Below are 114,508 nucleotides of genomic sequence, written 5' to 3'. Positions count from 1 at the left end.
AAATCGACGCACTTTTGGAGCGCTACCCGCACGAGCTTTCCGGCGGCCAGCAGCAGCGCGTCGCGCTGGCGCGGGCGCTGGCCTCGGACCCCGAGGTGTTGCTGCTCGACGAGCCGATGTCGGCGCTCGACGCCCGCATCCGGGTGAAACTGCGGGGGGAATTGCGCGCGCTGGTCGACCGGCTCGGCATCACCACGCTCTATGTCACCCATGACCAGGAGGAGGCGCTGGCGCTTTCCGACCGGGTGGCGGTGATGCGGCACGGGCGAATCGAGCAGATCGGCAGCCCGGCGGATGTCTATCACCGCCCGGCGACCCGCTTCGTCGCTGGGTTCATCGGCCTCTCCAACCTGATCGAGGGGCGGGCGGTGGCGGGAGGCATCGAGGCCGAGGGTGTGGTCTGGCCGCTGGCGCTGCCCGCCGGCATGGCGCCGGGCGCGGCGCTCACAGTGGTCTACCGGCCCGAACATGTCGGGCTCGCCACCGATGGCGGCGGCATTCCGGCGACGGTGGAAAGCGTCACTTTTCTCGGCGCGCATGTGCGGCTGACCCTTCGCCTCGCCTCCGGCCGCGCCGTCATCGCCGACCGTCCCTCCTTCGAAGCCGGCGGGCAATGGCGGCGCGGCACGGTGGCCTGGCTGCGGCCCGACCCGCTGCGCGCCGCTCTCGTCGGTCCTGAGCCTGCGTCATGACATTGTCGCTGCGCTCTCTGCCGGGCCTGCTCATCAGCGCCCTGGTGGCGCTGGTTCTGGCGCTGTTCATCGCCTACCCGATCGGCGCGGTGCTGGTGGAGAGCTTCGTTATTTCCGGCCCGATGCCGCCGGCCACGCTGAAGGCGGTGACATCGGCCGCCCTCGACGCCGTGCCGGCCGGGGAGCGCGAGGCGCTGGTGCAGCGCTGGACGGCCAGCGCCACCGAGGCCGAGCAGGTGGAAGCCACCGCCGCCGCCTTCACGCTTGCCGGTGCCGCGGTGACCTGGGACCGCAAGGCCGCCTATTCCGAGCAGAGCGCGGCGATGGCGGCCGCGCTCAACGCCATGCCCAAGGCGGAGCGCGCGTCGGTGGAGGACAATGTCGTCCTCGCCCATATCATGCTGCACAAGCGCACCGCGCTGGCCTTCAAGGTGAAGGAGGCGCTTGGCCCCGAGGGCTTCGACGCCCTGCGCAACGGCGCCAATGATCGCTGGGGCCTCGACCATTATCTCAAAGTGTTCGAGGAGCCTTATCTGCGCGCGGCGGCGCTGAACAGCCTCATGCTGGCGGCGCTCTCGGTGGCGTTCACCGTCACTCTGGCCTTCGCGCTCGCCTATGGCATCAATGCCGGCGCCATCCCGTGGCCCTCGCTCACCCGCGTGGTGCTGCTGATGCCGCTGGTGGCACCACCGGTGCTGATCGCCACCGCCACCATCATGCTGTTCGGCCGGCGCGGGCTGGTGACGCACACCTTGCTCGACGATTGGCTTGGCCTGATCGACGCCGACCAGACCAATCTCTACGGCCTGTTCGGTGTGGTACTGGCGCAGACTCTGTCTTTCGTACCCGCCGCGCTGATCGTGTTCGACAACAGCCTGCGCAGGCAGGATGGCCGCATCGATGAGGCCGCTGCCGGGCTCGGCGCCGGGCCGCTGCGCAGCTTCCTGCAAGTGACGTTGCCCATGGCTTGGCCGGGCATCAAGCGTGCCGTGGTGCTGGTGTTCATCCTGAGCCTGACCGATTTCGGCAACCCGATGGTGCTCGGCCGCGATACGCCGGTGCTGGCCGGCGTGGTCTATGACGAGATCACCGCCTATCGCAACACGCCGCTGGCAGCGGCGCTGTGCATGTGGCTGCTGATCCCCTCTCTGCTGCTCTATCTCGCGCTGGAAGCGTTCGGCCGGCGCAAATCCTATGCCGGCACCGCCGGTGCGCGCGCCGAACTTCCGGTGCCGGCGATGGTCCGCGCCGGGCTTACCCTCACGGCCGGCGTGGTGGCGGGGCTGATCTTCGCGGTCTACGGCACCATGGCGCTGGGTGCCGTCACCCGCGTCTGGGGCACCGACTGGAGCCTCACGCTCGGCTATTTCACCGGCGCCGGGGTCGATGTCGGGCTGGCGGGTTCCGGCTATGGCTCCTCCGAACGCGGGCTCGGACTGGTGTGGGACAGTGTGCGCCTCGCCGGCATTGCCGGGCCGATTGGGGGGCTGTTCGCGGTTATCATCGCCTATGTGGTGGAGCGCCTGCGCCCGCCCGGCGCCCACCTCATCATGTTCCTGGCGCTTGTGCCGGCGATCCTGCCCGGCATCGTCTTCGGCATCGGCTATATCGTCGCCTTCAATGTGCCGTTCGGCATCCCTGCGCTCTCCCTGACGGGGACCTCGGCGATCCTGGTGATCAACATCCTGTTCTCCAACCTGTTCGTCGGCGTGCTTGCCGCCCGCGCGGCGCTACAGCGGCTCGACCGATCGGTGGACGAGGCCGCGGAGAGCCTGGGCGCCGGGCTGATCGCCCGCTTCTTCCGGGTAACGCTGCCCATGCTGCGGCCGGCGCTGCTGCTGGGCATGCTCTATGTGTTCATCGACGGGCTGACCACGCTGTCCTCGGTGATCTTCCTCGTTTCCGGCAATCACAAGCTGGCCTCGGTGGCGATCTTCAATCACGCCACGTCGGGCGATTATGGCTACGCCGCCGCCAAGAGCCTGGCTTTGCTCGGCTTTGCGCTTGCCGCCATGGGGCTGGTGTGGCTCGTTGAGAACCGCAAGCCTGGCCTGCGCCGCGCCGCGCCGCGTGCCCGGCCGATCGACCCCGCTTTGGTGACGCCATGACCGATCCCGACGCCCTCGTCGCCCGCGACGCGGCTTCCTTCTTCCATCAGCACGGCTCCAGCCCCTGCATCGGCGCCTTGCGCGTCGCGCAGGGGCTATGGCTGGAAGACATGGCCGGCCGCCGCTTCATCGATCTGCACGGCAACACCGTGCACCATCTCGGCCACGGCCATCCGGAGATCGTGGCGGCGCTGAAGCGGCAGCTCGATGAGCTGGCCTTCACCCCCCGCCGCTTCACCAATGAGCCGGCCGTGGCATTGGCGGAGGCGCTGCTGGCGCGCTGGCCGGGGGCGCCGGCGCGGGTGCTGTTCGCCACCGGCGGCTCCGACGCCATCGAGATCGCGCTCAAGCTCGCCCGGGTGGCCACTGGCCGGCATGAGACGGTCTCCTTGGAAGGCTCCTATCACGGCCATGGCTTCGGCGCCTTCGGCCTTTCTTCGGCAGCGCCGGACCCGCGCCTCGGCACCTTCCTGCCGGGGCGCCGTCACGTCACCCCCTATTGGGCGGGCGAGGACGGGCCGGCGCGGATGCTGGAGGAGGTGGCCGGGCTACTCGCCACCCGGCGGATCGCGGCGGTGATCGCTGAGCCCATGCGCTCGAACTGCCATGTGCCCCCGGTCGATCTGTGGCCGCGCATCCGGGCCTTGTGCGACGCCTATGGCACCAAGCTGATCTTTGACGAAATACCCTCCGGGCTGGGCAAGACCGGGCGGTTCTTCGCCTTCGAGCATTTCGGCGCGCTGCCGGATGCGGTGGTTCTGGGCAAGGCGCTGGGCGGCGGCCTGGTGCCGATCGCCGCGGTGATCGCCGATGCACGGCTCAACACCGCGCCGGAGCTGGAACTCGGCCACTACACCCATGAGAAGAACCCGCTCACCACCCGGGCGGCGCTGACGGCGCTGGACATCATCGCCCGCGACGATCTGGTGGCCCGCGCCGACGAGGCGGGCCGGAAACTGAAGGACGGCGTGGCCACTATCGCGGCCCGCGTGCCGTGCGTGATCGGGGCGCGTGGGCTGGGGCTGCTGCTGGCGGTCGCGTTCGACGCAGCCCGTTGCGAGCGCCAGCCCGGCGCGGATTTCGCCGCGCATCTGGTGGCGAGCGCCTTCGCGCACGGGCTTTCCACCACCGCCAAGGGCGACAGCGCGATCGGCCTGTCCCTGCCGCTCACCGTGACCGATGAGGAAATCGTCGAGGTGCTGGCGCGGATCGAGGCGATGGGGCAGGGGCTCTAGCCGGCCGCCCCATCGGCCCATCAGTGCAGGCTGGCGACGGCCGGCTCGTCCTTGTGGTGCATGCCGAAGCGATCGACCATGGTGGCGCTGGCCTCGTTCAGACCCAGCACCTCGACCGAGGCCCCGGCCTTGCGGAACTTCATCACCGCCTTGTCCAGCGCACCGACAGAGGTGATGTCCCAAAAATGCGCGTGGGTAAGGTCGATGATGACCTCGCGCGCCGCCTGGTCGAAATCGAAGCCGGCGAGGAACACCTCGGAGGAGGCGAAGAAGATCTGGCCGTTGACGACATAGGTCACGCGTCCGGCTGCCTCGTCGATATGTTCGCCCACCGCCACCAGCTGCGACACCTTGCCGGCGAAGAACACGCCCGACAGCAGCACGCCGACCAGCACGCCGATGGCGAGGTCGTGCGTCGCCACCACGGTGAACACGGTGGCCAGCATCACCAGCGAGGACGAGCGCGGATTGCTGCGCAGATCGAGAATCGAGCGCCAGGAGAAGGTGCCGATCGACACCATGATCATGACAGCCACCAGCGCTGCCATCGGGATGATGCGAACCAGATCATCGAGGACGAGGATCAGGAACAGCAGGAAGGCACCGGCGACGAAGGTGGAAAGCCGCCCGCGCCCGCCCGAGGTGACGTTGATGACCGACTGGCCGATCATGGCGCAGCCGCCCATGCCGCCGATCAGTGCCGAGGCGATATTGCTGGTGCCCTGGCCGATGCACTCCTGGCTCTTGTTGCTCATCGTGTCGGTCATGTCGTCGACGATCTGCGCGGTGAGCAGCGATTCCAGCAGGCCGACTGCGGCGAGCGTGAGCGAATAGGGCAGGATGATCTGCAGCGTCTCCAGCGTGAGCGGCACGCTGGGCAGGGCGAACACCGGCAAGCCGGACGGCAGTTCGCCGAGATCGCCGACGGTGCGCAGGTCCATCCCGCTCCACCAGGCGAACAGAGTGAGCGCCGCGATCGCCACCAGAGGCGAGGGCACAGCCTTGGTCAGGCGCGGAAACAGATAGATGATGCCGAGGCCCACCGCGATCATCGGATAGGTCTCGACCGGCACGCCGATCAGTTCGGGCAACTGCGCCATGAAGATGAGGATGGCCAGCGCATTGACGAAGCCGGTGATGACCGAGCGCGAGACGAAGCGCATCACCCGGCCGATCTTCAGCACACCGGCGAGGAGCTGGATCAGTCCCATCAGGATGGTGGCGGCGAACAGATATTCCAGCCCGTGGTCGCGCACGAGGCTGACCATCACCACGGCGGTGGCGGCGGTGGCGGCCGAGATCATCCCCGGCCGGCCGCCGACGACGGCGGAGACGCAGGCGATGGCGAAGGAGGCGAACAGGCCGACCTTGGGGTCGACGCCGGCGATGATCGAGAAGCCGATGGCTTCGGGAATGAGGGCGAGGGCGACGACGATTCCGGCAAGAACGTCGCCGCGAATATTGGCGGTCCAGTCGCGGAAATAGCGGGTGGTGGATGTCATGAGAAGCAATCTTCGCAAAGAGCGGGCGTCCGCGGCCAAGGCGGCGGGACAGGCGCTGACTGTGCGTGGTCCGGCGGATTGGCGGCCGGAAGAGCCACCCGGGCTTTCACCGGGTCCTGACGAATAGACGCTGCTTAGAGCAGATGGCGCGGCGCTGCAACGCCGGCCCGTCGCGCCGACGGCCGACGCGCGTGATTCTGCCGCACCGCACAAATATCGGAACCCTGCGCGGTCTCGGCACTTGTTTCCGGCGTAGGGCGTGCCGCCCTGAAACGCGCGAGGTCAGGCATGCATCGACGTCACCTGTTGCTGGGTTTGGGTCTCCTGGCGATGGCGCCGGTGCCATTGTCGCGTCTCGGCATCAGCGAGGCGTGGTCGGAAGAGGAAGAGCAGGCCGTCGCCTTCGACGCGCAGACCGTGCGCCAGATGGCGCGCGAACTGGCGGCCAAGCCCTATAAGGGCCCGGCGCGTGATCTGCCCGGCCCCTTCGACAAGCTCAGCTATGACGACTACCGCAACATTCGTTTCAACAGCGATCGGGCACTCTGGCGGGAGGCAAATACCGGCTTTCAGACCCAGCTTCTGCATCGCGGCTTTCTGTTCCGCGACCGGGTGGACATCTACCAGGTGGCGGACGGCAAGGCCCGCAAGCTCGCCTATGACCCGGCGATGTTCCGTTTCGAGCATGGCGTCGCCCAGCCGCCGGCGAAGTCCGATATCGGCTTTTCCGGTTTTCGCCTGCATGGGCCGATCAACCGGCCGGACTATTTCGACGAGATCGCCGTGTTCCAGGGCGCCAGCTATTTCCGTGGCGTCGGCAAGGGGCAGGTCTATGGATCCTCCGCCCGTGGGCTGGCGGTGAAGACCGGCGATGCTGGCGGCGAGGAATTCCCCGCCTTCCGCGCCTTCTGGCTCGAACAGCCCCGGCCGGGGGTGGATTCGGTGGTCGTTCACGCGCTTCTCGACAGCCCGAGCGCCGCGGCGGCGCACCGCTTCACCATCCGCCCCGGCACCGAGACGCTCATGTCGGTCGAGATGACGGTCTATCCCAGGGTCGACATCGACCAGGTCGGCATCGGCGCGCTGACCAGCATGTTCATGTTCGGCCCCAATGATCGCGACGGCATCGATGATTTCCGCCCCATGGTGTGCGACGCCAATGGCCTTGCCATCGTCACCGGAACCGGCGAGCGGCTGTGGCGGCCGCTGGCCAACCCGCAGCGGCTGCAGATTTCCTCCTTCGCCGTCTCGGACCTGCGAGGCTTCGGCCTGATGCAGCGCCAGCGCTCCTTCTTCGACTATCAGGACCTTGAGGCGCGCTATGAGCGACGGCCCAGCGTCTGGGTTGAGCCGATTGGCGATTGGGGCGACGGCTCGGTGGTGCTGGTCGAAATCCCCACGCCAGAGGAAATTCACGACAACATCGTCGCCTTCTGGCGCCCGCGCGAGCCGCTGCGCAAGGGGCGCGAATACAGCAACACCTACCGCCTGCACTGGGGCTGGTCGGGCCCGGATGCCACCGATGTCGGGCGTGTCACCGCCACCCGCGTGGGCGGCAATGCCGAGCGCCGTCTGTTCGTACTCGATGTTGTCGGCGACAAGGTGAAGGACCTGCCGCCGGAAAGCCTCGCGGCACGGGTGACGGCCAGTACCGGCGAGATCAGGGATGTCGTCCTGCAGCCGAACCCGGAGATCGGCGGCTGGCGTGTCTCGTTCGCGCTGGAGCCGCGTGGGGCCGCACTTGTCGAACTACGCGCCGACCTGCTGCGCGGTGAGGAGCGCATGGCCGAAAGCTGGGTCTATCGGTGGACGCCATGAGGCGTTCCGAGGACATGGATCCAGCGCCCCTTGCCGGGGTCGAGGTCGGCCTCGCGCTGCCGCCGGAATCCCCTCTGGCGATGCCGGTGCAGTCGCTCGGCAAGGTGCCGACGGCCGCAGCGCCGGGCCCCCGCCCGGCAAGTCTCGCCTTACGCCGCGTCTTCGTGCTCGGCGGCGCTAGTGCGCTCACCATGCTGGCCGCGCATGAAATGTATCTCGTGCTGGATGTCGGCGGCGTCACGCTGCTGGAATATCTCGTGCTGTGCCTCTTCGTCGTTCTCTTCGCCTGGATCAGCTTTGCCTTCACCAATGCGCTTCTGGGTCTGCCGAGCCTGCTGCGCCGGACGCAGGAACATCTCGGCATCGCCCCGGACGGGCCGCTGCCGGCGCTGACCGCCCGCACCGCCATCCTGCTGCCGGTCTACAATGAGGAGCCGGCGCGCGTGCTGGCCGGGCTGGAGGCGACCTGCGAATCGCTCGATGCCACCGGCGCGGCCGCTCATTTCGACGTCTTCATCCTCAGCGACACCACCGATCCCGATGTGTGGATCGCCGAGGAAGCAGGGTTTCTCGATCTGCGGGCCCGGCGCGGCGACCATCGGCGGCTGTTCTACCGGCGTCGCCCGCGCAACACCGGTCGCAAGGCCGGCAACATCGCCGAATGGGTGACGCGCTTCGGCGGGGCCTATGAGAGCTTCCTCATCCTCGACGCTGACAGCGTGATGACCGGCGATTGCCTCGTGCGCCTCGCCGCCGCGATGGAAGCCAATCCGAGCGCCGGCCTGATCCAGACCCTGCCGGTCATTGTCGGCGGCCGCACCCTGTTCGCCCGGCTGCAGCAATTCGCCGGCCGGCTCTATGGCCCGCTCATTGCCCATGGGCTCGCCAGCTGGAGCGGGCCGGAGAGCAATTACTGGGGACACAACGCCATCATCCGCACCCGCGCCTTCGCTGAGGGCGCCGGTTTGCCGGAGCTGAAGGGGCCCAAGCCGTTTGGCGGCCATATCCTCAGCCATGATTTCATCGAGGCGGCGCTGATGCGCCGGCGCGGCTGGGGCATGCACATGCTTCCCTGGCTGGAGGGCTCCTATGAGGAAGGCCCGCCGACGCTGGCGGACCTTTCGGTGCGCGACCGGCGCTGGTGCCAGGGGAACCTGCAGCACATGGCTGTCCTGCCGGCGCGCGGGCTGCATCCGGTCAGCCGGCTGCATCTTCTTACCGGCATCGGTTCCTATCTGACCGCGCCACTCTGGCTGGTCATGCTGCTCGCGGGTCTTGCCACCGCGCTTCAGGCCCGCTTTGTGCCACCGGACTATTTCCCCGCCGGCTTCGCGCTGTTTCCCAGCTGGCCGGCCCAGGACCCGGTGCGGGCCGTATGGGTGTTCGTCGGCACCATGGCGGTGCTGCTGCTGCCCAAGCTGTTCGCCTTCGCGGCGCTGTTGGCGTCCCGCGCCAGCCGCCAGCGTTTTGGCGGGGGCGTGCGAGCCTTTGCCGGCATGCTGGGGGAGACGCTGATTTCCGGCCTTCTCGCCCCGGTGACGATGTTCACCCAGTCGGTGGCGGTGGTCGGCATATTGGCCGGGCGCGATGGCGGCTGGCAGCCGCAGCGCCGGGACGATGACCGCATCGACGCCGCCTCGATCGTCCGTTTCTTCCTGCCCCATACGGCGGCGGGATGGCTCTTGGGGGCGGCCGCGCTCAGCATCTCGCTGCCGCTGTTCCTCTGGATGACGCCGGTGGTGCTGGGCCTTGCCCTGGCGATACCGCTGGTGCTGTGGACCGGCGCCGCGCGCGCCTCGCTGCCGGCGCTGTTTCACACGCCCGAGGAGCAGTCGCCACCTGCCGTGCTGCTGCGGACGCGGCAATTGCGGCGGGCGAGCGCCGTGCAGGCGCCCTCCGAGGCGGTCGCGCAGCTCGTTGCCGCGTCGGAACTTGCCGCCTTCCACCGTGCCCAGCTGGCCGATGGCGAGCGACGTCCCGGCGATTACGCGCCGGATCGATTGATCGCGGCGGCGAAGATTGCAGATGCGCCGAGCCTCGACGCCGCGCTCGGTGCGCTCACCCCTCGCCAGAAGGCCGCCGCCCTCGGCGATTTCAGCGCGCTCGACGCGCTGCTGGCGCTGGCGCGGCAGCAAAACGAGCCCGGGCGCGCGCGCGGCCCAACCGGAAAAGGCCAGCGCGCCGGCACCGGTGGCGGCGGCGGAGTGATTAGTAATAAGAACGGCTAAAGGGGACTCTTGCGGTCGACTTTCTCCTCGGGAAGCTCGATGCCCTTGGCCTGACGGCGTCGTTTCGACTGGTGCATGGCGTAGGCCAAAGCCGCGACAAGCAGCAAGGCGCCGAGCCCATACAGCATTTCCATCATGGTCTCCTTGTCTCCGCCCCGACCCGCGCCCGCGACGCGGTTGCGCCGTCCGGGCAGGCGGCAGGGTCAGACCTTGTCTGCGGCTCCGGCCGGCTCTCCCCCGCCATGCCCGGTGTCCTCGACGCCGAGCATCGTTCCACCGGCGCCAGGCACGGTGATCGTCACGTCGTAGCCGTCGCGGATGGCGTTGGAGGCTGCGGCGACGGCCGCCTCGAAGGCGGCTTCCTTGCTAGCATAGGCCATCCCGACCTCGCCGTCGCTGTCGACCCGCCACTGCCCCTCGCTGCCGCGCAGGCGGTAATGGGCCGAGCCGGTAGGTGATTGATTTTGCAAAGTCTTCTCCTCTTTCGTAGCCGGTCTCAAATCATCGGAGCGCCGCCGGTCACGGCGATGGTGGCGCCGGAGACGTAGCTCGACAGCGGGTCGGCCAGCATCACATAGGCGGTGGCGAGCTCGGCCGGCTGGCCCGGCCGCTTCATTGGCACCTGCTCGCCGAAATGTGCCACCTTCTCGGCCGGCATGGTGGCGGGGATCAGCGGGGTCCAGATCGGCCCCGGTGCCACTGCATTGGCGCGAATGCCCTTTTCGGCAAGCAGCTGCGCCAGCCCGGCGGTGAAGTTTTGGATGGCGCCCTTGGTCGTCGCATAGGCGAGCAAGGTGGGGTTCGGCTTGTCGGAATTGATCGAGGCGGTGTTGATGATGGCGCTGCCGGGCTTCATGTGCGGCACGGCGGCCTTGGTGAGGTAGAACATCGCGTGGATGTTGACCTTGAAGGTCAGGTCCCATTCCTCGTCGGAAATCTCGGTGATGTCGTCGAAGGTTTTCTGGTGGGCGGCGTTGTTCACGAGGAGGTCGATCCGCCCGAAGGTTTCCACCGCCTTGTCGACCAGCGCGCGGCAATGCGCGGCGTGCTGGATGTCGCCGGGCGCCAGCACCGCCTGCCGGCCGGCATCGCGCACCAGCGCAGCCGTCGCCTCGGCGTCCTCGTGCTCGTCGAGATAGGAGATCAGCACGTCGGCGCCTTCGCGGGCATAAGCGAGGGCGACGGCGCGGCCAATGCCGCTGTCACCGCCGGTAATCAGCGCCTTCAGTCCCTCCAGCCGGCCCGAGCCCTTGTAGCTCTGCTCGCCATGGTCGGGACGCGGCGACATCGCCTCCGTCCGCCCCGGCATGGGCTGCTGCTGCTCCTCGAAAGGCGGGCGCGGATGAGGCGTCGACATCGTTGGGGCTCCTTGGCTGACGGCAGAGTGATGATGCGGGGCCAACGGCTGGCCGGCAGGTTGGTTCCGCGCCCGGTGGCCCGGCCACAAGGCGCCCGCAGCCACCGGCCGAACCATCCCGCCGTGTCGGGCGTTGCCTCCCCGATCACAACGTCCCGGCCGCGGCATCGCCTCTCGAAGGCGAGGCGCTGCGCCGTCTTCGAGAGGAAGAGCCATGCCATCCCATGCCGCCCGCCGCCCCTTCGCCCGCCGCGCACTGGCCGCGCCCTGTCTGCTGGTGCTCGCCCTCGGCGTTGCCGCGTGCGACCGGGCGCCCCCGACATTGCCGGAAAGCGCCGGCTACGGTCCCGACCCGCAGCTCCCCGAGCCGCACAGCTCCACGCTCCCGACCATCAAGGTGGCGGAGGCCATCGGCTGGCAGGAGGGCGCGCGCCCGACCCCGACGGCGGGGATGCAGGTGGCCGCCTTCGCCACCGGGCTCGCCCATCCGCGCTGGCTTTATGAACTGCCCAATGGCGACGTGCTGGTGGCGGAATCGGACGCGCCGCCCAAGCCCGAGGACAAGTCCGGCGGCTTGCGCGGCTGGGTGCAGGGCTTGTTCATGAAGAAGGCCGGCTCGCAGACGCCGAGCGCCGACCGCATCTCGTTGCTGCGCGACGCCGATGGCGACGGCACGGCGGAAGTGAAGACGGTGTTTCTCGCCAACCTAACCTCACCCTTCGGCATGGCGCTGGTCGGGGAGCGGTTTTATGTCGCCAATGCCGACGCCATCGTCAGCTTTCCCTATCAGGAAGGCGTGACCGAGATCACCGCGCCGGCCGAGAAGCTCGCCGACCTGCCGGCCGGGCGCAATCACCACTGGACCAAGAGCCTGCTGGCGAGCCCGGACGGCTCCAAGCTTTATGTCGGCGTCGGCTCCAATTCCAATGTCGGCGAGAACGGCATGGCGGAGGAGGAGAACCGCGCCGCCGTGCTGGAGGTGGATGTCGCCACCGGTACCTCGCGTGTCTTCGCCTCCGGCCTGCGCAACCCGGTCGGCATCGACTGGAATCCGGCGAATGGCGAATTGTGGGTGGCCGTGAATGAGCGCGACGAGATCGGCGATGATCTGGTGCCGGACTACATGACCTCGGTGCGGGAAGGGGGCTTCTATGGCTGGCCCTATTCCTATTACGGCCAGCACGTCGACGAGCGGATCGAGCCGGCGCGGCCCGACCTTGTCGCCAAGGCGATCAAGCCGGATTACGCGCTGGGCGCACACACCGCTTCGCTCGGCTTCACCTTCGCCAATGGCCCGGCGCTGGCGGATCGCTATTCCTCAGGAGCCTTTATCGGCCAGCACGGTTCGTGGAACCGCAGCGAGCCGGTCGGCTACCGGGTGATCTTCGTGCCCTTCGCCGACGGCCGGCCTTCCGGCGCGCCGCAGGAGATCCTGACCGGCTTCCTCGACGGCGACGGCAATGCACAGGGCCGTCCCGTCGGCGTTCTCGTCGACACGCGCGGCGGCCTACTGGTCGCTGACGATGTGGGCAATGCCGTGTGGCGGGTGACACCGGCCGCGGGGGCGGCGCCTGCCCCCGACGCGGCGGCAGCGCCCGCGCCGAACCAGGCCATGTGAGCGGGCGGCCCGCCCGGCGGGGTCCTTTTGCGGGAACCTGGGCCGGGCGCGGACGTTCGCCTACAGGGAGATGACGGGCATGGGGGCTCGATAACAATCAAGGAGATATCCCATGGCGAAGATCGCCGATTCACGCATTCTCATCATTTCCGCCAATGGCTTCGAACAATCAGAGCTGATGGTGCCGCGTGACGCGCTTCGCGCCGCCGGCGCCCGTGTCGACGTGGCGAGCCCCGACGGCAAGGCCATTCGCGGCTGGAAGGGCGAGGACTGGGGCGAGAGCGTCGATTCCGACACCACGCTCGGCGCCGTGAAGCCGGAAGACTACGACGCGCTGGTCATTCCCGGCGGCCAGATCAACCCGGACGTTCTGCGCGTCAACAAGGAGGCGATGGCGATCGTCCGCGCCTTCCTCGACAGCGGCAAGGTGGTGGCCGCCATTTGCCACGGGCCGTGGCTGCTGGTGGAAGCCGATGCCGTGCGCGGGCGCACCGTAACCTCTTACGCCTCCATCCGCACCGACGTGAAAAATGCCGGCGGCAACTGGGTCGACCGCGAGGTGGCGGTGGACAAGGGCATCATCACCAGCCGTTCCCCGGCCGACCTCAAGGCCTTTGTCGGCAAGATCATTGAGGAAATTGGCGAGGGCCGGCACGAGCGCCGCAAGGTGGCATGAACCCCTGTTCCACAAAGACGACAGGCGGGCGCTTCGGCGCCCGTTCTGCTGCCGCGGCTGCCGCTGGCGGGGGAACGCGCCACCGGCCCGCGCGTTAAGCACGAGGCATCCCGGCACCCCTCGGGGCAAGCACAGAGGCAGGCATGGCCGCGCGCGCGACATGGAAGGGATTTCTAAGGCTGGGCCAGCTGGTCTGTTCCGTCGGTCTCTACACCGCCGTTAGCACCAGCGACCGCGTCAGCCTTCACATGGTGAACCGCAAGACCGGCCACCGCCTGCAACGGCGCTTCGTCGATGCCGAAACCGGCAAGGTGGTCGAGCGCGAGGAGCAGGTGAAGGGCTATGAGGTCGATTCCGGCGACTTCATCGTGCTGGAGCCGGAAGAGATCGCCGAGGTGACGCCCAAGGGCGACAAGGCGCTGACCATCGAGAGCTTTCTCCCCTGCGGTGAGGTCGACGATCTCTATTTCGATCGCCCCTATTATCTGCGCCCGGCGGACGAGGCCTCGCAGGCGAGCTTCGCCGTCATCCGCGAGGGCTTGCGGAAGAAGAAGGTGGCGGCAGTGGCGAGCGCGGTGCTGTTTCGCCGCCCGCGCAGCCTGCTGATCCGCGCCTATGATGACGGCCTGATCGCCACCACGCTGAACTATGACTACGAAGTGCGCTCGGCGCAGGAGGCCTTCGAGGACATTGCCGAGGTGAAGATGGAGCCGGAAATGCTCGATCTCGCCCGCCACATTATCGAGACCAAGGCCGGTCGCTTCCAGCCCGAGACCTTCGACGACCGCTATGACGATGCTCTCGCCGAATTGGTGCGGGCCAAGATGGAAGGTCGCAAGATCGCGCCGCCGAAGCAGAGCACCGCCAAGGTGGTCAGTCTGCTGGACGCGCTGCGCGAGAGTGCGGGTCTGGCGGGCGGGGCCGACAAGAAGGCGCCCGCGAAAAAGTCGACGGCCAAGAAGGCTGCCGCGAAAAAGGTCCCCGCGCGCCGGAGCTCCCCCGCTTCCACGCGAAAGGCGGGCTAGGCGGCGATGGCGCTCGACACTTACCGCCGCAAGCGTGACTTCACCCGCACGCAGGAGCCTCAGGGCGCCGAGGGCGCGGGGGAAGGGCACGCCTATCTGATCCAGAAACACGCCGCGCGGCGGCTGCATTACGATTTGCGACTGGAAATGGATGGCGTGCTGAAGAGCTGGGCGGTCACGCGCGGGCCGAGCCTGGTGCCGGGCGAGAAGCGCCTTGCCGTGCATGTGGAGGACCACCCGCTCGACTATGGCAGCTTCGAGGGCACCATTCCCAAGGGCGAATATGGCGGCGGCACCGTCCTGCTGTGGGATACCGGGAGCTGGGAGCCGGTCGGCGATGCGGCCAGGGGCTACAAGAAGGGCCACCTGGAATTCGCGCTGCATGGCGAGAAGCTGCACGGGCGCTGGCATCTGGTGCGCATGGCACCGCGCAAGGGCGAGAAGGCAGATAACTGGCTGCTGATCAAGGCCGAGGACGACGACGCCCGGCCGGAAGGGGCGCCCGACATTTTGGAAGAGCAGCCGGATTCGGTGAAGACCGGCCGCTCCCTCGACGCCATCGCCAAGGGTGAGGCGCCGGCCGATCCGCCCGGCGCTGCCGAGCCGAAGGCAAAGCCGCAAAAACCCTCCCGCGCCCGCATCGCGTCCAAGCCCAAGCCCAAGGCCGTGCCCGAGCCGAATGTCTCCGCCCCGCCGGCCGGCGCGGCGCCGCTGCCCGCTTTCGTCGAGCCGCAGCTGGCGACGTTGGTGGCCAAGGCGCCGAGCGGAAAGACGTGGATTCACGAGATCAAATACGATGGCTACCGGCTGCAGGCGCGGATCGACGCCACCGCGAAGGGCAAGCGCCGGGTGAAGCTGCTCACCCGCTCCGGGCTCGACTGGACCTCCCGCTTCGGCACGGCGCTGGTGGCCGCGCTGGAAGCGCTGCCGGCGCGGGACGCGCTGATCGATGGCGAGCTGGTGGTGGAGACCGGCGCGGGCGTGTCGAATTTCAGCCTTCTGCAGCAAGATCTCAGCGAAGGGCGGCACGACCGCTTCGTCTACTACGCCTTCGACCTGCTCCACCTTGACGGGCGGGACCTGCGCCCCCTTCCGCTCACCGAGCGCAAGCAGGCGCTGGAGCAGCTGCTCCGCGAGGCGCAGGACGGGCTGCGCTACAGCGAGCATCTGAACGAAGATGGCGGCGACATGCTGCGCCATGCTTGCCGGCTCAGCCTTGAGGGGCTGGTGTCGAAGCGTGGAGACGCGCCCTATCGCTCGGGGCGGGGCAAGGACTGGGTGAAGTCGAAATGCGCTTTCCGGCAGGAATTCGTCATCGGCGGCTTCACACCCTCTACCTCGCAGAAGAAGGCGATCGGCTCGCTGGTGCTCGGCGTTTATGACGAGGGCAAGCTGGTGGCTGTCGGCCGGGTCGGCACCGGCTTTTCCCAGAGTGTGGCGCGCGATCTCCACGCCCGGCTCTCCGGCATCAATCGTGCGCGCAGCCCCTTTGCCAGCACGCTGACGGCGCAGGAGCGGCGCGGCGTCACCTTCGTCGCGCCCGAGCTGGTGGCGGAAGTGGAATTTCGCGGCTGGACCGGCGACCAGCATCTGCGCCACGCTGCCTTTCGCGGTTTGCGCGAGGACAAGCCGGCGCGCGAGATCGTGCGCGAGAAGCCGGTGGAGGGGGAAAGCATGGCTCCCGAAGGCAGTGCGGCCCGCTCGGCGGCCCGGTCAAAGGTCAAGCTCACCCATCCCGACCGCGTCTACTGGCCGGAAGAGGGCATCACCAAGCAGGGCCTCGCCGACTACTACGCCGAGGTCTGGCGCCACATCCTCCCCTTCGTCGTTGCGCGGCCGCTGGCATTGCTGCGCTGCCCGGACGGCATCGCCAGCCAGTGCTTTTTCCAGAAGCATTCCTGGCGCGGCATGAACAAGGCGATCAAGGTCCGCGCCGACAAGGATGGCGAGGAACTTCTTTTCATCGAGGACCTCGATGGGCTGATCGCGCTGGTGCAGTCCGGCGCGCTGGAAATCCACCCCTGGGGCGCGCCGCTGGCCGATATCGAGCGTCCGGACATGCTGATCTTCGACCTCGACCCCGGCGAGGGCGTCGGCTGGGAGGGGGTGGTCGCCGGCGCGCGCGAGATCCGCGCCCGGTTGGAGGCGCAGGGGCTGGCGGCGTTCGTCAAGACGTCAGGCGGCAAGGGGCTGCATGTGGTGGCGCCGCTGAAGCCGCAGGCGAGCTGGGAGGCGGCGAAGGCCTTCAGCAAGGCGCTGGCGGATTCGCTGGCCGCCGATGACCCGGCGCGCTTCATCGCGGTGGCCACCAAGGCGCGACGCAAGGGACGCATCTTCATTGATTATCTGCGCAACGGGCGAGGCGCCACGGCGGTGGCGGCCTATTGCCCGCGTGCCCGCGCCGGGGCGGGCGTTTCCATGCCGGTGGCGTGGGAGGAACTCGACCAGCTGGCCGGCGCGGCGCAGTTCACCCTGAGCGATGCGCCCGCCCGGCTCGCCCATCTCGCCGCCGACCCCTGGGACGATTTCCGCGCCGCCGCCGTGCCGCTGCCGAAGATGGCCGGTGGGCGCCGGCGGGGCGCCAAGGAGACATGATGGACTGGCTTCCGCAGGACTGGTGGCTCAAACCCGACGAGATGGAGGACATGCTGCGGCTGCTGGCGGCTGCTGGCTGCGGCATGATCCTCGGCATCAACCGCGACCTGCGCGGCAAGCCGACCGGCATGCGGACGCTTGGTCTGGTCGGGCTGGGAGCGGCGCTGATCTCGCTCTCGGCGATCAATGTCGGGGGTATCGAGGGCCACCCGGATGCCACCAGCCGCGTGGTGCAGGGCATTGTGCAGGGTGTGATGACCGGCATCGGCTTTCTCGGCGCCGGCGTGGTGCTGCGCGACGGCGACCGGCTGGAAGTGCATGGGCTGACCACGGCGGCCACGGTGTGGGTGACGGCTGCGCTCGGCGTCGCCTGCGCCATCGCCTCCTGGCACCTCGTCTTTCTCGCTCTGGTGGTGACGTTCGTGCTGCTGGCGGCGATGGTGCCGATGGAGAAGGTGCTGGAGGCGGAGGCCGAGCCGCCGTCCCGCCGGGATGCCGGCCCCTCCAATGTTGCCGACGACTGATCGAAAGAGGGGAGCGCCCTCTAACTCCAAGAGTGAGAACGCGTGAGCCGATCCGCTTGCGGTGTAAGCTGATCGGTGCGTGCTCTAACGGCTGCGGCCACCCGGCTTGCGTTCGGCAGCGAGGCTCTTCTTCAGCGCGTCCATGATGTTGACTACATTTGTCGGCGTCTCGTCGTCCTCGCTGGCGCGTGCGGATCGGCGCTTGGCGGGCCGCTTCTTCGTCTTGGCGGCGATCAGCTGCTTGAGATTGGCCTGCAAGGGATCGCGCACGAGGGCGGGGTCCCACTTCCCGGTCCGCTTGTCGATCAGCTTGCCGACCAGCATCACCAGATCGGCCTCGGCGGGCGCGTCAATGTCCTCGAAATAGCCTTCCGGCCGGCGAAGCTCGTCGGAGTAATGCAGCGTCCACAAAATGATGCCCCGCCCGCGCGGCTCCAGCATCACCGGCCGCTCGCGCCGGTGCAGCACCACGCGGGACAGGCCGACCTTGCCGCTGGCCACCATGGCCTCGCGGATGACGGCGAAGGCTTCCTCGCCCACCGGATCGTCCGGCATCAGGAAATGCGGCGTGTCGTACCAGATCCACTCGACCGTATCGGCCGGCACGAAGCTCTCTATGTCGATGGTGCGATTGCTCTCCAGCGCCACCGCCGCCAGATCCTCGTCGTCGAGGATCACATAGGTGTCGGGCTCGCGCTCATAGCCGCGCGCCTGGTCGTCGGCGTCGACGGTTTTCTCGGTCTGCGCATCGACATAGATGCCTTCCACCCGGTTGCCGGTCGCCCGGTTGAGGGTGTGGAAGCGGATTTTTTCCGACGCGCTGGTGGCCGGGGCCAGAACCACCGGGCACGTGACCAGCGAGAGCTTGAGATAGCCCTTCCAGAGCCCGCGCGGCGCCATCTGTCGTCCCCCTGCCGAACCTTGCTCCGGTAACAATCTCCGGCCGGGCAACAGGTTCCCCACGGCTGAACCGATCCCGGGGCTGTGGAGTTGGTAGTCAGCTCGGCGCGACCCCGCGCCGATGCGCGGAGAGGCAATATGTCCGAAACTGACCGTCTTCGCGGCGCTATCGACGCCGGCCGCACCCGCGACAAGGTGCCGTTCTCCGATCCCGCCGCTGCTCCCCTCGGCACGGACGACGAAGCCGCCGGGCATCCCGCCGGAGCGGAGCGTCGGGCGATGGCCGCCGGGCCGGTCGGCGGCTCGACCGCCGGCGGCGGCACGGACGAGCGCGGCCGGGCCTATGACGACAAGGGCACCACCGTGCCCGGCGTCTCCTTCGTCACCGCCATTGTCGGCCTGCTTGTGCTTGTCATCGGCGCCGGGGCGCTGGTCGCAGCGCTGCTGCGTTGAGCCGGCTTGGCTGAAACCCCAACGGAGCGGCCGCCCGTTCCCTGCATACCTCCCTTCCGGGAACCGCTTCGATGGCTGCGCCGTTAGCGCAGGCTTGTTTCCTGCACCGTCGAATCCTCCAGCCCTGCGAAGCGATGTCCGTTAGCCAAGATATGATCGAAAGCGCGATGGCCGTCCGGCCCGTCCCGGAAGGCACGACCCCGCCGCCAAAGCAGGAGGGCGGCCCGGTGCTGGAGACCGGGCGCAATGTCTGGCGGGTGGCCGGCGCCGCGCGGGCGCGGGTGCTGGTCGATGGCGCGGCCTATTTCGGCGCGCTGCGGGCGGCGATGCTGGAGGCGCGCGAGACCATCCACATCGCCGGCTGGGACCTCGACAGCCGGATGAAGCTGGTGGGCGAGAGCGGCACCGCCGAGGACGGGCTGCCCGAGACGCTGGCGTCGTTCCTCTCGGCGCTGGTCGCGCGCAATCCGCGCCTGCGTATCCGGCTGCTGCTCTGGGATTATTCGGTGATGTTCGCGCTTGAGCGCGAGCTGGCGCCGATCTTTTCCTTCCTGTGGGCGACGCCGAAGCAGATCGAGCTGTGCCTCGACGATTCGCTGCCGATCGGCGCGTCACATCACCAGAAGGTGGTGGTGATCGACGATTCGCTGGCCTTTTCCGGCGGGCTGGACCTCACCGGCCATCGTTGGGACACCCCGGATCACACCCCCGGCGACCCGCTGCGCCGCGACCCGCAGGGCGCCCTCTATGAGCCGTTCCACGACGTGCAGATGGCGGTCGATGGCGAGGCCGCCGATGCGCTCGGCACGCTGTTCCGCGACCGCTGGAAGCGCGCCGCCTCGGAGCGGCTGGCGCCGGCGCGGGCGCGGGGAAACCGCTGGCCGGAGGCGCTGCCGACCGATTTCACCGATGTCGAGATCGGCATCGCCCGCACCCTGCCGGCCTATGATGGCGCGCCCGGCGCGCGCGAGGTCGCGACCCTGCTGTTCGACATGATCGAGTGCGCCGAGCGCATGATCTATGTCGAGAACCAGTTCATCACCTGCGAGCGCTTCACCGAGCGGCTGGTGGCGCGGCTGAAGGAGCGCCCCGCGCTCGAAGCGTTGATGGTGACGCCGAACATCTACCGCTCCTGGATCGAGCAGCAGGTGATGGGCGTGCCGCGCGAGCGGCTGAGGGCGCGGCTGGAGCAGGAAGGGCTGGCGGACCGCGCGCGCCTCGTCTTCCCGCAGGTGTCCGCCGGCGGCGCCACGGTCGAGGTCTTCGTCCACGCCAAGATCCTCATCGTCGACGACCGGATGATGCGCGTCGGCTCGGCCAATATCTGCAACCGCTCCATGGGCTTCGACAGCGAGTGCGATCTGGTGATCGAGGCCGGCAATGAGGGCGAGCGGGCGGCGGTGGCGGCCATTCGCGACCGGTTGCTCGGCGAGCATGTCGGCCACGCCCCCGAGGAGGTGGCGGCACTCGTCGCCGCGCGCGGGCTCATCGCCGCGTCGCGCGAGGGCGCGGCGGGCCGGCGTCTCGTTGAGCTGCCTGCGGTTGCCACCGATCTCTCGCTGCCGCAGATCGGCGCGCTCGCCGATCCGCAGGAGCCGCTCTATGACGAGCGCGCGTCCATGGGCGGCGGCAAGCGGCGTCGCTGGCCACTGGCCGCCGCGCTGGTGGGCGTCGCCGTGCTGGCGGCGCTGGTGATCGCCTGGGCCAACTCGCCTTTCGCGGAGCCGGACCGCATCATCTCCGCCCTCGACAGCATGGCCGACCGCCCCTGGGGCGCGGCCGCCGTGGTCGGCATCTATGTGCTGGGCGGGCTGGTGGTGTTCCCGGTCTCGGTGTTGATCATCGCCACGGTGGCGGTCTATGGCGGCTGGACCGGGGCGCTGCTGGCCGGGCTGGGGGCGCTGGCGAGCGCGGTGGTGACGTTCTTCATCGGCCGCCATCTCGGTTCCGGCGTGGTGCGCCGCTTCATCGGGCCGCGCATCAACCGCATCCGGCGCGGCCTCGCCAATCAGGGCATTCTCACCGTGGCGACCATGCGGATGGTGCCGGCGGCGCCGTTCACCTTCATCAATCTGGTCGCCGGCGCGGCCGGGCTGCGGTTTGTGGACTTCGTGCTCGGCACGGCGCTGGGCCTGCTGCCGGGGCTGGTGGTGCTGAGCGCGCTCGGCCACCAGATCGTCGAGGTGATCTCCAACCCGACGCTGGAGCGGGTGCTGTTGCTCATTGGCTTTGTCGGGCTGTGGATCGCCTGCTCGCTCGGCCTGCAATTCCTGGTCGCCCGCCTGCGGAGGCCGGCGTGAACGCTGCACCACCGCAGCGCCTGCGGCTGATGACGTGGAACATTCATGGTGGCGTCGGGCCGGACCGGCGCTTTGATCTCGACCGCATCGCCTCCCTCATCGCCCGCCACCAGCCGGACATTCTCGCTTTGCAGGAGGTGGATACCCGCGGGCGCGGCGTGGCGTGCCTGGCGCCGCTCGAAGGGTTGGGCATCGGCCATCTCGCCGAGGCGCGGACCATCGCCGTGCCGGACGGCCATTACGGCCATGTGCTGTATTCGCGCTGGCCGACGCGCGACATCGTGCGCCACGATCTCTCCGTCCGCCGCCGCGAGCCGCGCATGGCGATCGACACCCATGTCGACACGCCGCAGGGCCCGCTGCGGGTGGTCGCGGTGCATCTCGGCCTCGCCTTGCTGGAGCGCCGGCGGCAGACGGCGGCGCTCGCCCAGATGGCCCGCGCCAGCAGCGGCGCGCCGACGGTGATGATGGGCGACTTCAACGACTGGTTCTCCTTCCGCCCGGTGCGGCGGACGCTGGCGCGGGCGCTGCCCGAGAGCACCTATCTGCGCAGCTTTCCCGCCTGCTGGCCGCTGTTGCGGCTCGACCGGCTCTATTGCAGCCGGCGCGGCATGCTGGTGCGCAGCTTCACCGACACCGAGGCGCGGCACGCCTCCGACCATCTCCCCGTGATCGCCGACATCCAGCTGCGGCCGTGCCTTTCGCCGGCGCCCGCGCGCGCCGTTTCGGAACAGGCGGCCCGGCCGGACGTTAATCTGGTGGAACAGGGAGAACGTCCATGAACATAGGTGAGGAAGCCATTCGCCAGCGCGCCCACGCCCTTTGGGAAGCCGAGGGCCGGCCTGACGGGCAGGCTCACGACCATTGGCGGCGGGCCAGCGAGATTCTGGAGAAGGAAACCGAAGGCGCCGGCAGCGGCTCCGGCGCTTTCCGCCCGTCCGACGCGGCCGAGGTCCCGCCGGAGGCGGCGGGAAGCCCGGCTCCCGGTCCCGGCTTTCGCGCGCCGTCAGAGGACGGAGGCATCGAGGCCGCCGAGCGCCCTTCGCAGGAACCGGGGATCGACCCGGAGGTTCGGACCGATCCGGCGCAGGACAACGAGCCGGTCACCGAGATCGAGACCATCCATCGCACGCTGGAAATTCCGAAGAACCGGCGCGGCCGCACCTCGCCGCCCGACGACCGGATCGGCGCCATGAGCGGCGCGGCCGGCAGCCGCAAGCGTTCGTGAGCGACACCATGGGCAACTGGCTCGTTCCGCTTCTGGTGGAACTGGGCCTGCGCCGCCCGCGTGCGGAGGAGGAGCCCCGTGCGGACGACCCGCACCGTGTGCATCCCGCCAAAGGCGATATTCGCTCACCCGACTGAACCGTACGGACGCACAAAGGAGACTTCCATGATCATCGCCGACCAGCACGACAAGAACCCCGCCAAGCCGGGCGATCGCCGCGTCGAGAAGAAGGACCGCGCGCCCGAGGAAGCCGGCCACGCCCGCAGCGCCAATCCCCAGCAGGACGACAAGGCCGGCGAGCGCGAGCAGAAGCCGGAAGGCCGCGACGCGGGCTACGATCCCGCGAAGTAGGCGGCCACGGCGCCGCCGTTAGAAGCAAATTTCGCCATTGTCTCGCCCTTCCCCTTGCCGGATGACTGTACCCGCGCAAGGGGGACGGCATGGCGAAGACGGGCGGCGAGGTTCTGAAGGGCACTGTGGGGCCGGTGGAGGCGGTGGGGCTTTCCCTCTCCGTTATCGCCCCGACCATGGGCATGGCGCTCAACGTCACCCTGGCCGTTGGAGCGGCGGGTGTCGCCGCCCCGCTGGGCTTCGCGGTGGGCACGGTGGTGGTGGGGCTTGTCGGCCTGTCGTTCGTGTTCTTCGCCAGCCGCGTCACCAGCGCCGGCTCGGGCTATGCCTATATCGGCCAGACCTTCGGCCCGCGCGCCGGCTTCATCGCCGGCTGGTGCATGGTCCTTCTCTACATCGCCGGCGGTTCGGGCAGTGCGGCCCTGGTGGGGGATTTCCTGAGCGCGGCGCTGGACGATCACGGCGTGCATCTGGGCGCCTGGTGGCTGCCGGTGGCGGTTGCCGCCCTTGTCGGCGGCACGCTGCTCGCCTGGCGCGACGTGCGCCTGGCCACCCGGGTCATGCTGGTGCTGGAACTTTCGTCCATCGCCGTCATCATCTATCTCGGCATCCGCATCCTGATGGCGGTGAACGAGGCGGGCGGGCTGAGCCTGGCGCCCTTTCATCCCGACCCGACCATCGGCTGGTGGGGCATCGGCTATGCCGTGGTCTTCGCGGTGCTGTCCTTTGCCGGCTTCGAGGCGGCGGCCACGCTGGCGGAGGAAGCCGGGGAGCCCGGCCGCACCATCCCCATCGCGCTGGTCGGCTCAGTGGTGGTGGCGGGCCTGTTCTTCGTCTTTGCCTCCTACATCCAGGTGATCGGCTTCGGGCTCGACAACATGAAGGCCCTGGCGGCGAGCGATGCGCCGCTGAACACGCTGGCGCTGAAATACGGCAACATCCACATCGCCACCGCGCTTGATCTCGCAGCCTCGGTTTCTGCCGTCTCCTGCGTGCTGGGCACGCTCTCGGCCGGCGCCCGCATGCTGTTCGTGCTCGGCCGCGGCGGGCTTTCCGACACGCTGGCGCGGGTGCATCCGCGCTATGGCACGCCCTTTGTCGCGGTGGGGGTGGTGAGCCTGTCGATGCTGGCGGGGCTGCTGGCCTGGGCGCCCTTCATCGGGCCGGCGAGCTATTACGATAGTGTCGGCACCATCGGCGTGCTGGCGCTGATCGTCGCCTATCTCGGCGTCACCGCCGCTGCCGCCGTCCACGCGGTGCGGGCCGGCAGCCGGCTGTGGCTGGTGCTGGGCACCCTCGGGACGCTGGCCATGCTGTGGCCGCTCTACAATTCGATCTATCCGGTGCCGGCCTTCCCGGACAATCTGTGGCCCTATCTGGTGGCCTTCTGGATCGTGCTCGGCGCGGCGCTGGTGCTGCTCAAGCCGGCGATCGGGCGCAAAAAGGTGGCCTGACGGCGCGGCAGGGGGCGGCCGCATGCCGCCCGCCACTCGCTCAGTTCATTTCGCCGCCGAGAGAGCGGGCGGCCTTTTCGATCACCGCGGCGACCTCGCGCGGGTGGGATTCGTAAACCGAATGGCTGGCGCCGGGAATGGTGGTGATCGGCGCCCCGGCCCGCTGGTAATAGAAGCGCTCCAGCTCCGGATTGATGATCTGATCGGCGCCCGCGACGATGCCCCAGCTTGGCTTCGACTGCCAGGCCGCGGCGGTGAGCGGGGTGCTGAACACGCTCGCGGCGGCCAGCACCTGCCCCCGCGCCTCAAACTCGGCCCGTGCCACCGGCAGGTCCGGGGCAAACAGTCTGGGGAAGAGGGCGGGGTCGAGATAGGTGAATCCGTCCGGGGTCTTCTGTATGGCGCCGGCGGTCATCGCCAGAACGCTTGGCATGGTGCGACCCAGCGCGGCCTCGTCCTCGCCGACATCGGGCGCATGGGCAGCGACATAGACCAGGCCCGCCACCTTCGGATGAACGCCGGCCTCGGTGATGATTGAACCGCCATAGGAGTGGCCGACCAGCAATGTCGGGCCGTCCTGCAGATCGAGCACGCGCCGGGTTGCGGCGACATCGTCGGCGAACGACGTCTCCGGTTCCTGCACCATGGTAACGTGGAATCCGTCGGCGACCAGATGGTCGTACACCGCCTTCCAGCCCGAGCCGTCAACCCACGCCCCGTGCACCAGCACGATATTGCGCAGGGGCGCGGCGGCCGGCGCCGCGTGCGCTGTGGCGGGGAGGGCGAGACAGAGGGCACTGGCGAGCGCCAGCGCGGCGTGAGCGTGGTGGCAAGGCATCGGCATCACTCCCTTGTTGGCGCCAGTGCACGCATCCTGCGGTACGGCGGCAAACCCACTCTAGGCCCGACCGCCGCACAACTCTTTCGCGAATGCCGTCCCATCCGCGCGTGCCGTGGTCGGCCGCTGGGGGCATAGGGTCGCGCGCGGCATTCGCCTTGCAGGGTGCTGGCCTTCCACCGCATCGCTGCGCTAAAGGCGATGGTGCCCAAGCCCAGAAAGTGAACGCTCCCCGTGCCCGAACTCGAAGCCGTCATCCGCGAAATCGCCGAAGAGATGCGCGCCCGTCCCGACCGGGGCGAGGTGGCGAGTTATATTCCCGAACTGGCCCGCGCCGATGCCAATGCCTTCGGCATCGCGGTGGTCGATCGCGAGGGCCGGGTGGTGACGGGCGGCGATGCCGAGGTGGCGTTCTCGATCCAGAGCGTTTCCAAGGTCTTCACCCTGACGCTGGCGCTGGGCAAGATCGGCGACCGGCTGTGGCGGCGGGTGGGGCGCGAGCCTTCCGGCAGCCCGTTCAACTCCATCGTCCAGCTGGAGAACGAGCACGGCATTCCGCGCAACCCCTTCATCAATGCCGGCGCCATTGCCGTCACCGATGTCATCCTCTCCGGCCACCAGCCGCGCGACACGCTGGGCGAGATCCTGCGCTTTCTGCAGTTCCTCGCCGAGGACCCGGCGATCGGCATCGACGAGGCGGTGGCGGCGTCCGAGCAGCGCACCGGCTTCCGCAACCGGGCGCTGGCGAACTATATGAAGTCGTTCGACGTGCTGGAGAACCCGGTCGACTACACGCTGGGTGTGTATTTCCACCATTGCGCCATCACCATGAGCTGCCGCCAGCTGGCCATGGCCGGGCGGTTCCTGGCTCACAATGGGCGCAACCCGACGACCGGCTTTTCCGTCGTGTCACCGGAGCGGGCGCGGCGCATCAACGCCATCATGCTGACCTGCGGCCATTATGACGGCTCGGGCGAGTTCGCCTATCGCGTCGGCCTGCCGGGCAAGAGCGGGGTGGGGGGCGGTATTCTGGCGGTGGCGCCGGGCAAGGCCTCGATCGCCGTCTGGTCGCCGGGGCTGGATGCCAGCGGCAACTCGCATCTCGGGCGCATCGCCCTGGAAAGGCTGACCCAGCGCATGGGCTGGTCGATCTTCGGCTAGGCCCGGATACGACAAGAGGGCCGGACGGTCAGTCGCGGCCCTCTTGGGCAGTGGCGGGCAGGTGGGGGGCACGAGGCACGGCGGTCATCCGAAAGACAGGCACGGATGCGGCTCAGTTGGTGCGCCCGCCATCTTCCTTGATGGCCTCTTCATGGTACCAGCTCCCGATCATGACGCGGGGCGACACCTTGAGGGCTTCGGAAGACGGCAGTTCGGGGCGGCGGGCGGCAAGACCGGCACGACCCCCGACGGGGAAGGGGACGATCTGGGCGCTCTCGCGCTGGGTGTGAGCGTTCATGGCACGTTTCTCCTTTCTGGGCTGCGCGTTCCTGCGCCAGCCCTTCGTTTACATATAACATCTTTTGCATGGCGTTTGCGCAAGATGCACATTTTGCAATCACAATGAGCATAGAATATGTGCACTGCCGCGTAGCTCTGCAAGTCCTGCGGGGGTAACGGCATTCGCCCCCTATGGGTTGCATCGTCTGTTGCGGCGCGGCAGACGCCGGGTGGGTGCCCAGTGGCCGCAAACGCCGCAGGATCAACGCGACTCGTCACATTCTCCGCCAGCGGTCCGGGCGCCTGCGCCGCCGTTGCCTCCCGCCGACGGGGCGCCTTCGAGCCCAACGCGGCCCATTTGGCACAGCATATGCTTGTGTGAGGCTAGCCGTTGGCGGTCGCACGGCCGGCACAACGACCAGGGCTGTACGGCACCTGGTCTTAAGTGATGAGAGACACGCAATGACGAAGTACAAACTCGAGTACATCTGGCTCGACGGCTACAAGCCGACCCCGAGCCTGCGCGGCAAGACGCAGATCAAGGAATTCGACCACTTCCCCTCGCTGGAAGAGCTCCCCCTGTGGGGCTTCGACGGTTCGTCCACGGAGCAGGCCGAGGGCCGCAGCTCCGACTGTGTGCTCAAGCCCGTCGCGCTGTATCCCGACCCGGCCCGCAAGAACGGCGTGCTTGTGATGTGCGAAGTGATGATGCCGGACGGCGTCACCCCGCATGTCACCAATGCCCGCGCCACCATCCTTGACGATGAAGGCGCCTGGTTCGGCTTCGAGCAGGAATACTTCTTCTACAAGGACGGCCGCCCGCTCGGCTTCCCCGAGCACGGCTATCCCGCGCCGCAGGGCCCGTACTACACCGGCGTCGGCTACAAGAATGTCGGCGACGTCGCCCGCGAGATCGTGGAAGAGCATCTCGAGCTGTGCCTCGAAGCCGGCATCAACCACGAAGGCATCAACGCGGAAGTCGCCAAGGGCCAGTGGGAATTCCAGATTTTCGGCAAGGGCTCCAAGCGCGCCGCCGACGAAGTGTGGATGGCCCGCTACCTCCTGCTCCGCCTGACCGAGAAGTACGGCGTGGACATCGAGTTCCACTGCAAGCCGCTCGGCGATACCGACTGGAACGGCTCGGGCATGCACTGCAACTTCTCCACCAAGTATCTGCGCGAAGTGGGTGGCAAGGAGTATTTCGAGGCGCTGATGGCCGCCTTTGAGAAGAACCTTGACGACCACATCGCCGTCTATGGCCCGGACAATCATCTGCGCCTGACCGGCAAGCACGAAACCGCCCCGTGGAACAAGTTCTCCTACGGCGTGGCCGACCGTGGCGCCTCCATTCGCGTCCCGCACTCCTTCGTCCGCAACGACTACAAGGGCTATCTTGAGGATCGCCGCCCGAACTCCCAGGGGGACCCCTACAAGATCGCTTCCCAGGTCCTGAAGACGATCTCGGAAGTCGAAATCAAAGCCGTCGCCGCTGCGTGAGAATTGAGGCGGCAGGGCACCCTGCCGCCGCCGATCGCCTGAGACGGTCTGTTCCGTCTCCTTCAAGCCAGCCCCGCTGCCGGGGCTGGCTTTTGTTTTGGTGCGGTGGGATTCGGACATCCACCGGCCGGCAGGCGCTACCCGCCAAACGCACGTCATGGCCGGGAATGACCCGGCCATCCACGCCTTCTCTCAGGCGCCGACGAACGCGGCGACGGTGCTGGTGAAGCCAGGCATTCCCGGCACAAGCCCGGGGATGACATCGCATCGATTGATTTCGGCTTGGGCCAGGCCCGTGGCGATTGCCGCCCGCACCTCACAGATAGGGCGAGGCCAGCCAAATGGCGCGGTTGCGCAGTTTCTTCAGGAAGGGCCGGGCTTTGAGGGTCGCCGCCGTCTCCGCACTGCCATCCGCCACCATGGCGCCGATCCGCGCCTCGATCTCGCCGGCGATGGTGGGGTCGTAGAGTTCGAGGTCGAGCTCGAAATTCAGCCGCAGGCTGCGCGGGTCGAGATTGGACGAGCCGACATAGGCCCAACTGCCATCCACCGCCATCAGCTTGGAATGGTCGAACATGCCGCCCGCCCGCCACACCCGGCAGTCGCCGGCCAGCACCTGGTCGAGCTGCGCGGTCATGGCGTAGTCGACCAGCTTGAGGTTGTTGGCCGAGGGAATGACGACATCCACCTCCACCCCGCGCCGCCCGGCGACCGAAAGCGCGCCGATCAACTGCTGGTCGGGCAGGAAATAGGGCGAGCACAGGCGCACCCTGCTCTGCGCCATGGTGAGCGCGCCCATGATCATCGAGTGGGCGCAGGCGAGGTTGCGGTCGGGGCCGGAGGGCACTACCCGCACCGCCACCGGGCCGCGCGGCGTGGAATGGTCGCCTTCCGCCCAGGCCGGGCCGTCGAGATGCTCGTCGGTGGTGAAGGCCCAGTCCTGCGCGAACACGGTGAGCAATTGCTCCACCGCCGCTCCCTCGACGCGGAAATGGGTGTCGCGGGCCGGGCTGTCGCCGGCATGGGCGCGGGTGAACTGGGCGCGAATGTTCATGCCGCCGGTAAAGGCCAGCGTGCCGTCGACGATCAGCATCTTCCGGTGGCTGCGTAGATTGGCATAGGGCAGGCGCAGGCCGATCAGATTGCCCATGAACAGGTCGGTGACCACGCCCCCCGCCTGCAAGAGCCCGACGATGGACGGGCGCGAATAGCGCGCGCCGATGGCGTCGATCAGCACCCGCACCGCCACGCCGCGCTTATGCGCCGCGATCAGCGCCTCGGCGAACTGAACGCCGATGGGGTCATTGTCGAAAATATAGGAGGAGAGCGCCACATGGCGCTGCGCCCCGGCAATGGCGGCGAGCATGGCGGGATAGGCCTCGTCGCCGCTGTCGAGCATCGCCACCGCATTGCCGCTGGTCAGCGGAAAGGCGGAGACCCTGTCGCCGAGCCGCTTCATCGCCGAGAGGCTGGGCGACAGGGCGATGGCGGCGGGCGCCCGCTCATGCCGGCGGTGGCGGTCCTGGCTGGCGCGCCGGCGCCCGGCCGCGCTCTGGCGGATACGGTTGATGCCGGCAACCAAATAGAGGAAGGCGCCGATCAGCGGCGACAGCAGGATGACGCCGACCCAGCCGATGGCGGCGCGCACGTCGTCCTTGGTCATCGCGGCGTGGATGGCGGCGACAAGACCCACCGTACCACTCGTGACGAGCACGATGTGTGGCCAGTAGGTCGACCAGAAACTCTCCATGGCGACGTCCATTCACGCATTCAAGGCAAGGCGCGCTCTAACTCCAGGACAGAGAACGCATTATCCGATCCGCTTGCGGTGCAAGCCGGTCCGCGCGTGCTCTAGCCCGTTTTCCCCGCAGCGTCATCTGCGGCCAGGGCGGCAGAAGAAAGGCCGCCCCGGCTGTGTGCCGGGACGGCCCTTTGTGGTGCGACAGGCTCAGCTCGCCGCCTTGAACTCGCGAGCCTCGCCTGCGGCCTCGCCTGGCTCCAGCGCGGCCGCGATGGCGTCGTCCACCCGCTCCAGCCAGACGAACTCCAGCCGGTCCCGCGCGTCCTGAGGGATATCCTCATAGTCGCGCCGGTTGCGGGCGGGGAGCATGACGCGCGTCAATCCGGCCCGCGCGGCCGCCACCACCTTCTCCTTGATGCCGCCGACCGGCAGCACCAGCCCGCGCAGCGAGATTTCGCCGGTCATCGCCGTGTCCTTGCGCACCGTGCGGCCGGTGAGCAGCGAGACGAGGGCGGTGAACATCGCCACCCCGGCGCTCGGCCCGTCCTTGGGCGTGGCGCCGGCCGGCACATGCACATGCACGTCGCTGGTGGCGAAGATGCCGGGGTCGATGCCGAGCTCGACGGCGCGGCTCTTGACGAGACTCCACGCCGCCTGCGCGCTTTCCTTCATCACCTCGCCGAGCTGGCCGGTGAGGATCAGCCCGCCGCGCCCGGGGATGCGGGTCGCCTCGATGAACAGGATGTCGCCGCCCACCGGTGTCCAGGCGAGGCCGGTGGCGACGCCCGGAACGCTGACCCGCAGCGCCACCTCGTCCTCGAAGATCGGCGGCCCGAGCAATTCGGGCAGCGTCTCGACGCCGATCCGCACCTGACTGGCGTTGCCTTCGGCGATATCCACCGCGACATGGCGCACGGCGCGGCCGACCTCGCGCTCCAGATTGCGCACGCCGGCCTCACGGGTATAGGCGCGGATCAGCGCTTTAAGCGCCTCGTCGTCGATCTCCACCTGCTCGGGCGTGACGCCATTGGCCTCCAGCTGGCGGCGGACCAGATAGCGCCGGGCGATCTGCAGCTTTTCCTGGTCGGTGTAGCCGGTCAGTTGGATGATTTCCATGCGGTCGCGCAGCGGGCCGGGGATGGTGTCGAGCATGTTGGCAGTGGCGATGAACACCACGCGCGACAGGTCGAACGGGACGCCGAGATAATTGTCGCGGAAAGTGCCGTTCTGCTCGGGGTCGAGCACTTCCAGCATCGCCGCCGACGGGTCGCCCTGGATGCCGGAGCCCATCTTGTCGATCTCGTCCAGCATCATCACGCAGTCGCGGGTGCCGACCTTGCGGATGCCCTGGATGATGTTGCCCGGCAGCGCGCCGACATAGGTGCGTCGGTGGCCGCGGATCTCCGCCTCGTCATGCACGCCGCCGAGTGAGACACGGACGAATTTGCGGCCCATGGCGCGGGCGATGGACTGGCCGAGCGAGGTCTTGCCGACGCCAGGAGGACCGGCAAAGCACAGGATCGGTGCCTTGCCGTTCGGCGCCAGCTTGCGCACGGCGAGATATTCGACGATGCGGCGCTTGATCTTGTCGAGGCCGAAATGGTCCTCGTCCAGCACCTTGCGGGCCTCGGCGATGTCGATCGGCGCGGTCTCCGGCAGCTTCCACGGCAGGGCGATCAGCCAGTCGAGATAGGTGCGGATCATGCCGTATTCGGCACTGGAATCCTGCATGCGGCGCAGCCGGCCCAGCTCCTTGCGGGCCATCTGCTCCACATCCTCCGGCATGCCGGCCTGCGTGATCGCCGCGTCCAGATCGGCGATTTCCTGGCTGTTGCCGCCATCCTCGCCCAGCTGCTTCTGGATCGCCGCCATCTGCTCGCGCAGCAGCACCTCGCGCTGGCGCTCGTCCAGCGACGCCCTGGTCTGCTTGCCGATTTCCTGCGACAGCCGCAGCACCTCGATGCGGTGGGCGAGCAGGCGCGAGATCTTGGCCATGCGGGCGCTGATATCGACCGTCTCCAGCAGTTCCTGCTTCTCGTCGGGCGAGATGTCGGCATAGGCGGCAACGAGATCGGCAAGCCCGGCCGGCGAATTGGCGCCGCGCACGGCGGCGACCAGCTCGGCCGGCACCTGCGGCAGCAATTCCATCACCTCGTTCGCCTGGCCCTGCAGGTGGACGAAGCGCGCCTCGATCTCGGAGCTGCGTTCCTCGCTCTCTTCGATCCGCGTCACGCGGGCGGTGAGGAAGGGCTTCTCCCGCACGAAGTCCTCGACATGGAAGCGCTGCTCGCCCTGGCAGACCAGGTGATGCGTCCCGTCGGGGGCGGTGACATAGCGCAAGATGTTGGCGATCACGCCCATGCGATGCAGGTCGGTCGGGCCGGGTTCCTCCACCGTGGGGTCGCGCTGCATGAGAATGCCGACCGGGCGCCCCTCGCGCACCGCCTGCTGGGCGGCAGCGATGGAGGCCGGGCGCGCCACCGCCACCGGCATCACCACGCCGGGGAACAGCACGAGATTGCGCACCGGCAGCAGGATCATCTGGTCGTCAGGCACATTGCCATTGGTGGCGCCGCCGTTGCCGGCATTGCCGCCGGCATCGGCCATGCGGAGCGGGGAATATCTGTCGAAATCGGGATGTGTCATCGGTTCAATCCCCCTCCTCAAACCTTGCGCAGCACGATGGCGAGGCAGCCATTGACCACGCGCGGACGGTTCACCTCATAGCGGCCGGGCGGCAAAGCGAGCTGGCGCTCGAACCGGCCCTGCGGCAGCTCCATGCGGTGGATGGTGGCGCGGTGCAGCTCTGGCGGCAGCACGCGGGCGCCGGCGATGGTGAGCACGCCGTTCTGGATCGACACGGTCATGCGGTCGGGGTCGACGCCGGGCAGGGCGGCGAGCACCAGCAATTCGTGGTCGGTTTCCAGCATGTCGACCGGCGGCTCCCAGCACGGGGCGTGGTGACGCGCCGGCGCCTCGGGTCGCGCGACCGGCTGGAACATCTGCCGGTGCATCCGTTCGGCGCGGTTGAGCATGTCGACCGCGTCCGACCACATCCACAGGCGGGGATCAGTCTTGTTCATGGGCTTCTCCTGGCAGGCCCAAATTCCCCTCGGGGTGGAGGCCCACGCAGGCACATATGGTGATGCGCTTCGGCAACACCAGAGAGCGACCCAGGGGCCGGGCGGCGAACTGGAAAGGCCCCGGGTGGCGTCGCCATGCGTTTGCGGCAAACCTGAACGCGCTACCGCCGGGCGGGGCGCCGGGCGAGGGGAGGTCGCTGGCCATGTCGGAAATACTGCTGATCGTGCTGTGCCTTGCCATCGGCGTGCTGCTTCGGCTGTCCGGCCGGCTGCCGGAGAGCGCCACCAAGGTGCTGGGCGGCTGGGTCATCAATGTCGCGCTGCCGGCGGCGGCGCTTAACAGCGTGCAGGGGGTGACGCTGCGCCCCGACTGGTGGCTGGCGGCGGCGACGCCCTGGCTCGGCGTTCTCGTGTCCATCGCACTGCTGGTGCCGCTCTGCCGCTGGCTCGGCTGGTCGCGCCAGCGCATCGGGGCGATCCTGTTGGTGGCCGGGTGGGGCAACACCTCCTTTGTCGGCCTGCCGATGATCGCCGCCTTCGCCGGCAGCCAATGGCTGGGGCTCGGCATCGTCATCGACCTGTTCGGCACCTATCTCGCCGTCTCGACGCTGGGCCTTGCGGTCGCCACGGTGGCGATTTCCGGCCGGCTCGACCTCGCCGTGGTGGCGCGGCGGATCGCCACCTTCCCGCCCTTCTATGCGGTGCTGATCGCCTTCGCGACCAATGATCTCGCCCGGCCGGAATGGCTGGCGCAGCTCATCGAGACCCTCGCCAATACGCTGACCCCGATCGCGCTGGCCGCGGTGGGCTTCGCGCTGCGGCTCGACCGGCTGGCGGGTCGTGCCGGGCCGGTGGCGCTCGGCCTGTTCCACCGGCTCCTTATCGCGCCGGCGCTGCTCATCTTGTTTTATCTCGCGCTCGGCCAGGCCGGTGATCCGGTTGCCAAGGTGGCGATGCTGGAAATGGCGATGCCGCCTATGCTCGGCGCCAGCATCATCGCCATGGAGCACGAGCTGGAGCCCGACCTTGTCGCGCTGCTGATTGGCCTTGGCGTGCCGCTCTCGCTGCTGACCGCCTGGGGCTGGTGGTCGGTCATTTCCGTCCTCGGCTGATGCCATTACGCCTTCAGACCGGCGTGCTCCCTCGCTGCGCGCGCAGCGCCCGCAGCGCGTTGAGGATCACCGCCACGTCGATCAGCTCCTGAAGCAGTGCGCCTTGTACCGGCGCCAGCAGGCCGAAGGCGGCGGCGACCATGCCGAGCGTCGAGAGGCCGATGCCCGCGACGACGCTCTGGACGGCGATGGCGCGGGAGCGGCGGGCGATCGCCATCGCGTCGATCAACCGGTCGAGCTTGTCGACCAGGATGACGATGCTGGCGGCTTCCGACGCGGCGGCTGAGCCGCCTCCACCCATCGCGACGCCGATATCGGCGGCGGCCAGCGCCGGTGCGTCATTGACCCCGTCGCCGATCATCATGACCGGGCCGTTGGGATGCTCCCGGACCACGGCGGCGGCCTTGTCCTGCGGCGTCATGTTGCTCAGCACGGCGTCGAAGCCGAGGCCGGCGGCGATCGCCTCCGCCCGCCCGGTCTCGTCGCCGGTGGCGAGGATGAGGCGGGTCACGCCCATCTCGCGCAGGGCGCCGAGCACCGCCTGCGCCTCCTCGCGCACCGCGTCGGCGAGCAGCAGTGCGCCAGCCAGCGTGCCATCCACCGCCACGGCAACCACCACCGTGCCCGGGCGTTCGGCCCAGTGCGCCCGCTCGGCCACGATGTCCCCGTCCATCGCGTTCGCCGCCAGCCGCGCCGCAACGAAGCCCCAGCCGCCCACCGCCACCTCATGGCCCTCGACGCGCCCGGTGAGGCCGGCGCCCGGCTCCTCTGTGATGGCGCTCGGCGAGGCGAGGGCGAGGCCGCGCCCGCCTGCCGCTTCCACCAGCGCGCCCGCCACCACATGGGCGGAGGCCTGGTCGAGCGAGGCGGCCAGCCGCAGCACCTCGTCGGGCGCGAGCCCGGCCCGTGCCTTGATGGCGACGAGGCTCGGGCGGCCGCCGGTGAGGGTGCCGGTCTTGTCGATAAGCACGGTGCGCAGGGTCGCCAGCCGTTCCAGCGCGCCGCCATCCTTCACCAGCACGCCGCGCGCGGCGCAGCGCGAAATGCCTGAGATGATCGCCACCGGCACGGCGAGGATGAGCGGGCAGGGGGTGGCGATGACCAGCACCGCCAGCAGGCGAACGGGATCGCCGCTCAATGCCCAGGCCGCCCCGGCGATAACCAGTGTCAGCGCGAGAAACCCCAGCGCATAGCGGTCGGCGAGGCGCACCATCGGCGCCTTCGACTGCTGGGCGGCGGCCACCAGCCGGACGATGCCGGCATAGGTGCTGTCCGCTGCCGCGCGGCTGGCGACGAGATCGAAGGCGTCGCCCGCATTGGTCGCGCCGCTCATCACCGCCTCGCCGCGGGTCCGGCGCACCGGCAGTGGCTCGCCGGTCAGCGCCGCCTGGTCGAGCGCGGCAAGAGTGCTGTCGAGCGTGCCATCCACCGGCACCACCTCGCCCCGCCGCACCAGCAGCCGGTCGCCGGGGCGTAGCGCGTCGAGTGCGACTTCCGCCAGCCGGCCGTTTTCATAGCGTGACGCGGTGCGCGGGACCCGGGCGAGCAGGGCGCTCATCTCCCGCGCCGCCCGGCGCTGGGCGAAGGCTTCCAGCGCCTCGCCGCCGGTGAACATCAGCGCGACGATGGCGCCGGCCAGGTTCTCGCCGAAGACGAGGGCGGCGCCCATGGCGAGGGCGGCGATCAGATCGAGACCGAATTCGCCGCGCCGCAGGCTGGAAAGAATGTGGACGACCAGCAGGGCGAGCACCAGCGCCGTCGCCCCGGCCCAGAAGCGCTCGGCGAGCACGCCTTGCCCCGCGGCCCAGCTGATTCCCCCGGCCGCCAGCGCCAGCAGAAGCCCCGGCAGCAGCAGGTTCCGAAGTCCCGGTGCGCGCCCTTGCGCCGAGCCTGTCGCAGGGGGCGGTCCAGAGTCGGGCGCAAGCTTGGCAAAAGCGGGAGGGGTCACGAAGACACCGGGGTTTCGGCGGGCAGAAGGCCTGCCGGCACGTCTGTCTTTAGTAGTTCCAAACTGATGTTTATTCCATTGGCAGAACTACGTTTGCCGGCCGCATTCCGAGTCCCTGTGCAGCCGCATGCCCAGCCAGTGCGCAGGTGCAGCGTGGGTGCCAGAGCCGGGTTGTCGGCGCGGCATTAATGAAATATTACCTAAGTTTGGCTAGGAACGATTTGGCTTGGGGGCCACCGGCGGACAATGGCTTGGGCGCCGGTGCCGTGTGCAACCGAAGGCTGACGCCGGGCGTGGACGATCTGCGGGTCGTGCGCGAACGTCCGTCATCTGTACAGAGATGCCTATGCGGCTAGTTGGCTCGTTCCTTATCGGCTCGGCGGGTTTTGTTGGCGTGGCGGTTGCCGTCGCGTGGATTTCCAACACTGCGATTCCGACCCCCGCCGATGCCGCGCGGGTCGATCCCCCGCTCATGTCGGCGCCTCCCGCCCCGGCCGTCGCCAGCGTGGTGGTGGATGAGCCCTCGCCGGCGCCGACCTTTACGGTGATGGACATCCGCAATTTCCAGACGGCGGGCGCCTTTGCGCCGCCGACCCACTGGCTGTTCGACCCCGCGCCGATGATCGCGCGTCCCGCCCCCGTCGCCGCCGCCCCCGACGAGGTGGTGCCGCCGATGGAGACGGTGAGCACCGTGCCGTTGCCCATGGCCAACCCGCTCTTTGCCGGGCGTGTGATGGCCGGCGATGAGCCGGAAGACACGCTGACCCTCGCGCCGCGCCCGCCGCGCAAGCCGGACATGGAAGCGCAGATCGCCGCGCTCCCGCCGCCGATGGAAGAGGACGACGCGGCCGAGCCGGAGGCACCGCCCGCGGCCACCGAGGCACCGAAGGACGAGCTTCGCTACCCCACCAGCGAAGACAGGTTCGCCATCTACGACATCCGCGCCAAGAAGCTCCATCTGCCCGGCGGCAAGAAGCTTGAGGCGCATTCGGGTTATGGCGATAAGTTCGACGATCCCCGCTACGTGCATGTGAAGATGCTCGGGCCGACCCCGCCGAACCGCTACAAGCTGCGCATGCGCGAGGCGCTGTTCCATGGCACCGAGGCGGTGCGAATGACGCCGGTGGGCGATGGCAAGATGTATGGCCGCAACGGTTTCCTGCTGCACCCCTATCTGCTGGGGCCGCGCGGCGATTCCAATGGCTGCATCTCGCTCGCCGACTACGATGCCTTCCTGGCCGCCTTCAAGAAGGGGCATGTGGAGGAGGTGATCGTGGTCGAGGCGATGCCGAAATCCGCCGAGCCGGCCAACCCGCTGCTCTCTTGGCTGACCGGCGGCAAACGGAACTGACCACGCGTAACCGACCACGCGGGTGCGGCCGCGCCTTTCCATCAAGGCGGCGGGTGAGCTGCCATCCTGAGCGTGCCCACCTCAATGGGCCTTCAAACGACCAAAGCCCCCAGCGCCGGCGAGGGCCGGTCCTGGGGGCTTTTGTTGTCGAGACGTCAACGAAGCGAGACGCGCCCCCGTCCGTTCCAGGGCTCGGAGGACAGGGGCGCGCTCGACGTGCCGCCGCTCAGCCCTGAAGGCGGAAGGCGGCGGCGCGGCGGTGGCCTTCCAGCCCTTCGCTGGCGCTCTGGCGGATGGCCGGGGGGGCCACGGCGGCGACGCCGCGCGCGTCCAGCCACTGATGGGTGCAGATCTTAACGAAGGAGCCGACCCAGAGCCCGCCGGTGTAGCGGCCGGCGCCCATGGTGGGCAGCGTGTGGTTGGTGCCGCAGCATTTGTCGGAATAGACCACGCTCGCCAGCGTGCCGATGAACAGCGAGCCGTAATTGCGCAGCTTGGCCGCCATGGCGTGCGGATCAGCGGTGTGGACCTGCAAATGCTCGGCGGCGATGTGGTCGGAATAGGCGATCATCGCCTCTTCGCTGTCGCACACCACGATCTCGCCGAAATCCGCCCAGGCCTTGCCGGCGACCGGCGCGGTGGAAAGCGTCTTCAGCTGCTTCTCCACCTCGACCAACGTTGCTTCTGCCAGCGCCCGGCTGGTGGTGATGAGGCCGACGCGGGTGCGGATGTCGTGTTCGGCCTGCGCCAGCAGATCGGTGGCGATCATCTCGGCGTCGCCGGTCTCGTCGGCGACGATGAAGATCTCGCTCGGCCCGGCGAGTTGGTCGATGCCGACAGGGCCGAACACCTGCCGCTTGGCCTCGTTCACATAGGCATTGCCGGGGCCGACCACCTTGTCGACGGCGGGAATGGTCTCCGTCCCGAAGGCCATCGCCGCGATAGCCTGAGCGCCACCCACGCGAAAAATGCGGTCGGCGCCGGAGAGGTGGCAGCCGGCGATCATGGCGGGGTGCGCGGTCGGCGGCAGGCAGGCGATCACCTCGTCGCAGCCGGCCACCTTGGCCGGCACGATGGTCATGATCGGCGCGGAGAGCAGCGGGTAGCGCCCGCCCGGCACATAGGCGCCGACGCGCTGGATCGGGATCACCCGATGGCCGAGATGCAGGCCAGGCAGCGCCTCGATCTCCAGCGGCAGGATGGTGGCGAGCTGCGCCTGCGCGAAGGCCCGCACCCGCTCAATGGCGAATTCGGTGTCGGCGCGGGTCTGCGGATCGAGGCCGGCGAGGGCGGCAGCGCGCTCCTCGGCCGTCACCTCAATGGAGCCGACATCGCTCTTGTCGAACAGCTTGGAATAATGCCGCACAGCTTCGTCGCCGCGGGCGCGCACCGCCTCCAGCACCTCCTTGACGGTGGCTGCGATCTGGCTGGAGTCGCTGCCATCGTCGGGGCGCGGCGCCTTGACGGAGTGGATCTGGTCGGCAAGGGCAGGGCTGAGCGCGGGCATGGCGGTTTCCTGTGAGGATCGCGCGATGGTGAGGCCCGCCGCCGATGGCGGCAATTGGCGGGGACACGGCTGTCTATTATATTCTCCACCCTGCCTGGAATTCGCGCGACGCAGACGAGGCCCCCATGCCGCATATAGGACCCGGAATTCGCGAGCTGCGCCGCCGTCGCAATCTCGGCATCCGCCGCTTGGCGCTGCGCTCCGGCGTCTCGCATTCCTCGATCTCGCTGATCGAGCGCGACCGCATCAGTCCGTCCATCGACACGCTCGCCGCCATATTGGAGGCCTTGGGGACGACGCTGGTAGGCTTTTTCTCCGAGCTTCAGCAGATGTCGTCCTATTCGCCCTTCTATGAGGCCTCGGAACTGCCGGAAGTCGGGAGTGGCGAGGCGATCTCGTATCGTGTGATCGGCATCAACCACCCCAACCGGCAGATTCTCGTCCTGCACGAAACCTATGCCGTCGGGGCTGATACCGGGGAAGCCTTCTCGCATACGGCGCAGGAGGCCGGCATGGTGATCCGCGGTGCGGTGGAGGTGACGGTGGAGAACAATTCCAAGATACTCCATGCTGGCGACGCCTATTATTTCGACAGCAAGCTGCCGCATCGCTTCCGCAATGTGGCGGAGGAGCCGAGCGAGATTGTCAGTGCCATCAACCCGCCCACCTATTAGGCGGCTCCGCGCCTGAAAACAGGGCAGAATCGGTTATTATATTCACCATGCGCCCCAGAGGGGGCGTTGCTGTTCTGTCACCCATGCCGGTGGCGTGCTTTGCTGCCAACACAAGCGACAACAGGGGGAAATTCCATGAAGGTGACATCGACTCTTCTGCGGATCGGCGGTGCCGGCCTCGCTCTCGGCCTGATGGTGGCCGGCGGCACGGCCTCGGCCCGCGACCTGACCGTCGTGTCCTGGGGCGGCAACTACCAGGACGCCCAGAAGAAAATCTATTTCGAGCCCTTCTCGAAGAAGATCGGCAAGCCGGTGCTCGACGAGAGCTGGGATGGCGGCATCGGCGTGATCGCCGCCAAGGTGAAGGCCGGCGTGCCGAACTGGGACGTTGTGCAGGTCGAGACCGAGGAACTGGAACTCGGCTGCGCCGACGGCTTCTATGAGAAGATCGACTGGGCCGCGCTTGGCGGCAAGGACAAGTTCCTGCCCGCCGCGGTGAGCGATTGCGGCGTCGGCGCCATCGTCTGGTCGACCATGCTTAGCTATGACGCCGACCGGCTCAAGACGCCCCCCACCTCCTGGGCGGATTTCTGGGACACCACCAAGTTCCCCGGCAAGCGCGGCTTCCGCCGTGGCCCGAAATATTCGCTCGAATTCGCCCTGATGGCCGACGGCGTGAAGCCGGAGGAGGTCTACAAGGTGCTCGGCACGCCGGAAGGCGTCGACCGCGCGTTCAAGAAGCTGGACGAACTGAAGCCGAACATCGTGTGGTGGGAAGCCGGCGCGCAGCCGCTCTCGCTGCTGGCGTCAGGCGAAGTGGTGATGTCGACCGCCTATAATGGGCGCCTCGCCGGCATCAACAAGACCGAAGGCAAGAACTTCCAGGGTGTCTGGCCGGGCAGCATCTATGCCATCGACAGCTGGGTGATCCTCAAGGACAGCCCGAACGCCAAGGAAGCGATGAACTTCATTGCCTTCGCCAGCGAGCCGGTCAACCAGTCGAAGCTGCCGGACTACATCGCCTACGGCCTGCCCAACAAGGAAGCCGCCGCGATGGTCCCCGCCGCCCTGCAGAAGAACCTGCCGACCACGCAGGCGAACCTCACCGGCGCCATCGCGCTGGACGGCGCGTTCTGGGTCGACAATGTCGAGGAACTGACCAAGCGCTTCAACGCCTGGCTGGCGAAGTAAGGCGCGCCAGGCGGGCCGCGCCACGCGCCGGCCCGCCGACGACGCCACCTTTCCGGGCCGCGCCACGCGCCGGCCCGCCGACGACGCCACCTTTCCGGGCCGCGCCGCGTGCAGGCCTGCCGACGACGCCCCATTTCCGGGCCGCGCCTTTCGAGGGCGCGGCCCGGCCTCTAATAGGCCCCTTGGTGCGGGCGAAGGCGGGACCGGCGCCCGCAACTGCCGAAAGGCGGGGACGGGATGGGCCAGCGCTTGGAGCGGGCTTCCCGGCCGGGTAACGTCAGGGCCAAGGCCATCACTCGGAGATTGCGGTTGGCGCCCTTCATCCATTTCGATCAAGTCACGAAGTCCTTTGGCCCGCTGCGGGTGGTCGACCAGCTCGATCTCCAGGTCGCCAAGGGGGAGTTCGTCAGCCTGCTGGGTCCCTCCGGCTCGGGCAAGACCACGATCCTGATGATGCTGGCGGGTTTCGAGCACCCCTCGCACGGGGCCATCTGGCTCGACGGCACCCGCATCGAGAACCTGCCCTCGCACAAGCGCAACATGGGCGTGGTGTTCCAGAACTACGCGCTGTTTCCGCACATGACGGTGGCCGAGAATGTCGCTTTCCCCCTCGTCATGCGCGGCGTCGGGAAGCGCGAAGCGGGCGAGCGCGTGGCGCGGGCGCTCGACATGGTGCGCCTTGCCCATCTGAAGGATCGCCGCCCGTCCCAGCTTTCCGGCGGCCAGCAGCAGCGTGTGGCGCTTACCCGCGCGCTGGTGTTCGAGCCCACCGTGGTGCTGATGGACGAGCCGCTCGGCGCGCTCGACAAGCAGCTGCGCGAGCACATGCAGCTCGAACTGCGCGACCTGCACCGCACGCTCGGCCTCACGGTGATCTTCGTCACCCACGACCAGTCCGAAGCGCTGACCATGTCGGACCGCATCGCCGTGTTCAATCGCGGCCGCATCGAGCAGCTCGACACGCCGGAGGGCATTTATGACCGCCCCCGTACCCGTTTCGTCGCCGAGTTCATCGGCGAGACCAACCTGTTTGAAGGGGTGGTGCAGCGGGTGGAAGACGGCATCGCCGAGGTCGCGCTCACCAGCGGCGTGGGCGTGCGCGCCGCGCTGCTCGCTCCGGTAGAGGTCGGCGCGCCGATCCTCGCCTCGGTGCGGCCCGAGCGGCTGCACCTTCAGGGCGAGGCGGGCGCGGGCAATGTCATTCCCGTCACCGTCACCGACAATGTCTATCAGGGCGACCATCTGCGCACGCATCTGGCGGGGCCGGGGCTGGACCTCGTCGCCAAGGTGCAGCGGCGCGTGCCGGTGGGGCCGGTCGGCAGCACGGCCTTCGCCTGCTTCGAGCCGTCCGAATGCACGTTGATCGCGCCGGACAAGGCACCGGGAAGCGCTTCATGAGCGGGTCCCCGGCACGCGCCCGCGTCTCGGCGCTCCTTCTGGTGGCGCCGCTGTTCCTGTTCCTGGCGGCGTTCTTCGTCTGGCCGCTGGTTATGATGATCACCGTCTCCGTCACCGACGGCACGGTGCGGCAGGTGATGCCGGAAACCGCGAGCGCCATCGGCGCCTGGGACGGTTCCGGCCTGCCGCCCAAGGAGGTGCAGGACGCGCTCATTGCGGATCTGCGCGCGCCGAGCGAGCAGATGGCGTTCGGCGATGCCGTGCGCCGGCTCAACAGCGAGGTGTCGGGCTTCCGCACCCTGCTCAGTCGCACCACAAGCGCGGTGCGCGACCTGCCCCCCGATCAGACCGTCGACCTCGCCGGCATCGACCCGCGCTGGGGCGAGGGCCGTTACTGGCAGGCGCTGCAGCGGGCCATGCCGAACTACACCGACCGCAACCTGCTCGCCGCCGTCGATCTCAAGCGCGACACCGAGGGCAGCATCACCGCCGACGTCTCGGCCAATCGCGTCATCATGGTGCGCACCTTCACCATCGCCGCGCTGGTGACGGCGCTGTGTGCGCTGATCGGCCTGCCCTATGCGATGATCGCCGCCGCCAGCACCGGCTGGGTGCGCAATGTGCTGCTGCTCGCCGTGCTGCTGCCGCTCTGGACCTCGCTGCTGGTGCGCACCGCCTCCTGGGTGATCCTGCTGCAGAATGAGGGGCTGATAAACAAGGCGCTCATCGCGGTGGGCATCGTCGACCAGCCGCTGCAGCTGATTTTCAACCGCACCGGCGTCGTCATCGCGATGACCCATGTGCTGCTGCCCTTCATGGTGCTGCCGATCTACTCCGTGCTGCTGGGCATACCGCGCAACCTGATGCCGGCGGCCTCCTCGCTCGGGGCGAGCCGGCTGCGGGCCTTCTGGCACGTGCTGCTGCCGATGGCGCTGCCCGGCGTCGCCTCCGGCTCGCTGCTCGTCTTCATGGTGGCGCTGGGCTACTACATCACGCCGGCGCTGGTCGGCGGGGCGGAGGACCAGATGATTTCTTCCGTCATCGCCTTCTTCGCCACCGGCACTGCGAACTGGGGCATGGCCGGCGCGCTCGGCCTGATCCTGCTGGTGACGACCACGGCGCTCTATCTGGTCTATGGCCGCCTGTCGCGCTCGCCCAACATGGTGGGGGCCTGAGATGGCGGCGAACTCCCCCGCCTTCCGCACCGGCCAGATCGTCTTCGGCGCGGCCGTGGTGTTCTTTCTGGTCGCGCCTGTGATCGCCATCCTGCCGCTGGCGTTCAATTCCAGCGTGTTCCTGAACTACCCGATCGAGAGCTTCTCCTCGCGCTGGTTCGTCGAATTGCAGACCAGCGAGACTTGGCGGCGCTCCATCATCAACAGCCTGATCATCGGCTGCGGCGCCACCGTGCTGTCCACCGTCATCGGCACGCTGGCCGCGCTCGGCCTGCGCAATACGCGGCTGCCCTTTGCCAGCCTGCTGCGGGTGATGTTCCTGCTACCCATGGTGGTGCCGGCGGTGGTGCTGGGCGTCGGCATGCAGATTCTCTATACGCGGCTGGGCCTTGCCAGCACCTATCTCGGCGTCGTCGTCGCCCATGCGGTGCTATGCGTGCCCTTCGTCATCGTCAGCGTCTCGGCCTCGCTCGGCGGCATTGACGGGTCGATCGAGCGGGCGGCGAGCAGCCTGGGCGCCAATCCGGCCACGGTGTTCCGGCGCATCACGCTGCCGCTCGCCTTGCCGGGGGTGATTTCGGGCGCAGTATTCGCCTTTGCCACCTCGCTGGACGAGGTGGTCATCACCCTGTTCGTCGCCGGCCCCAACCAGCGCACGCTGGCACGGCAGATGTTCTCCAGCATCCGCGAGAATGTGAGCCCGACGGTGGCGGCCGCCGCCTTCCTGCTCATCATCGGCACGCTGTGCCTCGCCGGCCTCGCCGGGCTGCTGCGCTGGCGCCAGAACCGGCTCGCCCAGGCGTCAGAGGCCGCATAGGCCTCCGGCGGCTGCGCTCCTCCCGGCTCGCTTTCTGTTTCGCTTCGTTTCGTTCTCGGTCTTTCGCGCTTTCAAATGCTTGCGAATGGGCGTGAAAACACCAAAGATGATCCTGGCTGTCCTGCCGGAGGGACCCGACGCCGCGCCAACGGCTGGGGTCGCAGTCTTCGATTAGGTCGGGACCGCCAATCAGAACCGGGCAGCAAGCCCGACGTCTCAGGGAAGAAACGGAGCTACCATGTCGATGATGATGCGCGGATTGCGCGGGGTGGCGATTGCCGCCACGGTCGCGATCACTTCACTGGCCACCGCCTTTGCCGCCGACTACCCCGCCCCCAAGCAGGGCGTCTGGATCGCCAAGGATTTCAAGTTCCACACCGGCGAGGTCCTGCCCGAGCTCAAGCTCGGCTACACCACGGTCGGCGCCCCCACCGGCGAGCCGGTGCTTATCCTGCACGGCACGACAGGCTCGGCCGCCTCGATGCTCAACCCGGCCTTTGCCGGCGAGTTGTTCGGTCCCGGCCAGCCGCTGGATGCGAGCCGCTACTACGTCATCCTCACTGATTCCATCGGTGCGGGCACCTCCGCCAAGCCCTCCGATGGCCTGCGCGCCAAGTTCCCCCGCTATAATTACGACGACATGGTCCGCGCCCAGTACGACCTCGTCACCCAGGGCCTCGGCGTCAAGCACCTGCGGATGATCATCGGCTATTCCATGGGCGGCATGCATGCCTGGCTGTGGAGTTCCAAATATCCCGACATGATGGACATCGTGGTCCCAATGGCCTCGCAGCCGACGGAAATGTCGAGCCGCAACTGGATGATGCGCCGCATGATCATCGACGCGGTGCGCAACGATCCCGACTGGAAGGGTGGTGACTACACCGAGCAGCCCAAGGCGGTGCAGGTCGCCAATGTGTATTTCGGCATCGCCACCAATGGCGGCAACATCGCCCTGCAGAACATGGCGCCGACACGGGAGAAGGCGGATGCGCTGCTCGACAGCCGCCTGAAGGCACCGCTCACCGTGGACGCCAACGACTTCATGTACCAGTGGGACGCCTCGCGCGACTACAACGCCGCGCCCGGCCTCGAAGCGGTCACCGCCACGCTGCTCGCCATCAACTCCGCCGATGACGAGCGCAACCCGCCCGAGACCGGCATCATGGACCGCGAGGTCAAGCGGGTGAAGAACGGCCGGGTGCTGCTCATCCCCGCCAGCGCCGACACGCGCGGCCACGCGACGCTGGGCATGGCCAAGTTCTACGCCAAGGAGATCGGCGAACTCCTCGCCACGGCGCCCCGCGCCGCCAAGACCCCGTGACGCCAAGACCCCGTGACGCCAAGACCTCGTGACGCCAAGACCCCCGTGACGCGCCACCGGGCCCTAAGGCGAAGGCCCGGGGCCCGGTGCACGGCCGGAGGCCTGGCCCGGGACAGGGGCGCCCCCCAATAGCTTCACCCCAGCGCGGCTTCCCTCACCCGGTCGACCACCGCATCAAGCCCGTCGAGGTTGTCGGGTCGCCGCAGCAGGAACACCGGCACCCGCCGCGCCAGTTCGGCGGAAAAGCGGAAGAGGCCGGGGCGACAGCCGAGGGCATGCGCGACATAGGCATGGTGCGCCAGCGTTCCCAAGGCCGCCACCGCCTCGGGGAAGGGAAGGCGTTCCAGCACCGGCGCGTGCAGCTCGGCATCGGCCACCAGCACGCACACCGCCTGCAGCCGGGCCGGCGAGGTGTCGAACCCGTCCGCGCAGGCGACATGATATTTGTCGAGACCGGCGGCCACCGCCTCGCCGGCGGCCTCGCCGAAATGCGCCAGCGCCCCGCCCCAGAGCTTGAGCGCGGGATAGCCTGCCTGGGCAAGGCCGGACGCTGCGTCGACCACCAGCTGGTCGTCGCACAGAAGCGCGTGCCCGGCGCGCATCAGGGCGCGGGTGGTGGTCGATTTTCCTGCCCGGCTGTGACCCGCCACCGCCACGGCGCCGCCCGCTTCGGTACGTACCGCTCCGGCATGCAGGGGAACCAGCCCGCGCTGGTAGAGAAGCGCAGCGAAGGCAGGCCCCAGCAGATAGGTCTGCACCGCACCGGTCGGCACGCCGGCTGCCACATCGACGGTGAGCGAGCGGCCGGCGGCGATCCGCACGCGCAGGACCTGCGGCACGAGGAGGTCCAGCCGCTCCGGCCCGAACACAATGAAGGCGCCGCAGGCGCGCCCCTCCTCGTCCGGGACGGGGGCAAAGTGGATCGTCACATCCGGCGCGACGCCCTCATCCCGCGTGCGGGCGAGGAGAGGCAAGGGCTGGTCTGACGCCACCAGAAGGCCGCTCACGCGGTAGACGAAATTCACGGTCGCTCCCGTCGGGAAGGTTGATCCGCCGGCATGTGCCGGCGGCGCAGCGCATCGGGCGGAAAGGACGCCGCCGGTGACAGTGCCCCGTCAGCGGAGGCGGCTTCATGCACCATATCCTCGGGGGCAACAAGCACCGCCCGGGCGCAGGGACGCGCGGCGCGCGTGCCGGTTAACCCGTTCCCGAGGCTGACCTCTTTGCCCCGGCCCGGCGCCGCCGCGCCGGCCGTGCCCGGCGGTTGCGGATGGCGCAAGCGCGGGCGGGCTAGGCGCCCTCGCGCGCTTGCGCTTCCCGCCTCTGCGCCTCGCGCGCGGCCCGCGCCTCGGCCACGCCGGGCAAATGCAGCGTGTCGGGCAGGAATTCCGGCCCGCGCCGGGCCAGAAATTCCGTCAGCGCCGCCGCCGGGGGGGTGAGGCGCTTGGCCGAGCGCTTCACCACGAACCATTGCCGGACCTCCGGCAATCCCTCGACATCGAGGACCGCAAGGCGCCCATCGGCCACCTCAGCCGCGATGGTGTGGGCGGAGATGAAGGCGAGGCCCAGCCCCGCCATGACCGCCTGCTTGATCGTCTCGTTGGAATCGATCTCCATGCCGATGCGCGGCTCGATGCCGGATTGCTGGAAGAACCGCTCCATCAGCCCGCGCGTGCCCGAGCCGGGCTCGCGCGACATGAAGGTCGAACTGGCCAGCACCGCCGGGGCAATGCGCCGGCCGAGCAGGGGATGATCGGCCGGGGCGATCAGCACATGCGGATGGTCGCCGATCAGCGTCTTGTCGACCTCGATGTCGAGCGGTGGCCGGCCCATGACGGCGACATCGATGGCGTCCGAGCGCAGGCCGGCGATGATCGCTTCGCGATTTCCGACCGAGATCACCACGTCGATGCCAGGATGGGCGCGGGTGAAGGCGCCTAGCGCCGCCGGCACGAAATATTTCGCCGTCGACACCAGCGCCACCGACACCCGCCCCGAGCGCAGACCCTTCATCGAATCAAGCGCCGCGCCGCAATCGGCCAGTGCCTGCTCGATGAGGGCGGTGGCGGCGAGAATCTCGCGGCCGGCCGCGCTGGGGTGGAAACGGTCGCCGGCGCGGTCGAGCAGCGGCAGGCCGAGATGCTGTTCGAGCAACTGCACCTGCATCGTCACCGCCGGCGGAGTGACGTTCAGCTTTCTGGCCGCGCCGGTGACGCTGCCGGTTTCGACGATGGCGGCGACGGCGCGCAACTGCTTGAGCGTGGCATTACGCATGGAACATTACATTTCAGCTAAATTGAAGTGACGGGTTAGATTATTCGAATTTCCTTACGCCGGCAATTCAGGCAGTCTGACATCAACAAAAGGCGTCCGCCGCTTCGGGTCCCCTCTCGAAGGCATACGGAAACGACACGCCAAAGGGCACAAGCCCACAAGAACACAACTGGGGAACGCCATGACACGCCCGACATTGCAGGACCACCTTGAGGGGTGGTCACAGGCCGACGCCCTGCGTCGCGACGTCGCCGACGCCGTGCTCGCCCTGGCCGGCGCCGGCCTGAAGATCGCCGAGCTCCTTGCCGCCGGCCCGCTGGCCGGCCCGCTCGCCACCGTGCGCGGCTATCACGCCGATGGCGACAGCCAGAAGGAACTCGACCTGATCGCCGACGATCTGGTCCGCGCCGCGCTGGCGGGCGCGCCGGTCGCCCTGTTCGGCTCCGAGGAAGCCGATGAGGCGGTGCTGCTGGACCCCGCCGGCACGCTGGCGGTGGCGGTCGATCCGCTGGACGGCTCGTCCAACATCGACAGCAACGCCACGGTCGGCACCATTTTCTCGATCCTGCCCTATGTCGGGGCCGATTCGCTGCTGCAGCCGGGAAGGGCGCAGCTGGCCGCCGGCTTCCTGCTCTACGGCCCGCAGACCGCGCTGGTGCTGACGGTGGGCGTCGGCACGCAGATCTTCATTCTCGACCGTGTCAGCGGTGCCTTCCTGCTGGCCGAAGAGCGGGCGCTGGTGCTGCCGGAAACGGCCGAATACGCCATCAACGCTTCCAATCTGCGCCATTGGGACATCGCCATACGCTGCTATGTCGAGGATTGCCTGGCCGGGGTCGACGGGCCGCGAGGCAAGGACTTCAACACACGCTGGGTCGCCTCCATGGTGGCGGATGTGTTCCGCATCCTGGTGCGTGGCGGGGTCTATCTCTATCCCGGCGACGCCCGCCGGGGTTATGGGCAGGGTCGCCTGCGGCTGGTCTACGAGGCCAACCCGGTCGCCTTCGTGATGGAACAGGCGCAGGGCGCCGCCACCGATGGCCGGCTGCCGATTCTCGATCTCGTCCCTGTGAGCCTGCACCAGCGCGTGCCTCTGGTCTTCGGCTCGCGCGCCGAGGTCGACCGCATTTCCCGCTACCACTGCGACGCCGCCGCCATGCCCGAGCGCTCGCCCCTGTTCGGCCGCCGCGGCCTGCTGCGCGCCTGAGGGAAGAGGACCCATGTCGATCCATCATCCCATCATCTCCGTCACCGGCTCGTCCGGCGCTGGCACCACCTCGGTGCGGCGCATCTTCGAGCAGATCTTCCGCCGCGAGGAAGTGCTCGCCGCCTATATCGAGGGCGACGCCTATCACCGCTATGACCGCGCCGAGATGAAGCGCGTGATGTCCGAGGAGGCCTCGCGCGGCAACCATCACTACAGCCATTTCGGCCCGGATTCGAACCTGTTCGAGGAACTGGAGGAGACCTTCCGCTCCTATTCGCAGACGGGCACCGGCAAGTACCGCCACTATATCCATGACGACAAGGAAGCGGCCGAATATGGCGGCGCGCCGGGCACTTTCACGGCCTGGGAGCCGATCCCGACCCCGACCGACCTTCTGTTCTATGAGGGGCTGCACGGGGCGGTGGCGAGCGGCAATATCGACGTCGCCCGCTATGCCGACCTCAAGATCGGCGTCGTGCCGGTCATCAACCTCGAATGGATCCAGAAGATCCACCGCGACCGTTCCCATCGCGGCTATTCGACCGAGGCGGTGACCGACACCATCCTGCGCCGCATGCCGGACTACGTGAACTACATCTGCCCGCAGTTCACCCACACCGACATTAATTTCCAGCGCGTGCCGACGGTGGACACCTCGAACCCGTTCATCGCCCGGTGGATTCCCACGGCCGACGAATCCATCGTCGTCATCCGCTTCAAGAGCCCGCGCGGCATCGATTTTCCCTACCTGCTCTCGATGATCGAGGGCTCCTGGATGAGCCGCGCCAATTCCATCGTGATCCCCGGCGGCAAGCTCGACATCGCGATGCAGCTCATCCTCACGCCGATGATCCTCAACCTTGTCGAGAAGAAGCGGCGCGCCGCGTGAAACGGGAGGACAGCATGTTGACCAGCCACTCTGCGGCGCTGCGTCCCCACCGGGACCCTGCCGAAATCCCCCATGAGGACATGGCGAACGCCCTGCGGGCGCTGGCGATGGACGCGGTGGAACAGGCCAAGTCCGGCCATCCCGGCATGCCGATGGGCATGGCCGATGTCGCCACCGCCCTGTTCAGCCGCTTCATGAAGATCGATCCGCGCCGCCCCGACTGGCCGGACCGCGACCGCTTCATCCTCTCCGCCGGCCACGGCTCGATGCTGCTCTATGCCATTAACCATCTGCTCGGCTATGCCGATATGGGCACCGAGCAGCTCAAGAACTTCCGCCAGCTCGGCGCCATCACCGCCGGCCATCCCGAGCACGGCCACACGCTCGGCGTCGAGACCACCACCGGCCCGCTCGGGCAGGGGTTGACCACGGCGGTCGGCATGGCGCTAGCCGAGCGCATGCTCAATGCCCGCTTCGGCGACGAGCTGGTCGATCACCACACCTATGTCATCGCCGGCGATGGCTGCCTGATGGAGGGCATCAGCCACGAGGCCATCGACCTCGCCGGGCACCTGAAGCTCTCCAAGCTGATCGTGCTGTGGGACGACAACGGCATCTCGATCGACGGCAAGACCTCGCTCTCCACCTCCACCGACCAGCTCGCCCGCTTCGCCGCCTCGGGCTGGAAGGTGATGCGGGTCGACGGCCACGCCCATCACGCGCTGATCGACGCGCTCGGCGAGGCCCGCACCAGCGACAAGCCGGTGCTGGTCGCCTGCCGCACCACCATCGGCTATGGCGCCCCGACCAAGGCCGGCACGGAAGCCGTGCACGGCGCCCCGCTCGGCGCCGCCGAGATCGAGGGTGCGCGCGCGGCGCTCGGCTGGAACTATCCGCCCTTCGAGGTGCCGGACAGCGTGCGGGCGGCCTGGGTTGACATCGCCGAGGCCGGCGCCAAGGCCCGCGACGCCTGGGAGAAGCGGCTTTCCGCCTCCGGCCGCCGCGCCGATTTCGAAGCGGCGATGGAGGGCGATCTGCCCGCCGATTTCGACGAGAAGCTCACCGCCTACAAGCGTGAGCTGTCGGTGACCGCGCCGAAGGTGGCGACCCGCAAGGCGTCCGAAATGTCGCTCGGCGTCATCAACCGGGCGACCGATCTCACGGTGGGCGGCTCGGCCGATCTCACCCATTCCAACCTCACCTTGACCAAGGGCATGGAGTCGGTGGCGCCGGGCAATTATGCCGGCCGCTACATCCACTACGGCATCCGCGAGCATGCCATGGCGGCTGTTATGAACGGCCTCGCGCTGCACCGCGGCTCGATCCCCTATGGCGGCACCTTCATGGTGTTCTCGGACTACGCCCGGGGCGGCATGCGGCTCTCCGCGTTGATGGGACAGCGCGTCGTCTATGTGCTGACGCACGACTCCATCGGCCTTGGCGAGGACGGGCCGACGCATCAGCCGGTGGAGCACCTCGCGATGCTGCGGGCGACGCCGAACCTCTATGTCTTCCGCCCCGCCGACGCGGTGGAGACGCTGGAAGCCTGGCAGCTCGCCCTGCATGCGGAGGGCACGCCCTCGGTGCTGGCGCTGTCGCGGCAGAACCTGCCGACCTTCCGCATCGAGCACAGCGAGGAAAACCTCACCGGCTACGGCGCCTATGTCGCCCGCAAGCCCAAGCGCCGGCGCGACGTGACGCTGCTCGCCACCGGCTCGGAAGTCGAGATCGCCTTCAAGGGGGCGGATCTGCTGGCCGAGCGCGGTGTCGACGCCGCCGTCGTCTCCATGCCGTGCTGGGAGCTTTTCGAGCGCCAGAGCCATGAATACCGCCGCGCCGTGCTCGGCACCGCCCCGCGCGTCGCCATCGAGGCCGCCGCCCGGCTCGGCTGGGACCGCTGGATCGGCGAGCGCGGACGCTTCATCGGCATGGAGGGCTTCGGCGCCTCCGGCCCGGCCGGTGAGCTTTACCGGCACTTCAACATCACCCCCGAGGCGGTGGTCGACGCGACCTGCGACCTCCTGACCTGCGCCTGAGCCAGAGGAAGAGCCAATGGCCCGCATCACCCTTCGACAGCTTCTCGACCACGCCGCCGAGCACAGTTACGGCGTGCCGGCCTTCAACATCAACAATATGGAGCAGGGCCTCGCCATCATGGAGGCGGCGCAGGCCGTCGACGCCCCGGTCATCATGCAGGCCAGCCGTGGCGCCCGCTCCTATGCCGGCGACATCATGCTCTCGCGGATGATCGACGCCCTGGTCGAGATGTATCCCTCCATCCCGATCTGCATGCACCAGGACCACGGCAACAACGAAGCCACCTGCCTCTCCGCCATCCAGCACGGCTTCACCTCCGTGATGATGGACGGCTCGCTCAAGGAGGACGCCAAGACCCCGGCGGACTACGACCACAACGTCGCGATCACCCGCCGCGTGGTCGATGCCGCCCATTGGGTCGGCGCCTCGGTGGAAGGCGAGCTCGGCGTGCTCGGCTCGCTGGAAAGCGGGGCCGGCGAGCAGGAGGATGGCCATGGCGCGGAAGGCCAGCTCAGCCACGACCAGCTGCTGACCGATCCCGACCAGGCGGAGGACTTCGTCGCCGCGACCCGGGTCGACGCACTCGCCATCGCCATGGGCACCTCGCACGGCGCCTACAAATTCTCGCGCCAGCCGGACGGCGACATCCTCGCCATGAACATCATCGAGGAAATCCACCGCCGCCTGCCCAATGTGCATCTGGTGATGCACGGCTCCTCCTCGGTGCCGCAGGCGCTGCAGGATCTGTTCAATGCGTCGGGCGGGCAGATGCCCCAGACCTGGGGCGTGCCAGTGGAAGAGATCGTGCGCGGCATCAAGCATGGCGTGCGCAAGGTCAATATCGACACCGATTGCCGCCTCGCCATGACCGCGCAGTTCCGCAAGGTGGGGCAGGGCAACCTGTCCGAATTCGACCCGCGCAAATTCCTGAAACCCGCCATGGACGCCATGCGCGACCTCTGCCGCGAGCGCTTCGAGCAGTTCGGCACGGCGGGCCACGCCTCGCAGATCAAGGTGCTGCCGCTGGCCGCCATGGCCAAGCGCTACGCCTCCGGCAGCCTCGATCCGGTGATCGGCGGCGCCCGGGTGGCGGCGGAATAACACCTCCCCGCCACGGGGAGCCTGCCAACGAGATTTCAGGCGCGCGCTTCAGCGCCGCGCCGACGGGAACGCACAGGGAGAAGATCGATGAACGCGATCGACAAGACCAAGCCCACCGAGGAGAAGCGCAGCCGCTACAGCGCCGGCGTGATGGAATACCGCAAGATGGGCTACTGGCAGCCCGACTACGAGCCCAAGGACACGGACGTGATCGCCGTGTTCCGCATCACCCCGCAGGATGGCGTCGACGAGATCGAAGCCTCGGCGGCGGTGGCCGGCGAAAGCTCGACCGCGACCTGGACCGTGGTGTGGACCGACCGCCTGACCGCCTGCGACAAGTACCGCGCCAAGTGCTACCGGGTCGACCCGGTGCCGAACGGGCCGGGCTCGTGGTTCGCCTATATCGCCTATGATCTCGACCTGTTCGAGAATGGCTCGATCGCCAACCTCTCGGCCTCGATCATCGGCAATGTGTTCGGCTTCAAGCCGCTGAAGGCGCTGCGCCTTGAGGACATGCGCCTGCCGGTCGCCTACATCAAGACCTTCGACGGCCCCGCCACCGGCATCGTGGTGGAGCGCGAACGACTCGACAAGTTCGGCCGCCCGCTGCTCGGCGCGACGGTGAAGCCCAAGCTCGGCCTGTCCGGCCGCAATTATGGCCGCGTGGTCTATGAGGCGCTGAAGGGCGGGCTCGATTTCACCAAGGACGACGAGAACATCAACTCGCAGCAGTTCATGCACTGGCGCGACCGGTTCCTCTACTGCATGGAGGCGGTGAACAAGGCGCAGGCGGCTTCCGGCGAGATCAAGGGCACCTATCTCAACGTCACCGCCGGCACGATGGAGGAGATGTACGAGCGCGCCGAGTTCGCCAAGAATCTTGGTTCGTCGATCGTCATGATCGACCTCATCATCGGCTACACCGCGATCCAGTCGATGGCCAAGTGGTGCCGCCGCAACGACATGATCCTGCATCTGCACCGCGCCGGCCACTCGACCTATACGCGGCAGAAGAACCATGGCGTGTCGTTCCGCGTCATCACCAAGTGGATGCGCCTCGCCGGCGTCGACCACATCCATGCCGGCACCGTGGTCGGCAAGCTGGAGGGCGACCCCCACACGACCAAGGGCTATTACGACCTCTGCCGCGAGGATTTCGTGCCGCAGAACCTCGCCCACGGCATCTTCTTCGACCAGCCCTGGGCCTCGACCCGCAAGCTGATGCCGGTCGCTTCCGGCGGTATCCATGCCGGCCAGATGCACCAGCTGATCGACCTGCTGGGCGAGGACGTGGTGCTGCAGTTCGGCGGCGGCACCATCGGCCACCCGATGGGCATCCAGGCGGGCGCGACCGCCAACCGTGTGGCGCTGGAGGCAATGATCCTCGCCCGCAATGAGGGCCGCGACCTGCTCGGCGAAGGGCCGGAGATCCTGAAGGAAGCCGCCCGCCACTGCATGCCGCTGAAGCAGGCGCTGGAGACGTGGAAGGACGTGACCTTCAACTACACCTCCACCGACACGCCCGACTTCGTGCCGCAGGCCACCGCGGCGGAGTGAGTTCCGTCATCCCGGACGCGCCGCAGGCGCGATCCGGGATCGCGAGACCACCGTGGAAACCCTTTTCTGGAACCCGATCCCGGTTCGGCCTCCGGCCGACCGGGATGACGAGAGCGAGACACCACCATGCGCCTGACCCAGGGAGCCTTCTCCTTCCTGCCGGACCTGACGGACGAGCAGATCGCCAAGCAGGTCCAGTACTGCATCGACAAGGGCTGGGCGGTGAACATCGAGTTCACCGACGACCCGCACCCGCGCAACACCTATTGGGAACTGTGGGGCCACCCGATGTTCGACGTGCCGGACGCGGCCGGCGTGATGTTCGAGCTGAACGAGTGCCGCAAGGCCTATAAGGGCCGGCACTACATCCGCCTCAGCGCCTTCGACGCCACCCATACGTGGGAATCGCTGCGCCTTTCCTTCCTCACCGACCGCCCGACCGAGGAGCCCGGCTTCGTGCTGGAGCGCCAGGAAATCGAGGGCCGGTCGATCCGCTACACGACGCGCGCCTATGCGGCCAACCGCCCGGAGGGCGCGCGCTACTGATCCGTCGGTCTCCCACTACTCCCCCGACGGAGAACCGCGGTCGTCCGGTTTCCTCCCCGGCCGCGAGGGACCGATGTCGGAATGCCGCGCCCGGCATCGGTCCCCTTTTTCTCTTACTGCCTCAGGCCGTCATCCCGGCCGGAGCGAAGCGCAGAGCCGGGATCGCGATCAAGCGTCCTGCCGCGCTTCCTGCGCGCGATCCCGGAGAGCGGCTTCGCCGCTTCCGGGACGACGAAAACGCCAATGGAGGCTCCCATGGACGCCGTGATCGACGATCCCGCTCTCGCCACCGAGGCCGCGCCGAAGGTGCCTGATTCCATCGACCTGCGCGCCGAGTTCACCGCCAGCGGGCTGGCCGAGGTGTTCGACCAGCTCGACCGCGAACTGGTGGGGCTGGTGCCGGTCAAGCGCCGCCTGCGCGAAATCGGCGCGCTGCTGCTGGTCGACACCGCCCGCCGCCGTTTCGGCCTGGAGGCGACGAGCCCGACGCTGCATATGAGCTTCACCGGCAATCCCGGCACCGGCAAGACCACGGTGGCGCTGCGGATGGCGGAAATCCTCCACCGGCTCGGCTATGTCCGCAAGGGCCATCTCGTCACCGTGACGCGCGACGACCTTGTCGGCCAGTATATCGGCCACACCGCGCCGAAGACCAAGGAAATCCTCAAAAAGGCGATGGGCGGCGTGCTGTTCATCGACGAGGCTTATTACCTCTACCGCCCGGAAAACGAGCGCGATTACGGGCAGGAGGCGATCGAGATTCTGCTGCAGGTGATGGAAAACCAGCGCGATGACCTTGTCGTCATCCTCGCCGGCTATTCCGACCGGATGGAGCGCTTCTTCACCGCCAATCCGGGCTTCCGCTCGCGCGTTGCCCATCACGTCGACTTCCCCGACTATTCCGCCGGCGAGCTTGACGCCATCGGCGCCCGCATCCTCGACACGATGAACTACCGCATGAGCCGCGAGGCGGAAGAGGCGTTCAAGCGCTATGTCGAGCTGCGCATGCAGCAGCCGCATTTCGCCAATGGCCGCTCGATCCGCAACGCGCTCGACCGCGCCCGGCTGCGCCAGGCCAACCGGCTGTTCAATTCCGACCGGCCGGTGACGGCGGACGATCTGGTGACGATCACCGCCGAGGATATCCTTGCCAGCCGCGTCTTCTCCGGCGGCATCGACAGCTATCCGCCGCTCAAGTGACCGTCATCCCGGACGGCCGCAGGCCGATCCGGGATCGCACCCCACACTTCATGACGATCCCGGCTCTCGCTACGCTCGGCCGGGATGACGGGAGAAATAGATATGGTTCTCATCGCCCCCTCCATGCTCGCCTCCGACTTCTCGCGCTTCGGCGAGGAGGTGCGCGATGTGGCAGCCGCCGGCGCCGACTGGATCCATCTCGATGTGATGGACGGGCATTTTGTGCCCAACATCACCTTCGGGCCGGATGTCATCAAGGCCATGCGCCCGCACACCGACAAGCTGTTCGACGTGCATCTGATGATCGAGCCGGTGGAGCCCTTCATCGAGGCCTTCGCCAAGGCCGGGGCTGATATCATCACCGTGCAGGCCGAGGCGACGCACCATCTCGACCGCTGCCTCCAGCTCATCCGTTCGTTCGGCAAGAAGGCCGGCGTGGCGCTGAACCCGGCGACGCATGAAAGCGCGCTGGCCTATGTGCTCGATAAGGTGGACCTCATCCTGCCGATGACGGTCAATCCCGGCTTTGGCGGCCAGGCCTTCATCGCCGACGTGCTGCCGAAGATCTATCGCCTCAGGGCGATGATCGGCGAGCGGCCGATCCATCTGGAGGTCGATGGCGGGGTGACGCCGGAGACCGCCGCGCTCTGCGCCGCCGCCGGCGCCAACGTGCTGGTGGCCGGTTCGGCCGTGTTCAAGGGCGGGCGGGACGCCTACGGCGCCAACATCGCCGCCATCCGCGAGGCAGGCCGCACCGCCCGGCGCGGGCGCGCCGCCGCCTGAGCGGCGTAGCGCCTCAGGCGCGGCGCCTCAGCTAAAGGCGTCTTCCGTCAGGTTGAGGATCAGCACCTGCCGGGCGCTGTCGGGAATGGAGGGCGAGGCCCGCAGCTCGACGCCAAGCGCCGGCCGCCGCTTCTGGATGATCGCGGCGACCTCATTGGCCATGCCGGCGCTGCCAGCGTGGAAGGACAGCGTGTTGCTGGTCGTCTGCACCACCCCGGTATCGGAGACCACGACATCGAAGCCGGCCGCCTTCAGCGGGGCGGTGAAGGCCTCGACCCGCGCCTTGGCCACGGTGTTGATCGGCGCGAAGATGCGGACCGTATAGCCCGCGCCCGGCAGGGCTGGGGCGGCGGGCGCCGCCGCAGCGGGCGCCGGCATCGGCGTCGTGCCGGCGAGCGGCACCAGCGCATCGGCCGGGGAAGGGCTGGACAGGGCGGGCGAGGGGAGAGCGGGAGGCTGATCGGTCGCTGAGGGACTGGCGGGCGCCATCGCCGTCGTGGCCGGGGCTGCGGCCTGCGGGGCCGCCGCCTGCGGCGCGGGGGGCGGCGTTTCCAGCGCCTGCACACGCTCTTCCAGGGTGCCCTGGGCGCTGCGCAGCGCGGAAACATCCTCCCGCAGGCTCAGTACCTGGGACGCGAGGAAGGCGACCAGCGCCAGCAGGATGACCAGAACCAGGCCATACAGCACCGGCAGGGCGGGGTGGCTGGCGCGGGGCGCGGGCGCCTCGGCGCGCTTGTTCTCCAGCTCCAGCCGGCGCATCTGCACCTTGAGCTGCTCGATGCCGAGCCAGCGCTGGAACGCCACCGGGTCCTGCGGCGGCCCCTTGGCGCGGGCGGCGGCCGAGGGCGGAGCGGCCGCGGAGGGCGCCGCCGGGGCGCGGAGGGCGCCGCCGACGTCCTCGCCGGCACGTGGCCGCATGGGGTCGATGGAGGGCTCAAGCTTGTCGATCATCGCGCGTTCCCGTCCGCCCCTGGCCAGGCTGTCGCTCACCGACGGCCGCGTCACGGGCGTGGCCGTCAATGGCCTACTCGGCGCCATAATATCGCAAGCCGCCGCCCGGGCGGCTGAATCCTTACGAAATGGTTAAGACGGCTGCCGGTGCCCGCGCGGGTTCAGGCGATCGGCGCGCTGGCGGGCCGGCGGCGGCCGCGGGGGCGCTTGGCAATGCGGCCCTTGATTACCCGCAGCACGACAAAGGTCGCGATCAGCATCACGAGGGTGATGCCGACCATCAGCACCAGCCATTCGCCCTGGCTGTGCGCGCCCATCTCGCTCGCGCTCCTGCCGGCCAGCCAGCCGGGGGCCAGCATGACAGGCGCCCAGACGATGGCCGAGGAGACATTGGCGAACTGGAAGCGGCGCTGGTCCATCCGCATCATGCCGGCGACCAGCGGCATGGTGGCGCGCACCGGGCCGAAGAAGCGGCCGACGAACACCGAGGCGAAGCCGAAGCGGCGGAAGAACAGCCGTGCCTGCGCCACCTGCTCGCGGTAGCGCAGCAGCGGCGGGCGGTGCACCACGCGCGGCCCGAGCCAGCGTCCCAGCCAGTAGGAAACGACATCGCCGACAATGGCGCCGGCAATGGCGCTGATGATGACCGGCAGTGGCGAGATGATGCCCGTGCCCACCAGCCCGCCAATGGCGAGCATCAGCGCCGTCGCCGGGATGATGAGGCCGACGATGACCAGCGATTCGCCGAATGCGATGAGGCCGATGACCAGCGGGATCAGATAGTCGTGGCCCTGAAGAAACGCGACCACATCGGCTGATAAAGCTTCCATACCCTCACTCTGCCGGAACTTGATTGCCCCAATGTGTCGATGAAGGTGACGGGAGCAAGGCCGCAGCGACGCTGCGCCGCTGCGCCGGGGCGATGTGCTCTCTTCGATGGAACCAATCGCCAACTCCTGCGTTGTGAAGGCCGCACCCGCCATTCCGGCTCCCTCACCTCAGCGTCCTCATGGCTTCACCGCCGAAAGGGCCGCGAACGACGGAAGGCCTCATGCCGCTGCGTGCCCTCAGCCGCCTGCTCCTCGCCCTCTCCCTTCTCGCCACGCCGCTCGTTGCGGCGCCAGCTGCCGCGCAGCTGGCCGCCCCGCCGTCCACGGCGGTTTCCCCGCCGCCCGCGTCGCCGCCGGCCGCTTCTCCCAGTGATCTCAGCGCTCTGCTCGACACGCTGAGCGACGAGGCGGCAAGGGCGCGTTTCCTCGCACAGCTGCGGGCACTGGTGGAGAGCGAGGCCGGCACGCTTGCACCTGCCACGGCGGAGAGCCCGGCGCCGGGCCGGGACGACTGGCTGTCCGGCGCCACCCAGTCGCTCGGCGCCTTTTCCGGCTCGGTTTTGTCGCTGGTCGGCGAGATCGAGCAATTGCCGGCGCAGGCCGGGCAATTGCTTGAGGATCTCTCCGATCCCCTGGTGCTGGAGCGCGTCGGTTGGGCGGTGACGATGGTTATCGCCGTGCTCGCCGCCGCTTTGTTGGCCGAATACATCGCCAAGGCCGCGCTGGCGCGGCTGCGGCGGGCGATCGAGGCGCGGCCCGGGCGCGGCTTCTTCATGCGCGCGCTGCTTCTGGCGCTGCGCACGCTGATCGACATCGTGCCGATAGCCGCCTTCGCCGCGGCCGCCTTCGGCGTGCTGGCGCTGGTGGAGATGAACTTCATCGTCCGCCTCGCCGTCGTCACCGTCGTCAATGCCAATGTGCTGGCGCGGCTCATCCTCGCCGGCGCCCGTGCGGTGCTGACGCCGGACGCGCCGCAGATGCGGCTGTTTCCGCTCGACCATGAGGGCGCGGCCTATGGCTATCTCTGGGTGCGCCGCTTCACCTACACCCTCGTCTATGGCCATTTCCTGCTGCGCGCGGCCTGGGTGCTGGGGCTGGCCCTGCCGACCTACCGCTTTCTCGGCAATGTGCTCGCTTTGTTCGTTGCCGGCATGTGCATCGTGTTCATCCTGCAGGTGCGCGGCGCGGTGGCGCGACGTCTGCGGCGGCTCGGCGCCCGCGAGGGAAGGCTGGCGCGGCTACGAGACGCGGTGGCCGATTTCTGGCACGTGCTCGCCATCGCCTATGTGATCGCCGGCCTGCTGGTCTGGACGCTCGATGTCGATGGCGGCTTCGCCTTCCTCGCCCGCGCCACGCTGCTGTCGCTGCTGGCGCTGGGGTTGGCCGCGCTGGTGAGCGCGCTGATGCAGCGGGCCTTCGACCGGGTGTTCCGGCTCAATGGCGAGATGAACACCCGCTACCCGCTGCTGGAGGCGCGGGCCAACCGCTATCTGCCGGCGCTGCGCAGCGCCATGCAGGGCCTGGTGGTGCTGGTCACGGCGCTGGTGCTGCTGGAAATCTGGGGCGCCCAGCCCTTCGAGCGGCTGGCCTCCGAGGCCGGGCGGCTGGCGGTGGGGCGGCTGATTTCCATCGGCGTTGTGGTGCTGGTCGGCCTCATTGCGTGGGAAATCTCCACCGCCTTCGCCGATCGGCTGCGGGCGGGCAATCCCAACTCCACCCGGCTGAAGACGCTGCTGCCCTTCCTGCAGAACGCCTTCCGCGTGGTGCTGCTCACCCTTGGCGGGCTGATCCTGCTCTCCGAGATCGGCATCAACATCGCCCCGCTGCTCGCCGGTGCCGGCGTGCTGGGCCTGGCCATCGGCTTTGGCGCGCAGACGCTGGTGAAGGACGTCATCACCGGCGTGTTCATCCTGATGGAGGACACCATCTCGGTTGGCGACGTCGTGGAGGTCGGCGCCCATGCCGGCCTCGTCGAGAAGATCACCATCCGCACCGTCCACATGCGCGATTTCGACGGCAATGTGCATTCCATTCCGTTCGGCGAGGTGCAGACGGTGAAGAACATGTCGAAGGACTTCGCCTATGCCGTGGTCGATGTCCGCATCGCCTATCGCGAGAGCATTGACGAGGCGCTGGCGCTGATGGCGGAGGTCGCCGCCGACATGGTGGCGAACGGGCCGCTGGCGGAAACCATCACCGCGCCGTTCGAGGTGGTGGGCGTCGAGGCGCTGGACCCCTCGCACATCCAGCTGCGCGGCCGCTTCAAGACCCGGCCGCTCGGCCAGTGGAATGTGCGGCGCGAATTCTACCGCCGCATCAAGGCCGCCTTCGATGTGCGCGGCATCGAGATGCCGTACCCGCACCAGACGGTCTATCTCGGCAGCGACAAGAAGGGCATGGCCCCGCCGCTGCGGGTGGTGAACCAGAGCGCGGAGGAACTCGCCGCGCCCGCCCGTGCACGCCGCACCGCCGCCGCCCGCGCCGCCGCCAGCACGCCGGGCCCGATGATCGAGGAGCATCCCGGCGCGCGCGAGCGCAGCGAGGATGACGACGAGCCGATGCTTCCCGCCATCGAGGAGCAGCGGCACTGATCGAAAGCTCTGGCGCTCGACATCCCGGCCGCAGCCGGAGGCTTCGAGCCGGGATCGTCTGCCGGTGCCCGTCGCGGTCCCGCAGAGAAGCTGCCGCTCCTTCCGGGATGACGCGGCTGGCGGGAGCGGTGCTAACCATGTTGGCGCGACTCCGCCCCGTCACCCGGCGCTTGTATCCTGGGAGGATTGAGCGCGCGCGACAAAGCCGCGATGATGGGCGATCCGCCGGCTCCATGCCGGGTCTCATGGAGCCGCGTCTTTCATGCTGAGCCGCCTCATCCGCCATCCGGTGTCGCTGATCCTCGGCGTGGTCCTCGGGCTGTTCGCCCTTTACGAGAGCAGCGTGCGGTTCTTCGCCTATACTGGCGATGCCTATGTGATGAGCGACATTGTCGTCCTCTCGGCGCAGATCGAGGGTCCGGTCTCGAAGCTGGCCGTGCAGAACAACCAGAAGGTGGCGGCCGACCAGCTGCTGTTCGAGATCGAGCGCACGCCCTATGCGTTGAAGCTGCAGGAGACGCAGGCGGCGCTGGCCACCGCCCGCGCCGATCTCGACCTTGCGCGGGACGAGGTGAACGCCGCCAAGGCCAGCGTCACCGCCGCGCAGGCGGTGCAGACCAACGCCATGGACCAGCTCGGCCGGGTGAAGACGCTGGAGACGGACGGCTATTCGCCGGAGGCGACGCTGGATGTCGCCACCCGCAATGTCGCCACCGCCGGCGCCGATGTCACCGCCGCCGAAGCCCAGCTCGCGGTGACGCTGCGCCGGGTGGCGGTGGCGCAGGCGGCGATCGCCGCTGCGCAGGCCGCGATGGCTAAGGCGCAGTACGACCTCTCCAAGACCGTGGTGACGGCCCCCGATGCCGGCCGCGTCGCGCCCTTCGTCACCCGGGTGGGCGATTATCTGCGCCCCGGCTCCGAGGTGCTCGCCATCGTCACCGATCGCCGCCGCCGCGTGGTGGCGAATGTGAGCGAGCGCCATCTCGCCCGCATCGCGCTTGGCCAGCGCGTGCTGCTGACGCTGGGCTCGGATCCCTGGGTGCTGCATGAGGGAAGGGTGAGCGGCATCGCCGGCGGCGTCGCCCGCTCGCCGGACAACCCGCAGGTCATCCCCTATGTCGAGCCGACCACGGACTGGGTGCGGCTGCCCCGGCGCTTCCCGGTCGAGGTGACGCTCGACGACTGGCCGGAGGGCCTCGGCCTGTTCAACGGCGCCGATGCCCGCGTCCTGATCTGGTTCTGAGCATGGCGGAGGAAGCCCGCCCCGAACGGCTCAGCGATATCGACCGGCAGGCCTTCGCCACCGCAACCGGTGTGCTGGTGGCGGTCTATATCGCGCTGTCGATGGGGCTGGACCAGCCCTATTGGGCGGCGCTGAGCGTGATGATGATCGCCAATACCGACCGCGACGCGCTGGTGACGAAGGGCATTCTGCGCGTCCTCAGCACCCTGATCGGGGTGAGCACCGGCTTCTTCGTCGCGCAGTGGATGGAGGGGCTGCCGATCCAGCAGGCGCTGCTGGTGGGCGCCTCGGCGGCGATCGGAACCTATGGCAAGCAGCGCAGCGCCTACAGCTATGCCTGGTTCTATGGCGGCCTTACCTTCATGCTGGTGATGCTGTTTTCGATGGTGCAGCCGCAGGATCTCTACAGCTTCGCCCATTACCGCTGCTACGAGATCGTCATCGGCGTGGTGTGCGGCATGCTGGCGAGCTGGGCGCTGGGGCCCAATGCCGGCGAGCTCCATGCCCGTCTCCAGGCGCAGGCCGTCGCGGTCTCGCCGGAGACGGCCCTGCGCCAGGCCTTGATCGCCGGCTTCGGCGCGATCGTCATCGTCATCGTCTGGTCGCAGTTCACCCTGCCGCAATTGCCGCAGGTGCTGATTTCCAGCCTCATCGTCGTCGACACCGACCCCAACGCCACCCGTCACAAGGGCTGGCAGCGCATCCTTGGCTGCATCGCCGGCGGTGTCGCGGGGCTGCTGGTCATCGGGCTCGATGCGACCGATCAGATCTGGTGGGCGACGATGCTGTTTGTCGGCATCTTCTCCTTCGCGCGGCTGCATCTGTCCAAGACGCCCAATGCCTATATCGGCACGCAATCGGCGATCGCCTTCATCATCACACTGATCGACAAGGGCCCGCCAACCTCGCTGTTTCCGCCGGTCGACCGGCTGGTGGGCATCGTCATCGGGGTGAGCATCATGACCGCGCTGGTCTGGGCGCTGAACCCGCCCGGCCGCCCCGAGACGCCGACGGAAAAGCCGGTCTGATCAGTCCTCGTCCCGTACCGGGGCGATGTCGGCCAGCAGCGCGTCGAGATCGGCGCCGCGCGGCACGCTGAGCCAGCGTCCGGGTGCGCCGGCGGGAATGACGATGACCGCGTTCTTCGGGCAGATGTCGAGGCAGGGCACCTCGATGACAGCGACCCGGGCGCCCTTGCGGCGCGGCTTCTTCATCGGCTTGCCGCCCTCGTGCCGGGCGATGGCGGCGCGCAGGGCCTTGGGCAGCGGCTGATCGGCCTCGGGGCCGAAGCCGCCATCGAGCTTCCTAGCGCATTTGCGGCAGACCAGCACCACGTCGGTCCAGTCGGCTTTGATCGGCTTCATGCGCTGAGCGTTCCTGTCGACATGCCGGCCCCCGTATGTGTCACCGGGGGCCGGTGTTGTCGAATTAAACCGGCCGGGAGGCTGGGCTCAGGCGCGTCGAGGGGGCAACCGACGCACTGGAAATTGGCCTCCCGGCCGGGCAGCAAGGCTCACTCGGCCGCAAGCGGCGCGATATGAGCCTCGCCGTGCTGCCGCAGCGGGCGGTTGCCCGCCAGGCGCCGCAGCAGCACGTAGAAGACGGGCGTGAGGAACAGCCCGAAGAAGGTGACGCCGATCATGCCGGCGAACACGGCGATGCCCATGGCATGGCGCATCTCGGCGCCGGCGCCGGTGGAGAGCACCAGCGGCAGCACGCCCATGATGAAGGCAAAGGACGTCATCAGGATTGGCCGCAGGCGCAGGCGGCTGGCCTCGATCGCCGCCTCCACCGGGTTGCGGCCCATGAATTCCAGCTCGCGGGCGAATTCCACGATCAGGATCGCGTTCTTCGCCGACAGGCCGACCAGCACGACGAGACCGATCTGGGTGAAGATGTTGTTGTCACCCCCGCCCAGCCAGACGCCATACAGCGCCGCCCCCAGGCCCATCGGCACGATCAGGATGATCGCGATCGGCAGGGTCAGGCTCTCATACTGGGCGGCCAGCACCAGGAAGACGAGCAGCAGCGCCAGCGGGAAGACCAGGTACGAGGAATCGCCGGCCAGGATCTCCTGATAGGTAAGGTCGGTCCATTCATAGTCGAAGCCCGGCGGCAGCACCTCGGCCGCGATGCGCGCCGCCGCCGCCTGCGCTTGGCCCGAGGAATAGCCGGGCGCGGGCGAGGCGTTGAAATCGGCGGTGAGGAAGCCGTTATAGCGCTGGGCACGTTCCGGCCCCGCGGTGGTTTCCACCCGCAGCAGTGCCGAGAGCGGGATCATCTCGCCGCTATTGGAGCGCACCTTCAGCTTGCCGATGTCTTCCGGCCGGGCGCGGAACGGCGCGTCGGCCTGCGCCCGCACCGAGTAGGTGCGGCCGAACTTGTTGAAGTCGTTGACATAGAGCGAGCCGAGATACACCTGCAGCGTCTCGAACACCGATTGGATCGGCACGCCGAGCTGGCGGGCCTTAGTGCGGTCCACATCGGTGAAGATCTGCGGCACGTTGATCTGGTAGGTGGTGAACTGGCCGGTGAGTTCCGGCGCCGCCATCGCCTTGGCCATGAAGGCGTTGGTCACGTCATTCAGCGCCTCGTAGCCCTGGCCCGAACGGTCCTCCAGCTGCATCTTGAAGCCGCCGACCACGCCGAGGCCCTGCACCGGCGGGGGCGGGAACATGGCGATGAAGGCGCCCTTGATCACCCCGTATTTCTGGTTCAGCGCCCCGGCAATGGCGCCGGCGGAAAGCTCGGGGCTCTGGCGCTCCTCGAACGGGTCGAGCACCGAGAACACGATGCCGGCATTGGACGAGTTGGAGAAGCCGGCGATCGAGAGCCCGGGGAAGGCCACCGCGCTGGAAACGCCGGGCTGGGCGAGCGTGATCTCGGTCATCTGGCGGATCACCTCTTCCGTGCGGTCGAGGGTGGCGCCGTCCGGCAGCTGGGCGAAGCCGACGAGATATTGCTTGTCCTGCGCTGGCACGAAGCCGGGCGGCACCGCCTGGAACAGCCACCAGGTGGCGCCCAGCATCACGGCGTAGAACACCATGACGAGGCTCTTCACCTTCAGCGTGCCGCGCACGCCGCTGCCATAGCCGCGCGAGCCGCGCGCGAACACCCAGTTGAAGCCGCGGAAGAACCAGCCGAACAGGAAGTTGATCACGCGCTGGAGCGCGTCCGGCGGCGTGTCGTGGCCGCGCAGCAGCAGCGCCGCCAGCGCCGGCGACAGGGTGAGCGAGTTGATCGCCGAGATGACAGTCGAGATCGCCACCGTGAGGGCGAACTGCCGGTAGAACTGGCCGGAAAGGCCGGAGATGAAGGCCAGCGGCACGAACACCGCCACCAGCACCAGCGCGATGGCGATGATCGGCCCGGACACCTCGCTCATCGCCTGATAGGCGGCGGCGCGCGGGGTCAGCCCGTTCTCGATGTTACGCTCGACATTCTCCACCACCACGATGGCGTCGTCGACGACGATGCCGATGGCGAGCACAAGCCCGAACAGGCTCAGCGCGTTGATCGAGAAGCCGAAAATATACATCACCGCGAAGGTGCCGACGATCGAGACCGGCACGGCGAGCAGCGGGATGATCGAGGCGCGCCAGGTTTGCAGGAACACCACGACGACGATGACGACGAGGGCCACCGCCTCGAACAGCGTGTGCACGACGGCATCGATCGAGGCGTCGACGAAGCGGGTGGTGTCGTAGACGATGTCGAAGTCGACGCCTTCCGGCATCGTCTTCTTCACTTCCGCCATGGTGGCGCGCACATTCTCGGCGATTTCCAGCGCGTTGGAGCCCGGCGCCTGGAACACGCCGAGGCCGACCGCCTGCTTGTTGTCGAGCAGCGAGCGCAGCGCGTAGTCGGCGGCGCCGAGTTCGAGCCGCGCCACATCGCGCAGGCGCACGATCTGGCCCGTCTCGCCCGTTTTCACGACGATGTCGCCGAATTCCTCCTCGGTCTCCAGCCGGCCGCGCGCATTGATGGTGAGCTGCAGGTCGACACCGGCCTGCGAGGGCGAGGCGCCGATGATGCCGGCAGCGGCCTGCACGTTCTGCGCCCGGATTTCGTTGACCACATCGCCGGCGGAAAGCCCGTGCTCGGCGATCCGCTGCGGGTCGAGCCAGACGCGCATGGAATAGTCGCCGCCGCCGAAGATCTCGATCTGGCCGACGCCGCCGATGCGGGCCAGCCGGTCCTTCACGTTCAGCACCGCGTAATTGCGGAGATAGGTGATGTCGTAGCGGTCATTGGGGGAGATGAGATGCACCACCATGAGGAAGGTGGGCGAGCTCTTCGCCGTGGTGATGCCGAGCGCGCGCACCTCTTCCGGTAGGCGCGGCTCGGCCTGGCCGACGCGGTTCTGCACCAGCTGCGTCGCCTTGTCCGGGTCGGTGCCGAGCTTGAAGGTGACGGTGAGCGTCATCACGCCGTCGGTTGTCGCCTGTGAGGACATGTAGAGCATGTCCTCGACGCCGTTGATGGCTTCCTCGATCGGGGTGGCCACCGTGGCGGCGATCACCTTCGGGCTGGCGCCGGGATAGGTGGCGCGCACGATCACCTGCGGCGGCACCACTTCCGGATATTCGGAAATCGGCATCACCCGCAGGGCCAGCAGCCCCGCGAGGAAGATCAGCACGGAGAGGACGCCGGCGAAAATCGGCCGGTCGATAAAGAATTTGGACAGATTCATAGCGTCCTCCCCCAAGGAGGCAGAGCGTCGGGGCTGCGATCAGCGCGCGGCGACGGAGGTGGTCGGGTCCGTCGCAGGCGCGGCGGATGCGGTTTCCATGGGCACGACCTCGGGCGCGACGACCGCGCCGGGGCGCACGCGCTGCAGGCCGTTGACGACGATGCGCTCGCCTTCCTTCAACCCGTCGGTGACGACGCGCAGCCCGTCGGCCGGCGGGCCGAGCGTGACCTTACGCCAGACGGCCTTGTTGTCGTCGCCGACCACGAAGACGAACTTCTTGTCCTGGTCGGTGCCGATGGCACGCTCATTCACCGCCAGCGCCGGCTCGGTCTTGGCGCGGCCCATCTTCACCCGGGCGAACTGCCCCGGGACGAGGCGCCCGTCCGCATTGTCGAACACGGCGCGCAGGCGGAAGGTGCCGGTGGCGGCGTCGACCTGGTTGTCGACCAGCTGGAGATGGCCGCGCACGGTGCGACCGCCTGTTGTGGCGGTGGTGATCTCGACCGGGATCTGGTCGATCTCGGTCAGCGCCAAATCGTGCTCGCCCACCGAGGCCAGCGCCTCGGCGACGGCGTTCTCGTCGGCGTCGAAGCTGACATAGATCGGGTTGACCGAGACGAGGCTGGTCAGCACCGGCGAGGAGGCGCCGGCCGCGACCAGATTACCGACCGTCACCTCGATGCGGCCGACCCGGCCATCCACCGGGGCGCGCACCTCAGTGTAGCCGAGATCGAGCTTGGCGGTCTGCACGGCGGCATCGGCCGCGCGCAGATTGGCCTCCGCCTCGCGGAAAGCATTGGTGCGCTGGTCGAGATCGCGCACCGAGACGGTGCGGTTGTCGACCAGCTGCTTGCCGCGTTCCAGCTCGCTGCGGGTGAGTTCCACCCGGGCGGCGGCGGCCTCGCGCAGCGATTCCGCCCGGGTCACCGCCGCCTGGAACGGGGCAGGGTCGATGGTGACGAGCAGGTCGCCCTGCTTCACCAGCGCGCCTTCGCGGAAGTGGATTTTTTCGACAGCGCCAGCGACGCGCGAGCGGACCTCCACCACCTCGACCGCGCGCAGGCGGCCCGAGAACTCGTCCCACTTCATGGTGTCGCGCACCTTCAGCACCGCGACTTCCACCGGCATGGCCGGCGGAGCGGCGGCTTCCGCCGGCGCGGGATCGGTGGCCAGTGCCGTGGAGCTCGGCCAGGAAACGAACACCGCGCCGGCGGTCGCCAGCATGGCGAGGGTGAGGGCGAGCCCGGCCTCGCGCCAGCCGCGCGCCGTCTTCACGCCGGGGGCACGGGGCGCCGTATCGTGGGCGATGACGGCGTGCGCGATGTCTGTGCGCGCGGCATCGGTGCCGAATGTCTTGTCACTCATGACGAATCTCCCGGCCCTCAGGCCCGAACGGTGCGAACAGGTGCGGCGGAATTCTCCGCCAGGAAGGTGCTGAACAGGTCCCGCAGGACCGCTTCCCACAGCGGGGCAGCCTCGATGGCTTCGTCCATGCTCTGGTTCGAGCAGTTCGTGCCTTCGAGCATGTGGCATTCGACGGTGACGCCGCCCTCGCGCAGGCGCTTGCCATAGGCGAAGCTCTCGTCGCGGATCGGGCAGTCATCGGAGGTGACGATGAGGGCGGGGGCGACCCCGCCGAGCCGGCGCGAACCGAGCGGCGCCGCATAGGGGTGCGCCGCACGGTCGGCGCTGCCGAGATAACGGTGCCAGCCATCGGCCCATTTGCACCCCGACGCGCCGGCCGAGGCGGCGTGGATGGAACCCGAACACAGGTTGGGGTCGACCATGGGCGAGAGCAGGATTTGCCCGGCCAGTGGCGGCGCCTGCTGGTCGCGGGCCATCAGGCTGAGGGCGGTGGCGAGATTGGCGCCGGCCTCCTCGCCGGCCACGAACAGCCGCGCCCCGCGCCCCGCCCATTTCGCCCGCTCGGCATAAAGCCGGCCGAGCGCCTTGAACGACACGTTAAGCGCCGCCGGAAAAGGATGCTCGGGCGCCAGCGGGTAGTCGATCGACACCACCACCGCGCCAGCCTCCGCCATGATCTGGCAGACCCTGGCGCTGCAATCGAGGTCGCCATCGGTGAAGCAGCCGCCATGCAGATACAGCACCAGCGGGGTCGGGCGCTGGGGCGCGGCGGGGCGATAGATCCGCGCCGGCAGCGCGGTTCCCTCGATCTCCAGCCGGTCCTCGGTCCATGATGCTGTCATGACGCCCACCATCGGGTTGCCGGCGCGGCCCGCCACCCGATTCTGCCGATGCATTGTGTTGCAGTGCGGTGGAAGCTAATCCCCTCCAGCTCTCGAAAAAATAGCCGTTCTGCGATAACATTATTCACACACGGAAATAATCGGACGGTAGAAATGGACCAAATTGCCGCGATGCGGGCCTTTGCCCGCGTGGTCGAGGCCGGCAGTTTCAGCCGCGCCGCCGATCTTCTCGACATGCCCAAGCCCACCGTCACCAAGCTGATCCAGCAGCTGGAGGCGCATCTGCGCACCAAGCTGCTCAACCGCTCGACCCGCCGGGTGGCGGTGACGCCGGACGGCGCCGCCTATTACGAGCGCGCGGTGGCGCTGCTCACCGATCTCGATGAACTGGACGGCTCGATGGCGCGCTCGCAGGCGACGCCCTCGGGGCGGCTGCGGGTCGATGTGCCGTCCTCGCTGGCGCTTTATGCCCTCATCCCGGCGCTGCCGGATTTCTTCGCCCGCCACCCCGACATCCAGCTCGATCTCGGCGTCACCGACCGCACCGTCGACCTGCTGGCGGAAAATGTCGATTGCGCCATTCGCGGCGGCGATCTGATGGACCCGACGCTGATCGCCCGCCGCATCGGCGAGGTGCGGCTGATGCACTACGCCGCCCCCGCCTATATCAAGCGCCACGGCATGCCCGAACACCCCCGCGATCTGCACCAGGACCATCGCGTCATCGGCTATTTCAACGCCCGCACCGGCCGGCCGGCGTCGTTCGACATGGTGCGGGGCGAGGAGAGCTTTGAGCTTCACCTGCCCTATGCGGTGGCGACGAATGATTCCACCGCCTATCTCGCCGCCGGCCTCGCCGGGCTCGGCATCACCCAGACCATCGAGCCGATGGTGATGCCCTATCTGGACTCGGGCGCGCTGGTGCGGGTGCTGCCCGAATGGCATGCCGGCCCGATCGTGCTGCATGTCGTCTACGCCCCGAACCGGCATCTGAGCAGCCGGCTGCGGGTCTTTGTCGACTGGGTGGCGGAACTGTTCGGCTCCGGCGGCGCCTACCGCCACGCCGCCGCCTCGCTCATGCTGGCCGCCGGCCCGCGCGACTGATCTAGTGCGTCATGCCGAGGAACTGTTGCAGCTCCGGTGTCTTCGGGTTGGAGAACACCTCCTCCGGCTTGCCGATCTCGTGCACCCGGCCCTGATGCATGAACACGACGCGCGAGCACACGTCGCGGGCGAAGCGCATCTCATGCGTCACCATCAGCAGCGTCATGCCCTCGGAGGCCAGCTCCTTCACCACCGCCAGCACCTCGCTCACCAGTTCCGGGTCGAGCGCGGAGGTGATCTCGTCGCAGAGCAGGGCGATGGGCTGCATGGCGAGTGCGCGGGCGATGGCGACGCGCTGCTGCTGGCCGCCCGAGAGCTGGTCGGGATAGGCATCGAACTTGTGGCCGAGCCCGACACGCTCCAGCATCGTCTTCGCCATCGCCTCGGCTTCCGCCTTCGGCGTCTTCTTCACCACCATCTGCGAGAGCATGACGTTGCGCCCCGCCGTGAGGTGGGGAAACAGGTTGAACTGCTGGAAGATCATCCCGACCTTCAGTCGCAGCGCCTTCAGGTGCAGCTCGTCCGGCAGCAATTGCGCCCCGGCGACCGAGATCGAGCCCTCGTCAATGTTCTCCAGCCCGTTGATGCAGCGCAGCAGGGTGGATTTGCCCGAGCCCGAGCGGCCGATAATGGCGATCACCTCGCCGGGCGCGACGTCGATATTGATGCCCTTCAGCACTTCGTTGTCGCCAAAGCGCTTCTTCACTTCAGTGATTTCGATGAGCGACATTGAGCTTCCTCTCAAGGATCTGGGAAGACTTGGACAGCGGCCAGCACAGGCAGAAATAGATCAGGGCGACGAGCCCATAGACGGTGAACGGCTCGAAGGTGGCATTGGTGACGACGGTGCCGGCCTTGGAGAGCTCGACGAACCCGATGATCGAGGTCAGCGCCGTGCCCTTCACCACCTGCACCGAGAAGCCGACCGTCGGCGGCACGGCGATGCGCAGCGCCTGCGGCAGGATGACGTGGCGCATCTGCTGGACATAGCCCATGCCGAGGCTGGAGGAGGCCTCCCACTGGCCGCGCGCGATCGCCTCGACGCAGCCGCGCCAGATCTCGGTGAGAAAGGCGGCTGACCACAGGATCAGCGCCACCCCCGCCGCCAGCCAGGCCGGCACGTCGACGCCGAGCAGGCCGAGGCCGAAAAAGGCGAGGAACAGCTGCATCAGCAGCGGCGTGCCCTGAAACAGCTCGACATAGGCCTTGACGAAGGTGGGGCCGATCCGCCCGCTGCCGATGCGGGCGAACAGCAGCGCCGCGCCCACCAGCCCGCCGCCGATGAAGGAGACGAGCGAGAGCAGCACGGTCCAGCGCGCCGCCAGCAGCAGGTTGCGCAGAATGTCCCAGGTGGTGAACTCATCCATGATCGCCTCCCTCACCGAGCCGTGCGTCGTGGGAACAGGGTCCAGCCGAGGCCGCGCAGCGCCTGCCGCAGCCCGATGGCGAGGGCGAGATAGATCAGCGTCGCGACGAAATAGGCCTCGAAGGCGCGGAAGGTGCGCGACTGGATGAAATTGGCCGCGAAGGTCAGGTCCTCCGCCGCGATCTGCGACACCGCCGCCGAGCCCAGCATGACGATGACGATCTGCGAGGACAGCGCCGGCCAGATGCGCTGCAGCGCCGGAATCAGCACCACATGCCTAAAGGTCTGGATCCGGCTCATGCCGAGCGAGGCGCCGGCCTCGAACTGCCCGCTGGGCGTCGCCTGGATGCCGGCGCGGATGATCTCGCAGCCATAGGCGCCGAGATTGATCACCATGGCGAAATTGGCCGCCTCCAGCTCGCCCATCCGCAGCCCCAGCGCCGGCAGGCCGAAGAAGATGAAGAACAGCTGGATCAGGAACGGCGTGTTGCGGATCAATTCGACATAGCCGGCCACGAAGGGCCGCAGCCAAGACGGCCCGAGCGCCCGCGCCCAGGCGCAGGCAATGCCCAGCATCACGCCGAGCACCCCGCCGACCAGCGTCAGCTCGACGGTGATGCCGATGCCCTTCACAAGAACCGGCCAGTAGACGAGCAGCCAGCCATAATCGAACGTGTAGTTCATGCCCGTGAACTCCCGCTGATGAGGGGAAGGGAAGACGGCTCAGAGCCGAGGCGGGATGCGGCGGCCTGCGTGCTTCGAGACGCGGCGCCTTGCTCCGCTCCTCCGCATGACGGCGTTCGGAAGCGTTTCAGCCCGTCGTCATCCTGAGGTGCCCGGCATCGCCGGGCCTCGAAGGACGCAGGCGGTGACCGTCACCGCCCACAACCCCCACCGTCACAGATCCGCCGGCAGCTTGGCGCCGAGCCACTTCTGCGAGATGGCGTCGAGCGCGCCGTCGGTCTTCGCCGTGGCGATGATCTCGTTCACCTTGGCGAGCAGCGCCGGCTCGTTCTTGTTGAGGCCGATGAAGCAGGGCGAGTTCTTGATCAGGAACTTGATTTCCGGCTTCTTCGGCGGGTTGCGGGCGAGAATGGCGGCGGCGACCACATTGCCGGTGGCGATCAGCTCGACCTGGCCGGACAGGAAGGCGGAGATGGTGCCGTTATTGTCCTCGTAGCGCTTGATGGTGAGGTCGGCCGGCGCGATCTTGGTCAATTCCAGGTCTTCCACCGCGCCGCGGGTGACGCCCACCGTCTTGCCGGCGAGGCCGGCCGCGTCCTTCACCGTCACATCCGCCGGGCCGAACACGCCGTTGAAGAAGGGCGCATAGGCGGTGGTGAAGTCGATCACCTTCTCGCGCTCGGCGTTCTTGCCCAGCGAAGAGATGACGAGGTCGACCTTGTTGGTCTGGAGATAGGGGATGCGGTTGGCGCTGGTGACGGGCACCAGATCCAGCTTCACGCCGAGCTTGCCGGCGATCAGCTTGGCCATGTCGACATCATAGCCCTTGGGCTCCATGTCGGCGCCGACCGTGCCGAAGGGCGGAAAATCCTGCGGCACGGCGATGCGGATCACCTTGTCCTTTTCAATGGTGGCGAGCGCATCGGCGGACGCCGGCAGCGGCATCTGGGTGGCGGCCAGCAGGGCGCCGGCGGCGAAAGCGATGAGGTGGCGGCGGTTCATGCGGTCAATCCTCCTTGGTGGCCGGATGGCCGTGGGAATGGGGATGGGAATGGTCCTGCGGATGGTCGTGGGTATGCGGAACGGAAGGGGCGTTGCCGGCGAAGGCCGCCGGCGAGAGCAGGGCACGCAGCCCGGCCAGCGGGTCGGGCTTGGCGGTGAGGTCGAGCCCGGCTTCGACCTTGCCGATATGCTCGTCCATCAGCCGGGCAGCGAGGGCGAGGTCGCCGGCTTCCATCGCCGCGACGATGTCCTCATGGTCGTGGCTCGACTCTTCCGCCTTCTCGGTCGGCTGGTAGAGCATCGAGATCAGCGTGGTGCGGGCGGTGAGGTCGCGGATGATCTCGGTCAGCATCCGGTTGCCGAGCGCATCGGCGAGATGGATGTGGAAATCGCCGAGCAGGCAGGCGCGGCTATGCACATCGCCGGCGCCGATCGCGTCGCGCTCCATGGCGACATGCTCTTTCAGGCTTTTCAGCACCTGCGGCGGCACTTCGCGCAGCGCATGCAGCAGGCCGGTCTCGATGACGCGGCGGGTCTGGAACGCCTCGCGCGCCTCTTCCGCCGAGGGCTCGACCACATACCAGCCGCGCCGGGCACTCACCTGCACCACGCCGCGCGTCTCCAGCCGCATCATCGCCTCGCGCACGCGGGTGCGGGAGACGCCGAACAGGTCGGCAAGCTTCTGCTCGCCCAGCCGCGTGCCCGGATTGATGCGGCCGGCGAGGATGGCGGAGAGGATCGCTTCCTCGATATTGGCGGTGGCTGGGTTCATCAGGCTGGGCCCGCACGCTTGGCGACAAACTTGTATACAAGCCTGTAAGCAATGCCCGTGCCAAAGCGGCGGGGCGGGAGAGAGCACCGTCAGGGCCGGGCTTGACCCGGTCCTCCATGCCTTGCACGCTGGCGGATGGAATGGCGGCGCGGCGGCGCCAATCGAACACCGTCAGGACCGGGCTTGACCCGGCCATCCACGCCTTTTCGGCGGCGCGCGATGCGGCGGCACCCCACTCGCGCCGTCAGGACTGGGCTTGGCGGGGCCTGCCAACAAAACGCCGTCATGGCCGGGCTTGATCCGGCCATCGACGTCTTTTCCGGGCGCGATGGCGGACGGAACCGTGGATCCCCGCGTCAAGCCCGGGGATGACGGTGTGATGGCGGCGCGTGGGGCGGGGCGCGATGGCGGAAGAAGGCGTGGACCGCGCGCCGCCCCTTCAAGCGCCGGTTCTCCACATCTCGCACGATTTGCCGCTTCCGCAGCCATCGTGCCGCAGCAATAGGCGGCGCCGCTTACTCCGCCGCGGCCCTCGCATGGCCGAGCCGGGTGGCGAGCGTATCCACCAGCTGTTCGGCGGCTTCCGCGATCACCGTGCCGGGGGGGTAGATCGCCTCGGCGCCGGCGGCGCGCACCGCCTCATAATCCTGTGGCGGCACGACGCCGCCCACCACCACCATGATGTCCGGCCGCCCCTGCGCGGCCAGCGCTGCCTTCACCTGCGGCACCAGCGTCAGGTGCCCGGCGGCGAGCGAGGAGATGCCGATGACGTGCACGTCGTTCTCCACCGCCTGCCGGGCGGCCTCCTCCGGCGTGGCGAAGAGCGGGCCGATATCGACATCGAAGCCGAGATCGGCGAAGGCGGAGGCGATCACCTTCTGCCCCCGGTCATGCCCGTCCTGCCCCACCTTGGCGACCAGCAGGCGCGGGCGCCGGCCTTCTTCCTGCGCGAACGCGTCGACGCGGGCGCGCACGCGCTCCACCTTGTCGGCCATCGCTCCCGCCTCCCTGCGATAAATGCCCGAGACGGCGCGGATATCCGCCCGGTGCCGGCCGAAGACGCGCTCCAGCGCGTCGGAAATCTCGCCCACCGTCGCCTTGGCCCGCGCCGCATCGATGGCGAGCGCGAGAAGGTTCGCGCCCCCGCGCGCGCCATTCTCCAGCGCCGTCAGCGCACCGGCCACCGCCTGCGGGTCGCGCTCGGCCTTCAGCCGCGCCAGCTTGTCGAGCTGGGCGGCACGCACCGCCGAATTGTCGACCCGCAGCACGTCGAGCGGCGTCTCGCGCTCGGGGCGGTATTTGTTGACGCCGACCACGGTCTGCGCCCCGGAATCGATCCGCGCCTGCGTGGTGGCGGCGGCTTCCTCGATGCGCAGCTTGGGAATGCCGGCCTCGATCGCCTTGGCCATGCCGCCCAGCGCCTCCACTTCGGCGATATGGGCGAGCGCCTTGGCGGCGAGGTCGGCGGTCAGCTTTTCCACAAAGAACGAGCCGCCCCACGGGTCGATGGCGCGGGTGGTGCCGCTTTCCTGCTGCAGCAGGATCTGGGTGTTGCGGGCGATGCGGGCGGAGAAATCGGTGGGCAGCGCCAGCGCCTCATCAAGCGCATTGGTGTGAAGCGACTGGGTGTGGCCCTGGGTGGCGGCCATCGCCTCCACCATGGTGCGCATCACATTGTTGAACGGGTCCTGCGCCGTCAGGCTCCAGCCGGAGGTCTGGGAATGGGTGCGCAGCGGCAGCGACTTCGGGTTCTTCGCGCCGAGATCGCGCATCAGCTTGGCCCAGATCAGCCTTGCGGCGCGCAGCTTGGCCACCTCCATGAAGAAGTTCATGCCGATCGCCCAGAAGAACGACAGGCGCGGCGCAAACGCATCGATCGGCAGCCCCGCCGCCGCGCCGGCGCGCACATAGTCGACCCCGTCCGCCAGCGTATAGGCCAGCTCCAGATCCTGCGTCGCCCCGGCTTCCTGCATGTGATAGCCGGAAATCGAGATCGAGTTGAAGCGCGGCATGTGGGCGGAGGTGAAGGCGAAGATGTCGGAAATGATCCGCATCGAGGGCGTCGGTGGGTAGATATAGGTGTTGCGGACCATGAACTCCTTGAGGATGTCGTTCTGGATGGTGCCGGAGAGCTTATCCGGCGCAACGCCCTGTTCCTCGGCCGCCACCACATAGAGCGCGAGGATCGGCAGCACCGCCCCGTTCATCGTCATCGACACGCTCATCTGGTCGAGCGGGATGCCGGAGAACAGCGTGCGCATGTCGTAGATGGAATCGATCGCCACCCCGGCCATGCCGACATCGCCGGCGACGCGCGGGTGGTCGCTGTCATAGCCGCGATGGGTGGCGAGATCGAAGGCGACGGAGAGCCCCTTCTGCCCGGCCGCGAGGTTGCGGCGGTAGAAGGCGTTGGAATCCTCGGCCGTGGAGAAGCCGGCATATTGCCGGATCGTCCAGGGCTGGGTGGCGTACATGGTGGGGTAGGGCCCGCGCAGATAAGGCGCGATGCCGGGAAAGCTGTCGACGAAGCCGAGCCCGGCCAGGTCGTCCGGCCCAAAGGCCGGCTTCACCAAAATGCCTTCCGGCGTGGTCCAGCTCTGCGTCGAGGCGGCGGGCAGGGGCGCGCGCGGCGCCCGCCACTCCCGCGCCGAAAAATCGGGAATGGCGCTCATCGCATGCCCTCCCCGATGCCGGGCGGCAGGGCTAGGCCCGGCGTGCCACGAACGAACCCGTGCAGTTCTTCACAGGCGATTCCCATTTGCCGGTCGCCACATCGCCGCGCACCACGCCCTTGGCCGAGAGCGTCTCGTTGCCGCGCACCACGCGGATGGTGATCGCGCCCAGCGCGCTCACCGAGCCGCTGGCATCCACTGGCCAGGCGCCGGCATAGCGGATCTGGCCGTCCTCGACCGCCAGACTGAATTCCAGCCGCTTGTCGCACGGCCCGGAGATCGGCTCGGCCGACACTTCCCAGATGCCGTCGTGCAGGCTCAGTGCGGCCAGTTCCTGCGCCGTTGCCGGCGGTATCAGCAGCGCCCCCCACAGCGCCGCGCCGCAGGTGGCGCTCTTCCACCCGTGATTCAGCGTTTTCATGGTCTGTCCCTAGGTTAATGGCGGCATGAGAGCCACCCCTGGGGCAACGGATGGTCGGGCTCATGGTTCCAAACCTACCGCAATGCCGAGTGCCGCCTGCGCGCCCTCGAGGAAGGCGACGAGATCGATCCCGGTGAAGAGATAGCCGTCAATGCCGGCGGCGCGCTGGGCGGGTTCATCCTCCCCCGCCTTGCCGGCAAGGTACACCCTCACAGCCCCCGCCGCCTTCAGCGCGGTGGCCGCCTCCACCGCCGAGGCGGCATAGATCGCGTCGGACGCGCACAGGCAGGCGAGCCGGGCGCCGGAGGCGTGGTAGGCTTCCGTGAGCGCCGCCATATCGGCGAAACCATCCGTGCCGGGCGCCGCGATCCCCCCGGCCTCGAAGGCGGCGCGGGCGAAGCCGGCGCGGGCGGTGAAATCCGCCGGCATGCCGAGCGCGGCGAGGAACACGCGCGGTGCGCTGGCCGCCGCCGCCGCGCGCAGGCGCTCGAACGGTTCGGCAAGCCGCTCGCCCTTCAACGGCTCGCACATCAGCGCGCCCTCGGCCGGCGCAGGGGCGGCGCGGCGGCGGGCGGGGGCAATCACGACAGGCACCGCCGCGCCGAGCAGCGGGAATTCCGAGGTGCCGGTGAGCGGCAGGCGGCGGGTGGCGACGTCCTTGGCCCGTGCCGCCCGCGCCGCGCCGAGCCGCGCCTGCCAGGCGCCGGATTCGAGGGCTTCCACCATGCCGCCCTCGCGCTCGATCTGGCGGAAGAGGTCCCACGCGGCCGCCGCCAGCTTTTCCGCCCGCTCCTCGATCGCCCCCGCCCCGGCGCCGGGATCGGCGACGCGGTGGAGGTTGGATTCCTCCATCAGGATGAGCTGGGTGTTACGCGCCAGCCGCCGCGCTTCCGGCTCCGGCAGGCCGATCGCCTGCGTGAAGGGCAGCACGCTCACGCTGTCCGCCCCGCCCACCCCGGCGGCGAAGGCGGCGATGGTGCCGCGCAGCAGGTTCACATGGGGGTCGTGCCGGGTGAGGCTGCGCCACGCGGTTTCCATGTGCAGCGCGACCGGGGAAGGCGCGAGCCCGCAGGCTTCCAGCACGTTCTGCCAGAGCAACCGGAAGGCGCGCGGCTTGGCCTGGGTGCCGAACTGGTCGACATCGGCGGTCAGCGTCACCTCGATGCTGCGCGCCGCCTCATCGAGCGGCAGGCCTGCCGCCTCCAGCGCCCGGAGATAGGCCAAAGCGGTGGCGAGCACGGCGGCGAGTTCCTGCGCGTCGGTGGCCCCGGCGCCATGGTGCAGCCGCCCATCCGCCCGCACCATCGGCGCGGTGAGGCCGCGCCCGCGCAGCGCCGTCACCGTCTGGCCGAGACGGGCGGCGAGCGTGCCCCAGTCGATCGGCGCGGCGCCGCGCGCGGCGAAATCGCCAATCGGATCGAGGCCGAAGCGCAGGTCGAGCACGGCGGGGTCCGCCTTCTCGAACAGCCGGGCCAGCGCAAGGGCGATGTCGCGGCCCTGGAAGCCGCCGGCCTCCACCCGCAGCGTCGCCATGTCGGGCATCAGCCCCTCCAGCGTCGCGGCCAGTTCCTCGAACCGCGCCGGCAGGCCAAAGCCGCCGGCATAGGGCGAGGCGGCGAACACCAGCGACACCCCGTCTGCCCCGCCATTGAGGTCTTCCAGCATCTGCGCGTTGGCGCTCGCGGGGTCGTCATGGTCGAGCCGGGCAATCACCTTCCACGGCGCCCCGGCCGGGCGGCCGGCGATGGGGGCGGCGTCGCGCCGCCGCTCGGGCAGCGCGTCGAGGCTGAAACCGTCAGGCGTGCGGGTTAGCATCCGCTTGTCGTAAGGCGCGCCCTTCAGCACGCCTTCGACCAGCGCCAGCCAGTCCACGCGCGTGGCGGGCGGGAAGCTGTCGAGGTCGAGCGCGGGCTGGTCCATTTCCCCTCTCAGGCGAAATCGAGAATGACGGCGTCGACGGCGAGGCTGTCGCCGGCCTTGGCGTGGACGCGGGCGATGGTGGCGTCGCGCTCGGCGCGCAGCACATTCTCCATCTTCATCGCCTCGACCACCGCCAGCGTCTCGCCCGCCTTCACCTCCTGCCCCTCGCTGACCGCGACGGAGACGACGAGGCCGGGCATCGGGCAGAGCAGGTGCTTGCCGCTGCCTGCCTGTTCCTTCACCGGCATCAGCGCGGCGAGTTCCGCCTCGCGCCTTGTATAGACGATGGCCTCCACCGCGATGCCGCGATGGGCCAGCGCCACGCCATTGAGCCTTGGGCGCACCTGCACGGCAAGCGCCTCCTCGTCGAAGACGCCGCTCCACACCGGCTCGCCCGGCTGCCAGCCCGAGCGCAGCTCATGGGTGGAGAGCGGGCGGCCGGCCTCGTCGAGAAAGCTGACGATGAAGCCGCCCGCCGCCCGGTCCACTTCGCAGGCCAGCGTGAGCCCGCCGAGCTGCACCGCGCGCTGATGCTCGAACACGACAGGCCGCCCGGCGAGCTGGCCGGAGATCTTGCGCTTGCGCGCATTGCCGACATTGTCGATCACCGCCGCCACGCCCGCCAGCGTGCGGGCGAGCTTGTCGCTCGGCGCGGTGGCGTGGAAGCCGTCCGGGTATTCCTCCGCGATGAAGCCGGTGGAGAGCCGCCCGGCCCGCCAGCGCTCATGCGTCATCAGCGCCGAGAGGAACGGGATGTTGTGCTGGATGCCGTCAATGGCGAAAGCATCGAGCGCGTCCGCCTGCGCCTCGATCGCCTGCGCCCGCGTCGGCGCGTGGGTGATCAGCTTGGCGATCATCGGGTCGTAATAGAGCGAGATGTCACCGCCCTCGAACACGCCGGTGTCGTTGCGCACGGTGATGCCGTCCGCCACCCCCTCCGCTGGCGGGCGATAGCGGGTGAGCCGGCCGATGGAGGGCAGGAAGCCGCGATAGGGGTCCTCGGCATAGACGCGGCTCTCCACCGCCCAGCCGTTCAGCTTCACGTCCGCCTGCGTGAGCGTCAGCGCCTCGCCCGCCGCGACGCGGATCATCTGCTCGACCAGATCGATGCCGGTGATGAGCTCGGTGACGGGATGCTCCACCTGCAGGCGGGTGTTCATTTCGAGGAAATAGAACGACTTGTCCTGCCCGGCGACGAATTCCACCGTGCCGGCGCTGTCATAGTTCACGGCCTTGGCGAGGGCGACCGCCTGCGCGCCCATAAGGGCGCGGGTCTCTTCGTCCAGCAGCGGCGAGGGGGCTTCCTCGACAACCTTCTGGTTGCGGCGCTGGATCGAGCATTCGCGCTCGCCCAGATGGATGACATTGCCGTGCTTGTCACCCAGCACCTGGATCTCGATATGGCGCGGCTGGACGATGAACTTCTCGACGAACACCCGGTCGTCGCCGAAGGAGGACTTCGCCTCCGATCGGGCGCGGTCGAACCCTTCCTGCACCTCGTCGCGGGAATGGGCGATCCGCATGCCCTTGCCACCGCCGCCGGCCGAGGCCTTGATCATCACGGGATAGCCGATCTCGTCGGCGATGCGGGCGGCGTGGCCGGCATCCTCGATCACGCCGAGATAGCCGGGCACGGTGGAGACATTGGCCGCCGCCGCCGCCTTCTTCGATTCGATCTTGTCGCCCATCGCCTCGATGGCGCCGGGGTTCGGGCCGATGAAGACGAGGCCGGCCGCCTTCAGCGCCTGCGCGAAGCTCGCCCGCTCGGAGAGGAAGCCATAGCCGGGGTGGATCGCCTGCGCCCCGGTCTGCTTGGCCGCCGCGATGATCTTCTCGGCATCGAGATAGGACTGCGCGGCGGGTGCGGGGCCGATGTGCACGGCCTCATCCGCCATCTCCACATGCAGCGCGTCCCGGTCGGCATCGGAATAGACCGCGACGGTGGCAATGCCCATGCGCCGGGCGGTCTTGATGACCCGGCAGGCGATCTCGCCACGGTTGGCGATGAGGATCTTGGAGAACATTGTTCTCGGGGCCTCTACTTCACCTCTCCCCGGTGGGGAGAGGTCGGCGCGGAGCGCCGGGTGAGGGGGATGGCGGCTTCGGGATGTCGAGGCTGCGTTGCCCCTCACCCCAACCCTCTCCCCGACGGGAAGAGGGAGAAAGGTCGCTATAACGGCAGATTATCGTGCTTCTTCATCGGCGCCTCGACCTTCTTCGACACCAGCATCGCCAGCGCCCGCGCGATTCGCTTGCGGGTCGAGCGCGGGGTGATCACCTCGTCGATATAGCCGCGCTCGGCCGCCACAAAAGGCGAGAGGAAGCGCTGCTCATATTCTTTGGTCCGCGCCGCGATCTTCTCGGGATCGTCGATATCGGCGCGGAAGATGATCTCCACCGCCCCCTTGGCGCCCATCACGGCGATCTGCGCGGTGGGCCAGGCATAGTTGACGTCGCCGCCAATATGCTTGGAGGCCATCACGTCATAGGCGCCGCCAAACGCCTTGCGGGTGATGACGGTGACCAGCGGCACGGTGGCCTGGGAATAGGCGAAGAGCAGCTTGGCGCCGTGCTTGATCAGCCCGCCATATTCCTGCGCCGTGCCGGGCAAAAAGCCGGGCACGTCAACAAAGGTGACGATCGGGATTTCAAAAGCGTCGCAGAAGCGCACGAAACGCGCCGCCTTGCGCGAGGCGTCGGCATCGAGCACCCCGGCCAGCACCATCGGCTGGTTGGCGACAAAGCCGACCGTGCGCCCCTCCACCCGGCCGAAGCCGGTGAGGATGTTCTTGGCAAAACCTTGCTGAATCTCGAAGAAATCGCCCTCGTCGGCGACCTTTGAGATCAGCTCCTTCATGTCATAGGGCTTGTTCGGGTGCTCCGGCACCAGCGTGTCGAGCGAGGGGTCGAGCCTCTCGCCATCATCGAAGCTCGGCCACACCGGCACGCCGGACTGGTTGCAGGCGGGCAGGAAGTCAATCAGCCGGCGCATCTGCAACAGGCACTCGACATCGTTCTCGAAAGCGCCATCGGCCACCGAAGACTTGGTCGTGTGCACCTTGGCGCCGCCGAGTTCTTCCGCAGTCACGCTCTCATTGGTGACGGTCTTCACCACCTCCGGCCCGGTGACGAACATGTAGGAGGTGTCGCGCACCATGAAGATGAAGTCGGTCATGGCGGGGGAATAGACATCGCCGCCGGCGCAGGGGCCCATGATGACGGAAATCTGCGGGATAACGCCTGACGCCAGCACGTTGCGGCGGAAAACCTCGCCATAGCCGCCCAGCGCCGCCACGCCTTCCTGAATGCGCGCGCCGCCGGCATCGAACAGGCCGATGATCGGCGCCCGCGTCTTCAGCGCCAGATCCTGGATCTTGGTGATCTTGGCCGCATGCGCTTCCGAGAGCGAGCCGCCGAACACGGTGAAGTCCTTGGCGAAGACGAACACCTTGCGCCCGTTCACCGTGCCCCACCCGGTGACGACGCCGTCGCCGGGGATCTTCTCGGCCTTGTCCATGCCGAAATCGGTGCAGCGGTGCTGGACGAAGGTGTCGAATTCCTCGAAGGAGCCGGTGTCGAGCAGGAGTTCGAGCCGCTCGCGCGCGGTGAGCTTGCCGCGTTTGTGCTGGGCCGCGATGCGCCTTTCACCGCCGCCGAGCCGGGCACCGGCGCGCCGCTGTTCCAGCTCGTCGAGAATAGGCTTCATGGCGCTCCCCCAGCCTTTATGCGGACCGTTGCAACCGTTCTAGGCGCTTGCGGCGGAAAACATAAGCTGTGAAAATGCGGATCGTGAAGTTGTAAAATTTTCACAAAAATGACGGGGTCACGTCCTGCCCCCTCTCCCCGTCGGGGAGAGGGTTGGGGTGAGAGGTGTCCAGCGTCGTCGCCCCTCACCGACCCGCTTCGCGGGCCACCTCTCCCCGACGGGGAGAGGAAAGGCGCAGGTTCCGCAGCATCTGGAGACCCGCCTCATGTCCAAGAAAGTCTTCGCCGGCCATGCGGTGCGCCATGTGCGCGAGCGGCTGGGGCTGACGCAGATGGATTTCGCCCGGCGGCTGGCGCTTTCCCCGAGCTACATCAACCAGATCGAGAGCAACCAGCGCCCGGTCACCGCCGCCGTGCTGCTGGCGATCAGCCGCGTCTTCGATCTCGACATCACCCGCTTCGGCGCCGACGATCTCGACCGCATCGTCGCCGATCTGCGCGAGGCGCTGGCCGATCCGGTGTTTCGCGGCATCGAGCCGAGCCTGCAGGATCTGAAGAACGCCACCACCCACGCCCCCGCCTTCGCCCATGCCTTCCTGCGCCTGCACGGGGCGTTGCGCCGGCTGGAGGAGCGTCGCGCCGCCCAGGACGACGCGGTGGTCTCGGTGGCGCGCGAGGTGGATGGCGCCGCGCCGCCCGACGAGGCGCGCAACCTCGCGCCCTATGAGGAGGTGCGCGACCATTTCCACTACATCGACAATTATGTCGACGGCCTCGACCGCGCGGGCGAGGAGCGGAATGCCGCGCTCGACCTGTTCGGCCGCGACGATGCGGTGGCGGTGCTGGTGGAGCATCTGCGGCAGAGCCACGCCATCGCGGTGGAGATGACGGCGTCCACCCAGCTCGACGCGCCGCTGCTGGCCTATGACCGCCACCGCCGGGTGGCGACGCTGGCGCGCACGCTCGACCCCGCCAGCCGCGCCTTCCGCCTCGCCGCGCTCATCGCCCGCTTCGAGCAGAGCGAGCTGATCGACCGGCACGTGCGCGAAGCCGATTTCCGCAGCACGACGGCGCGCGAGGTGTGCCGGCTGTCGCTGCAGAACTATTATGCCGGCGCGCTGCTGCTGCCCTATCGCCGCTTTGCCCGGCTGGCGCGCGAGACACGGCACGATCTCGACCGCCTCGCCGTCATGACCGGGGCGAGCCATGAGCAGGTGTGCCACCGCCTCTCCACCCTGCAGCGGCCGGGGGAGAAGGGCGTGCCGTTCTATTTCCTGAAAGTCGACCGCGCCGGAAACGTCATCAAGCGCCACAGCGCCACCCGCTTCCAGTTCGCCCGCTATGGCGGCGCCTGCCCGGTGTGGAATGTGCACGAGGCGTTCGAGCAGCCGGCTCGCACGCTGGTGCAACTGGGCGAGATGCCGGACGGGGTGCGCTATCTCTGCCTGGCGCGCGGCACGTCAAAGCCGGCGCTGCGCCATGGCGCGCGCGAGCGCCGCTTCGCGCTCGGCATTGGCTGCGAGATTTCCTATGCCGGAGAACTCGTCCACGCCGATGGGCTGGACCTGAAATCGGCCGCCGTGGCGCCGCTCGGCGTCAATTGCCGCATCTGCCCGCGCACCGCCTGCCCGGAACGCGCCTTCCCCCCGCTCGACCGCGAAATCGTGCTCGATCCCGACCGCCGCGACGTGGTGCCGTTCGCGGTGCGGGAGTGAGGGAGACACGATTGAAGCGCCGGCCACGTCATGGCCGGGCCTGGCCCGGTCCTCCACGATTTCGGTGAGATCCAAAGACGTGGATGGCCGACACAAGGCCGGGCATGGCGTCGCTTTGGGGGAGAGGCGTCCCTCCCCAAGCACTCCCACCCTTCGTCGCGCTCCCAAAAGGGATGGCGCACAACCGGGACGCGACACCTGGAGCGCGGAATGGCGCACGCAGGGGCGGTCCGCTCTTCGCGTCAGCGCGGCACAGCCGCCCCGCCGGTCGAGCTGAAGGGAGCGCGCAGCGACGATTCACTGGGCCGATATCCGGTGATCGGCGCCGCCTGTCCTATCCGGTCAGGAAAGCTCAGCCGCATCACCGCTGTTGTTCGGGTTCTCCAGCGTCGCCAGTGGCAGCTGCACCTGCCGAAGGACGGGCGTGCGCCAGGCGGGCTTCGGCATGTCGCGCTTGTTCCGGTCGACGCGAGCGGCGGCGGGCGGCGTCGGGGATGTCGTCATGTGTTCGTCCGTAAGGAAGGTATCCCACTCTTGTCGCCGTCGGCGACCGGCCCGTCAACCCGCTACCGAACGGTCGCCTGTAGCCGTTCGCAGTGCGGGAGTGAACGCGCCGGCGGGGAGAGGTCCTGTTTGCGTCGTCATCCCGGCCGGAGGCGAAGCCGCAGCGCCGGGATCGCGTGCAGGATAGAGCTGGATGCGATCCCGGATACGGCCTCGCGACCGTTCCGCGATGACGCCGGCGAGGGGGCAGACCCGCCTCAGCTATCCCGCCTGTTGTCGCGCTCCCACCGGGTAGGTGGCGAAACGGGGAAGGGGCGACCGGCCGCGTGAAACGCCGCTTGCGCCGGAGCGGCTCGGCCGCGCGGGTCGTCCTGTAGTGAATTAGGACTGGAGCATACTATCGCCGTTGGAGTCCAAATCGAACTGCGTCGACGCCGGCAGCGGCACCAGCCGGCAGACCGGTTTGCGCCACGCGGGCTTCTGTGCGTCGCGCCTATTCCGGTCTGGAACGAGGGTAGGACGTTGGTTCGGATAAAGGGTCATCAAGCTTCCTCCTCGCCCGAGGTAACTTGATTGGCAGTCAATCAACCTTGACGCGCGTCAAGCCGGTACACAGCGCGGCCAGGAGCGGCCATTCTCGGCCGTCACTGGCGCAGGTACGGCACCGCTGTGTGCTGCGGCTCGGCCCGTGAGGGATCAGGAACCAATAAAACCATCAGTGCTGAAGTTCGAATCAAGAAGCGTCGACGCCGGCAGCGGCACCGGCCGGCAGACCGGCGCGCGCCATGCGGGCTTGTTCGTGTCGCGCAGGTCCGGGCCCCGGACGAGGGCGGATTGCTGATTCGGAGGAAGGGTCATCGAGCTCGTTCCGCGCCAAGGGTACTCGATTCTATATTCTATCGCCCGGACGCCGCGTCAAGCGGATACCGAACGGCGCGTTGTGGTGCCGTTCCCGGCAAGGGCATGAGAGGGCTGCGCGGTGCGGTGAGCGTTTATCGCCGGGTTTGGCCCGGCCATCCACTGCTTGCGCGACGTCCAAAGACGTGGATGCCCGGCACAAGGCCGGGCATGACGGTGTATCGAGGAAGATGGAAGGACCTTCGTCATGCTGAGGTGCCGCCCGCCGGGCGGCCTCGAAGCACGCAGCCGACTTCAGATATCCAGCGTGTTGTCGCGCTCCCACTGGGTCAGGTGGCGGGAATAGGCGTTCCATTCCTCGTGCTTCAGCTTGGTGTAGCCCTCCACCAGCGGCGCGCCGAGCGCGCTGCGCAGCACGTTGGACTTCTCCAGCGCGCGGATGGCGTCGAGCAGGTTCAGCGGCAGCTTTTTGGCGCCCTTCACCTTGTGGCCATCCGTGTACATGTTGATGTCGAGCCGCTTGCCTGGGTCGCGCTGGTTCTGGATGCCGTCGAGCCCGGCGGCCAGCATGGCGGCGGGGGCGAGATAGGGGTTGGCGGCGCCGTCCGGCAGGCGCAGCTCCAGCCGGCCCGCATCGGGGATGCGGATCATGTGGGTGCGGTTATTGCCGGTATAGGTGACGGTGTTCGGCGCCCAGGTGGCGCCGGAGACGGTGCGCGGGGCGTTGATGCGCTTGTAGGAATTCACCGTCGGGTTGGTGAAGGCGCACAGCGCGTCGGCCGAATGGATCAGCCCGCCGATGAAATTGTAGCCGAGCGCGGAAAGCCCCAGCTCGCCCTCCTCGTCCTCGAACAGATTGGCGCCGTCCGGCCCCCACAGCGAGGTGTGCATGTGGCAGCCCGAGCCGGTGAGGTCGATGAAGGGCTTGGGCATGAAGGTGGCGCGCAGCCCGTGCTTTTCGGCGATGGAACGGGCCATGAACTTGAAGAACACGTGCCGGTCGGCGGTAACAAGCGCGTCGGCGAAATCCCAGTTCATCTCGAACTGGCCGTTGGCGTCCTCATGGTCGTTCTGGTACGGGCCCCAGCCGAGGGTCAGCATGCAGTCGCAGATTTCCTTGATGACCTCATAGCGGCGCATCAGGGCGGACTGGTCGTAGCAGGGCTTGGTGGCGTTGTCGGCGGTATCCGAGATCTTGGTGCCGTCGGCATTGGTGAGGAAGAACTCGCATTCCACCCCGGTCTTCATCTGGTAGCCGAGGCTCCCGGCGCCCTGCATGGTGGCCTTGAGCACATTGCGCGGCGCCTGCGCCACCAATTCGTTGTTCATCACCAGGTCGGAGGCGAGCCAGCCGACTTCCGGCTTCCACGGCAGCTGGATCAGGCTGGAGGCATCAGGCACGGCGAACAGGTCGGCATCGGCCGGGCTCATGTCGAGCCAGGTGGCGAAGCCGGCGAAGCCCGCGCCGGAGCGCTGCATGCCTGAGATGGCGGAGGCCGGGGCCAGCTTGGCCCGCAGCGCGCCGAACAGGTCGACATAGGAGATCAGGAAATATTTGATGCCGAGTTCTTTGGCGGCGTGAGCGAGATCATTGGCCATGGTGCAATCCGGTTTCGCTGTTCCCCGGCCCGTTGGGGCTCGTTGGTGATGCATTTCCGAGGCCGTGATTCCGGCGGCGCCGGTCGGCCCTTCTGCTGGGGCATCCTTCGAGGCCGCCTGCGGCGGCACCTCAGGATGACGTCGCTTGGAAGGCCCACGTCATCCTGAGGTGCCCGGCCAGCGGCCGGGCCTCGAAGGATGCTGAAACCGTGGGCCTCCTTCCCGGTGCGCCGCCGCTCAGAACCCGCCGTTCCGCCCCGGAATCCAGTCGGTGCCGGCGAGGGGCACATTGGCCATGGCGGCGGCCTCGATGGTCAGGGCGACAAGGTCCTCCGGCTCCAGATTGTGCACATGGCTCTTGCCGCAGGCCCGCGCGATGGTCTGGCACTCCAGCGTCAGCACGGCGAGATAATTGGCGAGCCGGCGCCCGGCGGCGATCGGGTCGAGCCGCTTCATCAGCTCGGGGTCCTGCGTGGTGATGCCGGCGGGGTCGCGGCCCTCGTGCCAGTCGTCATAGGCGCCGGCGCGGGTGCCGAGCGCTTCATATTCGGCGGCATAATGCGGGTCGTTGTCACCCAGCGCCACCAGCGCGGCGGTGCCGATCGCCACCGCATCGGCGCCGAGCGCCAGCGCCTTGGCGACGTCCGCCCCGTTGCGAATGCCGCCGGAGACGATCAGCTGCACTTTGCGGTGCATGCCGAGGTCCTGCAGCGCCTTCACCGCCTGCCGCACGGCGGCGAGCGTCGGGATGCCGACATGCTCGATGAAGATCTCCTGCGTCGCGGCGGTGCCGCCCTGCATGCCGTCGACGACAACCACATCGGCGCCGGACTTCACGGCCAGCGCCGTGTCGTAATAGGGACGGGCGGCGCCGACCTTCACATAGATCGGCTTTTCCCAATCGGTGATCTCGCGCAGTTCCTCGATCTTGATCTCGAGGTCGTCCGGCCCGGTCCAGTCCGGGTGCCGGCAGGCGGAGCGCTGGTCGATACCGACGGGGAGCGTCCGCATGCCGGCGACGCGCTCGGTGATCTTCTGGCCGAGCAGCATGCCGCCGCCGCCGGGCTTGGCGCCCTGGCCGACCACCACCTCGATGGCATCGGCGCGCTTCAGGTCGTCCGGGTTCATGCCATAGCGGGAGGGCAGATACTGGTAGACGAGCTGGGTCGAGTGCCCGCGCTCCTCATTGGTCATGCCGCCATCGCCCGTGGTGGTGGAGGTGCCCATGGCGGAGGCGCCGCGCCCCAGCGCTTCCTTGGCGTTGGCCGAAAGCGAGCCGAAGCTCATGCCGGCAATGGTGATCGGAATCTTCAGCTGGATCGGCTTCTTGGCGAAGCGGGTGCCGAGCACGACCTCGGTCGAGCACTTCTCGCGGTAGCCTTCCAGCGGGTAGCGCGACATCGAGGCGCCGAGGAACAGCAGGTCGTCGAAATGCGGCACCTTCCGCTTCGCCCCGCCGCCGCGAATGTCATAGATGCCGGTGGCCGCCGCGCGGCGGATTTCCGAGAGCGTGTAATCGTCGAAGGTGGCGGACGCGCGGGGCGTCGTGCGCGGAGTATTGCTGTGGTCGGTCATCGCGCCCTCAATAGCTCGACACGTTGTCGACGTGGAAATGATAGAGCGTGCGGGCCGAGCCGTAACGGCGGAACTCGGAGATATCGACCTCGCCGAGCAGGCCGGCCGCTTCCAGCTTGGACGCGAGCAGCGCTTTGTGCTCTTCGCGCATCTCCTTCTCGATGCAGTCGGCCCCTAGGCTGGCGACCGAGCCGCGCACGAACAGCCTCGCCTCATACAGGCTGTCGCCCAGCGCCTCGCCGGCATCGCCCAGCACGGTGAGGGTGCCGGCCTGCGCCATGAAGGCGCTCATATGGCCGATCGAGCCCTTCACCACGATGTCGATGCCCTTCATCGAGATGCCGCAGCGGGCCGAGGCGTTGCCGTCGATGATGAGCAGCCCGCCATGGGCGGTGGCGCCGGCGGCCTGGCTGGCGTCGCCCTTCACATGGACAAAGCCGCTCATCATGTTCTCGGCGACGCCGACGCCGGCATTGCCATGGACGATGACGCGCGCCTGCTTGTTCATGCCGGCGCAGTAATAGCCGACCGGCCCGTCGATCTCGACGGTGATCGGCGCGTCCAGCCCGGCGGCGATGGCGTGGCGACCGGCCGGGTTGGCGACCGTCCACAGCGTCTGGTTGGTGTCGGCCGCCAGCTTGTGCAGCGCGCCGTTCAGCGCGCGCAGCGGGGTGGTGGCGAGGTCGACGAGGGTTTCACCCTCGGCAGCTTCAGGCTTCAGCGAGAGGTTCATGCGGCACGATCCCAGAAATAAACCTTGGCCGGCTCCGGCTCGAACACCCGCGCCGTCTCGATGCCCGGCAGGCCGGCGAGCGCGCGGTATTCGGAGGCGAAGGCGACGTAATCGTAGGTTTCGGCCATGACGGCCGGCTTGCAGGCGATGGGGTCGCGCAGCACGCCGAAGCCGCTCTCGGTGCCGACGACGAAGGTGTAGAAGCCGTCGAGGTCGCCCAGCGAATGCTCCAGCGCCTCGCCCAGGCTGTCGCCGCCGCGCATGCGGTAGGTGAGGTAGGCGGCGGCCACCTCGCTGTCGTTCTCGGTCGTCACCTCCAGCCCCTCGCGGGCGAGCAGGCGGCGCACGCCGGCATGGTTGGACAGCGAGCCATTATGCACCAGGCACTGGTCCGGCCCGGTGGAGAAGGGGTGGGCGCCCGCCGTGGTCACGGCGCTCTCGGTCGCCATGCGGGTGTGGCCGATGGCGTGGGTGCCGCTCATCGTCTCCAGCTCGAAGCGCTTGGCGACATCGGCCGGCAGGCCGACCTCCTTGTAGAGCTCCATGCGGGTGCCGGCGCCGACCACGCGCACCTCAGGGGCGAGGCGGGCGAGCGCGGCGCGGACCGTGGTTTCCTCGGCCACCGGCACGCTCATCACGCCATGGGTGTCGCGGGCGATGACGGGATGGCCGATCTTGTCCCCCAGCGCGGCGAAATCGGTGCCGGCCGGGCCGCGAAGGGTGAGCTTCACGAAGCCGGGGGTGCCGGCACCATAGACGGCGAAGCCGGCCGAATCCGGCCCGCGATCGCACATGATGTCGAGCATCTGCGAAAGCAGGGCGCCGAGTTCCGGCTCCAGCTTCGGCTGCTTCAGGAACAGGCCGACAATGCCGCACATGGCGGAATACTCCTGCAGGCAAAAGAGGGGACAGACGGCGCAAAGGCCTTGCCCAATCTTTTAGGAGCGCCCCGCGCGGGCGTCAATAATCCGGGAATAATATTTTCTTGAGAAGAAAAAGGCGCTTTTACCGGGAGACGCTCAGCGGTCGCTCTCGCGGGGATAGATGATGATCGAGAGATAGCGCATCGGCCGCACCAGCAGTTCCTCCGGCCCATGGGTGGCGGCGCTGTCGAACAGCAGCGAATCGCCGGGCTTGAGGTGATAGGTGCGCTCGCCATGGCGGTAGTTCACCTCGCCGGAGAGCATGTGGATGAACTCCACCCCGGCATGGCGGAAGCCGGTATAGGGCACGGCTTCCTCGCTCAGCGTGATCAGATAGGGCTCGACCGCCACCTCGCCGCCGACCGCATGGCCGAGCAGCTCATAAAGGTGCCCGACCTTGGTGCCGCGCCGCTCGATCCGCACCCCGCCGCCAGCGGGGACATAGGAGCAGTCGCGCTTTTCCTCGAAGGTGGTGAACAGGGTGGAGATCGGCACGTTGAGCACGCCGGCAATCGCCTGCAGCGTGCCGAGGGAGGGCGAGATCAGCCCGTTCTCGATCTTCGAGAGCATGCCCACCGATATTCCGGCGGCGCTGGCGAGATCGGAGACGGTGAGGTCGAGATCGTGCCGTATCGCCCGCACATGCTGGCCCAGCGCCTGTTCCAGCGTGCGCTCGCGCACCAGTGGCGCGCCCGAGCCGGTGGTCAGGTCCTCGGCCGGCTCCTCCGCCGCCCCGCCCGGCTTGCGCCGCCCGCCATTCACCACGTCCGTTCCCTCCGCTCGCCCCGGCGATGGGACCCGTTCCGCCGGCGAAAGCAAGCCCCGAGCCAGCCCGCGCCGGCAGGATCGACCCTGCACGCCTGTGCCTCCGTCATGGAGGCTTGGCATTCATCGTGCATCGATAGGCGGTAATGTCCTGCCGCCAGCAGAATGGTCCCGCGCTTCCATGTACGATTTCGACATGATTGTCATCGGCAGCGGCCCCTCCGGCCGCCGTGCCGCCGTCCAGTCCGCCAAGATCGGCAAGTCGGTGCTGGTGGTGGAGAAGGGCCGCCGCGTCGGCGGCGTCTCGGTCCACACCGGCACCATCCCCTCGAAAACCCTGCGCGAGACGGTGCTCAACCTCTCCGGCTGGCGCGAGCGCGGCTTTTATGGCCGCTCCTACCGGGTCAAGCAGGATATCGGCGCCGCCGACCTGATGGCGCGGCTGCACAAGACGCTCGACCACGAAGTCGAGGTGCTTGAACACCAGTTCGCCCGCAATGCGGTGAAGACCGCGCGCGGCGAGGCCCGCTTTCTCGATGCGCACACCATCGAGATCACCGCCGAGGGCGGCGAGGTCGACAAGGTCACGGCCGCCCATGTGCTGATCGCGGTGGGCACCCGCCCGTTCCGGCCCGATTATGTGCCCTTCAACGGCATGAGCGTGTTCGACAGCGACGAAATCGTCGACCTGCCCCGGCTGCCGCGCAGCCTCGCGGTCATCGGCGCCGGCGTCATCGGCGTCGAATATGCCTCGATCTTCAGCGCGCTTGATGTGTCGGTCACGCTGATCGAGCCGCGCTCCACCTTTCTCGACTTCATCGACAAGGAGCTGATCGAGGAATTCGTCCATGAGCTGCGTGATCGCAATGTCGCGCTGCGCTTCGGCGCCGCCGTCACCTCGATCACGCTGGACGCGCGCGAGCGGCCGGTGTGCAAGCTGGCGGACGGGCGTACCGTGCATGCCGACATGCTGCTCTTCGCCGCCGGCCGCGTCGGCGCCACCGACCGGCTGAACCTGGAAGCCGCCGGCCTCGCCGTCGATCATCGCGGCCGCATCGGCGTCGAGCCGAAGACGCTGCAGACCGCCGTGCCGCACATTTATGCAGCGGGCGACGTCATCGGCTTTCCCAGCCTTGCCTCCACCTCGATGGAGCAGGGCCGCGTCGCCGCCTGCCACGCCTTCGGGCTGGAGCCGCCGCCCCCGCCGGAATTCTTCCCCTATGGCATCTATTCCGTGCCGGAGATGTCCACGGTGGGCATGAGCGAGGAAGAGGTGCGCAAGCGCGAGATTCCCTATGAATGCGGCATCGCCCGCTTCCGCGAGACCTCGCGCGGCCACATCATGGGGCTGAACAGCGGGATGATGAAGATGATCTTCTCGGTGAAGACCCGCCGGCTGCTGGGCGTGCACATCGTCGGCGAGGGCGCGACCGAGCTGATCCACATCGGCCAGGCGGTGCTGAACCTCAAGGGCACGATCGACTATTTCATCGAGAACACGTTCAATTATCCCACCCTCGCCGAAGCCTACAAGATCGCCGGCCTCGATGCCTGGAACCGCATGACCCGGGTGTGAGGCCGGCCGCCCGGCTCGGAGGCGCGCCCGATATCCGCAATCCAGGATTGTATACTACAATTTTAGCGATTGCGATCGACGGTGCTTCACAACCGCGCGCCGATATGGGAGGCATTGCAAAAGCGGGCGCCATCGCCGCTCCCCGGGCGCGGGCCTGTGGGGGGCGCGGGGTGCGGGAACGAGGGGAGGGGACCCGAATGACGTCGACGGCACGCCTAAGCCGCCGGAGCCTGATCATGGGCACGGCGGCCAGCGCCGCGCTGGCCGGCTTCGCGCCGTTGCGGGCGCAGGAGGCATCTACCCAGGCATCTACCCCGGCATCAACCCAGCCTGCCCCAGTCCCGCCGCCGAGCCCGCCGGTCGATCGCTGGCAGGCGCTGGCCCGCCTCACCGATGGCGCGGTGCTGCGCCCCTCCGATGCCGGCTTCCTTTCCGAGGCGCTGCCGAACAATCTGCGCTTCCGCCATGTCCGGCCGGAAGCCATCGTGCGCTGCCGCACGCCTGAGATGATCGGCCATGTGCTGAGCTGGTGCCAGGACTATGAAGTGCCCTTCGCCGTGCGCGGCGGCGGGCACTCCTATGCCGGCTTCTCCACCACCCATGGCCTGCTGATCGACATGTCGGCGATGAACGCCATCACCTATGACCCCGCCACCGGGCGGGCCAAGGTCGGCGCCGGCGCGATCAACCAGCCGATCTATGATGCGCTGCGCCAGGCCGGGCGGATGATGACCCATGGCCGCTGCCCCACGGTCGGCGTCGCCGGCTTCGTGCTCGGCGGCGGCATCGGCTTCAACATGCGCCGGCTCGGCGTCGCCTCCGACATGCTCGTCGCCTCCGAGATCGTCACTGCCGACGGCCGGGTGCGCACCCTCTCCGCCACCGAGGAGCCGGACCTGTTCTGGGCGACCCGGGGCGGAGGCGGTGGCAATTTCGGGGTGAGCACTTCCTTCACCTTCGAGACCGTGCCGGCCGACAGCCAATTGACCGCCTTCCGCATCGTCTGGCGGCAGAAGACGCTGGCGGTGGCCCGGGCCCTGTTCGCCACGCTCGATGGCGCGCCGGTCACGCTCGGCACGCGCATCAGTCTCGCGGGGGTGACGCCCACCCTCCACGCGGGCGGGCGGCAGGTGGGAGTGACGCTGCTCGGCCAGTTCGCCGGCGACCGGCAGGCCTTTGAAAAGCTGCTGCAGCCGGTCATGGCCGTCGCCGCGCCTGAAAGGACCGACATCCGCGAACTGCCCTATTGGGAGGCGCAGGAATTCCTGATGGAGCCCGGCGCACCGGCCTGGTACCGCGAGCGCTCCGCCTTTCTCGACACCGCGCCCTCCGAGGCGTTCCTGGAGAAGGCCTTCCACCATCTGGTGCGCTGGCCCGGCACGGGCGCGCATGGCGACCTGTTCTTCTTCCAGACCGGCGGGCGGATCAATGAGATCGCGCCGGCGGCGAGCGCCTTCGTCCATCGCGGCAGCCGGTGGCTGGCCGTGGCCGGGGTGAGCTGGAGCGAGGACGACACCGTGCGCCCGGAGATCGTGCGCGCCGCCAAGAAATGGCAGGACGAGCTATATCACACGGTCGGCCATGCCGGCGGGCACGGCGCCTTCATCAACTTCCCCGACACCTCGCTCGTCGATTGGCGCGCCCGCTATTACGGCGCCAATTCCGTCCGGCTGGCCGAAATCAAGGCGCAAATCGACCCCGGCAACCTGTTCAGCTTCCCGCAGGCGGTCTGAACGCGGCCGCCGGCGCGGGGGCCCGCATCACCCCACCTGCCGCCGCGCGGCGGTGAGCGTGTTGGCCAGCAGGCAGGCGATGGTCATCGGGCCGACGCCGCCGGGCACCGGGGTGATCGCCCCGGCAATGCCCTTCGCCTCGGCGAACGCCACATCGCCGACCAGCCGGCCCTTGCCGTCCGCGCCCGCCACCCGGTTGATGCCGACATCGATCACCGTGGCGCCCGGCTTGATCCAGTCGCCGCGGATCATCTCCGGCCGGCCCACCGCGCCGATGAGAATGTCGGCGCGCCGGCACACGCCCGGCAGGTCGCGGGTGCGCGAATGGGCGATGGTGACGGTGCAGTCCTCGCGCAGCAGCAGCTGGGCGAGCGGCTTGCCGACGATGTTGGAGCGCCCGACCACCACCGCCTCCAGCCCGGCTAGCGAGCCGAGCGTGTCTTTGAGCAGCATCACGCAGCCGAGCGGGGTGCAGGGCACCAGCGCCTCCAGCCCCACGGCGAGCCGGCCGGCATTCACCACATGGAAGCCGTCGACATCCTTGGCCGGGTCGATGGTGGCGAGCACCGCCTGCGCGTCGATATGCGCGGGCAAAGGCAGCTGCACGAGAATGCCGTGCACGGCGTCGTCGGCGTTCAGCGCCCGCACCAGCGCCAGCACGTCATCCTGCGCGGTGTCGGCCGGCAGTTTGTGCTCGATCGAGGCCATACCGGCCTCCAGCGTCTGCTTGCCCTTGTTGCGGACATAGACCGCGCTGGCGGGATCCTCGCCCACCAGCACCACGGCGAGGCCCGGCGTCACGCCGGTCTCGGCGACAAAGGCGGCCACGTCATCCTTGAGGCGGGCGCGCATCGTCTCGGCAAACGCCTTGCCGTCGATCAGGCGGGTTTCGACCATGTTTTCCTCCAGCGCGGATCGCTTTACGGCTTTGTCCTGCGTCCTTCGAGGCCCGGCAAGCCGTCATTCTGAGGCGACGGCGCGCTGCGCGCCTTCGTCATGCTGAGCAGCGGGGCAGCGCCCCGCGTCTCGACGCACGCGCCGTTCTCAGTCGCGGAATACCACGGTGCGGTGGCCGTTCAACAGCACCCGGTCGTCGAGGTGCCAGGCCAGCGCCCGGGCGAGCACCCGGCGCTCGATGTCGCGGCCCTTGCGCACCAGGTCCTCGGCGGTGTCCTGATGGCTGATGCGCTCGACATCCTGCTCGATGATCGGGCCCTCGTCGAGGTCGGAGGTGACGTAATGCGCGGTGGCGCCGATCAGCTTCACCCCGCGCTCATGCGCCTGGTGATAGGGCTTGGCGCCCTTGAAGCCGGGCAGGAAGGAATGGTGGATGTTGATGCAGCGCCCCGAGAGCTTGGCCGACAGCCCGTCCGAGAGCACCTGCATGTAGCGCGCCAGCACCGCCACTTCGGCGCCGCTCGACTGGAACAGCTCCCACAGCTGGGCCTCCTGTTCCATCTTGGTCGCCTTGGTGATCGGCAGATAGTGGAAGGGCAGGCCGGCAAGGTCGAGATGGGCGTAGGTCTCGCGCGGGTAATTGGCGGCGATGGCGACGATCTCCATCGGAATCTCGCCGATCCGCCAGCGATAGAGCAGATCGGCGAGGCAATGGTCGAATTTCGACACCAGCAACATCACCCGCCGCTTCTGGCTGCGCGGGCGCAGGCGCCAGTCGAGCGCGAACTTTTCCGCGACGGCCTCGAAATCCGCCTTCAGCGCCTCCAGCGGGCCGGAGCCGGCGGCGCGGTCGAACATCACCCGCATGAAGAAGCGGCCGCTCTCGGTGGCGTCGAATTGCTGCGCCTCCAGAATGTTGCCGCCATGCTCGAACAGGAAGGTCGCGACGGCGGCGACGATGCCCGGCCGGTCGGGGCAGGAGAGGGTGAGGATGCAGGGTTCGGTGCTGTCGGTCATGAGTCTGTCTCGTCGAAACGCCGGTGCGCCGCAAAGGCGCCGGGCCGTTCTAGGGGAGAAGGGGTGACGGGGAAAGCGCGCGGCGCGCCGCCGTCAACCTCGTCCCGCTGTCCCGTTCTCCAGACGCAGGCCAAACTCGGCGCCGCTGGCGACGAGGAAACGCGTGAAGCTCGCCTCCAGGCTGCGCGCCACGAGCAGGCGCCAGCCGCTCTCATGCACCCGCCACAGGGTCACGCCGATATGGGCGATCACGGTGGTGGCGGCGTGGCCGGGCAGAAACACGCGCGGATCGAGGTCGATCAGCGCGCCCTTGGCGATGAGATCGGGCACCTTGTCGCCCGCGAGGTCGAAGGTGACATAGGCGTCGTCCTGTTCGGTGATCGCCGCCTCAACCCCCAGCAGCGCGCGCAGCGTGCCGGCAAGGTCCGGCTCGGTCTTCGACAGCACGAGGAAGCGCCCCGGCCCGGTGCCGACCACGGTGGAGGCGGCGCCGATCGCCGCGCGGGCCTGGTCGGCCACTTCCACCCCGAAGGCGCGGCCGAGCCGGCCCGCCACACTGGCGGCAAAGCCGTTGCGGGCGACGACCAGCGCGATGAACGGCGTGTCCGTGGTGGCGACGGTGACGCCCGCCGCCCCGCCCGCGCCATAGGCACCGGAAGGGGGCACACGGTCGAACGGGATGCCCGCGAGGGGATCGTGAGACGAATGGTCAGCCACGAAGGCGCACTCCTTCCGGATCGATGAAGCCGGGCGCGCAGATTTCTACCTCGATTTCCTCGCCGCGCACCGGGTCATAGGCGCGCACCCGCTCGCCCAGGCGCTCCGGCCCGCGTGTGATCAGGCCAAGGCCGATCCAGTGGCCCAGATGCGGGGAATAGGCGACCGAGGTCATGTAGCCCTGATCGTTCGCCATCGTGGGCGCCGCGCCGAGGGGGAGGAAATGCGCGCCCGCCCGCAGCCGGCGCGAGGGGTCCACCGGCCTGAAGCCGACAAAGGCCGGCCGGTCGGGATCGGTGAGGCCCGGTCGCGCCGCGAGCGTGCGGCCGATATAGTCCTTCTTGGTCGAGGCCATGCGGCCGAAGCCGAGATCGCCGGCCGTGGTCTGGCCGGACAATTCGTTGCCGGAGACATGGCCCTTCTCGATCCGCATCACCCCCAGCGCCTCGATGCCATAGGGCGTGATGCCGAACTCTTCACCCGCCTGCATCAGCGCTTGCGCCAGCGCCGCGCCAAAGCGGGCGGGCACGGCGATCTCATAGCCCAGCTCGCCGGAGAAGGAGAGGCGGAACAGCCGCGCCTTCACCCCGCCCATGACCGTGCCTTCGATGGCGCCCATGAAGGGCAGCGCCGCGTTCGAGACATCGCCATCGGCCACCCGGGCGAGAACGTCGCGGGCGCGCGGGCCGGCAAGGGCGATCTGCGCCCATTGCTCGGAGACCGAGGACAGCGCCACGTCGAGCTCCGGCCACAGCACCTGCAGGCAGAATTCCAGATGCTGATAGACCTTGGCCGCATTGGCCGTGGTGGTGGTCATCACATAATGCTCGGGCGCCAGCCGGGCGGTGGTGCCGTCATCCATCACCATGCCGTCCTCGCGCAGCATGACGCCATAGCGCGCCTTGCCCACCGCGAGCGCCGCGAAGCCGTTAATGTAGACGCGGTCGAGGAAGGCGCCGACATCGCGGCCCTGAAGGTCGATCTTGCCGAAGGTCGAGACGTCGATCAGCCCGACGCCGGCGCGCACCGAGGTCACCTCGCGCGACACCGTCTCCAGCCAGTCTTTTTCGCCGTTGCGCGGAAAATACTGCGCCCGCAGCCACGCCCCGGTCTCGATGAACACCGCGCCCTGCGCGCGCGCCCATTCATGCGTCGGGGTAAGGCGCACCGGGCGGAAATCCTTGCCCCGATGGTGCCCGGCCAGCGCGCCCATGGAGACGGGCGTATAGGGCGGGCGGAAGATGGTGGTGCCGGTCTCGGGGATCGAGGCGCCGGTGAGGCTCGCCATGATAGCGAGGCCGGTGACGTTGGAGGTGCGCCCCTGGTCGGTCGCCATCCCGAGCGTGGTGTAGCGCTTGAGCAGTTCGACCGAGCGGAAGCCCTCCTTATGGGCGATGCCGACATCCTTGGCGGTGACGTCGTTCTGCAAATCGACAAAGGCCGCGCCCTTCGAGCCTTCCACATGCCAGAACGGGGTGAGAGCGAAGGGGGCGTCCGCCACATCAGGCACGTCGAGGGCGGGCACGGTGAAGCCGAGCGCCTGCGCGGCTTCCGCGCCTATGGCCGCGCCGTCCTTCAGGCACGCGCCGAGGCCGAACACGCCCTTGGCCGCCCCGGCCACGCTCAGCCCCGGCGGGCACGTGCCCGGCACGAAGGCGGCGATCGCCTCTTCCCAGCGCGGCTTGCCGCCATGGTGGCAGGTGAGGTGCACCGAAGGCGACCAGCCGCCGGAGACGGCGAGCGTGTCGGCGGCGATGCGCTCGGTGCCCGACGCGGTGGCGACGGTGAGCCCGGTGAGCGTCTTGCCTGCGGTGGCGATCACCTGTGCGCCGGTCAGCACGCGGATGCCCTCGGCCCGCGCCGCCTGGGTGAGGTCTGCCGCCACCTCGGTGCGCACGTCGATAATGGTCTCAACAGGCGCCCCGGCGGCATGTGCCGCCAGCATCTCCCGCCACGCGCCGTCATTATTGGCGAACAGCGCGATCTTTTGCCCCGGCAGCACGGCGTGGCGCTGCACATAGGTGCCGACCGCCCCGGCCAGCATCACGCCCGGCCGGTCATTGCCGCCGAACACGATCGGCCGCTCGGTGGCGCCTGCCGCCAGCACGGCGCGCCGCGCGATGATGCGCCACAGGCGCTGGCGCGGCTGGAACGGGGCGGGCTCGGGGAGGTGGTCGCTCACCCGCTCCAGCGCGCCATAGGTGCCGCTGTCATAGACGCCGAACACGCTGGTGCGGGTCATCACCCGCACAGTGGGCAGGCTCATGAGTTCCGCCACCATTTCGGCGGCGAAGGCCGGTGCGGGCTTGCGGCCGACATCGCCGGCCTCGGCATTGAGCCCGCCGCCGGGCAGGAAGTCCTCATCGGCGAGGATCACCCGCGCCCCCGCGCGCCCGGCCGCCAGCGCCGCCATCAGCCCGGCCGGGCCGGCGCCGATGACGAGCACATCGCAGAAGGCGGTGGCCTTCTCGTAATGATCGGGATCCGCCTCCTCCGCCGCCCGGCCGAGCCCGGCGGCGCGGCGGATGATCGGCTCATACAGCTTCTCCCAGAAGGCGGCGGGCCACATGAAGGTCTTGTAGTAGAAGCCGGCGCCGAGAAACGGCTGGAGGAAGCGGTTGAGGCTCAGCGCATCGACGGCGAGCGAGGGCCAACGGTTCTGGCTGGCGGCCTCCAGCCCGTCATAGAGTTCGGTGACGGTGGCGCGGCTGTTGGGCTCGCGCCGCGCGCCGGAGCGCAGCTCCACCAGCGCGTTCGGCTCCTCCGCCCCGGCGGAAAAGATGCCGCGCGGGCGGTGATATTTGAACGAGCGCCCGACCAGCCGCACGCCATTGGCCAGCAGCGCCGAGGCCAGCGTGTCGCCTTCATAGCCGCGGTAGCGCGTGCCGTCGAAGCTGAAGCCGAGCGGGCGGGCCCGGTCGATCAGGCCGCCGGCAGTGAGACGGTTGCGGTTGGACGTACTCATGCCGGCTCTCCCGCAACACGCGCGGCAACGGCGCCTGAGATGGCATGGGTGCGGGTGTCGCGCGCGACGCGCAGCCACTGCCGGCAGCCATTGGCGTGGTACCACCACTCCTCATGCGCCCCGGCCGGGTTGTCGCGCAGATAGACATAATCGTGGAACGCCTGTTCCGCCTCCGCCGCCGCCGGGTCGGGGCGCGTCAGGGTGGCGTCGCCGAGATAGGCGAATTCATGGGCGTCGCGTTCGCCGCAATAGGGGCAGGGGATACGCATCAGGCGGCACCTTTGGGAGGAAGCCCCTCACCCGGATCGCGGGGCGATCCGACCTCTCCCCCACGGGGAGAGGTGAAGGGCGGCCGGCTCCCTCTCCCCGTGGGGGAGAGGGATGGGGTGAGGGGGAGGGCGCTAATGGCGGTCATCAATGCAGGTTCGGTTGGGCGCCGACTCCCTTCTCGTCGATGAGATGGCCGGTGCGGAAGCGGTCGAGCCGGAAGGCGCCGGCGGTTTCGTGCGGCTCGCCCTTCGCCAGCAGATGGGCGAAGCACCAGCCCGAGGCCGGCGTCGCCTTGAAGCCGCCATAGCACCAGCCGGCATTGAGGAAGAGCCCCGGCACCGGCGTGCGGTCGATGATCGGCGAGCCGTCCATCGACATGTCCATGATGCCGCCCCAGTGCCGCAGCAGCCGCAGCCTTCCGATGCGCGGCATCAGGGCCATGCCGCCCTCGCACACATCCTCGATCACGGGGAGATTGCCGCGCTGGGCGTAGGAATTATAGCCGTCGATGTCGCCGCCAAACACCAGCCCGCCCTTGTCGGATTGCGAGATGTAGAAATGCCCGGCGCCGAAGGTGATGACGCCGTCGACGACAGGCTTCAGCCCCTCGGAGACGAAGGCCTGCAGCACATGGCTCTCGATCGGCAGCCGCAGCCCGGCCATGCCGGCGACGCGCGAGGAAGAGCCCGCGACCGCCACCGCGACCTTGCCCGCCCGCACCGCGCCGCGCGTGGTCTCCACCCCGACAATGGCGTCGCCCTCGCGGATGAACCCGGTCACCTCGCAATTCTGCACGATATCGACGCCGAGCCGGTCGGCGGCGCGGGCATAGCCCCACACGACGGCGTCGTGGCGGGCGGTGCCGGCGCGGGCCTGCAGCAGCCCGCCCTGGATGGGGAAGCGCGCATTGTCGAAATCGAGGAACGGGTACATCGCCTTGACGCGCGCCTTGTCCAGCAGCTGCGAATCGACGCCGGCGAGCCGCATCGCGTTGCCGCGCCGTGCATAGGCGTCGCGCTGGGCGTCGGAATGGAACAGGTTGAGAATGCCGCGCTGGCTCACCATCGCGTTGTAGTTCAGCTCCTGCTCCAGCCCCTCCCACAGCTTCATCGACCATTCGTAGAACGGCTCATTGCCCGGCAGGAGATAGTTGGAGCGGATGATGGTGGTATTGCGCCCGGCATTGCCGGAGCCGATGACGCCCTTTTCCAGCACCGCGACATTGCGGATGCCGTGCACCTTGGCGAGGTAATAGGCGGTCGCCAGCCCATGCCCGCCACCACCGACGATGATCACGTCATAAGCGGGCTTCGGCGCCGCGTCGCGCCAGGCCGGGGTCCAGCGGGACTGCCCGGAAAGCCCGTTGGCAAGGAGGCTGAGAAAGGAATAGCGCATGAGGGCTCGCTCGGGGACGATCGGTGCCAGACACGGCGAAAACCTATAGATCAACCTCGATCTGGTGATAATATAAGTTTTGGTTATAGACGAGCCCAAGAGGACACCGTCATCCTGAGGTGCGAGTGAAACGAGCCTCGAAGGATGGGCTTTCCGCGCACCCCGATATCCCTCTACGCCCGGCTCGCGCCGGGCACCTCAGGATGACGGCGCGACACGAAAGACCGCCCCATGCCCCCCGCCGACACGCTGCCCTTCGACCTGCGCGCACTGGAAATCTTCCTCGCCGTCTGCGACGCCGGCACCATGGCGCAGGCGGCGCGCCGGCTTGGGCTGACCCAGCCGGCGATCTCGCAGGCGGTGGCGGACCTTGAGCGCCGCATCGGCATCGGCCTGTTCGACCGCAGCGCCCGCCCGCTCGGCCTCACCGCCGCCGGCGGCGCGCTGCGCCAGCGGGCGAGCGCGCTGCTGTCGGAAGCGCGCCAGATCGCGCCGCTGCTGCGCGAGGCCGAGCATGCCCGCCTGCCGCTGCTGCGCGCGGGGCTGGTGGATTCGCTCTCGCGGGTGCTGATGGCGCCGCTCGCCCGGGCGCTGGGGGAAAAGGCGGAGCAGGTGTCGCTTTTGTCGGGCCTCACCGCCTCCCATGCCGGGGCGCTGCTGACCCGCCAGCTCGACCTTCTGGTCGGCGCCGACGATCTCGATGAGATCGAGGGGCTGGAGCGCTGGCCGCTGCTCACCGAGCCCTATCTGCTGCTGCTGCCGGCGGCGCTTCCCGCTCCCGCCAACGCGGCGGAGCTGGAGATGCTGGCCGCCACCGTGCCGCTGGTGCGCTTTTCCGCCCGTTCCAAGACCGGCATGGAGGTGGAGCGGCATCTGCGTCGGTTGCGGCTCGATCTGCCGCGCCCGCTGGAATTCGACACACCCTATGGCGTCACCGCCGCTGTGGTCGAGGGGGCGGGCTTCGCCGTCACCACCCCGCTCTGCCTGTTGGAGGCCGGCCTGCCGCTCGATGGCCTCGCCTGCCACGCGTTGCCCGGGCCGGGGCTGACCCGGCATCTCACTCTGATCGCCCGCCGGCAGGAATTGGGGCGCCTGCCACGCGAGACCGCCGCCTTCTGCCGGGAGCGGCTCGTCGCCCAGCGCGGCGCGGTGGCGGCGCTGGTGGGCGAGAAGCTGGCGGGGGAATTCGCGGTGGAGGGGTGAGGGCGACGTGTCCCGGACGCCTGAGCGTCAGCGGAAGGCGAGCCGGGACCCAGCGGAAAACTCTTCCGCACAAACTTCTTCGGCGCCGGCAAAAAGAACGCCCGCCCGGTCCCCTGGGCCCCGGATCGGCGCCGCGCGGGGCGCGGCTGGTCCGGGGAACGCCTCTGACGATGGAGCGGCGCGGCTGGTCCGGGGAACGGCCGCCCGCTCACCCCCGAACCGCTTCAGCGCCCGCGCGGCGTTGAGCCCGCCAGCGCCGCCACCGCGCCCTGGTGCGCGGTCCGCCGCAATCGGGGCCGGAACGGCAAAGGTCGTGATTTACCTTTGGAAAGGGTGTACCGTCCCTAGCGGCTCGCTGACGCCGAACTCCTTGGCTCGCCCTTGCGGCGCAAAGGACGATCGCGATGAAGATCTTTGGTAGCGCCCTTGCCCTGACGGGCGCCATCCTGATGGCCGGGGTCGCCATGGCGGAGGAGAATATCGGATCGAAAGTCATCGACCCTTCCCTGCAGATGCGCGTTAAACCGAAGGTGCAGCCCCCCGTCGGAACGGATGCGGCCACACGCGCGCGCGACGTGCCCGCCTCGGGCGCGCGGCCGGTCGCTCCACCCGCAGGGCCGGCGCCTTCGCCATAATCCGTGACACCAATGCCGCCGGCGCTCGGGACCGGATCGCCCGGCACCGCCCGACGGAAGACACCTCAACGCGAGAGGGGCCGAGGCCAGGGGCCGCCCGCTCAGCCCCCGAACCGCTTCAGCGCCAGCACCGCGTTCAGCCCGCCAAAGGCGAAGGATGAGGAGATCGCGTGCTCGATCGCCGCCACCCGCGCGCCGTTCGGCACGCAGTCGAGATCGCAGTCCGGGTCGGCCTCGCGAAAGCCCATGGTCGGCGGCAGGAAGCCTTCGCGCAAGGCGAGCACGGTGGTCACGCAGTCCAGCGCGCCGGAGGCGTTCATGGTGTGGCCGTACTGCGATTTCGATGACGACACCGGCAGCCGGGCGAGGTGATCGCCGAACACCAGCCGCAGCGCGCCGGCCTCGGTCTTGTCGTTCAGCACCGTGGCGGTGCCGTGGGCGCTGACATAGTCGATCGCCTCCGGCGCCAGCCCGGCATCCTCCAGCGCGAAGCGCATCGAGGCGGCCGCGCTCGCCATGTCGGGGGCGGTGATGTCCATGCCGTCGGCGCTCATGCCGAAGCCGACCAGCTCGGCATGGATGGTGGCGCCGCGCGCCAGGGCGCGGTCCATGTTCTCCAGCACCACGGCGCCGGCGCCCTCGCCGATGACGAGGCCGGCGCGGTCCTTGGAGAACGGGCGGCAGCCATCCGGGGACAGCACGCGCAGCGCCTCCCAGCTCTTCAGCATGCCATAGGTGAGCTGCGATTCCGCCCCGCCGGACACGGCGACATCCAGCATGCCGGAACGCACCATGTGGAAGGCGGTGCCGATGGAATGGGCGGCGGACGAGCAGGCCGAGGCGATGGAAAAGGCCGGGCCGTGAATGCCGAGATCCATCGTCACATGGCTCACCTGGCCGCTCGGCATGGCGCGCGGCACGGTGAAGGGGTGCGGCCGCGCCGCGCCTTCGGCATAGAGCTTGCGGTAGCTGTCATCGACGGCGTGGAAACCGACGGAAGCGGCGAAGATGGCGCCGACGCGATGGCGCGCCACGCCTTCCAGCACCGGTCCGGCATCCGCCAGCGCCTGCCGGGCGACGACCACGGCGAATTGCGAGGTGCGGTCGATGAGGCCGAGCTGGCGCGGCTCGAAATGCTCTTCCGGCACGAAGCCGCGCACCTCGGCGGAAATCTTGGTCTTCATCGAGGAGACGTCGACGCCGCGCGTCTCGCCAATGCCCACCGTGCCGGCGCGCAGGCCTTCGAGATGGGCGGACACGTCATTGCCCAGCGCCGAGAGCGAGCCCAGCCCGGTGATGGCGACGCGAGACTTCATCAGGCGGTCTTGCCCTTCTGCGCCGCCAGCAGCTCGGCGACATGGTCGACCAGCGTGCCCACGGTCACGTCATTGCCGTTGAGCGGGCCGTCATTGGGAATCTCGATGCCGAAACGGCTCTCCAGCTTGAAGATGGTCTCGATCAGGTCGAGCGAGGAGATACCCAGTTCCGCCACCGGCGTCTCCGGGGTCAGGAGGCTCTTGTCGACCCCGACTTCGCCGGAGATGAAGTCGACGATTTCGGCGACGGCGGGATCGTCTGTCTGCATGCTGCTGCTCTGTCTCGTGTCTCGGCCCGTGAGCCGGTAGCGTTAGGTAGCACATAGAAGGGGCCCTGGGGCACCTGCCGTCAAATGACCGACATATGTGTCGGGCGCATGTCGGCCTGTTAACAGGGTACCTCAGGGCGCGGCGACCCCTCCCTGTGCCTTCATCAGGCCGGAAAGATACAGCGCCGATTGCTTCGGCGTGCGCTGCTGGTTGGCGAAATCCACCCGCACCACGCCGAAGCGCCGGCGCTCGCCTTCCGCCCATTCGAAATTGTCGAGCAGCGACCAGACGTAATAGCCCTTCAGCGCGCAGCCCTGTTCGATCGCCTGGCCCGCCGCCACCAGATGGGCGCGGATGTACTCCGTCCGCGCGGGGTCCTGCACCACGCCATCCACCGGGGCGGGGTCTTCATAGCAGGCGCCGTTTTCGGTGATGAAGACCGGCGGGTTGCCATAGGCGTCGCGCAGCCGGGCGAGCACGTCGACCATGCCCTGGGCGCTGATCGGCCAACCGAGCAGCGTCGTCGGCGTGTCCGGGGGCAGGGCGCCCCAACTCGCCTGGGCGAGGAAGGCGTTGGGCTCGTGCTTGATGTAGGACGGCCCGTAATAATTCACCCCGAGGAAGTCGATCGGCGCGCGGATCGTCTCCAGGTCGCCCGGCTGGACCAGCGGCGCGAAAGCCTCCGCAAACAGTTCGGGGTAGCGGCCATGGAACAGCGGGTCGAGATTGATCGTGTTCCAGCAGGCATCGAAGCGGGCGGCGGCAGCGATGTCGGCCGGGTCCTGCGAGGCGGGGAAGATCGGCTGCAGCGACAGCACGGTGCCGAGCTTCAGCCCCGGATGCAGCCCCTTCACGGCGGCGATGCCGGTGCCCTGCGCGAGGTTGAGGTGGTGCTGCGCCTTCACATAGCTGTCCCAGCCGGTCAGGCCCGGCGCGTGATTGCCGAAGCCATGGCCGAAAATGGCGTGCACCGAGGGCTCGTTCAGCATCGCCCACGGCTTCACCCGGTCGCCGAGCCGCTGGACGGCGGCGCGGGCATAGTCGGCGAACCAGTGGGCGATGTCGCGATTGTGCCAGCCGCCGCGTTCCTGCAGCGCCTGTGGCAGGTCCCAATGGTAGAGGCAGGCCATGGGCTGGATGCCGCGCGCCAGCAGCGTGTCGACCAGCCGGTCGTAGAAATCGAGCCCCGCCGCGTTCACCGGGCCGGTGCCGTCGGGCATCACCCGGGGCCAGGCGAGGGAGAAGCGGTAGGCCTTGAAGCCGAGATCGGCCATCAGCGCCACGTCGTCGGGGTAGCGGTGATAGTGGTCGCAGGCGACGTCGCCATTGGTGCCGTCGGCGATGCGGCCGGGCGTGTGCGAAAACACGTCCCAGATCGAGGGCTTGCGCCCGCCCTCCGCCACCGCGCCCTCGATCTGATAGGCCGAGGTGGAAGCGCCCCAGACGAAATCCGCCGGCAGGCGCGGCGTGCCGGCCGGCAGCAGAGGCGCGGCGGCAGGCAGTGCGGCGGCGGCTTGCGCGCGGGCGGTCAGGGGCAGAGCGGGTAGGCCGGCGGCGGCAAGGGCGGAGAGCAGCAGGTCACGGCGTCGCAGCATCGAAGCGGGTCCTCGAAAGGGGCCATTCCTCAGGCGGTGGCGGCGCGCAGGGCGATGAGGCCGGCGAGGATCACCCCGCTTTGCAGCAGCACGCCACCCGAGAGCCGCGCCAGCGCCGCCGGCGGGGTGAATCGGCCCGCCCGCGTCACCAGCCAGAACAGTCCGTCATTGATCTGCGGCACGGTCATGGCGCCGGCGCTCACCGCCAGCGCGGCAAGAACGCGCCCCGAGGGATCGCCGAGCCCCAGCGGGGCGGCGAGTTCCATCATCATGCCGGCGGCCGTGATGGCGGCGACCAGCGAGGAGCCCTGCAGCGTCTTGATCACGGCGGCGAGGGCGAAGGGCAGCACCAGCACCAGTGCGCCGGAGGTGGGGGCGAGGGGAATGAGATATTCCGCCGTCATATCAGCCATGCCGACATCCTGCGCCACCTTGGCGAGGCCGCCGGCGGCGCCGAGGATCAGCAGCAGCGGCGCCACCTTGGTCAGCGCCCGCCCGGCCCAGCCGGCTTCGCTCAGGCCGCCCTTCTCCCAGCTCCAGCTCAGCAGCAGCAGCAGGCCGACGCCCACCACCAGCAGCAGCACCGGATTGCCCAGCGCCAGGATGAAATGCCGGTCATTGCCGCCGCCGAACGGCTCGGAGGCGATGTCGCCCAGCGCCTGCACGATCAGCAGCGCCACCAGCACCAGGCTGACAATGAGCAGCGCCAGCGCCCCGCGCCGGGGCGCGTGCAGCGAGGTGCCTGCCATGCCGGCGGATGTGTCGAGCGGGTTCGGCGCGCCGCTGGCGCAGCCCTTTGCGAACAGCGCCCCGAACGCGCCGGCGATCAGCGCCAAAGGCAGGCCGATCGCCACCGCCAGCCCCCAGTCGGCGCGCAGAATGGTGAGGCTCGCCAGCACGGTGGGGGCGGGGATCAGCAGGCCATGGCCGGCCGAGAGCGCGAGGCCGAGGGTGAGCGCCGAGCGCGGGCTGTCGCCGCCAATGCCGCGCCGCAGCGGGTTCAGCAGCGCGAACGCCGCCGCCGGGGTCGAGCACATGCCGCCGATCAGCCCGAGCACGGCGAGCGGGCCGGAGCGGGTGCGCCAGCCGCGCGCCATCTGCTGCAGCCGTGCCGTGGCGCCGGTGCTGTCGGCGATTTCCGCCAGCAGCGCCCCCGTCACCACCACGACGCCGAGCGCCGCCAGCGTCTGGCCGAAGCCGGTGCCGAAGGACTTCACGACGAAGCTCAGCGACCAGCCGACGCCATAATTGAAGGCGAACGCCGCCAGCACCAGCGCGATGAACGGATGCACCCGCCCGCGCGCGGTGATCAGCGCGAACAGAGCGACGACGGCGACAAGGATGGCGGCGTAGATGAGATAGGACATGGGGCGGGGAACACGGGACCGAGGGGAAAGCGGCGGCAGAGGCGGGCCTCACGCTTAGCCCGCCCGGCGTGCGCTGTCACCGTGGCGAGAAGGATGATCGTCGCGACGTGACGAAGCTGCACCCGTTACCCCCGCCCGCGTCCCGCTCTCCCCCGGCGCGGCGCGCCTCACGCCAGCACCTCAGCCACCGGGCGGCGGGGCGAGAGGGGCAGCGTCGGCCCATAGCCGAAGCGCATCACCATGTCCGGCCGCAGCCCGTTCTCGCCGGCGAGCGCGGCGAGTTCCGGGCGCAGCCGCGCCACCTCCACCGCCTGGTTGATGCAGGCCAGTTTCAGCCCCAGCGCGGTGGCGGCGAGGGCGAAGCGGTGGCAGGCGCGGCCGACCTCGATCCAATGGGCGCGGTCGGCCTGCGCGCCGAAAAACACCGCGACGCCGGGCGAGGAATCGATCTGCCGGGCATATTTGTCGTTCTCGGACGCGGCGGTGACGAACAGGTCGAAGGCGCGCGGCCCGAGCCAGTCCGGCAGCGTCGGGCTGCCGCTCGCCGCCGCATAGAGCCCGTCGCCCTGGCGCATCGCGCTGGCCGGGTTGAAGCGCAGCCAGTGCTTCAATTCGGCGATAAAGGCCGGGTCGCGCATTTGCGCCTCGTTGCCCGCAAGCGTCAGGTCGCGCAGCTGGTCGAGGCGGGCGCGCTCGGTGATCAGCACGCAGCGCACGCCCTCGCGCTCGCCCGCTTGTTGCAGGCGCGCCAGCGCCTCATTCGGGACCGGGCGCCCGTCATAGAGCGCGCGCGTGCTCTGGCGCCGGGCGATGGCGGGAAAGAGCGGGTCGGGTCGCGGCGGCGCGGGGGCGAAACTGTAGCGCAGGCCGCCCTCCGGCGCGGTGCTGAAGTCGCCCGGCCGGCCGGTGGCGGCCCCGGCGATCGCCAGCGTCTCGGCGGCGCAGCCCAGGCTGACGAACAAATGGTGGTCGTCGGGATCGACCACCGGCGTCGCCCGGGTGAGGTCGGGCAGCAGGTCGATCGTGCCCGGCCCTAGCCGGAAGCGCCAGGGCTGGGTGTTGTGGCCGCTGGCGGCGAGGGTGGCGGTGCGGATGAGGTCGAGAACCTGCGGGTCCGCCGGCAGCGGCGCCCGCAGCTCCGCGCTGTAGCGTTCATAGGCGCTGGCGCTGCCGACCGCCCCGCGCCATCCCAGCCACCCGCCGGTGGCGGCTGCCGCCGCGCCGCCAGCCCCGGCGATGAGCATGTGCCGCCTGTTCATCACAACAATCCTCCCGCCGGCACCCTAGGCCCTGCGGGCGCGCGGCGCTTGATCGGGCGCAACGGCGCGTAAAAATCGGCCGGGGCGGCCCGCCGCGCGTGTCCGCGCGTCCTTGCCGCCGCGCGCGGCCTTTACTAGGTTGCCGTCCATGATCCGCTGCGCTCTTCCCCTCGCCACCGCCCTTCTCCTCGCCGCCGCGCCGGCGCTCGCGCTGACCGAGCCCCCGGCTGCGCCGGCGCCGCCCGTGGTCGCGCCCGCCACGCCGGTGCCCGGCTTTGTGCGGGCGGAAGGCACGCGCTTCGTCAATCCGGACGGATCGACCTTTCACATCAAGGGCATGAGCTTCGGCAACTGGCTGCTACCGGAAGGCTATATGTTCAAGTTCACGGTCCAGCGTTCGCCGCAGGATATCGAGGACGTGATCGAGTATCTCGCCGGCCCGGAGGAGGCGGCGCGCTTCTGGAGCGATTTCCGCGAGGCCTATATCCAGGAGGACGACGTCGCCTTCCTCGCCGCCTCCGGCTTCACCACCATCCGGGTGCCGCTGCACTGGAAGTTCTTCCTCGACCGCGCCAATCCCGACCAGGTGGACCCGAACGGCGAGGGCTGGGCCCGCATCGACCGGCTGGTCGGCTGGGCGAAGGCGCATAACATCAAGCTCATCCTCGACATCCACGCCGCCCCCGGCGGGCAGACCGGGGTGAACCATGATGATGGGGTGGGCTACCCGCTCACCTTCTATGTCCCGGAATACCGGCGCCGCACGCTCACCATGTGGCGCGCCATCGCCGAGCGCTACAAGGACGAGACGGCGGTGCTGGGATACGATCTGCTCAACGAGCCGATCACCCCCTATCACGACACCGATTTCCTGAATTCGCGGCTGGAGCCGTTCTATCGCGAGCTGGTGGAGGCGATCCGCGACGTCGACCCCAACCACCCGATCATGCTGGCGGGCGCGCAGTGGAGCACCAATTTCGACGTGTTCGGCCCGCCCTTCGCCGCTAATCTCGGCTACACCTACCACATGTTCTGGGCCGGCCCGCAGCGCAGCTCGATCCAGAAATACGTCAATTTCGGCAATCGCTGGCAGGTGCCGATCTTCATCGGCGAGACCGGCGAGCTGAACGACGACTGGAACCAGAAGTTCCGCACCCTGAACGAGCGCTTCGGCCTCGGCTGGAGCTTTTGGACCTACAAGAACCTCGACACCCCCTCCACCGTCTCCTCGATCAACAAGCCGGAGGGATGGGACGCCATCGCCCTGTTCGGCAGCGTGCCGAAGAGCCAGTGGGAGAGCATGGAAAAGCCCTCGCGCGAGGCGGTGGCGGCAACGCTGCGGGCCTATATCGAAAACGCGCGCTTCGCCAACACCACCATCCGTGCCTCCTATGTCGCCTCGCTCGGCCTGACGGCAACGTGCCCGCGCGGGGCCGCTGCCGAAACGGGCGCGGCGGCGCAGGTCCCGCCCGCCACGCTCGCGGCGGCGACGCCCGGCGCCGGCATGGCCGCGCCGACAATTTCGTGCCCGTGACGGGCGCCCCATGCCCAATCACCTGATCGACGCGCTGCCGGCCGGCGCCACCCACCCCGCCCGCCGCTTCGCCGAGACGGCGGACGGTGTGGCGCTCACCTATGCCGAGTTTGAGCGGCGAACCGCGCAAGTCGCCAATGCGCTGGTGGCGCTGGGGCTGAAGCCCGGCGACCGGGTGGCGGTGCAGGTGGAAAAGAGCCTGGAGGCGGTGTTCGCCTATCTCGGCACCGTCCGCGCCGGCGGCGTGTTCCTGCCGCTGAACACCGCCTACACCCCGCCGGAGGTGGAGTATTTCCTCGGTGACGCCGAACCGGCGATCTTCGTCTGCGATCCAGCCACTGAGGCGACACTTTCCCCCATCGCCCGCGCGAAGGGCGTGGCGCAGATCGTCACCCTCGACGCGGCCGGGCAGGGCACGCTGCGCGCGGCGGCGGATGCCTGCCGCACCAGCTTCGCGAACGTGCCGCGCGGGCCGGACGACCTCGCCGCGCTGCTCTACACCTCGGGCACGACCGGCCGCTCCAAGGGAGCGATGCTCACCCACGCCAACCTCGCCTCCAACGCGCAGGCGCTGGTGGAGACCTGGCGCTTCACCGCCGATGACGTGCTGATCCACGCGCTGCCGATCTTCCACACCCACGGCCTGTTCGTCGCCATCAACGTGGTCCTGGCGGCCGGCGCGTCGATGATCTTCCTGCCGAAGTTCGACCCGGAGCGGATCCTCTCCCTCATGGGCCGGGCCAGCGTGCTGATGGGGGTGCCGACCTTCTATACCAGACTGCTGAAAGCGCCCGGCCTCACCCGGGAGGCCACGGCCGGCATGCGGCTGTTCATCTCCGGCTCGGCGCCGCTGCTGGCCGAAACGCACCGCGACTGGCGCGCCCGCACCGGCCACGCCATCCTCGAGCGCTACGGCATGACCGAAACCGGCATGAACACCTCCAACCCCTATGCGGACGAGCGCATCGCCGGCACGGTGGGCTTTCCGCTGCCGGGGGTGGAGCTGCGCATCGTTTCCCCGGAGAGTGGGGAGGTGCTCGGCACTGACGAGATCGGCATGATCGAGCTGCGCGGACCGAACGTCTTCAAGGGCTATTGGCGGATGCCGGAAAAGACGGCAGCCGAGTTTCATGACGGCTGGTTCGTCACCGGTGATCTCGGCCGCGTCGGGCCGGCGGGCTATGTCGAGATCGTCGGGCGCGGCAAGGATCTGGTGATCACGGGCGGCTACAATGTCTACCCCAAGGAAATCGAGACCGAGATCGACGCGCTGCCCGGCGTTATCGAGAGCGCGGTGATCGGTCTCCCGCATCCCGATTTCGGCGAGGGGGTGACGGCGGTGGTCGTCGCCCGTCCCGACGCGGCGCTGGACGAACAGGCGGTGCTGGAAGCGCTGGAAGGGCGGCTGGCCCGCTACAAATCCCCCAAGCGCGTCATCTTCCTCGACGACCTCCCCCGCAACACCATGGGCAAGGTGCAGAAGAACCTGCTGCGCGAGCAGTATCAGGGGCTTTACGGGGGGTAGGGGGTGACCGGGTCACGTGCGAAGTCCGTGTCCCGGCCAAGCGGAGCCGGAGCCGGAGCGTGGAGCCGGGACCCAGCGGAAAACTCTTGGACAATTCTTCGCTGCAGCGGGGAGGGGTAGCGCCCTCCCGGTCCCCCTGGGCCCCGGATTGGCGCGGCTTGTCCGGGGAACGGGCCCGGTGTCCCGGACGCCTGCGGCGCGAGCGGACGCCGCCCCCTCACCTGAGCTTGCCGAGCACCTCGATCAGCTCGGCCACCTTGGCGCGCTGGTCGTCGGCGTCGCCGGACGCCATTGCGTGGGCGACGCAATGGCCGAGGTGGTCGCGCAGCACCTCTTCCTCCACCTTCTTCAGCGCCGCCCGCACCGCCGCCACCTGGGTGACGATGTCGATGCAGTAGCGATCCTCCTCGACCATGCGGGAGAGGCCGCGCACCTGGCCCTCAATGCGGCTCAGGCGTCTCTGACAGGCGATGCGTGTGTCGTGCTGCATCCTTGTCATATACCCGCATGGGGTATATATCGCAAGTGTCAGATACCTCGTAGGGGTATGGGAGGGACGCTATGTCGGATCAGGATCACGGCCACGATCACGCGGGGCACGCGCACGCGGCGCCGGCGCCCGGCAAGGCTGCCTCCTGCTGCGGCGGTGCGCATCATGACGCCGCCCCCGCGCCCGCCCATCCGCACGATCCCGGACATCCGCACGCGCACGCCCACACCGCGCCCGCCGCGCACATGGCCAAGGACCCGGTCTGCGGCATGGATGTCGACCCGCACACCGCGACGCTGAAGGCCGAGCACAACGGCGTCACCTATTATTTCTGCGCGCCGGGCTGCCGCACCAAGTTCATCGCCAACCCGGAAAAATACCTCGGCGACAAGGCCCCGGCCGAGCCGGTGCCGGAGGGCACGGAATATACCTGCCCGATGCACCCGGAGATCGTGCAGGTCGGCCCCGGCAGCTGCCCGATCTGCGGCATGGCGCTGGAGCCGATGCTGGTCAGCCTCGACGACGGCCCGAACCACGAACTCCTCGACATGACCCGGAGGTTCTGGATCGGCCTTGCCCTCACCGTGCCGGTGTTCGCGCTGGAGATGGGCGCGCATCTGGTGCCGGCGCTGCATCACCTGGTGCCGCCCGTCACCTCGGCCTGGATCCAGCTGGCGCTGGCGACGCCGGTCGTGCTCTGGGCGGGATGGCCGTTCTTCGTGCGCGGCGCGCAGTCGGTGGCGACGCGCAACCTCAACATGTTCACGCTGATCGCGCTCGGCACCGGCGTCGCCTATCTCTACAGCCTCATCGCCGTGCTGGCGCCCGGCCTGTTCCCGCCCGCCTTCCGCGGCGCGGATGGGGCGGTGGCGGTCTATTTCGAATCGGCGGCCGTCATCACCGTGCTGGTGCTGCTCGGCCAGGTGCTGGAGCTGCGCGCCCGCGAGCAGACCTCCGGCGCCATCCGCGCGCTGCTCGATCTCGCGCCGAAGACCGCCCGCCGCCTCAGTGCCGATGGCAGCGAGGCGGAGGTGCCGCTGGCCGATATCGTCGTGGGCGATCATCTGCGCGTGCGCCCGGGCGAGAAGGTGCCGGTCGACGGCACAGTGCTTGAGGGCCGCTCGGCGCTCGATGAATCGCTGGTCACGGGCGAATCC

General features: G+C 68.6%; 96 protein-coding genes and 1 other annotated feature (2 of these 97 cut by a window edge). Of the genes, 47 read left to right on the top strand and 49 right to left on the bottom strand.

Annotation, left to right across the window (positions count from 1 at the left end; translation table 11 throughout):
* The 3 genes in view from J2S76_RS09590 to J2S76_RS09580 are tightly spaced (each overlapping or abutting the next) and all read left to right on the top strand, a layout consistent with a single transcriptional unit that may run on beyond the window.
* Positions 1 to 692: the 3' portion of an ABC transporter ATP-binding protein gene (locus J2S76_RS09590; protein WP_307059853.1), read on the top strand. It extends 409 nt beyond the left edge of the window; the window shows 692 of its 1,101 coding nt (coding positions 410-1,101); the start codon falls outside the window, past its left edge; the stop codon is at positions 690 to 692.
* Positions 689 to 2,800, top strand: a complete 2,112-nt coding sequence (locus tag J2S76_RS09585) for an ABC transporter permease (RefSeq protein WP_307059851.1) — start codon at positions 689 to 691, stop codon at positions 2,798 to 2,800. Before J2S76_RS09590 ends, J2S76_RS09585 begins: the two co-directional genes overlap by 4 nt.
* Positions 2,797 to 4,035 (top strand): aminotransferase class III-fold pyridoxal phosphate-dependent enzyme, encoded by a 1,239-nt coding sequence (locus J2S76_RS09580; protein ID WP_307059849.1) that lies wholly within the window; start codon positions 2,797 to 2,799, stop codon positions 4,033 to 4,035. Before J2S76_RS09585 ends, J2S76_RS09580 begins: the two co-directional genes overlap by 4 nt.
* A 20-nt stretch (positions 4,036 to 4,055) precedes the next feature.
* Here J2S76_RS09580 and J2S76_RS09575 read toward each other — a convergent pair whose 3' ends face one another.
* On the bottom strand, positions 4,056 to 5,537 hold the full coding sequence (locus tag J2S76_RS09575; RefSeq protein ID WP_307059847.1) for a SulP family inorganic anion transporter: 1,482 nt from the start codon (positions 5,535 to 5,537) through the stop codon (positions 4,056 to 4,058).
* 64 nt (positions 5,538 to 5,601) lie between these two features.
* Positions 5,602 to 5,657: a sequence feature (sul1 is cis-regulatory element that is thought to sense ions involved in sulfur or methionine metabolism; They are found in Alphaproteobacteria), on the bottom strand.
* Between the two features lie 168 nt (positions 5,658 to 5,825).
* Between J2S76_RS09575 and J2S76_RS09570 the strand changes: the two genes are divergently transcribed.
* On the top strand, positions 5,826 to 7,355 hold the full coding sequence (locus tag J2S76_RS09570) for an OpgD/OpgG family glucan biosynthesis protein (RefSeq protein WP_307059845.1): 1,530 nt from the start codon (positions 5,826 to 5,828) through the stop codon (positions 7,353 to 7,355).
* Positions 7,352 to 9,583, top strand: coding sequence for a glucans biosynthesis glucosyltransferase MdoH (gene mdoH, locus J2S76_RS09565; RefSeq protein WP_307059843.1), 2,232 nt, complete (start codon positions 7,352 to 7,354; stop codon positions 9,581 to 9,583). The genes J2S76_RS09570 and mdoH overlap by 4 nt, the downstream gene beginning before the upstream one ends.
* Here the strand turns inward: mdoH and J2S76_RS09560 are convergent.
* From J2S76_RS09560 to J2S76_RS09550, 3 genes are all read right to left on the bottom strand, one after another.
* A complete protein-coding gene (locus J2S76_RS09560) occupies positions 9,580 to 9,717 on the bottom strand; it encodes a hypothetical protein (protein WP_307059841.1) in 138 nt (45 codons plus the stop codon). The genes mdoH and J2S76_RS09560 overlap by 4 nt on opposite strands.
* A 69-nt stretch (positions 9,718 to 9,786) precedes the next feature.
* Positions 9,787 to 10,053 (bottom strand): hypothetical protein, encoded by a 267-nt coding sequence (locus J2S76_RS09555; protein ID WP_370874720.1) that lies wholly within the window; start codon positions 10,051 to 10,053, stop codon positions 9,787 to 9,789.
* Between the two features lie 26 nt (positions 10,054 to 10,079).
* Complete coding sequence (locus tag J2S76_RS09550) at positions 10,080 to 10,940, bottom strand: SDR family oxidoreductase (protein WP_307059840.1); 861 nt, start codon at positions 10,938 to 10,940, stop codon at positions 10,080 to 10,082.
* Between the two features lie 214 nt (positions 10,941 to 11,154).
* Here J2S76_RS09550 and J2S76_RS09545 point away from each other — a divergent pair, with 214 nt between their 5' ends.
* The 5 genes from J2S76_RS09545 to J2S76_RS09525 all read left to right on the top strand — a co-directional run bounded on the left by J2S76_RS09545 (position 11,155) and on the right by J2S76_RS09525 (position 17,378).
* Complete coding sequence (locus J2S76_RS09545; RefSeq protein ID WP_307059838.1) at positions 11,155 to 12,558, top strand: PQQ-dependent sugar dehydrogenase; 1,404 nt, start codon at positions 11,155 to 11,157, stop codon at positions 12,556 to 12,558.
* Between the two features lie 112 nt (positions 12,559 to 12,670).
* Positions 12,671 to 13,234: a type 1 glutamine amidotransferase domain-containing protein gene (locus tag J2S76_RS09540; protein WP_307059835.1), complete on the top strand. Its 564-nt coding sequence runs from the start codon at positions 12,671 to 12,673 to the stop codon at positions 13,232 to 13,234.
* 143 nt (positions 13,235 to 13,377) lie between these two features.
* Entirely contained in the window at positions 13,378 to 14,259 is an 882-nt protein-coding gene (ku, locus tag J2S76_RS09535) for a non-homologous end joining protein Ku (protein ID WP_307059833.1), read from the top strand.
* Between the two features lie 6 nt (positions 14,260 to 14,265).
* The gene (ligD, locus tag J2S76_RS09530; protein WP_307059832.1) at positions 14,266 to 16,854 is read left to right on the top strand and encodes a DNA ligase D; all 2,589 of its coding nucleotides are present in this window, start codon (positions 14,266 to 14,268) and stop codon (positions 16,852 to 16,854) included.
* Complete coding sequence (locus tag J2S76_RS09525; RefSeq protein WP_307059830.1) at positions 16,854 to 17,378, top strand: MgtC/SapB family protein; 525 nt, start codon at positions 16,854 to 16,856, stop codon at positions 17,376 to 17,378. Before ligD ends, J2S76_RS09525 begins: the two co-directional genes overlap by 1 nt.
* Before the next feature lie 84 nt (positions 17,379 to 17,462).
* Here the strand turns inward: J2S76_RS09525 and ku (J2S76_RS09520) are convergent, their stop codons facing one another.
* Entirely contained in the window at positions 17,463 to 18,278 is an 816-nt protein-coding gene (gene ku, locus J2S76_RS09520) for a non-homologous end joining protein Ku (protein ID WP_307059828.1), read from the bottom strand.
* Between the two features lie 138 nt (positions 18,279 to 18,416).
* On the opposite strand from ku (J2S76_RS09520), the gene J2S76_RS09515 reads away from it, so the two are divergent.
* The 7 genes from J2S76_RS09515 to J2S76_RS09485 all read left to right on the top strand — a co-directional run bounded on the left by J2S76_RS09515 (position 18,417) and on the right by J2S76_RS09485 (position 24,064).
* Positions 18,417 to 18,731, top strand: a complete 315-nt coding sequence (locus J2S76_RS09515) for a hypothetical protein (protein WP_307059826.1) — start codon at positions 18,417 to 18,419, stop codon at positions 18,729 to 18,731.
* 167 nt (positions 18,732 to 18,898) lie between these two features.
* Entirely contained in the window at positions 18,899 to 21,031 is a 2,133-nt protein-coding gene (locus tag J2S76_RS09510) for a VTT domain-containing protein (protein WP_307059825.1), read from the top strand.
* Positions 21,028 to 21,813, top strand: a complete 786-nt coding sequence (locus J2S76_RS09505) for an endonuclease/exonuclease/phosphatase family protein (protein WP_307059823.1) — start codon at positions 21,028 to 21,030, stop codon at positions 21,811 to 21,813. Before J2S76_RS09510 ends, J2S76_RS09505 begins: the two co-directional genes overlap by 4 nt.
* Positions 21,810 to 22,259 carry a DUF2934 domain-containing protein gene (locus tag J2S76_RS09500; protein WP_307059821.1) on the top strand — a complete coding sequence of 150 codons (450 nt, stop codon included), beginning with the start codon at positions 21,810 to 21,812 and terminating at the stop codon, positions 22,257 to 22,259. The genes J2S76_RS09505 and J2S76_RS09500 overlap by 4 nt, the downstream gene beginning before the upstream one ends.
* On the top strand, positions 22,256 to 22,396 hold the full coding sequence (locus J2S76_RS09495; protein WP_307059819.1) for a hypothetical protein: 141 nt from the start codon (positions 22,256 to 22,258) through the stop codon (positions 22,394 to 22,396). Before J2S76_RS09500 ends, J2S76_RS09495 begins: the two co-directional genes overlap by 4 nt.
* A gap of 28 nt (positions 22,397 to 22,424) precedes the next feature.
* Positions 22,425 to 22,610, top strand: coding sequence for a hypothetical protein (locus tag J2S76_RS09490; RefSeq protein WP_307059817.1), 186 nt, complete (start codon positions 22,425 to 22,427; stop codon positions 22,608 to 22,610).
* 89 nt (positions 22,611 to 22,699) lie between these two features.
* Entirely contained in the window at positions 22,700 to 24,064 is a 1,365-nt protein-coding gene (locus J2S76_RS09485; protein ID WP_307059815.1) for an APC family permease, read from the top strand.
* 40 nt (positions 24,065 to 24,104) lie between these two features.
* Here the strand turns inward: J2S76_RS09485 and J2S76_RS09480 are convergent, their stop codons facing one another.
* Positions 24,105 to 24,902: an alpha/beta hydrolase gene (locus J2S76_RS09480; RefSeq protein WP_307059813.1), complete on the bottom strand. Its 798-nt coding sequence runs from the start codon at positions 24,900 to 24,902 to the stop codon at positions 24,105 to 24,107.
* Positions 24,903 to 25,136: 234 nt separating this feature from the next.
* Here J2S76_RS09480 and J2S76_RS09475 point away from each other — a divergent pair, with 234 nt between their 5' ends.
* The gene (locus J2S76_RS09475) at positions 25,137 to 26,063 is read left to right on the top strand and encodes a glutaminase (RefSeq protein WP_307059811.1); all 927 of its coding nucleotides are present in this window, start codon (positions 25,137 to 25,139) and stop codon (positions 26,061 to 26,063) included.
* Between the two features lie 112 nt (positions 26,064 to 26,175).
* Here J2S76_RS09475 and J2S76_RS09470 read toward each other — a convergent pair whose 3' ends face one another.
* Entirely contained in the window at positions 26,176 to 26,361 is a 186-nt protein-coding gene (locus J2S76_RS09470; protein WP_018389585.1) for a DUF2735 domain-containing protein, read from the bottom strand.
* A gap of 443 nt (positions 26,362 to 26,804) precedes the next feature.
* Between J2S76_RS09470 and J2S76_RS09465 the strand changes: the two genes are divergently transcribed.
* Positions 26,805 to 27,839 (top strand): glutamine synthetase beta-grasp domain-containing protein, encoded by a 1,035-nt coding sequence (locus J2S76_RS09465; RefSeq protein WP_018389586.1) that lies wholly within the window; start codon positions 26,805 to 26,807, stop codon positions 27,837 to 27,839.
* Positions 27,840 to 28,155: 316 nt separating this feature from the next.
* Here J2S76_RS09465 and J2S76_RS09460 read toward each other — a convergent pair whose 3' ends face one another.
* The 3 genes from J2S76_RS09460 to J2S76_RS09450 all read right to left on the bottom strand — a co-directional run bounded on the left by J2S76_RS09460 (position 28,156) and on the right by J2S76_RS09450 (position 32,663).
* A complete protein-coding gene (locus J2S76_RS09460) occupies positions 28,156 to 29,601 on the bottom strand; it encodes a phospholipase D-like domain-containing protein (RefSeq protein WP_307059808.1) in 1,446 nt (481 codons plus the stop codon).
* Between the two features lie 186 nt (positions 29,602 to 29,787).
* The gene (gene lon, locus J2S76_RS09455) at positions 29,788 to 32,226 is read right to left on the bottom strand and encodes an endopeptidase La (RefSeq protein WP_307059805.1); all 2,439 of its coding nucleotides are present in this window, start codon (positions 32,224 to 32,226) and stop codon (positions 29,788 to 29,790) included.
* A 17-nt stretch (positions 32,227 to 32,243) separates the two neighbouring features.
* Positions 32,244 to 32,663, bottom strand: coding sequence for an Hsp20/alpha crystallin family protein (locus J2S76_RS09450; RefSeq protein WP_307059803.1), 420 nt, complete (start codon positions 32,661 to 32,663; stop codon positions 32,244 to 32,246).
* Between the two features lie 203 nt (positions 32,664 to 32,866).
* Here J2S76_RS09450 and J2S76_RS09445 point away from each other — a divergent pair, with 203 nt between their 5' ends.
* A complete protein-coding gene (locus tag J2S76_RS09445; RefSeq protein ID WP_307059801.1) occupies positions 32,867 to 33,775 on the top strand; it encodes an AEC family transporter in 909 nt (302 codons plus the stop codon).
* Positions 33,776 to 33,788: 13 nt separating this feature from the next.
* On the opposite strand, the gene J2S76_RS09440 is transcribed toward J2S76_RS09445, so the two are convergent.
* The gene (locus J2S76_RS09440) at positions 33,789 to 35,564 is read right to left on the bottom strand and encodes a heavy metal translocating P-type ATPase (RefSeq protein WP_307059799.1); all 1,776 of its coding nucleotides are present in this window, start codon (positions 35,562 to 35,564) and stop codon (positions 33,789 to 33,791) included.
* 505 nt (positions 35,565 to 36,069) lie between these two features.
* Here J2S76_RS09440 and J2S76_RS09435 point away from each other — a divergent pair.
* The gene (locus J2S76_RS09435) at positions 36,070 to 37,074 is read left to right on the top strand and encodes a tlde1 domain-containing protein (protein WP_307059797.1); all 1,005 of its coding nucleotides are present in this window, start codon (positions 36,070 to 36,072) and stop codon (positions 37,072 to 37,074) included.
* Between the two features lie 226 nt (positions 37,075 to 37,300).
* On the opposite strand, the gene hisD is transcribed toward J2S76_RS09435, so the two are convergent.
* Positions 37,301 to 38,581: a histidinol dehydrogenase gene (hisD, locus tag J2S76_RS09430; RefSeq protein ID WP_307059795.1), complete on the bottom strand. Its 1,281-nt coding sequence runs from the start codon at positions 38,579 to 38,581 to the stop codon at positions 37,301 to 37,303.
* Positions 38,582 to 38,706: 125 nt separating this feature from the next.
* Here hisD and J2S76_RS09425 point away from each other — a divergent pair, with 125 nt between their 5' ends.
* The 6 genes from J2S76_RS09425 (at position 38,707) to J2S76_RS09400 (ending at position 45,160) form a co-directional block, all read left to right on the top strand.
* Positions 38,707 to 39,255 carry a cupin domain-containing protein gene (locus J2S76_RS09425; RefSeq protein WP_018389594.1) on the top strand — a complete coding sequence of 183 codons (549 nt, stop codon included), beginning with the start codon at positions 38,707 to 38,709 and terminating at the stop codon, positions 39,253 to 39,255.
* A 135-nt stretch (positions 39,256 to 39,390) separates the two neighbouring features.
* Entirely contained in the window at positions 39,391 to 40,446 is a 1,056-nt protein-coding gene (locus tag J2S76_RS09420; protein WP_370874719.1) for an ABC transporter substrate-binding protein, read from the top strand.
* A 309-nt stretch (positions 40,447 to 40,755) separates the two neighbouring features.
* Positions 40,756 to 41,844: an ABC transporter ATP-binding protein gene (locus tag J2S76_RS09415; RefSeq protein WP_307059792.1), complete on the top strand. Its 1,089-nt coding sequence runs from the start codon at positions 40,756 to 40,758 to the stop codon at positions 41,842 to 41,844.
* Entirely contained in the window at positions 41,841 to 43,019 is a 1,179-nt protein-coding gene (locus J2S76_RS09410; protein WP_307059790.1) for an ABC transporter permease, read from the top strand. The genes J2S76_RS09415 and J2S76_RS09410 overlap by 4 nt, the downstream gene beginning before the upstream one ends.
* A 1-nt stretch (position 43,020) precedes the next feature.
* Entirely contained in the window at positions 43,021 to 43,836 is an 816-nt protein-coding gene (locus tag J2S76_RS09405; RefSeq protein ID WP_307059788.1) for an ABC transporter permease, read from the top strand.
* Between the two features lie 238 nt (positions 43,837 to 44,074).
* Positions 44,075 to 45,160 carry an alpha/beta fold hydrolase gene (locus tag J2S76_RS09400; RefSeq protein ID WP_307059786.1) on the top strand — a complete coding sequence of 362 codons (1,086 nt, stop codon included), beginning with the start codon at positions 44,075 to 44,077 and terminating at the stop codon, positions 45,158 to 45,160.
* Between the two features lie 134 nt (positions 45,161 to 45,294).
* On the opposite strand, the gene J2S76_RS09395 is transcribed toward J2S76_RS09400, so the two are convergent.
* Positions 45,295 to 46,185 (bottom strand): phosphoenolpyruvate carboxykinase (ATP), encoded by an 891-nt coding sequence (locus J2S76_RS09395; protein ID WP_307059784.1) that lies wholly within the window; start codon positions 46,183 to 46,185, stop codon positions 45,295 to 45,297.
* Between the two features lie 265 nt (positions 46,186 to 46,450).
* Positions 46,451 to 47,434, bottom strand: coding sequence for a LysR family transcriptional regulator (locus tag J2S76_RS09390; protein ID WP_307059781.1), 984 nt, complete (start codon positions 47,432 to 47,434; stop codon positions 46,451 to 46,453).
* 181 nt (positions 47,435 to 47,615) lie between these two features.
* On the opposite strand from J2S76_RS09390, the gene J2S76_RS09385 reads away from it, so the two are divergent.
* From J2S76_RS09385 to rpe, 8 genes are all read left to right on the top strand, one after another.
* The gene (locus J2S76_RS09385; protein ID WP_307059779.1) at positions 47,616 to 48,641 is read left to right on the top strand and encodes a class 1 fructose-bisphosphatase; all 1,026 of its coding nucleotides are present in this window, start codon (positions 47,616 to 47,618) and stop codon (positions 48,639 to 48,641) included.
* 13 nt (positions 48,642 to 48,654) lie between these two features.
* Positions 48,655 to 49,530, top strand: coding sequence for a phosphoribulokinase (locus J2S76_RS09380; protein WP_307059777.1), 876 nt, complete (start codon positions 48,655 to 48,657; stop codon positions 49,528 to 49,530).
* A gap of 14 nt (positions 49,531 to 49,544) precedes the next feature.
* Positions 49,545 to 51,566, top strand: a complete 2,022-nt coding sequence (tkt, locus tag J2S76_RS09375) for a transketolase (RefSeq protein ID WP_307059775.1) — start codon at positions 49,545 to 49,547, stop codon at positions 51,564 to 51,566.
* A gap of 16 nt (positions 51,567 to 51,582) precedes the next feature.
* On the top strand, positions 51,583 to 52,668 hold the full coding sequence (gene fba / locus J2S76_RS09370; protein ID WP_307059773.1) for a class II fructose-bisphosphate aldolase: 1,086 nt from the start codon (positions 51,583 to 51,585) through the stop codon (positions 52,666 to 52,668).
* Between the two features lie 87 nt (positions 52,669 to 52,755).
* On the top strand, positions 52,756 to 54,225 hold the full coding sequence (locus J2S76_RS09365) for a form I ribulose bisphosphate carboxylase large subunit (RefSeq protein ID WP_307059771.1): 1,470 nt from the start codon (positions 52,756 to 52,758) through the stop codon (positions 54,223 to 54,225).
* 126 nt (positions 54,226 to 54,351) lie between these two features.
* A complete protein-coding gene (locus J2S76_RS09360; RefSeq protein WP_307059769.1) occupies positions 54,352 to 54,771 on the top strand; it encodes a ribulose bisphosphate carboxylase small subunit in 420 nt (139 codons plus the stop codon).
* A gap of 255 nt (positions 54,772 to 55,026) precedes the next feature.
* On the top strand, positions 55,027 to 55,971 hold the full coding sequence (gene cbbX, locus J2S76_RS09355; protein ID WP_307059767.1) for a CbbX protein: 945 nt from the start codon (positions 55,027 to 55,029) through the stop codon (positions 55,969 to 55,971).
* Between the two features lie 102 nt (positions 55,972 to 56,073).
* Positions 56,074 to 56,754 (top strand): ribulose-phosphate 3-epimerase, encoded by a 681-nt coding sequence (gene rpe, locus J2S76_RS09350; protein ID WP_307059765.1) that lies wholly within the window; start codon positions 56,074 to 56,076, stop codon positions 56,752 to 56,754.
* A 27-nt stretch (positions 56,755 to 56,781) separates the two neighbouring features.
* Here rpe and J2S76_RS09345 read toward each other — a convergent pair whose 3' ends face one another.
* Both J2S76_RS09345 and J2S76_RS09340 read right to left on the bottom strand, forming a co-directional pair.
* A complete protein-coding gene (locus J2S76_RS09345) occupies positions 56,782 to 57,705 on the bottom strand; it encodes a hypothetical protein (RefSeq protein WP_307059763.1) in 924 nt (307 codons plus the stop codon).
* 161 nt (positions 57,706 to 57,866) lie between these two features.
* Entirely contained in the window at positions 57,867 to 58,535 is a 669-nt protein-coding gene (locus J2S76_RS09340) for a DedA family protein (protein WP_307059761.1), read from the bottom strand.
* A 221-nt stretch (positions 58,536 to 58,756) separates the two neighbouring features.
* Between J2S76_RS09340 and J2S76_RS09335 the strand changes: the two genes are divergently transcribed.
* The 3 genes from J2S76_RS09335 to J2S76_RS09325 all read left to right on the top strand — a co-directional run bounded on the left by J2S76_RS09335 (position 58,757) and on the right by J2S76_RS09325 (position 63,397).
* The gene (locus J2S76_RS09335) at positions 58,757 to 61,126 is read left to right on the top strand and encodes a mechanosensitive ion channel family protein (RefSeq protein ID WP_307059760.1); all 2,370 of its coding nucleotides are present in this window, start codon (positions 58,757 to 58,759) and stop codon (positions 61,124 to 61,126) included.
* 262 nt (positions 61,127 to 61,388) lie between these two features.
* Positions 61,389 to 62,369: an HlyD family secretion protein gene (locus J2S76_RS09330; protein WP_307059758.1), complete on the top strand. Its 981-nt coding sequence runs from the start codon at positions 61,389 to 61,391 to the stop codon at positions 62,367 to 62,369.
* Between the two features lie 2 nt (positions 62,370 to 62,371).
* On the top strand, positions 62,372 to 63,397 hold the full coding sequence (locus J2S76_RS09325) for an FUSC family protein (RefSeq protein ID WP_307059756.1): 1,026 nt from the start codon (positions 62,372 to 62,374) through the stop codon (positions 63,395 to 63,397).
* On the opposite strand, the gene J2S76_RS09320 is transcribed toward J2S76_RS09325, so the two are convergent.
* The 4 genes from J2S76_RS09320 to J2S76_RS09305 all read right to left on the bottom strand — a co-directional run bounded on the left by J2S76_RS09320 (position 63,398) and on the right by J2S76_RS09305 (position 69,269).
* On the bottom strand, positions 63,398 to 63,733 hold the full coding sequence (locus J2S76_RS09320; protein ID WP_307059754.1) for a thioredoxin domain-containing protein: 336 nt from the start codon (positions 63,731 to 63,733) through the stop codon (positions 63,398 to 63,400).
* A gap of 149 nt (positions 63,734 to 63,882) precedes the next feature.
* Positions 63,883 to 67,062: an efflux RND transporter permease subunit gene (locus J2S76_RS09315; RefSeq protein WP_307059752.1), complete on the bottom strand. Its 3,180-nt coding sequence runs from the start codon at positions 67,060 to 67,062 to the stop codon at positions 63,883 to 63,885.
* Positions 67,063 to 67,101: 39 nt separating this feature from the next.
* Complete coding sequence (locus J2S76_RS09310) at positions 67,102 to 68,286, bottom strand: efflux RND transporter periplasmic adaptor subunit (RefSeq protein WP_370874727.1); 1,185 nt, start codon at positions 68,284 to 68,286, stop codon at positions 67,102 to 67,104.
* A 158-nt stretch (positions 68,287 to 68,444) separates the two neighbouring features.
* A complete protein-coding gene (locus J2S76_RS09305; protein ID WP_307059748.1) occupies positions 68,445 to 69,269 on the bottom strand; it encodes an alpha/beta hydrolase in 825 nt (274 codons plus the stop codon).
* 153 nt (positions 69,270 to 69,422) lie between these two features.
* Here J2S76_RS09305 and J2S76_RS09300 point away from each other — a divergent pair, with 153 nt between their 5' ends.
* Positions 69,423 to 70,373 (top strand): LysR family transcriptional regulator, encoded by a 951-nt coding sequence (locus tag J2S76_RS09300; RefSeq protein ID WP_307059745.1) that lies wholly within the window; start codon positions 69,423 to 69,425, stop codon positions 70,371 to 70,373.
* A gap of 1 nt (position 70,374) precedes the next feature.
* On the opposite strand, the gene J2S76_RS09295 is transcribed toward J2S76_RS09300, so the two are convergent.
* The 10 genes from J2S76_RS09295 to J2S76_RS09250 form a co-directional block, all read right to left on the bottom strand.
* A complete protein-coding gene (locus tag J2S76_RS09295; protein ID WP_307059743.1) occupies positions 70,375 to 71,103 on the bottom strand; it encodes an amino acid ABC transporter ATP-binding protein in 729 nt (242 codons plus the stop codon).
* The gene (locus J2S76_RS09290) at positions 71,081 to 71,740 is read right to left on the bottom strand and encodes an amino acid ABC transporter permease (protein ID WP_307059741.1); all 660 of its coding nucleotides are present in this window, start codon (positions 71,738 to 71,740) and stop codon (positions 71,081 to 71,083) included. The genes J2S76_RS09295 and J2S76_RS09290 overlap by 23 nt, the downstream gene beginning before the upstream one ends.
* Before the next feature lie 11 nt (positions 71,741 to 71,751).
* Entirely contained in the window at positions 71,752 to 72,423 is a 672-nt protein-coding gene (locus J2S76_RS09285) for an amino acid ABC transporter permease (protein WP_307059739.1), read from the bottom strand.
* A gap of 213 nt (positions 72,424 to 72,636) precedes the next feature.
* On the bottom strand, positions 72,637 to 73,425 hold the full coding sequence (locus J2S76_RS09280; RefSeq protein WP_370874718.1) for a transporter substrate-binding domain-containing protein: 789 nt from the start codon (positions 73,423 to 73,425) through the stop codon (positions 72,637 to 72,639).
* Between the two features lie 4 nt (positions 73,426 to 73,429).
* Complete coding sequence (locus J2S76_RS09275; RefSeq protein WP_307059737.1) at positions 73,430 to 74,197, bottom strand: GntR family transcriptional regulator; 768 nt, start codon at positions 74,195 to 74,197, stop codon at positions 73,430 to 73,432.
* 515 nt (positions 74,198 to 74,712) lie between these two features.
* Positions 74,713 to 76,869, bottom strand: coding sequence for a methylmalonyl-CoA mutase (scpA, locus tag J2S76_RS09270; RefSeq protein ID WP_307059735.1), 2,157 nt, complete (start codon positions 76,867 to 76,869; stop codon positions 74,713 to 74,715).
* 31 nt (positions 76,870 to 76,900) lie between these two features.
* Positions 76,901 to 77,290, bottom strand: coding sequence for a hypothetical protein (locus J2S76_RS09265; RefSeq protein WP_307059733.1), 390 nt, complete (start codon positions 77,288 to 77,290; stop codon positions 76,901 to 76,903).
* Between the two features lie 60 nt (positions 77,291 to 77,350).
* Positions 77,351 to 79,210 (bottom strand): methylmalonyl-CoA mutase family protein, encoded by a 1,860-nt coding sequence (locus J2S76_RS09260; protein ID WP_307059731.1) that lies wholly within the window; start codon positions 79,208 to 79,210, stop codon positions 77,351 to 77,353.
* Between the two features lie 8 nt (positions 79,211 to 79,218).
* The gene (locus J2S76_RS09255; RefSeq protein ID WP_307059730.1) at positions 79,219 to 81,234 is read right to left on the bottom strand and encodes an acetyl-CoA carboxylase biotin carboxylase subunit; all 2,016 of its coding nucleotides are present in this window, start codon (positions 81,232 to 81,234) and stop codon (positions 79,219 to 79,221) included.
* Between the two features lie 146 nt (positions 81,235 to 81,380).
* Positions 81,381 to 82,916 (bottom strand): acyl-CoA carboxylase subunit beta, encoded by a 1,536-nt coding sequence (locus tag J2S76_RS09250; RefSeq protein ID WP_307059727.1) that lies wholly within the window; start codon positions 82,914 to 82,916, stop codon positions 81,381 to 81,383.
* A gap of 265 nt (positions 82,917 to 83,181) precedes the next feature.
* On the opposite strand from J2S76_RS09250, the gene J2S76_RS09245 reads away from it, so the two are divergent.
* Positions 83,182 to 84,630, top strand: a complete 1,449-nt coding sequence (locus J2S76_RS09245) for a helix-turn-helix domain-containing protein (RefSeq protein WP_307059725.1) — start codon at positions 83,182 to 83,184, stop codon at positions 84,628 to 84,630.
* Positions 84,631 to 84,972: 342 nt separating this feature from the next.
* Here J2S76_RS09245 and J2S76_RS09240 read toward each other — a convergent pair whose 3' ends face one another.
* From J2S76_RS09240 to J2S76_RS09210, 7 genes are all read right to left on the bottom strand, one after another.
* The gene (locus J2S76_RS09240; protein ID WP_307059723.1) at positions 84,973 to 85,134 is read right to left on the bottom strand and encodes a hypothetical protein; all 162 of its coding nucleotides are present in this window, start codon (positions 85,132 to 85,134) and stop codon (positions 84,973 to 84,975) included.
* Between the two features lie 696 nt (positions 85,135 to 85,830).
* Positions 85,831 to 85,992 carry a hypothetical protein gene (locus tag J2S76_RS09235; RefSeq protein ID WP_307059721.1) on the bottom strand — a complete coding sequence of 54 codons (162 nt, stop codon included), beginning with the start codon at positions 85,990 to 85,992 and terminating at the stop codon, positions 85,831 to 85,833.
* A gap of 294 nt (positions 85,993 to 86,286) precedes the next feature.
* Positions 86,287 to 87,591: a type III glutamate--ammonia ligase gene (gene glnT / locus J2S76_RS09230; protein ID WP_307059718.1), complete on the bottom strand. Its 1,305-nt coding sequence runs from the start codon at positions 87,589 to 87,591 to the stop codon at positions 86,287 to 86,289.
* Between the two features lie 237 nt (positions 87,592 to 87,828).
* The gene (locus J2S76_RS09225; RefSeq protein WP_307059716.1) at positions 87,829 to 89,166 is read right to left on the bottom strand and encodes an FMN-binding glutamate synthase family protein; all 1,338 of its coding nucleotides are present in this window, start codon (positions 89,164 to 89,166) and stop codon (positions 87,829 to 87,831) included.
* A gap of 7 nt (positions 89,167 to 89,173) precedes the next feature.
* The gene (locus J2S76_RS09220; protein ID WP_307059714.1) at positions 89,174 to 89,899 is read right to left on the bottom strand and encodes a GltB/FmdC/FwdC-like GXGXG domain-containing protein; all 726 of its coding nucleotides are present in this window, start codon (positions 89,897 to 89,899) and stop codon (positions 89,174 to 89,176) included.
* Entirely contained in the window at positions 89,896 to 90,777 is an 882-nt protein-coding gene (locus tag J2S76_RS09215; RefSeq protein WP_307059711.1) for a class II glutamine amidotransferase, read from the bottom strand. Before J2S76_RS09215 ends, J2S76_RS09220 begins: the two co-directional genes overlap by 4 nt.
* Positions 90,778 to 90,918: 141 nt before the next feature.
* A complete protein-coding gene (locus J2S76_RS09210; protein ID WP_307059709.1) occupies positions 90,919 to 91,587 on the bottom strand; it encodes a helix-turn-helix domain-containing protein in 669 nt (222 codons plus the stop codon).
* A 181-nt stretch (positions 91,588 to 91,768) separates the two neighbouring features.
* Here J2S76_RS09210 and sthA point away from each other — a divergent pair, with 181 nt between their 5' ends.
* Together sthA and J2S76_RS09200 are read left to right on the top strand one after the other, a co-directional pair.
* A complete protein-coding gene (sthA, locus tag J2S76_RS09205; RefSeq protein WP_307059707.1) occupies positions 91,769 to 93,163 on the top strand; it encodes a Si-specific NAD(P)(+) transhydrogenase in 1,395 nt (464 codons plus the stop codon).
* 197 nt (positions 93,164 to 93,360) lie between these two features.
* Positions 93,361 to 94,896 carry an FAD-binding oxidoreductase gene (locus tag J2S76_RS09200; protein ID WP_307059705.1) on the top strand — a complete coding sequence of 512 codons (1,536 nt, stop codon included), beginning with the start codon at positions 93,361 to 93,363 and terminating at the stop codon, positions 94,894 to 94,896.
* Positions 94,897 to 94,923: 27 nt separating this feature from the next.
* On the opposite strand, the gene folD is transcribed toward J2S76_RS09200, so the two are convergent.
* The 6 genes from folD to J2S76_RS09170 form a co-directional block, all read right to left on the bottom strand.
* The gene (gene folD / locus J2S76_RS09195; protein ID WP_307059703.1) at positions 94,924 to 95,793 is read right to left on the bottom strand and encodes a bifunctional methylenetetrahydrofolate dehydrogenase/methenyltetrahydrofolate cyclohydrolase FolD; all 870 of its coding nucleotides are present in this window, start codon (positions 95,791 to 95,793) and stop codon (positions 94,924 to 94,926) included.
* Between the two features lie 147 nt (positions 95,794 to 95,940).
* Positions 95,941 to 96,810, bottom strand: a complete 870-nt coding sequence (gene purU / locus J2S76_RS09190; RefSeq protein WP_307059702.1) for a formyltetrahydrofolate deformylase — start codon at positions 96,808 to 96,810, stop codon at positions 95,941 to 95,943.
* Between the two features lie 93 nt (positions 96,811 to 96,903).
* Positions 96,904 to 97,527 (bottom strand): sarcosine oxidase subunit gamma, encoded by a 624-nt coding sequence (locus J2S76_RS09185; protein WP_307059700.1) that lies wholly within the window; start codon positions 97,525 to 97,527, stop codon positions 96,904 to 96,906.
* Positions 97,520 to 100,492, bottom strand: coding sequence for a sarcosine oxidase subunit alpha family protein (locus J2S76_RS09180; protein ID WP_307059698.1), 2,973 nt, complete (start codon positions 100,490 to 100,492; stop codon positions 97,520 to 97,522). Before J2S76_RS09180 ends, J2S76_RS09185 begins: the two co-directional genes overlap by 8 nt.
* Positions 100,489 to 100,761 carry a sarcosine oxidase subunit delta gene (locus J2S76_RS09175; RefSeq protein WP_307059696.1) on the bottom strand — a complete coding sequence of 91 codons (273 nt, stop codon included), beginning with the start codon at positions 100,759 to 100,761 and terminating at the stop codon, positions 100,489 to 100,491. The genes J2S76_RS09180 and J2S76_RS09175 overlap by 4 nt, the downstream gene beginning before the upstream one ends.
* Positions 100,762 to 100,906: 145 nt before the next feature.
* Positions 100,907 to 102,157: a sarcosine oxidase subunit beta family protein gene (locus tag J2S76_RS09170; RefSeq protein ID WP_307059694.1), complete on the bottom strand. Its 1,251-nt coding sequence runs from the start codon at positions 102,155 to 102,157 to the stop codon at positions 100,907 to 100,909.
* 231 nt (positions 102,158 to 102,388) lie between these two features.
* On the opposite strand from J2S76_RS09170, the gene J2S76_RS09165 reads away from it, so the two are divergent.
* Together J2S76_RS09165 and J2S76_RS09160 are read left to right on the top strand one after the other, a co-directional pair.
* Positions 102,389 to 103,360, top strand: coding sequence for a LysR family transcriptional regulator (locus tag J2S76_RS09165; RefSeq protein WP_307059692.1), 972 nt, complete (start codon positions 102,389 to 102,391; stop codon positions 103,358 to 103,360).
* A gap of 404 nt (positions 103,361 to 103,764) precedes the next feature.
* Positions 103,765 to 103,995: a hypothetical protein gene (locus J2S76_RS09160; RefSeq protein ID WP_307059690.1), complete on the top strand. Its 231-nt coding sequence runs from the start codon at positions 103,765 to 103,767 to the stop codon at positions 103,993 to 103,995.
* A gap of 101 nt (positions 103,996 to 104,096) precedes the next feature.
* Here J2S76_RS09160 and J2S76_RS09155 read toward each other — a convergent pair whose 3' ends face one another.
* From J2S76_RS09155 to J2S76_RS09135, 5 genes are all read right to left on the bottom strand, one after another.
* Entirely contained in the window at positions 104,097 to 105,311 is a 1,215-nt protein-coding gene (locus J2S76_RS09155) for a beta-ketoacyl-[acyl-carrier-protein] synthase family protein (protein WP_307059688.1), read from the bottom strand.
* Complete coding sequence (locus J2S76_RS09150; protein ID WP_307059685.1) at positions 105,311 to 105,580, bottom strand: acyl carrier protein; 270 nt, start codon at positions 105,578 to 105,580, stop codon at positions 105,311 to 105,313. Before J2S76_RS09150 ends, J2S76_RS09155 begins: the two co-directional genes overlap by 1 nt.
* A gap of 132 nt (positions 105,581 to 105,712) precedes the next feature.
* Positions 105,713 to 107,176, bottom strand: coding sequence for a GH1 family beta-glucosidase (locus J2S76_RS09145; protein ID WP_307059683.1), 1,464 nt, complete (start codon positions 107,174 to 107,176; stop codon positions 105,713 to 105,715).
* A gap of 29 nt (positions 107,177 to 107,205) precedes the next feature.
* Positions 107,206 to 108,543 (bottom strand): GntP family permease, encoded by a 1,338-nt coding sequence (locus J2S76_RS09140; RefSeq protein WP_307059681.1) that lies wholly within the window; start codon positions 108,541 to 108,543, stop codon positions 107,206 to 107,208.
* 167 nt (positions 108,544 to 108,710) lie between these two features.
* Complete coding sequence (locus tag J2S76_RS09135) at positions 108,711 to 109,802, bottom strand: Acg family FMN-binding oxidoreductase (RefSeq protein ID WP_307059679.1); 1,092 nt, start codon at positions 109,800 to 109,802, stop codon at positions 108,711 to 108,713.
* Between the two features lie 148 nt (positions 109,803 to 109,950).
* Here J2S76_RS09135 and J2S76_RS09130 point away from each other — a divergent pair, with 148 nt between their 5' ends.
* Together J2S76_RS09130 and J2S76_RS09125 are read left to right on the top strand one after the other, a co-directional pair.
* Positions 109,951 to 111,336: a glycoside hydrolase family 5 protein gene (locus J2S76_RS09130; protein WP_307059677.1), complete on the top strand. Its 1,386-nt coding sequence runs from the start codon at positions 109,951 to 109,953 to the stop codon at positions 111,334 to 111,336.
* A gap of 10 nt (positions 111,337 to 111,346) precedes the next feature.
* The gene (locus J2S76_RS09125) at positions 111,347 to 112,861 is read left to right on the top strand and encodes a malonate--CoA ligase (protein WP_307059675.1); all 1,515 of its coding nucleotides are present in this window, start codon (positions 111,347 to 111,349) and stop codon (positions 112,859 to 112,861) included.
* A 217-nt stretch (positions 112,862 to 113,078) separates the two neighbouring features.
* Here the strand turns inward: J2S76_RS09125 and J2S76_RS09120 are convergent, their stop codons facing one another.
* Positions 113,079 to 113,351 (bottom strand): metal-sensitive transcriptional regulator, encoded by a 273-nt coding sequence (locus J2S76_RS09120; RefSeq protein WP_307059674.1) that lies wholly within the window; start codon positions 113,349 to 113,351, stop codon positions 113,079 to 113,081.
* 71 nt (positions 113,352 to 113,422) lie between these two features.
* Between J2S76_RS09120 and J2S76_RS09115 the strand changes: the two genes are divergently transcribed.
* On the top strand, positions 113,423 to 114,508 hold the 5' portion of the coding sequence (locus tag J2S76_RS09115) for a heavy metal translocating P-type ATPase (RefSeq protein WP_370874717.1). The gene runs 1,374 nt beyond the window's last position; the window shows 1,086 of its 2,460 coding nt (coding positions 1-1,086); it begins with the start codon at positions 113,423 to 113,425; its stop codon lies off the right edge, out of view.

Source organism: Ancylobacter vacuolatus (genome assembly GCF_030813595.1).
Taxonomy (GTDB): Bacteria; Pseudomonadota; Alphaproteobacteria; order Rhizobiales; family Xanthobacteraceae; genus Ancylobacter; species Ancylobacter vacuolatus.
This window is presented reverse-complemented; position numbering and strand designations above follow the sequence as displayed.

Coding starts and splice junctions, on each gene's coding strand:
- J2S76_RS09290 (WP_307059741.1), bottom strand. CDS start 71,740: ATGGATGAGTTCACCACCTGGGACATTCTGCGCAACCTGCTGCTGGCG.
- J2S76_RS09220 (WP_307059714.1), bottom strand. CDS start 89,899: ATGAACCTCTCGCTGAAGCCTGAAGCTGCCGAGGGTGAAACCCTCGTC.
- J2S76_RS09385 (WP_307059779.1), top strand. CDS start 47,616: ATGACACGCCCGACATTGCAGGACCACCTTGAGGGGTGGTCACAGGCC.
- J2S76_RS09545 (WP_307059838.1), top strand. CDS start 11,155: ATGCCATCCCATGCCGCCCGCCGCCCCTTCGCCCGCCGCGCACTGGCC.
- J2S76_RS09255 (WP_307059730.1), bottom strand. CDS start 81,234: ATGTTCTCCAAGATCCTCATCGCCAACCGTGGCGAGATCGCCTGCCGG.
- J2S76_RS09580 (WP_307059849.1), top strand. CDS start 2,797: ATGACCGATCCCGACGCCCTCGTCGCCCGCGACGCGGCTTCCTTCTTC.
- J2S76_RS09330 (WP_307059758.1), top strand. CDS start 61,389: ATGCTGAGCCGCCTCATCCGCCATCCGGTGTCGCTGATCCTCGGCGTG.
- J2S76_RS09540 (WP_307059835.1), top strand. CDS start 12,671: ATGGCGAAGATCGCCGATTCACGCATTCTCATCATTTCCGCCAATGGC.
- J2S76_RS09300 (WP_307059745.1), top strand. CDS start 69,423: ATGGACCAAATTGCCGCGATGCGGGCCTTTGCCCGCGTGGTCGAGGCC.
- J2S76_RS09275 (WP_307059737.1), bottom strand. CDS start 74,197: ATGAACCCAGCCACCGCCAATATCGAGGAAGCGATCCTCTCCGCCATC.
- J2S76_RS09140 (WP_307059681.1), bottom strand. CDS start 108,543: ATGTCCTATCTCATCTACGCCGCCATCCTTGTCGCCGTCGTCGCTCTG.
- J2S76_RS09320 (WP_307059754.1), bottom strand. CDS start 63,733: ATGAAGCCGATCAAAGCCGACTGGACCGACGTGGTGCTGGTCTGCCGC.
- J2S76_RS09165 (WP_307059692.1), top strand. CDS start 102,389: ATGCCCCCCGCCGACACGCTGCCCTTCGACCTGCGCGCACTGGAAATC.
- folD (WP_307059703.1), bottom strand. CDS start 95,793: ATGGTCGAAACCCGCCTGATCGACGGCAAGGCGTTTGCCGAGACGATG.
- J2S76_RS09325 (WP_307059756.1), top strand. CDS start 62,372: ATGGCGGAGGAAGCCCGCCCCGAACGGCTCAGCGATATCGACCGGCAG.
- J2S76_RS09135 (WP_307059679.1), bottom strand. CDS start 109,802: ATGAACAGGCGGCACATGCTCATCGCCGGGGCTGGCGGCGCGGCGGCA.
- J2S76_RS09180 (WP_307059698.1), bottom strand. CDS start 100,492: ATGAGTACGTCCAACCGCAACCGTCTCACTGCCGGCGGCCTGATCGAC.
- J2S76_RS09265 (WP_307059733.1), bottom strand. CDS start 77,290: ATGAAAACGCTGAATCACGGGTGGAAGAGCGCCACCTGCGGCGCGGCG.
- J2S76_RS09510 (WP_307059825.1), top strand. CDS start 18,899: ATGGCCGTCCGGCCCGTCCCGGAAGGCACGACCCCGCCGCCAAAGCAG.
- J2S76_RS09400 (WP_307059786.1), top strand. CDS start 44,075: ATGTCGATGATGATGCGCGGATTGCGCGGGGTGGCGATTGCCGCCACG.
- J2S76_RS09485 (WP_307059815.1), top strand. CDS start 22,700: ATGGCGAAGACGGGCGGCGAGGTTCTGAAGGGCACTGTGGGGCCGGTG.
- lon (WP_307059805.1), bottom strand. CDS start 32,226: ATGACACATCCCGATTTCGACAGATATTCCCCGCTCCGCATGGCCGAT.
- J2S76_RS09285 (WP_307059739.1), bottom strand. CDS start 72,423: ATGAACTACACGTTCGATTATGGCTGGCTGCTCGTCTACTGGCCGGTT.
- J2S76_RS09170 (WP_307059694.1), bottom strand. CDS start 102,157: ATGCGCTATTCCTTTCTCAGCCTCCTTGCCAACGGGCTTTCCGGGCAG.
- J2S76_RS09490 (WP_307059817.1), top strand. CDS start 22,425: ATGATCATCGCCGACCAGCACGACAAGAACCCCGCCAAGCCGGGCGAT.
- J2S76_RS09575 (WP_307059847.1), bottom strand. CDS start 5,537: ATGACATCCACCACCCGCTATTTCCGCGACTGGACCGCCAATATTCGC.
- J2S76_RS09420 (WP_370874719.1), top strand. CDS start 39,391: ATGAAGGTGACATCGACTCTTCTGCGGATCGGCGGTGCCGGCCTCGCT.
- J2S76_RS09405 (WP_307059788.1), top strand. CDS start 43,021: ATGGCGGCGAACTCCCCCGCCTTCCGCACCGGCCAGATCGTCTTCGGC.
- scpA (WP_307059735.1), bottom strand. CDS start 76,869: ATGAGCGCCATTCCCGATTTTTCGGCGCGGGAGTGGCGGGCGCCGCGC.
- J2S76_RS09345 (WP_307059763.1), bottom strand. CDS start 57,705: ATGATCGACAAGCTTGAGCCCTCCATCGACCCCATGCGGCCACGTGCC.
- tkt (WP_307059775.1), top strand. CDS start 49,545: ATGTTGACCAGCCACTCTGCGGCGCTGCGTCCCCACCGGGACCCTGCC.
- fba (WP_307059773.1), top strand. CDS start 51,583: ATGGCCCGCATCACCCTTCGACAGCTTCTCGACCACGCCGCCGAGCAC.
- J2S76_RS09150 (WP_307059685.1), bottom strand. CDS start 105,580: ATGCAGACAGACGATCCCGCCGTCGCCGAAATCGTCGACTTCATCTCC.
- J2S76_RS09480 (WP_307059813.1), bottom strand. CDS start 24,902: ATGCCTTGCCACCACGCTCACGCCGCGCTGGCGCTCGCCAGTGCCCTC.
- glnT (WP_307059718.1), bottom strand. CDS start 87,591: ATGGCCAATGATCTCGCTCACGCCGCCAAAGAACTCGGCATCAAATAT.
- J2S76_RS09130 (WP_307059677.1), top strand. CDS start 109,951: ATGATCCGCTGCGCTCTTCCCCTCGCCACCGCCCTTCTCCTCGCCGCC.
- J2S76_RS09310 (WP_370874727.1), bottom strand. CDS start 68,286: ATGCTGGCGACCGCCGGCGCGGTGTTCGTTTCCTGGCCGAGCTCCACG.
- J2S76_RS09120 (WP_307059674.1), bottom strand. CDS start 113,351: ATGCAGCACGACACACGCATCGCCTGTCAGAGACGCCTGAGCCGCATT.
- J2S76_RS09470 (WP_018389585.1), bottom strand. CDS start 26,361: ATGAACGCTCACACCCAGCGCGAGAGCGCCCAGATCGTCCCCTTCCCC.
- J2S76_RS09305 (WP_307059748.1), bottom strand. CDS start 69,269: ATGACAGCATCATGGACCGAGGACCGGCTGGAGATCGAGGGAACCGCG.
- J2S76_RS09155 (WP_307059688.1), bottom strand. CDS start 105,311: ATGAAGTCTCGCGTCGCCATCACCGGGCTGGGCTCGCTCTCGGCGCTG.
- J2S76_RS09560 (WP_307059841.1), bottom strand. CDS start 9,717: ATGGAAATGCTGTATGGGCTCGGCGCCTTGCTGCTTGTCGCGGCTTTG.
- J2S76_RS09335 (WP_307059760.1), top strand. CDS start 58,757: ATGCCGCTGCGTGCCCTCAGCCGCCTGCTCCTCGCCCTCTCCCTTCTC.
- J2S76_RS09175 (WP_307059696.1), bottom strand. CDS start 100,761: ATGCGTATCCCCTGCCCCTATTGCGGCGAACGCGACGCCCATGAATTC.
- J2S76_RS09215 (WP_307059711.1), bottom strand. CDS start 90,777: ATGTGCGGCATTGTCGGCCTGTTCCTGAAGCAGCCGAAGCTGGAGCCG.
- cbbX (WP_307059767.1), top strand. CDS start 55,027: ATGGACGCCGTGATCGACGATCCCGCTCTCGCCACCGAGGCCGCGCCG.
- J2S76_RS09160 (WP_307059690.1), top strand. CDS start 103,765: ATGAAGATCTTTGGTAGCGCCCTTGCCCTGACGGGCGCCATCCTGATG.
- ku (WP_307059828.1), bottom strand. CDS start 18,278: ATGGCGCCGCGCGGGCTCTGGAAGGGCTATCTCAAGCTCTCGCTGGTC.
- J2S76_RS09365 (WP_307059771.1), top strand. CDS start 52,756: ATGAACGCGATCGACAAGACCAAGCCCACCGAGGAGAAGCGCAGCCGC.
- sthA (WP_307059707.1), top strand. CDS start 91,769: ATGTACGATTTCGACATGATTGTCATCGGCAGCGGCCCCTCCGGCCGC.
- J2S76_RS09145 (WP_307059683.1), bottom strand. CDS start 107,176: ATGCTGCGACGCCGTGACCTGCTGCTCTCCGCCCTTGCCGCCGCCGGC.
- J2S76_RS09460 (WP_307059808.1), bottom strand. CDS start 29,601: ATGGACGTCGCCATGGAGAGTTTCTGGTCGACCTACTGGCCACACATC.
- J2S76_RS09280 (WP_370874718.1), bottom strand. CDS start 73,425: ATGAACCGCCGCCACCTCATCGCTTTCGCCGCCGGCGCCCTGCTGGCC.
- J2S76_RS09125 (WP_307059675.1), top strand. CDS start 111,347: ATGCCCAATCACCTGATCGACGCGCTGCCGGCCGGCGCCACCCACCCC.
- J2S76_RS09425 (WP_018389594.1), top strand. CDS start 38,707: ATGCCGCATATAGGACCCGGAATTCGCGAGCTGCGCCGCCGTCGCAAT.
- J2S76_RS09570 (WP_307059845.1), top strand. CDS start 5,826: ATGCATCGACGTCACCTGTTGCTGGGTTTGGGTCTCCTGGCGATGGCG.
- J2S76_RS09585 (WP_307059851.1), top strand. CDS start 689: ATGACATTGTCGCTGCGCTCTCTGCCGGGCCTGCTCATCAGCGCCCTG.
- ligD (WP_307059832.1), top strand. CDS start 14,266: ATGGCGCTCGACACTTACCGCCGCAAGCGTGACTTCACCCGCACGCAG.
- J2S76_RS09340 (WP_307059761.1), bottom strand. CDS start 58,535: ATGGAAGCTTTATCAGCCGATGTGGTCGCGTTTCTTCAGGGCCACGAC.
- J2S76_RS09550 (WP_307059840.1), bottom strand. CDS start 10,940: ATGTCGACGCCTCATCCGCGCCCGCCTTTCGAGGAGCAGCAGCAGCCC.
- J2S76_RS09250 (WP_307059727.1), bottom strand. CDS start 82,916: ATGAAGCCTATTCTCGACGAGCTGGAACAGCGGCGCGCCGGTGCCCGG.
- J2S76_RS09315 (WP_307059752.1), bottom strand. CDS start 67,062: ATGAATCTGTCCAAATTCTTTATCGACCGGCCGATTTTCGCCGGCGTC.
- J2S76_RS09225 (WP_307059716.1), bottom strand. CDS start 89,166: ATGACCGACCACAGCAATACTCCGCGCACGACGCCCCGCGCGTCCGCC.
- J2S76_RS09500 (WP_307059821.1), top strand. CDS start 21,810: ATGAACATAGGTGAGGAAGCCATTCGCCAGCGCGCCCACGCCCTTTGG.
- J2S76_RS09450 (WP_307059803.1), bottom strand. CDS start 32,663: ATGAACAAGACTGATCCCCGCCTGTGGATGTGGTCGGACGCGGTCGAC.
- J2S76_RS09465 (WP_018389586.1), top strand. CDS start 26,805: ATGACGAAGTACAAACTCGAGTACATCTGGCTCGACGGCTACAAGCCG.
- J2S76_RS09410 (WP_307059790.1), top strand. CDS start 41,841: ATGAGCGGGTCCCCGGCACGCGCCCGCGTCTCGGCGCTCCTTCTGGTG.
- J2S76_RS09260 (WP_307059731.1), bottom strand. CDS start 79,210: ATGGACCAGCCCGCGCTCGACCTCGACAGCTTCCCGCCCGCCACGCGC.
- hisD (WP_307059795.1), bottom strand. CDS start 38,581: ATGCCCGCGCTCAGCCCTGCCCTTGCCGACCAGATCCACTCCGTCAAG.
- J2S76_RS09360 (WP_307059769.1), top strand. CDS start 54,352: ATGCGCCTGACCCAGGGAGCCTTCTCCTTCCTGCCGGACCTGACGGAC.
- J2S76_RS09380 (WP_307059777.1), top strand. CDS start 48,655: ATGTCGATCCATCATCCCATCATCTCCGTCACCGGCTCGTCCGGCGCT.
- rpe (WP_307059765.1), top strand. CDS start 56,074: ATGGTTCTCATCGCCCCCTCCATGCTCGCCTCCGACTTCTCGCGCTTC.
- J2S76_RS09235 (WP_307059721.1), bottom strand. CDS start 85,992: ATGACCCTTCCTCCGAATCAGCAATCCGCCCTCGTCCGGGGCCCGGAC.
- purU (WP_307059702.1), bottom strand. CDS start 96,810: ATGACCGACAGCACCGAACCCTGCATCCTCACCCTCTCCTGCCCCGAC.
- J2S76_RS09515 (WP_307059826.1), top strand. CDS start 18,417: ATGTCCGAAACTGACCGTCTTCGCGGCGCTATCGACGCCGGCCGCACC.
- J2S76_RS09445 (WP_307059801.1), top strand. CDS start 32,867: ATGTCGGAAATACTGCTGATCGTGCTGTGCCTTGCCATCGGCGTGCTG.
- J2S76_RS09435 (WP_307059797.1), top strand. CDS start 36,070: ATGCGGCTAGTTGGCTCGTTCCTTATCGGCTCGGCGGGTTTTGTTGGC.
- J2S76_RS09390 (WP_307059781.1), bottom strand. CDS start 47,434: ATGCGTAATGCCACGCTCAAGCAGTTGCGCGCCGTCGCCGCCATCGTC.
- J2S76_RS09240 (WP_307059723.1), bottom strand. CDS start 85,134: ATGACGACATCCCCGACGCCGCCCGCCGCCGCTCGCGTCGACCGGAAC.
- J2S76_RS09200 (WP_307059705.1), top strand. CDS start 93,361: ATGACGTCGACGGCACGCCTAAGCCGCCGGAGCCTGATCATGGGCACG.
- mdoH (WP_307059843.1), top strand. CDS start 7,352: ATGAGGCGTTCCGAGGACATGGATCCAGCGCCCCTTGCCGGGGTCGAG.
- J2S76_RS09295 (WP_307059743.1), bottom strand. CDS start 71,103: ATGTCGCTCATCGAAATCACTGAAGTGAAGAAGCGCTTTGGCGACAAC.
- J2S76_RS09245 (WP_307059725.1), top strand. CDS start 83,182: ATGTCCAAGAAAGTCTTCGCCGGCCATGCGGTGCGCCATGTGCGCGAG.
- ku (WP_307059833.1), top strand. CDS start 13,378: ATGGCCGCGCGCGCGACATGGAAGGGATTTCTAAGGCTGGGCCAGCTG.
- J2S76_RS09525 (WP_307059830.1), top strand. CDS start 16,854: ATGGACTGGCTTCCGCAGGACTGGTGGCTCAAACCCGACGAGATGGAG.